Here is a 115,343-nt window from a genome sequence, read left to right as displayed (position 1 = left end):
ATGTGTTTCAAGCTCATCGACATCATCGAGGCGTATTCGGTTTTTTAGCCATTGATGCTGACTAAATGGCACGCCATCTAAAATAGCAACAACTGGCTCGCCAGCAACAGGGCTATCAGGAGCTGCTTCAATAGGTTGCGACTCACTCGGTGATGAAACAGCTGTTTGACCTGTAGGGCGAAAAAACATAATGCTCGGCAGCTTTAGTAGAACAATATCCAATTCTTGCTTATGGATTTTTTCAACTATCAGTTGGATGCTTTTTTTCGGCAAATTGGCTTTGACCGCATGGAAGCCAATACTGGGATAATCTAAAAATGGGCTGATGATTTGCCCTGATAACTGGGTAAGCAATTGTTTGATGACAGCTTCATTTTGTTTTCTAAGAGCAGTGTCTTTTCTATAGAAAAATTCAATCTGAAAGTTAACTGCTTCTTCAGCACTGTAATCATAAAGTAGGTCTTCTTGCCAAATTTCGAGCATTTTAGTGTCAATAAACTGCTCTTGCAGTCCCCAGCGACGAATTACTTTAATTTGAGAAAACACATCTTTCCATTTACCTTTTCCAAAAGGCAATTCTTGGTTATGTTTCCATCGCTTCCAAAGATTTAACAGTTCATTTAAACCTCTTTGGTTAGCCATAGAAAGGAATACTCGTCCTTCAACGTATTTTTCTGTCTTCTCTTTCTTGCTATTGGTGGTATAGAAATCATCATCGGGCTCAAATTCATCATCCCATTCTGCCAACCATTCCAAACCGGGCGTATTGGCAATGGCACGTTGAAAATCTTCGATATGTCCAACCGTTTCTATAACCAACACCATTTCTGGCTCCATACCAGCAATAGTGTCAACCAATACGGCTTTATCGGCTAAAAACAGTCTTTCTAGTTCGTTAAATTGTGTTGTTAGGCGCGAAACCTGCCGATTTTTGCTTGGCATGTGCGGTTTTGATATTCCGAATCTTGCTATAGGCGGCGGCACTACTTTAGCTTGGGGAAAAATCAATAAAGGTAATTCAGCCATTACTTATCCACTCCTATGGTTGGATTAAATCGTTTTTGCCATTGGCCTAACATTTCTGCGGTAATTGTTTTGGCATTCTCCGTTTGTCGAGTCAGTACGGCGCGACGCACAACACTTAAACAAAACTCTTCAATCTCGGCAAAATTAGTGCCTAGCAGTTTTTTAGCTATGGTTTCAGGTGCATACCCAAGATTTATCTTTGATTTATTTGTCATTAATGTGACAAATTGGCTGATTTGTTCGCGTGTTGGTAATGGCAATTCAATACGTACCTGAAATCGTCGCCATACCGCTTTATCCAGTAGTTCGGGGTGGTTGCTGGCGGCAATAACGACCACATAATCTGGCAAATCATCCAATTGCAGCAATAAAGAACTAACTACCCGTTTTATCTCACCTGTTTCGTGAGTATCACCACGTTCTTTGCCGATGGTGTCAAATTCATCCAAAAATAAAACACAACGCTGAGTTTTAGCATAATCAATGACTTGCTTTAATCGAGCGGCGGTCTCTCCTAAATAGCTGCCAATTAAGGTTTCATAACGAATAACGAGGAGAGGCACCATCAATTCAGTAGCAATTGCTTCTGCCAAGCTGGTTTTGCCATTGCCTGGCGAACCGACTAGAAGAATTCTGTTGCGAGCACAAAGATTATGCGCGTGCAACAAATCTGCTCGGTGCTGTTCTTCAATTAACTCTGTGACTTGACTGTATACCACTTGAGGAATGAGCAAGGTTTCCAGCCTACGCTGAGGAATCCGTTCATAAAACAAATCGCTTTTCGATTTGTTAGCAATAATTATTGCCTGCGGTTGATTGTCAGTTATTGAGTTGAGAAGCCGATCTGCCAAAATGCCATGCCCTTTTTCCCTTTCTTCAGAAATTAAAGCTTCCGCAGTTTTGCGAAAGGCAGCTTGATCGCCTCGACTACCAGAACGGATTAAACTGACCAATAAGTCTGCCCTAGCCATGTTTATGATTACCTATTTTTACAGCCTTCATTTTTCGATGGTTAAAGTGAAGGTTTTTTGTTATTTGAAATATGTTTTACTGCTTAAGGTTCTAGGTTTCAATGATACACGAACCTCGTTACCCAAAAGCATAAACGTTAAGTCTCTTAGCAGATATTTTAACCTATATTTATGATTTAAAAAGAAAATATAAAGAAAATCTGTCTTTAATAAAAAAGCCAACACCATATTCCACTTCAAAAAAACCATCTATCACCCAATCGACATTGTGAACGCGCCACCGACAAAAAACAGCTCTTAACCAGAAAATGGACAAAACCAGAATATCGAAAAAACCTATTAAACAAATAGTTTTATCCGATTTTACTATTTTTAAGGATGGCTTTATTTTATTAGCTGAATTTAAAGGCAAAACATCAAACCGCTATGGCCTTATAGTAGAAACATCAAAAAAATGTTTTTGACTCCGCCAAAGCGCTCTTACACTAAGCTTATCGGCCTATTTCTTGCTTAATTCTTCAGTTGAAACGCCTTTTGCCACCGTTTATTTTTTCCAAGAACCCTAAAACCTGTACAGAGAGACCTTATGACCACCGATTCTGCTTTTGATGACAAAGCCCTGCAAGCCAGCATCAAGTCGCTTAAGACGATGCTGACGCAGGTGCTGAAAAGCCAAGCTAACCCAAAAATTATGGCAACGGTTGAGCAGTTGCAAAAACAATTTTCCGCTTTGCAGCGCGACGATACGCCTGCCAAGCGCAAGCAGTTGATGGATACGCTCAAAGGCTTGCCAGCCGATACGCTGACCGAAGTGATCCGCGCGTTTAGCTTATATTTCAGCTTGTTAAATATTGCCGAAGAGGCGACTAACTTACGCAACCGCCGTAAGGACATCGAAAACAACAAGCATTTCTGGCCCGGTTCTTTCCACGACACGCTACAGCAGTTCCAGCAACAAGGCGTGACGGTTGATGATTTACAAACGCTGCTCAACGAACTGCATTACCTACCCGTGATGACCGCGCATCCTACCGAAGCCAAACGCCGCACGGTGCGTAGCGCGTTACGGAAGATTTTCGTCAGTTACGAACAGCTCGACGACCAACGCTTAAAAGGCTATTACCGCGAACAAGCCTTAGAAAGTCTGCACAGCCAAATCCAATTGCTGTGGAAAACCGACGAAGTCCGCACCCGCAGCATGAACGTGGTGGATGAGATTGAAGCGGGCTTGTTTTATTTCCCGCTGTCACTGTTTGAAGCCACCGCGCGGGTGTACCGCAATTTCTTCCGCGCCGTGGGGGATGTTTATGGTGCAGAGGCGGCACAACAACTGAACATTCCTTACTTTTTAAATTACGGTTCATGGATTGGCGGCGACCGCGACGGCAACCCAAACGTCAAGCCAGAAACCACCGCCCACGCTTTGCGTCTGCAAGCCCGCACCATCGTGCAGGAATATTTGCGCCGTATCGACTTGGTGCGTGAGCAACTGGCGTTTTCTTATGGCTTGTGCGAACCCAGCGCCGAATTTTTTGCCAGCTTGGAAAAAGACCGCGCTTTCATTGGCGATCTCGCCCCCGTTTTGGAACGTAGCTATTTGCAAGAACCGTATCGGCAAAAACTGTCGCTGATGCGTTACCGTTTAGAGCAACGCTTACAGCAAATCGAACAACGCATCCAAGACGGCTTCAGTGGGCAGTTGGTCAATTACGGCTACGGCAGTGCCGGTGAGTTTTATGCCGATTTGGAAATCATCCGCCAATCTTTGCTCAGCCACGGCGACAACGCCGTAGTCGGCTTAGAGCTGCAAGACTTATTGCGCTTGGTCGGCACCTTTGGCTTCCATTTGATGCAAATGGACGTGCGTCAAGAATCCACCCGCCACAGCGAAGCGGTTGCGGAAATCTTCACCAACGCCTTGGGCTTGGATTATCTGGCGATGGACGAAGAAGCGCGCCTGAAAATCTTAGGCGAAGCCATCGCCACGCCGGGCGGCTTGGTGTACGACGCCACCAAATTGTCCGAAGCCACTGTTGAAACCTTAGATTTGTTCCGCATCATGGCGCAAATGCGCCGCGAAATCGGCGGCGATTGTTTCAGCAAATACGTCATCTCTATGACCCACGCCGCCAGCCACATCATGGAAGTGTTGCTGCTTGCCGCCCAACATGGCTTGTCGGGACGTATCGGCGGGCAATGGTTCTGCCACATTGGTGTCAGCCCCTTGTTTGAAACTATCAACGACTTAAACCACATCGACATCGTCTTGCGGACGCTATTCGCGCAACCCGCTTACCGCGAATTGCTGCAAGCCTCCGGTCAGCGCCAAGAAATCATGCTCGGCTATTCCGACTCTTGCAAAGACGGCGGCATCTTGGCTTCAGCTTGGGGCTTGTATCGGGCGCAACAACAAGTCATGGCGATTGCCGACGAACTCAGCATTCCGTATCGCTTATTCCACGGACGCGGCGGTACAGTCGGACGTGGCGGCGGCCCAACTCACCAAGCCATTTTGGCGCAACCCCCTGCGACGGTGCGCGGACAAATCAAATTCACCGAGCAAGGCGAAACCTTGTTTTACCGCTACAACAACATGGAAACAGCCATGTACGAGCTGACCATGGGCATCACTGGCCTGATGAAAGCCAGCTTGAGCTTGGTGCGCCCGGTTGAAGAAGACCGCCCGGAAAACCTCGCCATCATGAGCGAATTGGCGCAAATCGGCGAACGCGGCTTCCGCCAACTCACCGAACACACACCCGGCTTTTTGGATTATTTCTACGAAGCCACGCCGTTATCGGAAATTGGCGGCCTGAATATCGGCTCGCGCCCGTCGCACCGCAAAAAACAAGACCGCTCGAAAAACTCCGTGCGGGCGATTGCTTGGGTGTTCTCTTGGGCGCAATCGCGGCAGACCTTTCCTGCCTGGTACGGCATCGGCGCGAGTTTGGAAACCTGGTGTGCAGGCAAACCAGATCGCCTAGCGGCCTTGCGTGAGATGTACAAAACCTGGCCGTTCTTCCGCAATTTGCTCAGCAACGCGCAAATGGCCTTGAGCAAATCCGACATGAACATCGCCCGCGAATACGCCACCTTGTGTGTGGACGAACAAGTCGGCAAAGGCATCCACAGCATGATCGCCGCCGAACATCATCGCAGCGTGGAATGGGTGTTGGAAGTCGCCGAAGCCGAACGTTTGCTGGCAGAAAACCCAGACTTGGCAGTGTCATTGCACCACCGCAACAATTATCTGGGGCCGCTGAATTACATTCAGGCCAATTTGATTAAGCTGGTGCGTGAGCAGTCCGACGATAGCGGCGACAATCCGTGGCGCAAACCGTTATTGCGGACGATTAACGCCATTGCGGCGGGGATGCGTAATACCGGTTAATGCCCAAAAACGGAGGCTGCATAAACGCATGCAGACCTCCTGATCTCCGAAATGTAGCTAATGTCCGCAAACATTAGCTACAACGCCCAATTCCCCCACAATTTCTATCCTTTAGCTTTGCGATTGCCGCGAAAGCCTGTATATAATCCATAGACCCTCATTACTAAAAATAACAACAAGGGGATTGGTTTATGAAGGATTCAAACATTTTCGTTTTACGTTTTTTACGCTTGTCAGGCCAGTTTTGGTGTGAAGAAGTGTCGGGTGCTAAAGCTAAGGCGGTGGTGCTGATACTGTTAACGGTGGCGCAAATTGCCATTGCCGTTATCATCACCGAATGGAGCGCAGATTTGTTCAACGCATTGGATCAGCGTTCAATGAGTGGCTTTTTTCGGCAGCTGGGCTTGATTGTGCTGATATTTATGGCGAATATCGCGGTCAGTACCAACCATCTGAGAATCAAACGCAGCTTGCAAATCGGTTGGCGAACTTGGCTGACCGAACGGCTGATTAGCCAATGGATGGTCGAAGGCCGCCATTATCTGGTCACCCACATCAGCGGTGAACACAACAACCCCGATAGCCGTATTGCCGAAGACATCCGCATTGCCACCGAATCGGCGATAGATTTATGCCATTCGCTCATATACAGCGTGTTGCTGCTGGTCAGTTTTACCGAAATCCTCTGGTCGCTTTCGGGTGTGGTGATGCTGGATTTGGGCTTGTTTACTTTACCTATCCACGGACATCTGGTCTGGCTGGCGTTTATTTATGCCGGTGCAGCGTCGGTGTTGGGATGGTGGATAGGCAAGCCACTCACGGTGGCAACCAACGCCAAACAAACCGCCGAAGCCAATTTCCGTTTTGATCTGATTTCTGCCAGCGAGCATTCGCAATCGATTGCCCTCATCCATGGCGAAGCCAACGAACAGCAACGTTTGCGCGGCTCTTTTGCCGGAATTGCCGACGTTTGGCAACGGCAAAGCCATGCTTGGCTGCAAATTATGATGTTCACTTCCGGCTATTCGGTGCTGTCGATGGCGTTTCCGGTGCTGGTGGCTGCGCCGCGTTATATTTTGGGCAGCATTTCCTTGGGCGCGCTGATGCAATCGGTGCAATCTTTCCAGCAAACGGTCGCCGCCTTGTCTTGGCCCGTTGATAACATGGCGAAAATGGCGGAATGGCGTGCGTCTGTCGAGCGCATTTTAGGTTTGACGCAAGCCTTAGAGGATTTGGAAACGGAAATCGCCCGGCCTGATCCAGATCGCATTGTCTTGGAAAAAGCCGAATTGCCGATCCTGACATTTGAAAAGCTGTGCATCCGTAAATTTAACGGCGAAGATTTGATTGCCTGCATCGACACCCAAGTCCGTTTGGGTGAACGGGTGCTTATCATCGGTGATGCCACCATCAGCGCCAAATTGTTCAAAGCAATTGCCGGACTTTGGCCTTGGGGGCATGGACGCATTATTTTGCCGGATGATGACCCGATGTTTTTCATGCCGCCGCGCCCGTATTTGCCCACCGGCAGTTTGCGCGCCGCCATTTGTTATCCGCTTGCCAGCACCGCTTTTGCTGATGAAGATTTACAGCAAATACTAAGGTTGGTCGGTTTGAATGATTTCATCAGCCAACTGGACAATAGCGACGTTTGGGATAAATGCTTGGCGCGCAGCGACCAGCAGCGCTTGGGGCTGGTACGTCTGTTACTGTGCCGTCCCAAATGGGTTTTGCTGCAAGAAGCCTTCGATTCGCTCGACCCAGAGAGCGAAGCGCAAATGTTCCGGTTGATCTGCACCCAATTGCCTGATGCCACCTTGCTGACCATCAGCAACCAGCCATCGGCAGAAGCTTTCCACCAACGGCGCATATTGATGTAAGGAGCGATTATGAAACCCAAAAAAATTCGTGGCGTTAACTTAGGCGGCTGGCTGGTGTTGGAAAAATGGATCACGCCCAGCCTATTTGACGGCTTGGCGGCGCAAGATGAAACTTCTTTTTGCGTCGAATTGGGCGAGCAGGCCGAAGCCCGTTTAAAAAACCATTGGAACTGTTTTATTACCCGCGATGATTTTGCCTGGCTAGCCCATGTTGGTATCAATGCCGTGCGCATTCCGGTTGGGCATTGGCTGTTTGGTGACGGCTACCCCTACCACCGCAGCTATGGCGACCAGCTTTTCCCGTTTGTGACCGGCGGCATCGACATCGTCGATCAGGCTTTTGATTGGGCGGAAGCTTTCGGCTTGTTGATTGTTTTGGATTTGCACGCCGCGCCGGGCTGTCAAAACGGCTTCGATAACGGCGGCATTAAAGATGTGTGCGAATGGCACACCCATGAAGCGTATATCGAACATTCGCTTACCGTTTTGGAGCGCTTGGCGGCGCGTTACGCAGGGCGGCCCGCTTTGCACGGCATCGAAGTCTTAAATGAACCGCGTTGGGATATTCCTACCGATTTGCTGAAACGCTACACCACCGATGCTTATCGGCGCATCCGGCAGCATTGTCCGGCGGAGCAAGTCGCGGTGGTGTTTCACGATGGCTTTCGTCCTTACCAAGAATACCTTGGTTTTTTAAGCGCACCAGAATACCAGAACGTGGTGCTGGATATTCATCGCTACCAGTGTTTCGTTCAAGAAGATGTCGATTTGGATATTTTTGGTCATGTGCAAAAAACGCTTGCCGATTGGAAAAACGAAGCCGAGGACATCATCCGCGAGCTGGCGCTACCGGTGTATTGCGGCGAATGGAGTTTGGGGCTGGATTTAAAAATGCTTAAACGCTGGGCTGAGCAAGCAACGCAACATGGGCAAACGGAAATGGACGATTTTCAGCTAGCCTTAGCTTATCGCGCCTATGCCGCCAGCGAATTGCTGACCTTTGAAAAATACTTGGGCTGGTTTTTCTGGACGTACAAAACCGAAACCACACCGGCGTGGTGTTACCGCGATGCTGTTCAACGTGGCTGGATTCCCGATTTGGGCAGCCCGCAGCAATTTGCCGGTTTGCGTGGGGAAATCTTGCTTGGCAACCAACACTAACGGAACGGCATGAACGCCCAAAAACGTCTGGAAATCTTCAATCGCTTGGCGGTAGCCATCCCCGAGCCGACCACCGAATTGAACTACAGCAACCACTTCGAACTGTTGGTGGCTGTAGTGTTGTCGGCACAAGCGACCGATAAGGGCGTCAATAAAGCCACGGCCTTGTTGTTTCCGGTGGCGAATTCGCCTGAAGCCATCCTTGCTTTGGGCTTGGATGGCCTAAAGGAGTACATCAAAACTATCGGCCTGTTCAACAGCAAAGCCGCCAATATCATCACTCTGTGCCAGCAACTGTTGGACAAGCATGGCGGACAAGTGCCGCAAACCCGCGTTGAGCTGGAAGCTTTGGCGGGCGTCGGCAGAAAAACCGCCAATGTCATCCTTAACACCGCCTTCGGACAGCCGACCATTGCTGTCGATACCCATATCTTCAGGGTTGCCAACCGCACTGGCATTGCGCCTGGCAAAAACGTGTTGGAAGTGGAAAAAAAACTGGACAAACACGTCCCTAAGCAACATAAAAAAGATGCCCATCATTTACTTATCTTGCATGGGCGTTACACTTGCCTCGCCAGAAAGCCGCGCTGTTTTCATTGTTTGTTGAAAGATTTGTGCGAATATCCCGACCAAACAAAAGACAGCTAACGCCAACTGAGTACTCAGTCATTCTTGATAGGTAGGGTAAATAATTTGAGCCATGTAGCCTTTCTCCGTTCGTCCTGAGCCTGTCGAAGGATGAACGGAGAAAGGCTACACACTCCCAACGTAAATGAAATTGACTGGGTAATAGTAGGAACCTGCCAGCGCGCTGGCAATCTGAACACATGCCGGCAAACTTGCCGGAGGGTGCAAGGATAAAATCTAATCACCCACCATTATTACGTTTATAATCGCATTCCGATACCACGGTGTCGCATTTCATTTCACTTTTTTGAGGTCATTATGAAAACAACTAACAAATCTCCATTAGCCGCTGCAATGGGCATCGCCTTCATCTCTTCTGTTTCTGCCACAGCTGTTTACGCAGAAGCCAACCCATTCGGCATGACTGAATTGTCTTCAGGCTACATGCAAGTGGCAGAAGCCAGCAAAGCTGCTGAAATGGCTTGCGGCGCGTCCATGAACATGGCAACACCCAAAGGTGCAGAAGGCGCTTGCGCTGCCAAAAAAACCGATGCTAAAGCCACAGAAGGCAAATGCGGCGAAGGCAAATGCGGCGGTATGATGGACGGCGACAAAATGAAAAAAGGCATGGAGTCTTCTTGCGGCGCCATGATGAAAGGCAAAGAAGGCGCTTGTGGTACCACTGGCAAAATGGCGGAAGGCAAATGCGGTAGCGCTTGTGGCGAACACATGAAAAGCTGCCCAGATGCCAAAACTAAAGAAGGCGCTTGTGGCGCAGCCATGAAAGGTTGTGGCGAAGGCATGCAAGGCTGCACCGAAATGATGAAAAGCAAAGAAGGCGGTTGTGCGGCTAACGTCACACCAGCCCATCCTGCTACTCCAGCTGTTCCTGCTAAAAAATAATCCCTGACGTTTGACGTTGCGGTAGATGAGGGCGGTAGCCCTCATCGTTACGGATGCCGTTAAGCTAAGCTGTTCAGGTTCGCGAAGTTGACCACGGATGGCTTAGCTTAACGGCATTTCATTGTTGCCCCTTCCTTTTTATCAATAGGTGTTCATATGGACACAACCCAAAACTTAATACATGGCGCGGGTTTAGGCTTACGCCGCTCGTTTTTGACGGAAGTGGTCGAACAACCGTTGGATGTCGGCTTTTACGAAGTCGCCCCCGAAAACTGGATTACCCTCGGCGGCAGGCTGGGCAAGCAATTCCGCGCCCTCACCGAACGCCACGATTTTATCTGCCACGGCTTGTCCTTATCGCTAGGCAGTACCGATGCGCTCGACGAACAATTGGTGTTGTCGGTCAAACAGTTTATGCGCGAGCATCAAATCAAACTGTACAGCGAACATCTGAGCTATTGCAGCAAAGAAGGCCATTTGTACGATCTGCTGCCCATTCCGTTCACGTCTGAAGCCGTTACCCATGTTGCCGCCCGCATCCGACGCGTACAAGAGCTGTTAGGCCAGCGCATCGCCGTCGAAAATGCCTCTTACTACGCGGCGATGGGTCAGGAAATGAGCGAAATCGACTTTTTTAACGCCGTGGTTGCCGAAGCCGATTGTGACATTTTGCTCGACATCAACAATATTTACGTCAACAGCGTCAACCACGGTTACGATGCCGAAGCCTTTTTGCGGGCAATACCGGCGCAGCGCGTCAGCTATGCGCATGTGGCTGGGCATTATGTGCAAGCCGATGATTTTCTGGTGGACACCCACGGTGCAGAAATTATTGATCCCGTCTGGAAGCTATTGGGCAAAGCTTATGAACTGTTCGGCGTTTTCCCCACCTTGCTGGAGCGCGACTTCAATATTCCGCCCATGTCCGAATTGATGCGCGAAGTGGGCATCATCAAAACCATGCAAAACGCTTGGAGCAAGCAACATGCACAGCAGTCTGCCTAATCCTGAGCGGGTCGATTTTGCTGCCAAACAGCGCGAATTTACCGACTACATCCGCGATCCGGACAACAACCCGCCGCCAACCGATGCGCCGCTGGAGCGTGTGGCGGTGTACCGCGAATTGCTGTTCAACAACATCAACGGCTTTTTAAGCAGCAATTTTCCGGTGTTGTTTTCATTGTTGGAAGCGGAACAATGGAACGCGCTGGCACAAGATTTTTTTGTCAAACACCGCTGCGAGTCGCCGTATTTTTCCGAAATTCCTGAAGAATTTATTGCCTACCTGCAAAACGAACGCAACCAAGAAGGCGATTTTCCGTTTTTAGTGGAATTGGCGCATTACGAATGGGTGGAAATGGCTTTAGCAATCAGCAAAGACACGCTGGCGATCAATGCCGACTACGCCAACTTGGCGGCACGCACGGTGGCCTTATCGCCCTTGGCTTGGCCTTTGGCCTATCAGTATCCAGTCCATAAAATCGCCCCAGAATTTATCCCCGACAGCGCACCGGACCAGCCGACGTTTTTGGTCGTCCACCGCAATGCCGCCGATGATGTGGTGTTTATCGAAGTTACACCCATGACTTACCAGCTGCTGGCGATGATCCAAGCGCAAGAGCAGGTTGTTGCCGGTGATTGTTTACAGCAAATGGCGCAAGCATCAGGCCATCCGAACCCGGAGCTGATTGTGGCTGGTGGCTTGCAAATTCTTGACGAGATGGTGGCGAAAAATATTATTGCTGTGGTGGCTTAGGGTTTAGCTATTCCGCCATTCCGACAATACTGCGGTAATGGCGGATTAAAACGGATTATTGCTGATGGACAAAGCCGTGGTCTTTGGGTGGGGTTTTTTCTTGCAGGCAATGGTAGGCTGCGCTATCGAATTTAATTTGTAACGAACGCGGGTTTTCGTGTTCGTTCAGGTATTTTTCGGCTTCTTGGTTGGTCAGGTCCTTCATCATGTATGTGGCAATGCACATGCAAGGTTTGGTGAAGCGTTCTTTATCAATATCAGGATTGATGGAGTTTTTGGTTTCGCGCTGTACGCATTGGTCGGCAAAGGCGTGTTCAAACTTGTGTTTTTGCACATCGGTGACCGGTACGTCGTGGCTGTGGTCGAACGGGTTGTGCGCTTCTTCAATTTTGGCGGGCTGGGCTTTGGCGGCTTTTTCTTCGTTATTGTCCGAGCAGGCGTTCAGTGTTAACGCCAGCGCAATGCCCGTGAAGAGGGTGATAACGGATTTTGGGGTTGCTTGTTTTTTCATAGGGCTGATTCTAGTGGGTTAGGGCAAGGTTCAAAGCTTGCAACATTGCGCCTTAGAACCAGTAACTGCCGAAATAGCTTTAAAACTTTAGCATTTTATACGCTTGATTAAAACTCATTCAACGAGATAAGCGGCTGTTTACTTGCCGCCGACCTGTTGTTAACGCAAACGCCGAATAGCTAAAAGCGACAAGCCCAACACTAACAAGCTGGGCAACGCAGCGGTCATGATGGGGTTAAATTCTTTAATCAGGCCCAAATGGGCAAAGCTCATGTCCAGCACGTTAAAGCTCATGCCGATGACCACGCCGATCAAAATCCTTGCGCCAGAACTGATGCCGCGTTTGACGCCAATCACAAATGGCGTGGACACCATTAGCATCACGAAAATCACCAGCGGGTTGACAACGCGCCCCCAGAAGGCCAGTTCGTATTTTTGCGATTTTTGGTGGTTGGTTTTTAAAAAAGAAATGTAGGTGGCCAAATCGTAGAGCGATAAGTTGTTGGCGTTGACGACTACAATTTTTAGCAAATCGGGGGCGATGGACGATTGCCACAGCTGTTGCGCTTGGCTTTGGGCTTGGATTTGCGAGGTAGAAATCGTCGAGCTGTTGATGTTTTGCAGTTGCCAGTCATTTTTGCCCAAGTAAATGGCTTGTTCGGCATGGGTGGAGCGGGCCAGCTGTTGTTGGTCGTCCAATTCGTAAATGCTGATGTCGGACAGTTCGCCATTGTCTTCAATGCTTCTGACATTGATAAATTGCTTGCCTTCGCGCAACCACAGGCCATTTTTGCTGCTGACGGTCAGCTGCTTGTTGTTCGCCGTCATCCTTACGGTTTGTGCGCGTGCGTCGGCATCGGGGGCGACAAACTCGCCCACGCCAATGGCAACAGCCGCCATCACTACGCCCGCCAGTAAAGTGGCGCGGATAATGCCAAATATTGACAAACCTGCTGCCCGCAGGGCAATCAGCTCGTTATGGTTAGCCATGTTGCCCAGCGCAAACAAGCTGCCTAACAAGGCTGAGGCTGGCATTAGTTCGTAAAAAACAGTCGGCGAGGTGAGCAAGACAAAATAAAAAGCTTCAGTCAGGCCATAGTTTGCTTTGCCGATGTCGTCAAGTTCGTCGCTAAAGGTAAACAAGTCGAACAGCGTCAGTAGCAATAGCATGGCGACTGCTGAGCTTTTTAGCACTTCGAAGACAATGTAACGTGTGGATGTTTTCATGCCGACACCTTGCCCAATGCCCTAAGCCATAACCAACGCCAGCCGTAAAACCGCCCAAGCAAGGCTGCTGCGATAAGCACTAAGAAGGCGTTGACCGCAAAGCCGCCCAGCCATACCGCCATTGAGCCGTTGGCAACCCACAATTGGCTAAGCCGGACAAAGTTGCCGTAGCTGAAATAAATTAAAAAACCAATCAAGATGTTGCCGTAAGTGCCGCCACGCGGGGCGACTTGGGCTAGCGGCACTCCAACAAATGACAGCAGGAACAGGCTCATCGGGATGGATAATCGGCGTTGCAATTCTGCGGTGTTGTTAATGTTGCGGCTATTCCATAAGGCATCAACCGCCATGCCGGCAAGCCTGCTTGAATCCAAATTGGCTTCTTGGCCTGCTATGCGCACGGCGTACTCCCTAAATTCTTCGATGGTGTAATTGAGTTGTCCGGGCAGACCTTGCACGCGCTGCCCGTCGGTAAAAACAATGTAGCGGCCTTCGGGCAAGTCCTGCAGGGTTGCCGAACGTGCGCTGATGACCGCTTGCTTGCCGGTTTCGCGCTGCTGCACAAACACTTGGTGCATGGTTTTGTCTTTGCTGATGCTTTCCACGTAAAAAATCAGCTCGCCTTGGCTGTAATCGCTAAACTTGCCGGCAGCGATACCGCGCAAATCGGCACTTTGTTTGCCTTGTTGGTAGATTTTTTCCATTTGTGTTTCCGCCCAAGGTGCTGCGTAGAACGAGCACCAGCCGGTAAACAGCGTGAGCGGAAAAATCACTAAAAATACGGCGCGGTAGATGACGCTGGCACCGCCGCCGGCGGCAAAAATGGCGGACATTTCTTGGTCGCGGTACATTCTGCCCAAGACCATCAGCACCGCCATAAACACGGCGGGCGGTAACAGGGTGACGCCGATAGCCACTGTTTTTAAGCCCAGCATGGTCAACAGGACATCGTTAGGCACTTGGCCTTGCACGGCTTTGTCTAAAACCCTGACAAATTCGCGGCTGACGATAATGACGACAATCACCGTCCAAACCGAGAGCAAGGTCGTCAACAAATCTTGGGCAATCATTTTGTCCAAGACGCTCAGCAGTGGCTTTGATCGGCGTCCCTTGGCTTTGGGGGGCTTTGTTGACAAGCTTAACTCCTCGATGATAATCATTACTGATGTATAATTTTAACAACAAGCACAGGCGGCAACGGCTAACAGCCCTTTAAATCAAGCTGCATTTCCCACTTAACCCCAACCACACGAAATTGATATGGACTATTCTATAGAAACCGCGCCCTTAGAAAAACTGCAATCTGACTGCATCATTGTCGGTGTTTATCAGGACAAGCACCTCAGCCCTGCCGCCGACGCCATCAACACCAGTACCCAAGGCATGGTCAGCCAGCTTTTGGAGCGTGGCGATTTAAGCGGCAAAAATGGCGAAACTGTCCTTATTAATGTGGCACCTGGCAGCCACGCCCGCATTTTAGTCGTTGGCCTTGGCGAACATAAACCGCTCAGCACCAAAAACTTCTGCAAAGCATTGGCAGCCGCGGCGCTTAGTTTAAGGAAAACACCCGTGAAACATGCCGTTTCGACGCTTGCTGAATGCGCGGTTACTGATGCCGATTGGAACTGGAAAAGCCGTCAAACAGTGCAAGCTTTTGCCGACAGCGTCTACCAATACACGCACACCAAATCGGATAAAGCCACTGAAAGCAAGTTGGAAAAACTCAGCATCACTGCACCAGAAGCGCAGCTGGCTTTCGCACAAACCGGAATGGCGCAAGGCGTTGCCATTGCAGAAGGTATCAGCCTGACCAAATTCTTGTCCGACTTGCCCGGCAATATCTGCACACCTAGCTTTTTAGCCGAACAGGCCAGCCAAGTTGCCAGCCAATCGGCACAGATGACCGTCACCATTCTTGAAGAAGCCGATATGGAAGAATTGGGCATGGGGTCATTCCTATCGGTTACTCGCGGCAGCCGTGAACCCGCTAAGCTGATCTGTCTGCACTACCAAGGCGCTGCCAGCAGCGAAAAACCGATTGTCTTGGTGGGCAAAGGCTTAACGTTTGATGCAGGCGGCATCTCGCTAAAACCCGGCCCTGGCATGGATGAGATGAAGTATGACATGTGCGGCGGCGCGGCGGTGATCGGCACATTAAAAGCCGCTGCACAAATGCAATTGCCGTTAAATGTCATTGGCTTAGTGCCTTCTTCTGAAAACCTGCCTGATGGCAACGCCAACAAACCGGGCGATATTTGGACCAGCATGGCGGGCAAAACCATCGAAATCCTCAACACCGATGCCGAAGGCCGTCTGATTTTGTGCGATACGCTCACCTATGCCGAACGCTTCAACCCCGATGTGGTCATCGACTTGGCAACCTTAACCGGCGCGTGTTTGGTCGCCTTAGGCCGCATCCCCAGCGGCTTGTTGGGCAACGATGACGACCTGTGCCAAGACTTGCAAACCGCCAGCGAAACCGCCAACGACAGCATCTGGCGATTGCCGTTATGGGAAGAATATCAGGAATTGTTGCAGTCCAATTTTGCCGACATGGCGAACATTGGCGGCAAAGATGCCGGTACGATTACCGCCGCCTGCTTCTTGTCGCGTTTCGCCGAAAACTTCCGTTGGGCGCATTTGGACATCGCCGGAACCGCTTGGCGCAGTGGTCAGAACAAGGGCGCAACAGGCCGTCCGGTACCCTTGTTATGCCAATACTTGTTAGATCGGGCCGTCAAACTCGATGCCTGACATTAGCTTTTATGTGCTGCCGAGCGCCGAACAAGCGCAGCGGCACTTGTTTGCTTGCAAGCTGCTCGAAAAAGCCTACCGTTCCGGACATTTTTGTTATGTGCTGACCGATACGCCCGAGCAAAGCCAAGCCTTGGATGACTTGCTTTGGACGTTTCGGTCGGGTAGTTTTATTCCCCATCAAGTGTTTGCTGGGGAATTGCCCCGTTTGCAGCAATGCATACTGATTGGTCAGCAACAGCCGCCGGATGCTTGGCTGCACACCGTGTTGAACCTGTCCTCGCAATGCCCCGATGATTATCAGCGCATCGGGCGCATCTTAGAAATCCTTGATGATGGCGAAACCACCAAAGTGGCAGGGCGGCAGCGTTATCGCCATTATCAGCAAGCGGGTTTTGAACCTACAGTCCATAAGCTTTAAGCATGGGCTTTATGTCGTTGATTAAAGCCGTGGTAAGATGTCCGGCTTCGTTTTTGTGAAAGGCTTATGACCAATACCGAAAATCCAACGCAATTGATCGACCGCTTCGGCAGGGTTGTTGATTATTTGCGGATTTCCATTACCGACCGTTGTGATTTCCGTTGCGTGTATTGCATGGCGGAAGACATGACCTTCCTGCCGCGCGCGCAAATTTTATCGCTGGAAGAAATTTATACGCTGGCAAAAGCTTTTGCCGAACTGGGAGTAAAAAAAATCCGCATCACCGGCGGCGAACCTTTGGTCAGAAAAGGCGCATTGGAATTGCTGCATAACATCGGCAGCATAGAAAGCTTAAAAGAGCTGGTTATTACCACCAACGGCTCGCAGCTGGAAACCATGGCGTCGTCTTTAAAAGCGGCGGGTGTTAAGCGCATTAACATTAGTGTCGATACTTTAGATGCCGACAAATTTAAAGCCATCACCCGTACGGGTGATTTGCACCAAGTGATCCGCGGCATTCAAGCGGCCAAAGCGGTGGGGTTCGAGCGCATCAAGATCAACGCCGTGATCCTAAAAGGCCGTAACCATACTGAAGTCTGCGATTTGGTGCAGTTTGCCGTTGATAACGGCATCGACATCAGCTTTATCGAAGAAATGCCGTTGGGCGTGGTCAGCCAGCATGACCGTTCTGGGGCTTATTATTCCAGCGATCTGATTAGAAAAGACTTGGCCTCACAATTTAACTTGCTGTCCAGCACCGAAAAAACCGGCGGTCCGTCCAACTACTTTGTGGTGGCGGGAACGGCAACGCGGGTGGGTTTCATTTCCCCGCACAGCGAAAATTTTTGCAGCACCTGCAACCGCGTTCGCTTGACGGTTGAAGGCCGCTTGTTGCTCTGTTTGGGCAATGAGCATTCCGTTGATCTAAAAGCCGTGCTGCGTGAGCATCCTGGCGATGGTGCGGTTTTAAAACAAGCCATTATTGATGCCATGCACATCAAGCCCGAAAAGCACGAATTTAATATCCACGAACAGCCGGTCATTTTGCGGTATATGAACATGACCGGCGGCTAAAAGCCGTTTTTGTTTCTTTTTAGGGATGGCATCTTTGCTCAGGTTGCCTGACCACATCACCCCATTATCTAGGTTGTCCGCAACAGACGGACAACCTGTTATTTTCCAGAGGATTCCCATGTCATTTGCACAACTCGGTTTGTCCGACGCACTGCTCCAAGCTGTTGCCGAACAAGGCTACACCGACCCAACGCCCGTTCAAAGCCGCACGATTCCGTTGATTCTTGACGGTAAAGACGTGTTGGCAGGCGCGCAAACCGGTACAGGCAAAACCGCCAGCTTTACTTTGCCGCTGTTACAACGGCTTGCCGAAAATCACGACATTAAGCAAAAGCCACGCAAGCTGCGCGCGCTGATTTTGGTGCCGACCCGCGAATTGGCGGCACAGGTGTTTGAAAGCGTGAAAACTTACGGCATGTATCTGCCATTCCGCACCGAAGTGGTGGTCGGCGGTGCCAGCATCAATATGCAAACCCGCAATTTGCGCCACGGTTGCGATATTGTCGTCGCTACGCCGGGTCGGTTGATCGACCATATCAACCAGCGCAACGTGAATTTGTCGAACATTGAAATGTTGGTGCTGGATGAGTCCGACCGCATGCTTGACATGGGCTTTTTGCCGGACATCCGTAAAATTATGGCGTTGATCCCCAAGCAACGGCAAAGTTTGTTGTTCTCGGCAACCGTTTCTTCGGCAATTAAATCGTTGGCGGCACAATTGCTGAACAATCCGGTTGAAGTGGAGGTTGCTAAGCCTAATGCCACAGCCAGCAACATCACCGAACGCGTCTACGGCATTCCCCGCGAATACAAGCGCGAGTTGCTGTCTTATTTGATTGGCAGCAACAATTGGAAGCAGGTGCTGATCTTCGTCCGCACCCGTCACGGCGCCGATCGTTTGGAGCAACAATTGATTTCAGACGGCATTCGCACCACTGCGTTGCATGGCGACAAAACCCAAGGCGCGCGCAACAAGGCTTTAGAGCAGTTTAAAAACGGCAAAGTCACCGCCTTGGTGGCTACCGATGTTGCCGCCCGTGGTTTGGATATTGACGACTTGCCGCATGTGGTCAATTTTGATTTGCCACAAGTGCCGGAAGATTACGTCCATCGCATAGGCCGCACCGGACGAGCAGGCGCCAGCGGCGAAGCGATTTCGCTGGTTTGCCCTGAGGAGGCTTATATGCTGGTCGAAATTGAAAAGTTATTGAAGCGCGAGTTGCCGCGTGTTGCTGACACGGGTTACGAGCCGGTATCGTTAAAAGTGTTTGATGCACCTAAAAAGCGCGCACCTAATCCGAGTACCGGTAAAAAAGATTATCGCCACAGCAAAAAACCTGCGCCAAGGCGCGGTGGAGCCAAACCGGAAACGGGTGGCGGCAGACGGGGAAGAGGTCGATAGTGATATTTGATGGGCAAGACCTTTCTGTAAACAACCGAAAGGTCTGCTTATCTCTGGCAAGAAGGCGCGTTATTTTTTCTCGGCAACTTTAACCAGCCAGCCATCTTCGCTATGGCAGCCCAAGATGGCTTTGGCGGAAACATTAATCCTAACGAATTGACCATTGAGTTCGGCGGGGAGTTTGGCTTTAATTTTATGGAAGCTGCTGTTGCTTTCAACGGTATAGGGCAGCGGTTTGCCTTTGGCGATCATTTTGAGGGTGCTGGGGTCTGTCCAAACCGATACTTTAAAAAATAGTTCAGATTCTGGCTCAATTTCCACCAATGCCGGTTTTTCATATTCGGTCAGGTTAAAGTCGGTGAATTTTGGTTTTTTGCAGATTTTTTCTTGTTCTTCAGGTGTGTAGGCAAAAGCCGAAGTTGTCAGTGCCAGTAGCGTGCAGGTCAGTAGCAGTTTTGTTATTTTCATTGTTATCTCCTCTATAAATGGCTAGGTATTATTTTTATATCACCCAACGATATACCTGTTTTTTTGTTATACCCAAGCCACTTTAATTTTTTTTGCCTTGAAATACAACTGATTCGTATTTGGCAACGACTAAGCTAACCGGCGGCTCGGACAAAAGGATGCAGGTCTTGTACAATAAGCGCATTTTTAGATTGATTAAGAGAGCCCCACCTTGAACGCATCCCAACCTGAAAGTCTCAACTACAAAAGTGCAGGCGTTGATATTGCCGCCGGCAATGCTTTGGTCGAACGTATTAAGCCCATTGCGGCCCGTACCCGTACTGCGGGTGTCATGGCGGGTTTGGGCGGGTTCGGTTCATTGTTTGAACTGCCTTTAGACCGCTACCAACAACCGGTGCTGGTGTCCGGTACGGACGGCGTGGGTACAAAATTAAAGCTTGCGATAGATATGGGCGTGCACCACACAGTGGGTATCGACCTTGTTGCCATGTGCGTCAACGATATTATTGTGCAAGGTGCAGAGCCTTTGTTTTTCTTGGATTATTTCGCAACCGGCAAGCTGGATGTCGATACCGCCGCCGCTGTCATTGAAGGCATCGGCAAAGGTTGCGAGCTGTCGGGTGCGGCGCTGGTGGGTGGCGAAACTGCCGAAATGCCGGGCATGTATGCCGATGGCGAGTACGATTTGGCGGGCTTTTGTGTCGGCATTGTCGAAAAAGCCAAAGCCCTGGACGGCAGCCAAGTTCAGGTCGGTGACAAACTGATCGCAATGGCTTCTTCCGGGCCGCATTCCAATGGTTACTCGTTGATCCGCAAAATTATCGCCCACAGCGGCGCCAACTTAAGCGATCCGTTTGACGGCAAAACCTTGGGCGAAGCCTTGTTGGAACCTACCCGCATTTATGTCAAAAATCTGTTGGCCTTGTTGGAAAAAGTGCCGGTACACGCTTTGGCGCATATCACCGGTGGCGGTTTGACCGAAAACTTGCCGCGTGTTTTGCCGGAAGGCACAAATGCCCGCATTGATTTGGCAAGCTGGCAATTTCCGCCGATTTTTCAATGGCTGCAACAGCAAGGCAATGTTTCATTGGACGATATGCTGGTCACATTTAACTGTGGCGTAGGCATGATCGTTTGCGTTGCCCAGCAAGATGAGCAAGCCGCTTTGGCGGTTTTGGCGTCATTAGGCGAAAATGTGTTCAGTATCGGCGAAATTGTCGCCGCCGAAGGCAAGCCAGAAGTTCGTTACAACGTTTAATTCCCCAAAAAATCCCGAAACAGGCCACATGCTTGTTTCGGGCTTGCCAATCCCGCACCGCAAAGGGATTCTGCCGCTCCTCCCCGTCGTGTGTCCTCCAAAAGCCAGCCAATGGCATCCTTCGCGGACTTTTTCCGTTTTAGCCTGTGATTTTTGTCAACTAAAAGGCAAACCGCCGCAGTCTATGGCATAATGGGCGGATTTTTAAATCACTATAATAAAAATGAGGACAATCATGAGTTTATTTATCTCTGACGCGGTTGCCGCAGCGGCACCGGCAGCGCAGCAACCTGGTATTGAAGGCATGCTGTTTCCGCTGGCTATCTTAGTGTTTTTCTATGTGCTGTTTATCCGCCCACAAGCCAAGCGCACCAAAGAGAAAAAACAGATGGTTGCCGCCCTCAACAAAGGGGTTGAAGTGGTCACTTCAGGTGGTATTTTGGGCAAAATTGCCGATTTGGATGATAACTTCGTCAAAATTGAAATTGCTGACAACACTTTTATTTACGTGCAACGGCACAACATTGAAACCATGATGCCTAAAGGCACTTTCAAAGCCGTTACCAAAAAAGTGACTTTAGACAAATAATTGGGCAGCTGCCAGCCGCGCAAAAACAGCTTTATATTGTTGGAATAAGCAAATGCAAAACCATTTCCCTCTTTGGAAAAATCTCCTCATCCTGAGTGTTTTTATCATCTCGCTGATTTACTCGTTGCCCAGCTTGTATGGCGAAGACCCATCGGTACAAATTTCTTCCGTCAACAGCCAAAAGTTAGGCCAAGACAAGGTCGCCGAAGTGGAGGCCGCCATCAAAGCGGCCGGTGTCACCGCCAAAGCCTTTGAATTTAAAGACGACCGAATTCTGGTGCGCATGAACAACACCGACGACCAATTAAAAATCGCCGATTTGTTGCGTGACCAATTGGGCAAATCCATGACCGTCGCCTTAAATTTGGCGCCCACTACGCCCGCTTGGTTGCGGGCGATTGGCGCGCAATCGATGTATTTGGGTTTGGACTTGCGCGGCGGGGTGCATTTTCTGCTGGAAGTGGATATGGATGCGGCGGTTAAACAAGCCGAAGAGCGTTATGTTGATGATGTGCGTTTGGCGCTACGCAACGAAAAAATCCGTTACTTGGGTGTCGTTAAGGATAGCGGCTATATCAAAGTCACTTTGAAAGGCCCGGAAGATAAAGCGGGTTTGCTGTCGTTGCTGGATAAAGACTTTCACTTGACGTTAGACGTTAAAGAACCAGAAGAGCAAGACCAAGTCTGGCTAAAAATCTCCGAATTACAGGAAAAAGAAATACGCAAACTGGCAGTCAGCCAAAACATGACCGCCTTGCGTAACCGTGTTAACGAGCTGGGTGTCGCTGAGCCGGTGATCCAACAACAAGGCGAAAGCCGCATTGTGGTGCAGTTGCCAGGCGTTCAGGACACCACCCGTGCCAAAGAAATTTTGGGTACGACCGCCACCTTGGAATACCGCTTGGTTGACGTTGAACACGATGTGATGAAAGCCGTAGAAGGTCATCCGCCTGTCGGCAGCCGTTTGTATTACGATAAAAATGGCGGCCCCATTTTGTTGGACAAACGCATTATTGTCACCGGCGACCAAATTGTCGATGCCTCTTCCGGTATGGACGAAGACGGTCGTGCGGCGGTGTTTATCTCGCTCGATGGCGCAGGCGCGGCAAAAATGGGCAAGCTTACCCAAGCCAATGTCGGCAAGCCGATGGCGGTGGTTTTTATTGAGTACAAAGTGGAAACCAAAACGGTCAACGGCGAAAAAGTCCGCCACAAAGAAAAAGTCGAAAAAGTCATCAGCGTTGCCACTATTCAAGGCGTGTTCAGCAAACGCTTCCAAACCACCGGTTTGGATAGCCCGCAAGAAGCACGCAACCTGTCTTTGTTGTTAAGGGCGGGCGCGTTGGCAGCTCCGGTGGATATTGTTGAAGAGCGCACCGTTGGCCCAAGCTTGGGTCAAGACAATATCAACAAAGGCTTCCAATCGTTTATCGTGGGCTTTGCGCTGGTTGTGCTGTTCATGGCGGTTTACTACAAATTGTTCGGCATGATCGCCAACATGGCCTTGGCCTTTAACGTGGTGATTGTGGTGTCGATTTTGTCGATGCTGCAGGCCACGCTGACCTTGCCGGGTATTGCCGGTATTATCCTTACTGTGGGTATGTCGGTGGATGCTAACGTTTTGATTTTTGAGCGCATTAAAGAAGAAATTCGGGCCGGCAACGCGCCCCAGACCGCCATTTTTATCGGTTACGAAAAAGCTTTCGCCACTATTATCGACTCGCATGTCACCAACTTGGTGGTGGCGATTGTGCTGTTCGCCTTTGGTACGGGTTCGGTTAAAGGTTTTGCGGTCACGCTGATTATCGGGATTTTGTCGTCGATGTTTACCGCTGTTACCGGTACCCGAATGGTGATTAACTGGATTTACGGCAGCCGTCGGGTTGAGAAATTGTCGATATAGTTTGGCCTTTACCAAACTTTGGGCTTCATGCATTTAGATAAAGATCAAAATATGAAAACAACCAATATAAATTTTATAGGCAACCGCAACATCGCCATGGCCTTTTCGGGGCTGTTGATGGTGATTGCCATCGTGTCCTTTTTCACTAAAGGCTTATTGATGGGCATCGACTTCACGGGCGGCACTTTGATTGAAGTCGGCTACTCGCAACCTGCCGATTTGACAGTGCTGCGTAACACCTTGGACGAAGGCGGTTTTAACGATGCCACCGTACAGAACTTTGGCACCTCAAAAGACGTGCTGATCCGTCTGAAATTGCAAGAAGGTGTCAGCAGCGCCGACTTGAGCGCGAAAGTGTTGGATGCCATCAACAAAAACACAGCCGAACCCGCCAAATTGCGCCGCGTTGAATTTGTCGGCCCGCAAGTGGGTGATGACTTGGCCCAAGACGGTTTTTTGGCTTTGCTGTATTCGTCCATCGGTATCTTGGTTTACGTGGCTTGGCGCTTTGAATGGAAATTCTCCACCGGCTCCATTATTGCGACCCTTCACGATGTGGTTGTTACCTTGGGCGTGTTCTCGGTGTTCCAGTTGGAATTCGACCTGACCGTATTGGCGGCAATCTTGGCCTTGATCGGTTACTCGCTCAACGACACCATCGTTGTCTATGACCGTATCCGTGAAAACTTCCGCTTGCTGAGAAAAACCAGCACCGAAGACATCATGAACATTTCCATCAACGAAACGCTAAGCCGTACCATCATGACTTCATTAACGGTCATCTTGGTGCTGGTATCGTTGTTTTTCTTAGGCGGAGAAGTTATCCATAACTTCTCGTTGGCCTTGTTGTTTGGCGTATTCTTTGGTACGTATTCATCAATCTTCATTGCCAGCCCGATGGCGTTGATTTTGGGCATTAGCCCTGAAGATTTGCTGATTCCTGTCAAAGAAGGCGCGGACATTGACAATACACCCTAAGCCAGTGGCAGCGGGTTTCTAAATCAGCCCGCGCATCGGCTATAATGCAGACTTCCTTAACCTTAACAAAACCGGAGACAAACCCTCATGGCAATCGAACGTACTTTTTCCATCATCAAGCCTGACGCCGTTGCAAAAAATGTGATCGGCGAAATCTACAGCCGTTTCGAAAAAAATGGTCTGCAAGTTGTGGCAGCAAAAATGTTGCACATGACCCAAGCCCAAGCAGAAGGCTTCTACGCTGAACACAGCGAACGCGGTTTCTTCAAAGATTTGGTTGCGTTCATGATCTCAGGCCCTGTGATGATGCAAGTATTGGAAGGCGAAAACGCCGTGTTGAAACACCGCGAAATCATGGGTGCCACTAACCCAAAAGAAGCGGCTCCAGGTACTATCCGCGCCGATTTTGCGGTTAGCATCGACGAAAACGCCGTTCACGGCTCTGATGCCTTAGCCACTGCTGAACGCGAAATTGCTTACTTTTTCTCAGCTGAAGAACTTTGTGCTAGAACCCGCTAAAACCAAAGCGATCAACTTGCTGGATTTCGACAGAAAAGGCCTGATGGCTTTTTTTGTCGGGATGGGCGAAAAGCCGTTCCGCGCCACGCAATTGTTGAAATGGATTTATCATGAAGGGGTTGAAGACTTCGATCAGATGTCTAACCTCAGCAAGCCTTTGCGCGCCTATTTGCAGGCAAACTGCATCATTGCTACACCGGAAATCGTTGTTGAGCAAATCGCCAGTGACGGTACCCGTAAGTGGGTGCTGCAAACCGACTGCGGCAATCGGGTGGAAACCGTCTTTATTCCCGAAGAAAGCCGTGGCACCTTATGCGTGTCTTCGCAAATTGGCTGCGCCTTGGCCTGCACCTTTTGTTCCACCGCCCAACAAGGCTTTAACCGTAATCTCAGCACCTCTGAAATTATCGGTCAGGTCTATGCCGCGCAAAAACGCTTGGGCAGTGCTGGAAAAATCACCAATGTGGTGATGATGGGCATGGGCGAGCCTTTGCTGAACTTTGATAACGTGGTGGCCGCCATGAATCTGATGATGGATGATTTCGGCTTTGGTCTGTCCAAGCGCCGCGTCACGATCAGCACTTCGGGCGTTGTTCCCGCCATGTACCGATTGACCGAAGTTTGCGATGTCAGCCTTGCGGTATCCTTACATGCTGTCAGGGATGAATTGCGTGATGAGCTGGTACCCATCAATAAAAAATACCCGTTAAGTGAGCTGATGGAAGCTTGCCGCGAAAATGCCAAACTCGCACCGCGCCGTACGGTCACCTTTGAATATGTCATGCTCGATGGCATTAATGATTCGATGGCGGACGCCGAGGGATTGGTCAAATTGCTCGAAACCGTCCCATCAAAAATCAATCTGATACCTTTTAACCCGTTCCCGAATTCACCTTACCGTTGTTCCAGCAACAACCGTATCAACCATTTCAAAAACTATTTGAATGAGGCAGGGATTGTCACCACCGTACGCAAAACCCGGGGTGATGACATTGATGCCGCTTGCGGGCAATTGGTCGGACAAGTGCAAGATAAAAGCCGTCGGCATCTTAAACTGAAATTAGCGGAGTCTGAACGTGCAAATACCATTGACCAAACGGTTTAAGCTTAAACATTTGTTCTTGGCAGGGGTTATCGCCTCTTTATTGGCCTGTACGACCACTACCGAGAAGAAGGAATCTTCCGACGTCTATATGCAGCTGGGCGTACGTTACCTGAATATGAATAAGCTGGAGCTTGCCAAAGAAAACTTGGAAAAAGCCGTGGCGGCAGATTCCGGTAATCTTCAAGCCCATAATGCCTTGGCATTTTTGTACGAAAAAATTGAAAAATACCCGCTAGCCCAAGAACATTACCAAAAAGCCCTATCCATCAACCCCGATGATTTGGGCATACAAAACAATTACGGGCGCTTTTTGTGCGAACGTGGTGAAATGGAAAAAGGGTTGGCTTTATTAAACAAAGCTTTAGGTAATTTATTAAACGATCGCGCGTGGCTGGCGCTGACCAATGCCGGCATTTGCCAAATACGTATGGGCAACCGTTCGGCGGCGAAAACCTATTTCAAGCAAGCTTTGTTGCTTAATGACGCCTACGCACCGGCGTTATTGGAAATGTTAAAGATCAGCTACCTCAATAAGGCATATTGGCCTGCCAAAGGCTTCTTGCAACGATACGTGCAGGTCGCTAACCATAATGCCGAATCATTATGGTATGCCATGCAAACCGAGGTTGCTATCGGCAATCCGGGTCAAGCGCGGGTGTATCAGAACCTGTTATTGGAAAAGTTTCCGTTTTCCAAAGAAGCCAAGCAATTTGGTGCGGTAAAGAATTAATATCACAAGATTTTATGGCAAATAACATTCAAGCAATCCGCGGCATGCACGACGTGCTGCCCGAGCAAACTCCCCTTTGGCAATACGCCGAACAAGTCATCCGCGAGGTTTTGGGCGCGTATGGCTACAGTGAAATCCGCCTGCCGATTGTCGAAAAAACTGAGCTGTTCAAGCGTTCCATCGGCGAAGTCACCGACATTGTTGAAAAGGAAATGTACACCTTTGAAGACCGTAATGGCGATTCCTTAACCTTGCGCCCCGAAGGTACGGCAGGGTGCCTGAGGGCTTGCCTTGAACATGGCTTATTGAACGGTCAAGTGCATCGTTTGTGGTATTACGGTCCGATGTACCGCCACGAACGCCCACAAAAAGGCCGTTATCGTCAGTTTATCCAATTGGGTGTCGAAACTTACGGCATGGCGGGCCCTGATATTGATGCCGAGCTGATTGTGCTGATGGATCGTTTATGGAAGCGTTTGGCAATCCGCGACAAAGTCAAATTGCAACTCAACTCGCTAGGTACGGTCGCCGAGCGGCAAGTGTACCGCGAACGCTTGGTGGCGTATTTCCAAGACCACGCCGCGCAGCTTGATGAAGACAGCCAACGTCGCCTATTGACCAATCCTTTACGCATCTTGGATACCAAAAATCCGGCAATGGCTGAGTTGGTGGCGAATGCCCCTGCACTCATGGATTACTTAGGCGCAGATAGCTTGCAACATTTCCAAAGCATTACGGCTTTGCTTGATGATTTGGGAATTGGCTACGAAATTAACCAACGCTTGGTGCGTGGTTTGGATTACTACGGCAAAACGGTATTCGAATGGGTCACTGATGAACTGGGTTCGCAAGGCACGGTCTGTGCTGGCGGGCGTTACGACGGCCTGATTGAACAATTGGGCGGCAAAGCCAACCATGCGGTCGGATTTGCCATGGGTATCGAGCGGTTATTGGCCTTAATGGAAACGGTTGGTGATTATCCACTGGCAAAACCGGTGGACGTGTTCATGATCCGAGTCGGCGAAACGGCTGAAAAAGTGGGTCTGCGTTTTGCCGAACAACTGCGCGATGCGTTGCCTGCCTTAAAGTTACAAGTCAATTGTGGCGGTGGCAGTTTTAAAAGCCAATTTAAAAAAGCCGACAAAAGCCATGCCGATTTTGCCCTGATTTTAGGCGACGATGAAGCGGCGCAAGGCGTCATTGGTTGCAAATCTTTACGCATCGAGGCACCACAACAAACCTTAAGTCTGGAACAAGCCATTGCCTTTTTAGGCGAACATTTTCAAAACCGTGCTGTTTAAGCCGGTATCAATCAGCAAAGCAAAAGAGACATACCGTGGAAATTTACGAAACTGAAGAAGAACAACTTGAAGCCCTAAAACGCTGGTGGAAAGCCAATAGCGCCACAACCATTGTCGGCGTGGTCATGGGCGTTGCCATCATTTTGGGCTGGAACTACTGGCAAAGCTACCAACAAGAACGTCTGCAACAAGCTTCCAATGCTTTTGTCGAGCTGAACCGCGCCGTCGCCGCCAACAAAAAAGACAGTGTTGAAAAACTGGCGGAGCAATTGCAGACCGAATACGGTTCAACCCATTACGCCGCTTATGGTCAATTGTTACAAGCCAAATTTAAGGCTGAACAAGGCGATTTGCCCGGCGCACGAAAAATTTTGGAGACGGTTTCCGCATCCTCTGATAAGGAAATCAGCAATATCGCCAAAATTCGCTTGGTGCGTCTGATGATGGCCAACAAAGAATTCGAACAAGGCTTAAAGCTGGTCAATGAGATCGATCCTGCCAGCTCCGTCCATTTTGCCAACCAATACGATGAATTGGTCGGTGATTTGTATGTGGCGCTAAACCGCCCGGAACAAGCGCGGACTTCGTATCTGAAAGCGCAAGAAAATGGTCACCAATCGCCTTTGCTGCAAGCCAAAATTGACGACCTTACCCCGCCTGAAAAATTAGCTGCGAAAAAATAATGCGCTTTCTTATTTGTTTATTGTTGTCTTTAAGTTTGGTGGGTTGTGCCGCCATGGATACGGTCGGCGAATCGTTTTCCGGCATTTCCGATTATTTTAGTGGCGGTGCAGATAACGCCGAGCCGCCCAGCCCCTTGGTTGAATACACACCGGAACTAAAGCTTGAGGAAATATGGCAAGCCAGCGTCGGTGTTGGCAGTGATGAACAAACTTTAAAGCTGATCCCAGCGGTTGCCAATGGCAAAATTGTTGCCGCCGACCGTGAAGGTCTGGTGCAAGCCCGCGACACCACCACCGGTAAATTATTATGGGAAGTGGAAACGGAAGCCAATTTTTCGGGTGGCCCAGGTATAGGCAACAGCACCGTTATTTTAGGCAGCAGTAATGCCGAAGTGTTTGCCTTAAGTCTTGAGAATGGCACGCAGCTTTGGAAAGCCGCCGTCACCAGCGAAGTCTTGTCGATACCCGTCATCGGGCACGGCGTGGTGGTGGTTCGGACGACAGATGGCTCGATTACGGCGCTGAACGAAAAAACCGGCGCAAAATTATGGAGCTATGAAGTCGCTGTTCCGGCTTTAAGTATTCGCGGTACCGGTGCACCGGTTATCGTCGATGACAATCTGATCGGCGGCAATGATAACGGCAAGCTGATTGCCTTGCGTTTGGCGGACGGCAAATTTGTTTGGGAAGCCAGTGTTGCCATTCCTCAGGGCCGTTCCGAAGTTGAACGTTTGGTCGATTTGGATGTTGATTTAATCGAATCAGCAGGCGTCATTTACGTCAGCAGTTTCCACGGTGGCGCGAGTGCCGCATCCGTTTTGGATGGCGAAGTCTTATGGCGCAACGACACCATCAACTCCTATACAGGTCTGACCTCCGACTGGCGTTACCTCTATGTGTCGGATTCACAAGGCTATGTTTACCAGCTTGATAAACGCAGCGGTTCATCGTTGTGGAAGCAAAGCGAATTGCATAACCGCCGCGTGACGGCTCCTGCTGTTTACGAAAACTACGTTGTCGTTGCTGACTTGGAAGGCTATGTCCACTGGCTGGGCAATAGCGATGGACGCCAAATGGCGCGCATCCAAGCGGCGGATGCCCCTATTGACGCCAAACCACTGGTTGTTGGCGACACTGTTTTTATTTATGCCAATGATGGCACCCTCACTGCTTTAAAAGCACGCTTACCTTAAGAGCCTATGTTACCCGTAATTGCCCTGGTCGGGCGCCCGAATGTTGGCAAATCCACCTTATTTAACTTTCTGACCCGCAGCCGTGAAGCCTTGGTTGCTGACTTGCCGGGCTTGACCCGCGACCGCCAATACGGTCGCGTCAAGATCGGCAAAATCCCTTACATTCTGGTTGATACCGGCGGTATTGCTGACGATGCCGAAGGCATTGAAGGCATGTCCAGAAAACAAGTGGAAATTGCTTTGGCTGAGGCTGACGTGGTGTGCTTTTTGGTGGATGCCCGTGAAGGTTTGAGCGCTTCTGATAAGGCCATTGCCGAAAGTTTGCGGAAATTGGCTAAACCCATCATTTTGGTCACCAATAAAGTCGATGGCATTGATGCCAATATTGCAACCAACGACTTCTATTCCTTAGCGTTGGGCAATCCGTTGCCAGTTGCCGCTTCCCACGGGCGCGGTGTGCCTGAATTGCTCGAGCGCGTTGCAGAACTGCTGCCGCCTGTTAAAGTACCGGAAGAAGACAAGAGCAAAGGCATTGCCATAGCGGTTGTCGGTCGCCCCAATGTCGGCAAATCCACGTTGGTCAACCGCCTGTTGGGAGAAGAGCGGGTGATTGTGTTTGACGCACCGGGTACCACGCGCGACAGCATTTACATTCCTTTCGAGCGCAACGGCAAACAATTTACGCTGATTGATACGGCGGGCATGCGTCGGCGGTCAAAAATCTCCGAAACCATCGAAAAGTTCAGCGTCATCAAATCCATGCAGGCAATTGATAAAGCCCAAGTGGTCATTTACTTGGTGGATGCCAGCGAAGGTGTGACCGACCAAGACGCGCATTTGCTGGGCGAGGTGCTGGAAGCGGGTCGGGCCTTGATTATCGGCCTGAACAAATGGGATGGCTTAAGCACCGAACAGCGCGAGCTGGTCAAACGGCAACTGGAAGTCAAACTCTCGTTTTTGGAGTTTGCCGAAAAACACCCCATTTCTGCTTTGCATGGTAGCGGCGTGGGTAAATTGTTCGATGTTGTGCATAAGCTTTATGCGTCGGCGATGATTAACATGTCTACGCCAGAGCTGACCCGCATCTTAAAAGAAGCCACCGAAGCGCATCAGCCGCCGCTGGTCAACAACCGCCGCATTAAACTCAAATACGCCCACCAAGGTGGACGCAACCCGCCGGTGGTGGTTATCCACGGCGTACAAACCGATGCGTTGCCGATTTCCTACAAGCGTTACCTGATGAACTACTTCCGCGAAAAGCTTAAGTTGTCCGGCACGCCCATCCGCTTGGAATTTAAATCGCCGGTCAATCCGTTCAAAGGCCAGAAAAACAAGCTGACCGATTGGCAAGTGAAAAAACGCGAACGTTTGATGAAGCGTATTAAAGACAAAAAATAACCGACAAGCCGTGCGGGCAACAGACCTGCACGGAGCTTCAAACAAGCTTGCCTAGCGCTCCCCAAAACCCCGCCGCACAGCTACCCCGCAGGACAAAACATGGCAACCCTCAGTTTCCAAGGCCAACCCGTATACACCAATGGCGATTTGCCTGCCGTAGGCAGCCAAGCCCCCGATTTTTGTTTGGTCAACAGCCAATTGGCGGACATCAGCCTTGCCGCTTATGCGGGCAAAAGAAAAATCCTGCACATCGTCCCCAGCTTAGATACCCCCACGTGCGCCGCCTCTACGTTACGCTTTAACGAAAAGGCCGCGCATCTGCCCAATACCGTGGTGCTGGTTATTTCGGCAGACTTGCCCTTTGCGCAATGCCGTTTTTGCACCCACGAAGGACTGAAGCACGTCATCCCTTTGTCAACATTCCGCTCCCGTTTTGCCGAAGACTACGGCATAAAAATCCAAAATGGCTTGTTGGCAGGATTAACCGCAAGAGCCATCGTCATTCTCGATGAAAACGACCAAGTGCTTTATAACGAATTGCTCAACGAATTGGCACATGAACCCAATTATGAAGAGGCTTTGGCGGTTTGCCGGAATAGGTAGCCGCATAAGGTAAATCTTTTCAACTCTCATAAATCACTAAACTCATCAAAAACCGGCATTTCAAAATATTCTGCTTGGCTAAATAGCCAGGCTTGCAAATGCCGCAAGGTTGTTTCCCGCTGTTTTTTCTTGAGGCCACATTCCCAGACAATTGCTGTCCGCCAGCCCAGCATTTTTAGTTGGTACAGCACTTGTTGGTCGCGCGCCCGATTGCGGGCAAATTTTTTCTCCCAAAATACGGTGCGGGTTTTCGGCAGATGCGAGCTTTTGCAGCCTTCGTGTTGATGCCAAAAACATCCGTTGATAAATATAACCGCATGGTATTTTTTTAGTACCAAATCAGGCGATCCGGGCAGTTTTTTATTGTGCAGCCGAAAGCGGAAACCTTGGCGGTGCAAGGCAGAACGCACCCATTTTTCCGGCTGGGTGTTTTTGCTGCGAATGGCCGCCATTGTTCGCGAGCGTGCGGCAGGATCGATACGGTCAGTCATAGGGTGATAGCCAAAACGTGTTGACTTATTTATAATAATAACCTTGTATAAGGTTGATAAAGGTTAACTATGTATTCTGTCGCCCAAGTTGCTGACATGCTAGGGGTTTCTAAGGAAACTTTACGTCGCTGGGATAACAGCGGCAAGCTGCCGTCGTTGCGTAATCCTATGAACAATTACCGGTTTTACAATAAGGAGCAGTTACGTCAGTTTGAAGAACTGCATTTTATTTTTGACGACAGCGGACGGCTTGATATTACCCCTCACCATCACTATAAAACCATCGAGCTGTTTGCCGGTGGCGGTGGCTTGGCAATCGGCTTGGAGCGGGCAGGGCTGGATACAGTCTTGCTGAGCGAACTCGACAAAAGCGCTTGCGAAACCCTCAAAGCCAACCGACCGCACTGGAATGTTCAGGCCGGTGATATTGCCCAGCTTGATTTTACCCCGTATCACGGTCAGGTCGATGTGGTGACGGGCGGTTTTCCTTGCCAAGCGTTTAGTTATGCAGGCAAAAAAATGGGCTTTGAAGATGCGCGCGGCACCTTGTTTTATGAGTTTGCCCGTGCCGTCAAAGAAACCCAGCCGACATTGTTCATGGCGGAAAATGTACGTGGCTTATTGAACCACGACGACGGCAAAACCTTGGCAAATATCCGTTCGGTGCTTGAAGAACTGGGTTATAGCCTGTTGGAACCGCATATTATGAAAGCGATTTTTTACCGCGTGCCGCAAAAACGTGAACGGCTATTGCTGGTTGGGATACGTAACGATTGCGTCGGCGGAGTTGATTTCCACTGGCCCCGGCCTTACCAAAAAGTCTACACGCTGAAAGATGCACTCAAGGCGGGTGATTTGTTTCCCAGCGATGTCCCGCAATCCGCCGGACAAAGCTACCCTGCCAAAAAAGCCGCCATTATGGATCATGTACCGCCCGGCGGTTATTGGCGCGATTTGCCCGACGCCTTGCAAAAAGACTATATGATGAAAAGTTATTATTTAAGCGGCGGCAAAACCGGCATGGCGCGGCGTATGCATTGGGATGAGCCGTGTTTGACGTTAACCTGTGCGCCTGCACAGAAACAGACCGAACGTTGCCATCCTGACGATACACGCCCGTTTACTGTCCGCGAGTACGCGCGTATCCAAACTTTTCCTGATGACTGGCAATTTAAAGGCGCATTAAGTTCGCAATACAAACAAATCGGCAATGCCGTACCGGTCAACATGGCTTATGAATTGGGCTTGTCGGTGGTGGATTTCCTCAACCGGTTGTGCGCGACCGGCAAGGCCAAGCCAGCGGGTGAACCCGAACAGCAGGCATTGCCATTTGGTTAAACTCTATTTTCCCTACAAGATCGGCGATCTTATGACTTGCGCGGCGGTTATTTGGATTGGCTGCTGGTCAGATTTAGGGCGAGGGATTATGATGTGAAAACCGATTAAACCCCATGAGATTTCAACATGACAGCGCCTATTGATCCAGTAAAAATGACCCCGATAAATTCAAAATTTTGGCTTTTATTGGCGATAGCTTCGCTGTTGAGCGCCTGTGGCGGTAACGAGCAGGTCGTCAAGCCTGATAATAATGCTGGCTACCCAACCCAGCCACAAACTCCGCCACAAAATTTTTATAGGCCGCCTGTCTCGACTTATTCCGGTGAATTTTTAAAACCTGGCGAGCTTGAACCCGCAGTGGGTTTTTGGCGCAAAACCTATGTGCAATGGCGACGGTCGGAAGTGGCTATTCATGATGACCGCTATCTGGATGTTGTCTATGAAGTCATGGTGATACCGGGTTATGTTGCGGAAAGCCTGACTAGCGAACAGAAAGATAGGGTCAAACAACGGCGTGAGTTCTGGAAAGTGCAATTGGCGGCTTTAGAAAGCAAATTGCGCTATAACGCGCCACTGAGCGGCAGTGATAGGGAAATCATTACCAAACTGCAGAATAACGGCAGGCAACTGAACAGCGTTTTGTACGGCGCTTCGCAACGCGTGCGTTCACAACGCGGAACCCGTGAACGCTTCATGAAAGGGCTGGAAATCAGCCGCCGTTACGAGCGTCAATTTAGACAAATTTTCCGCGAGAAAGGCTTGCCCGAAGATTTGGCCTTGCTGCCGCATGTAGAGTCTTCGTTCCAACCCTCGGCGCGCTCTTCGGCAGGCGCAATTGGCATGTGGCAATTCACCAAAGGCGCGGCGAAAACCTTCATGCCAGGTGGTAGGGTGGATTTATGTCTCGACCCCGTTGCCTCGACCAAAGGTGCCGCCAATTATTTAAGCCACGCCTACCGAAAACTTGGGGATTGGCCGACGGCGATCACTTCTTACAATCACGGGATCGGCGGGATGAGAAAAGCACAAAACACAGTCGGTCGTGATTTTGTCCGCATTGTTAATGCTTATAATGGCCCCGCCTTTGGTTTTGCCTCGCGCAATTATTACGCACAATTTTTGGCGGCAAGGGAAATTGCCAGCAATCCTATGGCTTATTCGCTTAACGGGCAGGAATAAAAATAAAATGATGCCGTTCGTGGCGGGTTTGTCGAACCGCAAACACCCTTCGACAAGCTCAGGGCGAACGGGGCATCATTTTATGCTGGATTGGCTATAAAGCGGGGGAAGGCTGTCGTTGACTGGATGCGCCAAATCGGGTTGGCGCATCGGACAAAAGCTTAAGCCAATGAAAATTCGGCGGGGTTGACGCCCAATTCAGCGGCAATATGCATTGCCACGCGTTTTTCTGAGCTGTCAAAATTGCCGTCTGATGAGGCAATGGCAATAATCATGCGCATCAACAAACGCGCGGCATCGGTGTTGGATTTCATTTTGCCTAAGGCTTGGTAGGCTTTGGCTTCGCCGATGTCGGTGTCAAATTCCAGCTGGCTGACATAGTCTTGGAAAGCTTTGATGACATCACTGGTGGTAAAGACTGATAAGGCCTCATTGCTTTCAATAAAGCGGATCATTTTTTGCTTTTCTTCCGCGCTGATGCTGCCATCCGCCATGGCAATCAACGCCGAACCCGCCATAGCGGCATTTAAGAAATCTTTGTTTTTAAACTTTAAAGCTTCGGTTTTCAGTTCGTTGGCTTTCGATTTTAATTGGCTTAAAAAATTGTCAAAACTCATTGTGTTCTCCTGTGGTTATCGGGGTGTTATTTTTAGCAAAGCGGTCTTCATGCAAATAAAAAGGTGATGGCTGTGCAGGGTAAAAATCATGCTTTTTTCCATAAACGCGGATCCCATCGGTTGGGCTATTTGCTGCCCTCCCTATAACTTAGCCCCCAGCCATAGGCAATATCCATCTGCTGGTGTCCGGCAAAATAATCGACCAATTTGGTGATCCGCAATTGGTTGTCAATATTCTCCAACATAGCTATCGCACACATGTACTGGTCGTTGCGGTGGCTGTCCAGACGCACTTCAATATCAGGCTGGTTTTTGCCTTTAATGGTAATGACCGCATCGACATGCGACCAGTTCGGCACGCCTTCGTAAATAAACGCAAACACCAGCACGCGGTGGAATTCCTGCCAATAATTGCCATTGATGCGTAAGGTTTCGCCGCCGACCGATTGCCCGCTGCGGTCGTCCTGATCCAATTCGATAAACGGAAATTGCCGCAAATTGCCGAAATGTCCGCCCAAGGCTTGTATGGCGCCTTTCATGCCGTCTTTAAATTCCCACATGCAGGCCAGGTCCAAATCAATGCCCTGGGTGCTGGGTTTATAAAAACCGGTGGATTTGACCGGTGTGGCGTTCCAGTTCAGGTTGACGATAATTTCACCCAAGCCGCCTTGGTTTTTTTCCAGCGAGATGGATTGCCCGCGTTTTTCCAGTGTGACTTTGCTCAGGTTAACCTTTCCGGCAGGAGCAGGCGCTGCTTGTGATGGCGGGGCGGCTGATTCGCCTTCGCTGACATCGACACCATAAAATTCCGCCAAGGGTTGCAGGCCGCCGACAAAACCTTGACCGATGGCGCGGAATTTCCACTGGCCTTGATGGCGGTATACTTCGGCGGCAATCAATGCGGTTTCTTGGTTGGCGGCTGTATTGAGGTTAAAGCAAGCCAATTCCAAACCAGTCAAAAAATCCTTTACCAACACGGTGACATTGTTTAACGAAGCGACATTTTGTCTTTTGTTCAGGCCATCGCTAATGGTTAAGGTAAAGGCGATTTTTTGGATGTCGGGCGAGGTGCGCGATAGGCGCAAGGTAAATTTGTTTTGTTGCGTATCCAGTTCCACGCCTTGATCGTGGCGGACGGGCTGGTTAAAAAACACAAAATCGTCATCGGCAGTCACTTTGCCTTGGGCATTCAGCAAAAAAGCACTGACATCGACACTTAAATCGTGCGGTTTAGAGCCGTAGCTTAGGCTAATGTGCAGGTCAGTGCTTGGCAGTGGGCAGTTTTGCCCGGCAACCAGATCTATTCTATTCATTGGTTCCCCCGTGTCGTGTTGTTGAAAGTGTGTTTTAAAAAGGTTGTTCTAAACCGATAAACCCCTATAGCCATCCTGCAATTCCGGCATCTTGACACCGTAGCAGCGTTGCCGGTTTAGTATGTCGGTTGCCCAGCGTTGATGTGTGGCGACTTCGCACATGGCTTCATGCATTTTGAACACGGCAGGTGCGTCTTCGGCGCAGAGGCTTTGCGCCATTTGGTAATCGTCGTTATCGACCGCGTAGGCGGCTTCAATAAACTGGATTTGCGCGGGGTGGATGGCTGTTTTGCCAATCAGGCCATAAGCCAAATCTTGTTGGATTTCCCGATGTAAGGTCGTGGTGTCGTTAAGGTATTCAAACACCGGTGCGGCTAAAGCAAAACCATACGGCCTAAAAACGGTGAGCAATTGCGAAATGACGGGCCCTAGCGGTGTTTCGTACAACGTCATCCCGCGTGGCCTGCGGATGCCTAACAAATTCATCAAATCGTTGCCGCCAATACGCAGCAGGGTGATTTTAGGGAAAATGTCGGTTTGTAAAAACGCTGCCCGCAGTTCGCATAAGGCTTTGTAATCGAAAACATCTTGGGTTTCCAAGGTGGGCATCACTTTAAAATCGGTGCCGCGCAGCTGTTCGAAGTAGCGGCTAAAATTGTTGATGGTGAGCTTGGGTAAAACAAAACCGTCAATTTTGCCAATATCGGGCAAAGCCAACAGGCGTGCCAATACTTCCGGATTGCGGGCGCGGATAAAACGGTATTTGCCGCTCACAGGCCGGAAACCTTGCAAGCATAAGCCCAGATGGCGCAGGCTGCCATCGACATCGCCCGTGGCGACGGCATCTTCGGTGCAGAAAATCATGGAACGCAAAAAGGGCAGTTTTTCGCCATTGGCGCAGGCCATTAAATCAGGGCGGTGGGCGGGCATGTACAGCGGAGCGCCGAGTTGCCAAGGCGAAAACCAGTTAGGATGGGTAAGGTTTAATGTCATAAAGCGATCTCTTTAATTAGGGCCACGGCGCGGTACGGTAAATGGGTGACAATTTCAACCGGTACGGCGCGCGATTCTGCCAACCAACGCAAATGCTGCGTCGCTTCGGCGCTGCCATCTTGCAGCAGCAACAGGCGGGCTTCGCGGCGCAAAAACACACGGGTCGCTTCGCCAATCCCCGGTTTAATGTAATTGGCTAAGCTGACATTATAGCGGGTTGCCAAATCGGCAAGCAGTTTCTCTGCAATTGCCGCTTGCCCTGCTTGAAAGCGGGCGGGAGGAATCGGCTTGCCCCATTGCTGTTTGACGCTGGCAAGCATTTCATCAACAAAAAAACGTGATAAATCGTGTTCGGCAAAGTGCTGATAATACACGCAACCGTGGAAATCATTGGCAGCGGCGGTGAGCGGATCATACACCGACCGGCTGACCAAGCCGGATACGGTGGCGTTTAAAATGCACGAGGGGATCAAGTAATCTTCCGCCGATGCGGCAATCGCTGCCGTGCCGGATAAATCTGCCAACACATAAAGGCCGGCAGGAATAACAATGCCATCGCTTTCGGCAAAGGCTTGCAGGCTAGCCGCCAACTGCTTACCAATCACGCCTTTACCGGTCCAGCCATCGACAAACACCAGTGTTTCCGGTGCATGATTTTGCAAAATATGGCGTAAGGCATGGGTGTCGATGCCGATGTCACGAATGATGGAAATAGAATAATGTGCGGCGTTGATCTGGTGATAATCTTGCAATACCCGCTTAAGCAACACGCCAACTGGCGTTCCCGCCCGCGCCAACGACACCAAAGTAATTCCCTGTGGTCGGGTGGCAATAATTCCTGCCGCCAAGCTGATAATATCTGCCGCCAAGCGCTGTTTGTTGGTAGTCATCGCTTGCCGGAACAAATCCAAGTACGCCGCTGAAGGTAAAGATTCATGGCTGAGCATTTGTGAATAATGCTTTTGCCCAGACTGGATCAATGCTTCTTTGATGGCTATGGGGGTATTTTCGATGCTAATGGGTTTAAGCAGGAATTCAACGTCATTGGACGGATAACTGCCTGAGAAAGGGGATTGGGTCATGGAAATAAGGGTTGGTGTCGGGTGGTTGGGAAATGAACGCCCAATGCGTGATGGTTTTTGAATGATTGAAGTTTGTTTCGCCTCAGTTTCCGTATCGGTGCATAAACCAGTATCTGCATAATAGCCTATTAAGTTTAGCTGCGTTTATTTCGGTTTGTGAAGCATTGCAGTGGCTATTAAGCCCTTCTAATACAATGCGTTAATAAAGGATGATTGGCATCGCCTAAATTAGGCCAACCTTGATGAATGATGGGGATAGGGCGGAGAAACAGGGCGTGGCCTGGAGAGGGCAAATCTTAGTTTTTGGGGTGAAGATTGGGTTTATGGCGTCAAAAAGTGTTTTGACGCCCAGTATTATTTGACCAAACTTAATAAAACCCCAGCCGCTACTGCCGAGCCAATAACGCCCGCCACATTCGGGCCCATTGCGTGCATCAGCAAGAAGTTGTGCGGATTGCTTTCCAAGCCGAGTTTATTGGCGACACGGGCTGCCATAGGAACGGCAGATACGCCAGCTGCGCCGATTAACGGGTTAATCAGCGTGCTGCTAAACCGGTTCATGATTTTAGCCATGATGACACCGGCGGCGGTGCCGATGGCGAAGGCAACGGCACCTAGGGCCAAAATGCCCAGGGTTTTCAATTGCAAGAAGTCATGGGCATTCAGTTTTGAACCGACCGATAAGCCTAAGAAAATGGTGACGATGTTAATCAGTTCATTTTGTGCGGTTTGGCTTAAACGCTCAACCACGCCGGAAGCATTCATGAGATTGCCCAAAGCGAACATGCCGATTAACGGTGTGGCTGATGGCAACAGCAAAATCGACAACACCAACAACATTATCGGGAAAACGACTTTTTCGGCTTTGCTGACCACGCGCATTTGTTGCATTTCAATTTTGCGCTCGGCTTCGGTGGTCAGTGCGCGCATGATCGGCGGTTGGATCAGCGGCACCAGCGCCATGTACGAATACGCGGCAACGGCAATCGCACCGAGCAAATCGGGCGCAAGTTTGGAGGCCACATAGATAGCTGTTGGGCCGTCGGCACCGCCGATAATGCCGATGGCGGCGGCATCTTGTAAAGTGAATTGCAGACCAGGCACGACGTTAAGCGCCAATGCGCCCAGCAACGAGGCAAAAATACCAAACTGCGCGGCGGCTCCCAGCAGCAAGGTTTTTGGGTTGGCGAGCATGGGGCCAAAGTCGGTCATCGCGCCCACACCCATGAAGATCAATAATGGGAAAATACCGGCTTTAATGCCGAAATACAGGTAGTACAGCAGCCCGCCCTCTTCGGAAATGCCTGCGACAGGAATATTGCTAAGCACCGCGCCAAAGCCGATGGGTAAGAGCAGCAGCGGTTCAAAGCCTTTTTTAATCGCCAGAAACAGTAGCAGGAAACCTACTAGAATCATAAAGGCTTGACCGGAGGTAAAATTATAAATGCCGGTGCTGTGCCAGAGTGAAGTCAGATTTTCCATAAAATGTCTCTTGATGTGTCCGTGGTTATAAGGTTATCAAGGCGTTGCCACCAGCAACTGCGCCGCCTTCTTTAACGTGTACGGCGCTGACAATGCCCGTGTATTTTGAGCGTACTTCGGTTTCCATTTTCATCGCTTCCATGATGACCACAATATCACCTTCGGCGACCACACTGCCTACGCTGACCAAAATTTTCAGGATGTTACCTGCCATCGGTGCGTTAACGGTCGAGCCGCTGCTGGCGGTTGGGATAATTTTGACGGTATCGGGTGTGGCGGGTTGGATGTGCAATTCTGCACCGGCAGGGCCGACGGCAACATTAAAGATTTTGCCGTCGACGTTGACGGAATAGTTTTCAACGGCTTCGTCTTTTTTCGGTGCGTTGGCGGCAGCAAAGGCTTCAGGATCGGGTGCGGCTTCGAAGGCGGCAGGATTGCCCCTATTTGCCAAAAACTTCCAGCCGACTTGGGCAAACATGCCGTTAATTAAAGCATCTTCTTCCAAAATACCGGTTAGCTTCACGCCTTCGGTTTTGGCTTTTTCTTGCACCTCGGCAATCAACTTGTCCATTTCCGCCGCCAACAAATCGGCTGGGCGGCAAGTAATGGGCTGACCACCCGCTAATGCGCGTTCTTGCAAAGCAGCATTGACCGGTGCGGGTGTTGCGCCGTATTCGCCTTTTAAGACGCCGGCGGTTTCTTTGGTGATGGTTTTGTAACGCTCGCCGCTCATTACATTGATGACCGCTTGCGTGCCGACAATTTGCGAAGTGGGCGTGACCAGTGGGATAAAGCCCAAATCTTCGCGGACGCGCGGAATCTCTTGCATGACTTCGTCAAACTTGTCAGACGCGCCTTGCTCTTTCAGTTGGCTTTCCATGTTGGTCAACATGCCGCCCGGCACTTGGGCGATTAGGATGCGGCTGTCGACACCTTTTAAGCTGCCTTCAAATTGCGCGTATTTTTTGCGGATGTCGCGGAAATAAGCGGCAATTTCTTCTAGCTTGACCAAATCCAAGCCCGTTGCACGCGGCAAGCCTTCCAAGCAGGCGACGATGGTTTCAGTCGCGGTATGCCCATAGGTCATGCTCATTGAAGAAATGGCGGTATCGACGTTGTCAACGCCCGCTTCGGCGGCTTTTATCAGTGTCGGTACGCTGAGGCCTGTGGTTGCATGGCAATGCAGGTGGATGGGGATTTTTGTGCTTTTCTTCAAACGGCTGACCAGTTCGAACGCTTCGTAAGGTTTCAGCAAGCCCGCCATGTCTTTAATACAAATGGAATGCGCGCCCATATCTTCAATTTGTTTGCCCAGATTCACCCACATATCAATGGTATGCACGGGGCTGGTGGTATAAGAAATGGTGCCTTGGGCGTGGGCATCGGTCGCCAATACGGCTTTGACGGCGCGTTCGATATTACGCATATCGTTCATGGCATCAAAAATACGGAATACGTCGATACCGTTAACGGCGCAGCGTTCGATAAATTTGTCGACGACATCGTCGGCATAATGGCGGTAGCCTAAAATATTTTGCCCGCGCAACAGCATTTGTTGCTTGGTTTTCGGCATGGCGGCTTTCAACAAGCGTAAGCGTTCCCAAGGGTCTTCGCCCAAATAGCGGATACAGGCATCAAAGGTGGCCCCTCCCCAAGACTCTAAAGACCAGTAGCCGATTTGGTCGAGCTTCTCGCAAATGGGCAACATGTCTTCAATGCGTAAGCGCGTGGCTAAAATGGATTGGTGCGCGTCACGCAATACGACTTCGGTAATTGCTAAAGGCGGATGTTTATCTTTGGCCATGCTTTGTATTTCTCCTGGAAGACCTTGTCTACAATCGGCTGGGTGTGATTGCTTGGAAATGGGGGTTAAGGCTTATGTTTGCTGCGGTATTGATGGACGGCGGCGGCAATGGCGGCAATCGTCGTTTTATCGGGCGTGTTGCCTGACAAGGTAGGGATACTTAAGGTGGGTTCGGAAGCTTCAGGAAAATAACGTTGCACTAACCCAGACATGACATTAATCGTCCACACCAACATCAGCAAAAACAAAAACACAATGCCCATGCCGACAAACATTAATTCAACGCCGCTACTTATCAATTCTGCCATACCGTGCAACCTTCTACTGAAAAGTCTTGAAACTATTGGAAATCTTAAAAACCTGCACACATTATGCATAAAACCCAAGTTGTTCACAAACTTAAAGTCGCCAAAGGGCTTGGATTGCTTTTACAAATAATAACTTATTGGTTTGTAGGCAAACCGCGCCAAGCCTTGCCACATAATTTCAATACTGAATAACGCTAGCCGTTTAGCCCAAGCCAACAAGGTTAAAGTGGGGTGGTTGCTTAACGGCTAAGCGCCAATGTCCCGCCAACCAGCCATAATAAAGTGCAAAAGTTTTTCTTAAGCAGCAATTACCAGTAAACTTAACGGACTTTTTATTTCGCCAATCCACCGCTTTTGCGGAAACGTCCAACACCATCATGAGCAACCCCAAACCTATCGGCCCCATCATGCTTGATGTGGCGGGCTTAAGCCTAACCGACCACGAAAAAGCGGTCATCAATCACCCCAGCACCGGCGCGGTCATTTTATTTGCCCGCAATTATCAAGACCCAGAGCAAGTCAGCGCCTTGATTGCCGACATTCGTGCAGCCCGTGATGGCGATATTTTGATTGCGGTCGATCAGGAAGGCGGTCGCGTGCAGCGCTTCCAAAACGGTTTTACCCGCCTGCCACCTGCTGCCGCTTATGCCGATGCGCCGGAATGGGCAGAACCGGCGGGCTGGCTGATGGCGGCGGAATTGCTGGCTGTTGGTGTCGATTTCAGCTTTGCGCCGGTATTGGATATTGATTGTGGTGTCAGCGAAATTATCGGCAACCGTTCGTTTGCGACTGATGCGCAATTGGCAACGCAATTATCCAGTGCCTTCCGCAACGGCATGAAAAAAGCGGGCATGGCGGCGACTGGCAAGCATTTTCCAGGACACGGCGCAGTCGCTTTGGATTCGCATCTGACGCTGCCGGTCGATGAGCGTGATCTGGACAGCATCCGCGCCAAAGATTTGCTGCCTTTCCGGCAGCTTATCAGCGAAGGCTTGGAAGGCATTATGCCCGCCCATGTTTTGTATCCGGCAATTGATGCGCACCCCGCCGGCTTTTCATCGTTCTGGATACAGCAAATTTTACGGCAGGAACTGTGCTTTAACGGCGTAGTGTTCAGTGACGACTTAAGCATGGAAGGCGCGGCATCGGTCGGTGACTTCCCTGCACGCGCACGGCTTGCCCAACAAGCAGGCTGCGATATGATCTTGGTGTGCAACAACCCTGCCGCCGCCGAACAGGTGTTGGATGCTTTGCCCGTCATCGACGACCCGATCCGCGAACAGCGCCTGCAAAGCATGATAGGCCATGCCCAAGCCAACCGCGCTGAACTGATGGCGAGCGGGCAATGGCAGCAGGTTTCCCAACAAATCCAACAATGGGTTGCCCGCTATGCTTGAGGAAGTCAAACGTATTCAAGCCCATGCTGACTTGCTCTACAGCGAACAGCAATTGGAAGCCGCTTTGGACAACATGGCGGTTGCCATCAATCGACAACTGGCGGACAGCAACCCGCTGGTGTTGTGTGTCATTAACGGCGGTATTGTCACCGCCGGCAAATTGCTGCCCCGTCTGACCATGCCGCTGACTGTCGATGCCATCAACGCCAGCCGCTACCAAAACCAAACGTCTGGCGGCGACATTGCTTGGTTGCTGAAACCGCAAACGCCGTTGGCAGGCCGCACCGTGTTGCTGGTTGATGATATTCTCGATGCTGGCATCACGTTGGTTGCCATCCGGCAATATTGTCTTGAGCAAGGCGCAGCTGCGGTTTACAGCGCGGTGCTGTTGGACAAAAATCTCAACCAAAGCAAACCCATCGCCGCCGATTTTGTCGGCCTTGAGGTAGAAAACCGCTACCTGTTCGGCTACGGCATGGATTACAAAGGTTATTTACGCAATGCAGCAGGCATTTTCGCTTGCCAAGAAGAGGACTTAAAACAATGACGAATTTGGCAATCATCGGCGGTACGGGCTTAACCCAACTGGGGGGCTTAAAAATCAGCAAGCGCGACAATTTGGTAACGCCTTACGGAACGCCATCTGCTGAATTCATCACGGGCGAACTGTACGGAAAAGAAGTGGTGTTTTTGGCGCGGCACGGTAACCCGCATCGGATTGCGCCGCATAAAATCAATTACTGCGCCAATATTTGGGGTTTGAAGCAGCTGGGCATCGAAAGCATTATTGCTGTCGCAGCGGTGGGTGGCATCACCAATGCGATGGCACCGGCGCACATCGCCATTCCCGATCAGGTCATTGATTACACTTACGGGCGCAAACAGACTTTTTTTGAGGACGATGATTTTCCAGTCACCCATATCGACTTCACTTTTCCATATCACCCCAAGCTAAGGGCAGCCCTGATTGCCGCTGCCGGGCGGGCGGGTGTTTCCATCAGCAATACTGCCACTTACGGTTGCACCCAAGGGCCGCGATTGGAAAGCATCGCCGAGATTAATCGTATGGAACAGGACGGTTGCGACTTGGTTGGCATGACCGGCATGCCCGAAGCCGCTTTAGCTAAGGAGTTGGGCATCGACTACGCGGCGATTTCCGTGGTTGCCAATTGGGCGGCGGGTAAAAGCGAAGGTGAAATTACCATGGCGGAAATTGAACACAACTTGCATTTGGGAATGGCGAAAGCCGGAAACCTTTTGCAAAGCTTTATGGCTTTGGATTAATCATTTTTAGCTAATCCCATCAAACCGCCTTATCGTCCATGCTGCGATAAGGCGTAAAAACTTCAAACTCACGGACGCAAGTCCGTTCAGCAACCTAGGGTTCTACCTGCGTACCCCTACCCAAAAAATACCGCCCGTACCAAAGCAAGCAATACGCGCCAAAGCCGATGCCTAAGCCATTGATGCTTGAGGTGATGATGTTAAATAGCAGCCATTCGTAGCTGTAAGGTTTCGCTGCTAAGCCGCTTGGAATGGCGGCGATCAAGCCTGTTAGGCACAATCCCAAAATAATGCCATATCGCAGCCGTCTACCCAATTGCTGCGGATGTTGGCTGGGTATTGGCGTTATCAGCAGCCATTGTCTGATCCACCGGGCGATCACCAGCAAACCGAAAATTGAACTCAGGTATTGCAGCAGTTTGTACATCAGCAGCGGGTGGCCTGCCACCGTGAAGACGGGCTGTTGGAAAAACGCGAAGCGTAACGTCACCGGTGTGTCGTAATGGGTGAAAGCATCCCAGCCGATATGGGTTAATGCACCTAAAACAATTGAAAACACCACTGTGATGAATGAAGTTTTAGGCCAGAGTGGCGCGTCAAAAACCTGAGGCGCAAGCCTTGCCGAGAGGAAGTCGGGCAATAGTGCTGTTGCCGGACGTTTGCAAATACCGTGGAAAAGCAGATAGCAAGCCAAACCCAGTGGCAGGCAAAGCAAAATAATGCCGGGTAAGGTATGCGAGAAAGCGCCCGTGAACAGGTGCAGGAAGTAAGGCAAGTCAGGCGATAGGCTGCCGATGATTAATGCCGATAAGGAAACATGCTTGCCCAGAAGATTGGGGATGGGCAAGACGGCGGCGGCATGGGAGACGGTAAATGGCATGGGCGCTCCTAAAGTGGGTTAAAACGGGCGGATTGGGGATTGATGGCCTTTGCTGTTTGGGGCGCAAAAATAGGCTGTCATGCCAACAGACAACAGTTACGGCGATTTTAACAAGCCTAAGGTTTTTGCCGGCAGGTTATCGGTCGCGTCGCCTTGCAATTGCAGGCGGGCATCGTCATGCACGGCGGTCATAAAGGTGATGAGCTGCATTTCCAACTGCATTTTTTCAGCAAAATCTTGGGTTTCCCACATGCGGTTTAGCAGTTGCTTGGCGTGATGATGGATGGTGAACGCCACCGCTTCCGGCAAATGCGTGTAACTGGTTTGGATGGAGCGCTTTAGCTGGTCCAGCGCGTTCAGGTAGTGCTGGTAATCTTGAATGTCTTGCTGGCATTTGGTTTTGAACATCGCCAGCTCGGCGGCGTTTTGGGTTTTCAGCAAATCAATTTCGTGTTCCAGTTGTACGGTTTTCTTTTGCAGATCTGCAGACAAGGCTTGTTCAGCCAAAATTTGCGCGTGTTTTAAGGCGGCAATTTGGTCTTGGTTTTGGCTTTGCCACTGCAAATTTTCATCTTTGACGGTATGGAACAGTTTGACTGCCGCCAATAGCCACGTTTTTAAGAGCGTCATGGTTGATCCAAAGCCTCAATGTGTTGCTGCAAACGGAGCAACGCGTCGGCATCTTGTTGGTGTTGGTAATGGCGGAGTTGCTGCTGCCATTGCCGATAAGTGGGGCGTGCTAGATGTTTCCTTGCCATCCGCAATTGCTTGCCGATGGCTTTCGCCAAGGCCTTGATGTGCTTGCGGTTATTGGCATCCAGTAGGCGTTTGCGGCGTTGTTCGTGAACATAGGCCAGATAGTCGGTTTTAAAATGCAGTAACCGTTTTAAACGTTGCTGGCGGGCGGCGATAAACAAGGCTTTTCGCTGCAAACGTTGTGGGCGCGAGCAATAGTCGGCGACTGCCGCCACGCTTTGTTTCCCCAGTACGGCAAGCCCATAAGCCAGCAATAATGCGAAGCCGATCAATAATAAGGCCAAGCCCGCGTCGGTGGTCAGCTCCGGCAGCATGGGCATGGACAGTTCCAGCATAATATCCGCCGACACCAGCACAACAACAGCAATAGCCAGCAAATAGAGGGCAATTCGGATAATCAAGGGGGCAGGGGCGCTTTGGCGGTTATAGGTTTCTGAGTATAACAATACCGTCGGGTTTCGTGTAGCCAAGTTGCCCGAAAATAGCGGCCTGTGACGAATTTATTGCCAAAACAAAAGCCCCCAACCGCTATAATAAAGGCTTTGTTGTTATGTGAATTTTGTGGCGATTTAAAAATGGAAAATTTTATCCCCGGCCAACGCTGGATTAGCAATACCGAATCAGAACTGGGTTTAGGCTTAATCCTAGACGCCAGCTTTAACCGCATCACCGTGCTGTATTTGGCCAGTGATGAACGCCGTATTTATGCCCGCGATAATGCGCCGTTGACGCGCGTGGTTTTTTCGGTGGGCGATACCGTGGAATCGGTTGATGAAGAAAAAATCACCGTCACTGAAGTGCTGGAAAACAAAGGCTTGTTGACTTATGTCGGTATTGATGCCGACGGCGAAACCGTACGCTTGGAAGAGGTGGAGCTTAACCACCACATCCAATTCAACAAACCGCAAGACCGTTTGTTTTTAGGCCAGGTCGACCCCGCCGCGTGGTTTATGTTGCGTTACCAAACGTGGTTGAACCGGCAGCAACACCAGCAATCGCCGGTCAAAGGTTTGCTGGGCGGACGCACCTCGCTCATTCCGCATCAATTGTTCATCGCCCACGAAGCCGCCAGCCGCCTCGCGCCGAGGATTATGCTGGCGGACGAAGTGGGTTTGGGCAAAACCATCGAAGCGGGTTTGATTTTACACCACCGTCTGATTAACGGCCTGACCAAACGCGTCTTGGTCATTGTGCCGGAAAGCTTACTGCACCAATGGTTGGTGGAAATGCTCCGGCGCTTCAACCTGCGCTTTAGCGTCTTTGATGAAGCGCGCTGCTTAAGCGAATTGGGCGATGACGGCTTTGAAGAAGACTTGCCCGATTTGCCTGCTGCCGAAAAAGCCAACAAAGCCGACAATCCGTTTTTAGCCGAACAGCTGGTTCTTTGCAGCCAGCAATTTTTTGCCGCCTACCCGCAGCGGCAAAAGCAAGCGTTGCAAGCCGGTTGGGATATGGTGATTGTTGACGAAGCCCACCATTTGGCGTGGAGCGAACAAGCCGTCAGCCCTGAATACCGTTTTGTCGAAAATTTGGCCCTGCAGACCTCCAGCCTGATTTTATTGACCGCTACGCCGGAACAATTGGGTAAAGAAAGCCATTTCGCGCGTTTGCGTTTGTTGGATCCGGATCGTTTCTACAGCTTTGCCGCATTCCTGCAAGAAGAACAGCAGTTTGAACCGGTTGCCAATGCCGCCAAACTGTTGTTGGCGGACGAGCCGCTTAACGATGCCGATAAAGATTTGCTGAAGCAATTGCTTAAAGATGACAATGTCAGCGGCCTTATCAACCAGTTGGACGATGCCGATAAGGCTGGCGATGCCCGCGAGCGGCTCATTGGCATTTTGCTTGACCATCATGGCACAGGGCGGATTTTGTTTAGGAATTCGCGGCAAACGGTGCAAGGTTTCCCTGAGCGCGAACGTTTTGGTTATGCCTTGTCCGCTGTTGAAGTCGATGGTCAACAGGGTTTGCTGAAAGACCCGCGCTATTTGTGGTTGGTTGAAAAGGTCAAGGAATGGGCAGGAAATAAAGCCTTGCTGATCTGTAAAGAAGCCCATACCGCCATCGAACTGGAGCAAACCTTAAAAAACCGCGCCGGTATAGCCTCGGCAGTTTTCCATGAAGGCATGACCATTATCGAACGCGACCGCGCCGCCGCTTATTTTGCCGACCAGGAAAGTTCGGCGCGATTATTGATCTGTTCGGAAATCGGCAGCGAAGGCCGCAACTTCCAATTCGTCAACCAATTGGTGCTATGGGATTTGCCCAGTAACCCCGATTTGCTGCAACAACGCATTGGGCGTTTGGATCGGATAGGCCAAAAGCACATTATCCAAATCCACATCCCTTATTGGCAAAACTCGCCGCAAGCGGTGCTGTACCGCTGGTATGACGAAGGTATGGATGCTTTCCGGCACAATTGTTCGGCGGCGCAACACGTGGCAGACCGTTTAAAGGACGAATTGGCGGCGTTGTTGGTCAAGCCCGAAGCGGATGCAGTGGATGCCTTTGTCGCGCAAACCCAAAGCTTGGTCGCTAGCATCGAGCAGGATTTGCATAACGGTCGCGACCAATTGTTGGAGCTTAATTCTTGCCGCAAAGAGTTGGCAGACGACTTTATCCGGCAAATCAATGCTTATGAAAACGCCGCCACCTTGTGGCCTTACATGGAAGATTTGTTCGAATGCTATGGCGTGGAAACCGAATTCCATTCGCTGGATTGCTACATCATCCGTCCGGGCGACCACATGCGCGTGGCTAATTTCCCTGAACTGCCGGAAGATGGCGTGACGGTTACGGTCAGCCGCAACAACGCCTTGGCACGTGAAGAGCTGAAGTTTTTAACGTGGGAACACCCCATGGTCAATGCGGCGATGGATTTGGTGCTGACCAGTGAAACTGGCAATGCCGTTATCAGCGTTATCAAGCATCCTCCTGCCATGAAAGCCGGACAATTCCTGATGGAATGCCTGTTTGTCGCCGAATGCAGCGCACCGGCAGAACTGCAAATAGGCCGCTTCCTGCCGCCTACGCCCATTCGCGTGTTGATTGACCAAAACAATAAGGATGTCACGGCAGCAATTCCCCATCGTGATTTGCTGGAAACCGGCGTAAACTTTGATAAACAAAAGATTATTGCTTTCCTCAACAAAATGCGCGCCCATCTTGCCAAATTGTTGGACACCGCAGAAAACAAGGCCAAAGAAGACATGCAAATGTTGGTCGATGACGCCACCCAAGCGATGCTGGCCTCGTTAAGTGCGGAAATCAAACGCTTGGTCCGCTTGCAAAAAGTCAACCCGACGATTCGCGAAGAAGAAATTGAACAGCTCAAAGACATGACCTTATTAGCGCATGAAAATATCCAAGCGGCGCAATTGCGTTTGGATGCCGTGCGTTTTGTGATTACCAGTTAGTCTGATGGATAACGCCGCGCTGGACATCATCTTCAGCGCGGCGTTGCCCTTATGCAGCGCTTCCAACCCCACTACCACTTACGTTCCTTCGTCCTACTATGATAAGCATCGGCAAAACCAACACCCTCAACGTCGTTAAAATACAAGGTGCGGATATTTATCTGGACGACGGCACCTCCGGCAAAGTCTTGCTGGTCGATAAACGCCCACCCGCTTGCGAGGTGGGTGATACCTTGGAGGTTTTTGTGTTTGTTGACGGGGAAGGCCATCTGGCAGCCACCACGCAGAAACCGAAGGCTGAAGTGGATGAAGTCGCTTGGCTGAAAGTGGTGTCGCTCAATTACTATGGCGCGTTTTTGGATTGGGGTTTGCCCAAAGATTTGTTGGTGCCGTTTAGCGAGCAGCATCATGAAATGGAAGTTGGCAGGTTTTATCTGGTGAAAATCTTCATGGATGAAAAAGGCCGCATCGCCGCCACCACCAAAATCGACAAGCACTTGCTGGATGAGTCGGTGTACTTTAAGGAAGGACAAAAAGTCACCTTGGTGATTGCCGATAAAACCGATTTGGGTGTGAAGGCTATTGTCAACCACAGCCATTGGGGCATGCTTTATCAAAACGAATTGTTCCAGCCGGTTAAAAAAGGCCAGAAATTCGAAGGCTATATCAAGCAGATCCGTGATGACCTTAAAATCGACGTCAGCCTGTACGAATCCGGTTACGGCAAAGTGGAATCCTTAACCGATACCATTTTGGCGCGCCTAAAAGCCAAAGGCGGCTCGATGCGCTTAAGCGACAAAAGCCCACCAGAGGCGATTTATGCCGAATTTGGTGTCAGTAAAAAAGTCTTTAAGCAAGCGATTGGTGCGCTGTACAAACAGCAGTTGATTAGTTTGGATAAGTTTGACGGCATTAAGCTGGTCGATTGACCCGCCAATTGAGGAAGGGGTTATAAGAAAGCGGCAGGGACATCGGATGTCCCTGCCGCTTTTTTTGTTGCTGCCGTTAACGTAATGCTTAGAAATTAAACAGGGTCGTCAAATCGCCGATTGCCGGTTTGTTGGCAGGGCGGTAAGGCGTGCTGCCGGCAATTGGGTTGGGTAGGTTGTCGCGGCTGCGTGCTGACAATGGGTTCAAGCCCCAGTTGTATTCTATAAATTTCAAGATGGACGCATGGTCATGATAGGTATGGTCAACATGGCCTTTTTTGGCATATGGCGAGACAAGCAACATGGGAATACGTGGGCCATCGCCAAAGAAATCTATGTTTTGGATATAGCCGCTGTCAAAATAACCGCCGCCTTCATCCGTGGTGATGATGATGGCGGTGTTTGCCCACAAGTTGGGTTTGGCTTGTACGGATGCCACCAGGTCGTTGATGAACAGTTCGTAAAGTGCGGGGGCAGAATAGCCTGGGTGACCGCTCGAAAGGTTTTTAGGCACGACGAAAGAAACCGCTGGCAAAGTTTCGGTCGCGATGGCGTTGTTGAACGAATCCAAGCCTTTCAGGTGGCTACGCAAAGCGGGCGTGTTGACAACCGTTGAAGAAGCGTTGTGCGGGTCGCCAATGGCGTTGTAAACCGCCGATTGGGTCAGCGTATAGGTTTGTGCATTGATGATGCCGGTACGGGTCGGTTCAGGAATGTAAGTTGGTACTTGGGCAGTGACAAGACTGTGGATGTAGGCATACAGCGGGTCATTCAAGACATCATTGGTATCCCGACCGGCGGTATACCAGCCCCAGCTGACACCTTTGTTTGACAAGGCTTCGCCAATGGTAGGAACGCTTTGTGGCGGATAGACAAATTTGTCTGCACCCAAGGCTTTGGCTGTGCCGTCAATGTTGTAAGGGGTGTCGTAGTTGTTGACCAGATAGTAAGCGTCTTTGGCACAGTTACTGTTACTTTTTAAAAAATTCAGTCTGCTCAGGACGGCTTTGACACCAGGCTGGCTGCTGTCAGAACAGTTCACATAAGAACCGCCTTGGTAGCCGTCTTGGGTGTAGAAGTTTTCGGTACCCGCCACAGGGTCTGGATTTTCAATTTGGTTGGCAGGTGGGGTCGCCAAGACGCCGCCATTGTTGTAAACCGCCACATCGCCCGTGGCAATCGCGAAGAAGTTGGCTCCCGTGCCGCCCATAATGGACTGATGGTAGTTGTCGCTTAACGCGTAGTTGTCTGCCAATTGTTTAAAGACGGGCGCATCACCTTGTGACATGTTAAAGAAGCCCATCAGTTCGCCGCCTTGTTGGGAATCGCCAGGGGACGGGCCATCGACACCGTTATCACCACCAGTACCTGTGTTTGTCGCAACCCATGTGTAGCGGCTTAGGTTAAAGTTGTTGCCGCCTGTTTGTTGCCACATTTGGAAAAAACGGTGTACCGGATCGCCAGTAGCCGAATTGGCAGAACCATAAGGTACATATTGGCTGATTTGGAATGGGCCGCTAGGCAAATTGCTAGGGAAGCGCGGGTCAGGAATGCCGCCTATAAAAGATAAGGTGGCAGGATCAAGAATGCCGGTCTGTAAAGGTTGTGGCAAAGCCGCATAAGGTGCGCCAACGATAGGTGTGACTGTGTAACGGCTGGTCGGGTTGCTGGCTTGGACTTGTTGCGCTTTTGTGTAGGCGGTGCCTGGTGTACCGTCTGCGTTAATAATTTTTTGCGACAGCAAGTTTTTTACAGTTTGGCCTTTGGGGGCTTTATAGGCACCAAACAGCGTGTCAAAGGAGACGTTTTCGCCAATGACAACAATCACATGTTCGATAGGGGTCGCTGGTGCAGCAGCCAGCGTATTGCTGGCGGCGATACCCAGCGCTAGCGCTGAGTATAAAAGTGGATGATTGCCTTTCATTGCGGTTTGCTCTTTTTAGGTTAATAAAATAGTGGCGTATTGATGATGAAAGATTTTTCAAAATCCCACAAAGAATGCCTGTATTTTATTAATATCTAATGACACGGTTATCTTAACGGCTGAAGCCGCAGCATCTTTCCCATGTCTGAGCGATTGGCAACAAGCTGTCCGTTAAGACAGCCTTTCACTTATGATTTGCGGATCCGCAACCGTTTCGGTTCGATTTGGCTAGCCATTAAGCCAAATGCCTGTTTTTTGTCCAGCTCGGCAAACTCAAACAACGTATCCAATTCTTTTTGGTTGAGTTCGTAAATGCCACCCGTGCGCAGGCGGTCCGGCAACACCACTGGCCCGTAGCGTACCCGCATCAGGCGGCTGACCACCACCTGTTGCGATTCCCAGAGCCGCCGTACCAAACGGTTGCGGCCTTCGCTGACAATCACGTTGTACCATTTGTTGGCACCTTCGCCGCCAGTGTAGAAAATGTGGTCAAACTGGGCTTTGCCGTCTTCCAGTTCCACGCCTTGTTTTAAGGTTTCCAGCATGGCTTCAGGCACTTCACCCAAAATCCGAACGGCGTATTCGCGTTCCATTTGCGTAGACGGGTGCATCAAACGGTTGGCGAGTTCGCCGTTGTTGGTGATAAGCAGCAATCCCGATGTGTTAATGTCCAAACGTCCGACGGCAATCCAACGTGCTGTCGCCAGTTCAGGTAGTTTTGAGAAAATCACCGGACGCCCTTGTGGATCGCGGCGTGTGACCACTTCGCCCACCGGTTTGTGGTAGAGCAAGACACGGGTGGGTTGTTCGGCGTATTTTTCCCAGTCGATACGGCGGTCGTTCAACTGCAAAAAATCGCCGGGTTTTAGGCGGTCGCCGAGCTTGACGGTGTTGCCGTTCAGTTTCAGCTTGCCTTCTTCTATCCAGCGTTCGATCTCGCGACGCGAACCCACGCCGCCACGTGCCAAGACTTTTTGGATGCGCTCGCTGGCGTCACCATCAGCTAAAGGTTTCTGTTTGGGAGCGGGCGCTGGTTTAGGTTGGCTGCTAGTGGGTTTGCCGGCATGGCGTTGCGGTTTTTTCGCAGCAATTTGCTCATTCAGATTTTTCGGCGAATAGCGGTTGTTGGGCTTCTTGTTGTTGTTCACGGTTTACCTTGGTTAATGTGTGCGTGCTGGCTGACGACGGATCAAGTTCTTGAATTTCTTGCAAGGTCGGCAGTTCATTTAATGCGCTTAGATTGAAATAGTCCAGAAATTGTTTTGTGGTCCCGTATAAAGCCGGTCGGCCTGGCACTTCCTTGTGGGCGATGATTTTGACCCATTCACGCTCCAACAAGGTCTGGATAATGCTGGAGCTGACGCTAACGCCTCGGATGTCTTCAATATCGCCGCGCGTGACTGGTTGGCGGTAAGCGATGATGGCGAGCGTTTCCAATAAGGCGCGGGAATAGCGGGGTGGTTTTTCTTCAAACAGGCGCATCACCCACTGTGAAAGCTCTTGGCGTACTTGAAAACGGTAGCCGCTGGCGACCAGTTTAAGCTCTATCGGGCGTTGCCGGTAATCTTCGCAAATGCTGGCGATGGCGGCGTGGATGTCGGTCAGGTCGGGTTGTTCCAATTCGGGGAACGCCTGTTGCACCTGTTTGGCGGTCATCGGTTGTTTGGCGGCGAATAAAAGGGCTTCAACGATACGTTTGGTGTCCATGTTGACGTCGACCTCGGCAAGGGCGGAAACAGCGATGACGGGTGCGACAAGAACCGGTGTGCTGGCTTGTCGGCGTTGCCGTACCCGTAGTTTAGCGTAAAGATGCGGTTTAAGGGTCTGGCTGCGCGGCACTGCATCGGCTGCAAGGCTGATGTTGTCAACAGGCTGGGCTTTTGCAGATGCGGCAATACTGGCTGGCTGGCGTTTTCGCAGCTTAAGGTACAAATGCGGCTTAAGCGGTTGGCTGCGCCGGTAAGGTTCGGCAGCTACCGGTGCTGAGGCGCGCGAAGGCTTGCGGTTGCGTAGCTTGGCGTACAGGTGTGGCTTAAGTGGTTGCTGGCGTTGGTAAGTTTCGACAGCAATCGCTTCAAGTGCAGGCTTCGGCGTGGCTCTGGGTTTGGCCTTCGGCTTAGATGAGGGCTTCGCTGCTGCTGGCGCGGGCGGTTCGGACTCGGATTTCGGCAAAGGGTTCGGGCTGGATGATTTCGATGAGCCGCTCTTTGCTGAGTTCGAGGATGGCCAAAAACGAGACGACGACGCCTCCCCGTCCTTCTTTTCGGATAAAACATTGCGAGAAAAGGAGGCTATCTTCTCCTTTAAGGTTTGCCAAAATGGCTGCCATTCGTTCACGGACTGATAAGGGTTCTTTAGTTATATGGTGGTGGCTGAGTTGTTCAACGCGTTTGAGGACATCCTTAAACGCCAATAACAGTTCTTTAAGATCAAGGTCGGGGTGTTGACGGGCGATTTTTAAATCGGGCGGCTCGGCCTCGGCGCTAAAAATGTCGCGTTCAAGACGCGGTAATTGGTCAATTTCTTCGGCGGCGTTTTTGATGAGTTCGTATTCTTGCAGCCGCCTGATTAAGGTCGCCCTTGGGTCTTCTTCCTCTTCTTCAGCTTCGCTTTGCCTTGGCAGCAGCATGCGTGATTTGATTTCCGCCAACAAGGCCGCCATCACCAAATATTCTGCCGCCAGTTCGATGTTCAGGTTGCCCATCAGCTGGATGTAGTCAATATATTGGCGGGTAATCTCGGCAATGGGAATGTTGACAATATCCAGATTCTGCCTTTTTATCAAATACAACAGCAAATCCAGCGGCCCTTCGAACAATTCCAAAAACACTTCCAGCGCATCGGGCGGGATGTACAGATCTTCGGGCAGTTGGTTTAACGGCGAGCCGTTGACAATGGCGAGGGTTAAGGACGTTGCGGCTTCGGTGGTTGTTTCCATTGGCGGTGGCAATGTGGCTTAAAGGCCTGCAATCGACATGAACAGGTTTTGTGCCACATACATTGGATAAGCGAGTACAACACTCAGGACGTTGAAATACAGCAAGGCCAATAAAATGTAGAAGCCATAAGGCTCAAGTTTGGCAAATTGCCAAGCCATCCGTGACGGCAATAAACCAGTCAGCACGCGGCTGCCGTCCAAAGGCGGGATGGGCAGCAGGTTAATCAAGAACAGCACCAAATTGATGGAAATGCCAGCAACACCTGAATAAATCAGTGGTAAGGAGATGGCCTCTACGCCGATGATAACGCCTAGGCGGGCAATCAATGCCCAAGTCAAAGCCATCATCAAATTCGACAAGGGGCCGGCTAATGCTACAAGTGCCATATCTTGCAAAGGTTTTTTGAAGTTTCTGGCATCAATCGGCACGGGTTTGGCCCAACCAAAAATAAAGCCGGTGCCGGTGACCAACAATAGACAAGGCAGTATCACCGTGCCTAGCCAGTCGATGTGTTTGATTGGGTTAAGGGTGACGCGGCCTAAAACATAAGCGGTGTTGTCGCCGCGTTTTTTGGCGATCCACGCATGGGCGGCTTCGTGTACGGTAATGGCAAATACGACTGGCAAAATCCAGACCACAATGCGTTGTATGACTGTCAGTTCGTCCATCATAAGGTTTTTCTCATCATTTTTGCAGCATAGTGGCGATGCCTTTGCCTTGGCGGATAATTTCGGTGCCGCTGTTGGTGATAGCGATCATGGTGGTGGGTTCGAACTCAATAATACCGGCATCAATCACTAAGTCCAATTCATGTTCCAGTTTTTCACGGATGTCGTAAGGGTCGCTCATCGGGTCGGTTTCGCCCGGCAATATTAACGTGCTGCTAAACATGGCTTCGCCCAGCTCTTGTACCAGCAATTGCGCGATGGGATGGTCTGGGATGCGGATGCCGATGGTTTTTTTCTTCGGGTGTTGCAAGCGTTTGGGGACTTCGCGGGTGGCGTCCAAAATAAAGGTGAACGGGCCGGGTGTCAGGTGTTTAATCAGTCGAAAGGCATCATTGCCAATTTTGGTGAAATTGGATACTTGCGTCAGGTCTTTGCAGATTAGCGTGAAATCGTGCTTGTCATCGAGCTGGCGGATGCGGCGGATTTTGTCCATGGCCTGTTTGTCGCCAATATGGCAAGCCAGCGCATAAGAGGAATCGGTCGGGTAGGCGATCACGCCGCCTTTGTGGAGAATTTCCACGGCCTGATGGATTAGGCGTAACTGCGGGTTTTCCGGATGGATTGCAAAAAACTGGGCCATGGCGTGTCTATACGGTAGAAAAGCCGTGAATTATAACGTATATCCGTGTGCTTAGGTGCGGCTGTTGGCGTTAATCCGCTTGCGCTGCAATAACTGGAAAATATCTGCTTCAATCGAACCAAACGCAACAATCCATAAGCTGGCATCATAAACATCCAGCCAAGCCGATTGCATGGCCCATGCCACCACCATGGCTATCAGGCCAATAAACACCAGCACCGTGGCAAGCCAGTAGCTATGCCGAAATTGCAGGACTTTGTCGGGCCAGCGCACTTCCATTTCCAACAAGGCAATTAACGCAAACCACAGTAAGTCATTGCAGACGTTAAGCCATTCGCTTTCCTGCAAATAGCGGAAAAATACCAAGACAATCAGGATAATCAAGGCATTGCGCACGGGGCGCAATTGGTTTTCCGATAACGGGGCGACACCATTGGTTTCCAATTCGTAAAGTACCAATAACAGCACCCAAACCAAAGCATCGACGGCATTGGTCAGGGATTCGAGCCAAGCGAATATGACAACGTTAAGGGCTAATAAGGTGACGATTGCAAGCTTGTAGAAAGGATAGTTTGGTAAAGTAAAAAATCGCGGCATAAAGCGTCCAAGGTCTGATGGCGGGTATGTTCCTAATTCAACAGGTCAATATTATCACTTCTGCTAAGCTTGCCTGGGTAGTGATAGGCTAATGGCAAAAGTGGTAATTTTTAACAGTTGGCGCGTATATTGCTGAGCGCGAGGAGATGTACCAAAGGTTTCTGGACGGCTTTTCGGGGTATGACTGACCTAAAAGCACTCGCCCGTCGGTCAATACCAATATTGGTTGAATTAAACCAAAGGTAACGGTTCCAAATTGTTTGTTCAAAAGTAAAATCTTGAGTTTGAAAGCTTTCTTAGGCAATAAGCACCAGCTGTCAGTGTGCTTTTGCACCGGTTTAATACATGTTGGTGGTTTTTTTGCACCAAAATAATAATTGTTATGCGCGATCCATTGGGAGATGACTACGCTATGAGATTGATGGGTTTATGGATTCTTCTCATTTTTTCCGCAACGGCAGCGTTTGCCGAAGCCCCGCTTTCAGTAAAGGCCACGCCTTTGCTATTGCAACAAATTAAGGTGATCGCCATTGGCGAGGGCGAGGTGCAAGATTCCTTGCGTTTGCCAGCCCGTGTCGAACTCGACCAGCAGCGGGTAGCGCGGATTGGCGCAACCGTTACCGGACGGATTACCGAAACCCAAGCGGTGTTAGGCCAAGATGTCCGAAAAGGCGAACGCTTGGCGATGCTGAACAGCACCGAGCTAGGGGTGGCGCAATCGGCGTATTTGAAAACCACTTCGCAAGTCAATTTGCACCGCATGGCGGCCAGCCGTGCCAAACGTCTGTTTGCTAGCGACGTGATCCCTGCCGCCGAAATGCAGGAGCGCGAAAGCGTATTGACCGAATCCGAGGTCGATTTACGCACCGCCACCGACCAATTGCGGGTATTGGGTATGGGTGATGCTGATTTGGCGCGTTTGTCGAAAGAAAAGACCATCCACTCCATGTTGCCAATTACCGCAACGATTGCCGGTACGATTGTTGAACGCACTGTCACTGTCGGGCAAGTTGTGCAGCCTGCCGATGCCTTGTTTACCGTTGCCGATTTGTCGCACGTTTGGGTGGTTGCAGAGTTGCCCGAACAACAAGCACATTGGGTGCATAAAGGTGATGAGGCTTCGGTGACGATTCCGTCCTTGCCCGATCAGGAGCAGAACGGGCGTTTGGTTTATGTGGCGGATATGGTTGATCCTAGCACCCGTACCGTCACCGTCCACATGGATATTCCCAATCCTAAACGTATTTTCAAGCCGCAAATGTTGGCAACCTTGGTGATCCGCAAACAAAGCGCGCAAGAGTTGGTGTTGCCGGAGTCGGCGGTGATCCGCGTTGACGACCGCGATCATGTCTTTGTGCAAACCAGTGCGGACGAATTTACCTTAAGGCCCGTCAAGCTGGGCATCCGCGATGGCGAAATACGCCGCGTGTTGGGTGGTTTGCAGCAGGGTGAAAAAGTGGTGGTGGAAGGCAGTTTCCATCTGAACAACGAACGTCAACGCAAAGAGCTGGGGTAAGCCAATGGTTGAAGGTTTAATCAATGGCGGGCTTAACAACCGTGTGCTGATTTTGGTGTTGGCAATCGGCTTGGCGTTGTTTGGGGGTAAAGCCTTGCAAACCTTGTCGGTCGATGCTTTTCCGGATGTCACTAACGTGCAGGTGCAAGTGGCTACCGAAGCGACCGGACGCTCACCGGAAGAGGTCGAACGCTTCATCACCGTGCCGCTGGAAATCGCTATGACTGGCCTGCCTGGCTTAACGGAAATGCGTTCCTTAAACAAAAATAGCTTGTCGCTGATTACCTTGGTGTTCACCGACGACACCGATGTTTACTTTGCCAGACAGTTGGTGATGGAACGCTTGATGGAAGTCAGCCACAACATGCCCGAAGGCGTGACGCCGATTTTAGGGCCGGTTTCAACGGGCTTAGGCGAAGTCTATCAATACACCTTGGATAAAGTGGACGACGGCAACCAGGAATTGAGCCAAGCCGAACTCATGCGGCGGCGGGAAGTGCAGGATTGGGTGGTGCGGCCTTTGTTGCGCGGCATCCAAGGCGTGGCGGAAATCAACTCGCAGGGTGGTTATGTTAAGCAATACCAAGTGCTGGTGCATCCTGACCGTTTGCATCACTACAATATTTCACTGAACGAAGTTTTTAACGCATTGGCAAGCAATAACGCCAACAGCGGTGGCGGCATCTTGCCGCATTATGCCGAGCAGTATCTGATCCGTGGCGTGGGCTTGATCCGCGATGTGGCGGATATTGGCAATATTGTTTTAAAAGAACAGAACAGCGTGCCTATCCATATCCATGATGTTGCGGAAGTGAAAATTGGCTATGAAGTGCGCGTTGGCGTGGTGATTAAAAACGGCTATACCGAATCGGTCGGCGGCGTGGTTATGATGCTACGCGGCGGCAATGCCAAAGAGGTAGTCAGCCGCATCAAGGAACGTGTGCAAGAGATCAACGACAAAAACATGCTGCCTGACGGCTTAAAAATTGTGCCGTATTATGACCGCAGTGAATTGGTCGATGCCGCCTTGCATACCGTGACCAAAGTGCTGATGGAAGGCATTGCCTTAGTGGTGGTCATCTTAATGCTGTTTCTGGGTGACGTGCGCTCAAGTGTTATCGTCGTGTGTACCTTGGTGGTGACACCGCTGGCGACTTTTATCGTCATGAACCAACTGGGCATTTCCGCCAATTTGATGTCGCTGGGCGGTCTGGCGATTGCCATTGGCCTGATTGTTGATGGCTCGGTGGTGGTCGTCGAAAATGCCTTTACTTTGTTGGCTGTCCGCAAAGGCCGCGCCACCAGCCGCCTGAAAGTGGTGATGGCGGCAGCAAAAGAAGTCGCCACGCCAGTGTTGTTTGGTGTCGGCATTATTATCGTGGTGTTTTTGCCGTTGATGACCTTACAAGGCATGGAAGGCAAAATGTTTTCACCATTGGCGTTTACCATCGCTATTGCGTTATTGATTTCGCTGATTTTGTCGCTGACCTTAACACCGGTGCTGTGTTCGTTTTTGCTGCAAGGCCATGATAATCACGACCACGATACCGCGATCATTGCCTTTATGAAAAAGCCGTACCTGAAATTGCTGGATATCGCTTTGCAGCGCGGCAAGCTGGTGGTGTTGGTGGCGGTCGGCTTATTTGCCGGTACACTGGCGATATTGCCATTTTTGGGCAGCTCCTTCATACCGGAAATGAAAGAAGGTTCGATTGTGCCTGGCATCAACCGCACGCCAAATATCTCCCTCGATGAGTCGATCAAAATGGAAAAAGCAGCCATGAAAATGATCATGGAAATTCCCGGCGTGTTATCGGCAGTGTCCGGTTTAGGACGCGGTGAAAGCCCTGCCGATGCGCAAGCGCAAAATGAATCCACGCCCATCATCAGCCTAAAGCCACGCGACCAATGGCCTAAGGGCTGGAATCAGGACGATATTGCCGATGCCATGCGCGAAAAACTCAGCAGCAGTTTGCCGGGCATTCAAGTGGTAATGGCACAACCCATTTCAGACCGCGTCGATGAGATGCTCACTGGTGTGCGCTCAGATTTGGCAGTAAAAGTCTTTGGTGATGACTTGGAAAAGCTTAAAGCGACTGCAAACGCAATCGCCAAAGTGGCTGGGAGTGTAAAAGGCTCGCAAGACATCCGCGTTGAACGCTTGACCGGACAGCAATATCTCTCCATCACCGTTGACCGCGAAGCGATTGCCCGCCACGGCATTAATGCCTCCGCCATCCACGACGTTATCGAGACGGCGATAGGCGGAAAAACGGCCACCGAAATCTACGAAGGCGAGCGGCGTTTTTCCGCAGCGGTGCGATTACCGGAAGGTTTTCGTGACAGTATTGAAGCGATTGACGCCATTTTGCTGACCTCCACCAATGGCGCACGCGTACCTTTGGGCGATTTGGCGGAGATCCGCTTAAGTGACGGGCCGTCGCAAATCAGCCGTGAAATGGGCAAACGCCGCATTGTCATTGGCGTTAACGTGCGCGACCGCGATTTGGGTGGCTTTGTCGCAGAGTTGCAACAAGCCGTCGCCAGCCAAGTGAAGTTGCCGGAAAGTTATTACTTGGAATGGGGCGGGCAATTCCAAAATATGGAACGCGCGTTGGGGCATTTAAAAATCATCATCCCTATCACCATCGGCGCGATTTTCTTTTTGCTGTTCATGCTTTTCAACTCGTTACGGTTCGCCGCGCTGATTATTTTGGTGTTGCCGTTTGCGTCCATTGGCGGCGTGGTGGCTTTGTTTATCACCGGCGAATATTTGTCCGTTCCGGCTTCCGTCGGTTTTATCGCCTTGTGGGGGATTGCTGTGTTGAACGGCGTGGTGTTGGTGTCGTATATCCGCAATTTGCGTGATGGCGGCTTAAGCCAAATTGATGCGATCCGCCAAGGCTGTGCGCAACGTTTCCGACCGGTGATGATGACGGCAACTATTGCCTTGCTGGGTTTGGTGCCGTTTTTGTTTGCTACAGGGCCGGGTTCGGAAGTGCAGCGGCCTTTGGCGATTGTGGTCATCGGTGGCTTGATTACCTCCACGTTGCTGACCTTGGTGATGTTGCCGACTTTGTACCGTTGGTTTGAAGAAAAACGCGGCGTAGCCAATTGATGTGAAAATGATGCCTTTTATTGGGCAGACGGGCGTTTTATGATTTTTGTTTTGGTACACGGTATCAATGATACATCCGCTAAGTTCAAAAGCTTGTGCTTGGCTTTGGAACAACAAGGCCACCGCTGCATTGCACCTTCGTTAACGCCCAATAACGAAGGTGCCGGTTTGGAGGTGCTGGCTGGAAAATTACAGGCATTTATCCATGCCGAACTGGATAACGGCGACACTCCGTTTGTTTTGGTGGGTTTTAGTATGGGCGGTTTAATTGCCCGCTATTACTTACAGGTTTTGGGCGGCTACCGGCGGGTCAGCCATTTTTTCAGTATTGCTGCGCCGCATCGGGGTACGGTGATGGCGTATCTGTCTGCACGTGCGGGTGCGGTGCAAATGCGTCCTAACAGTGTTTTTTTGCAAAATCTTCAGCAACATGACGCGTGTTTGCAAGCCTTACCCTGTTATTCGTATTGGACGCCTTTCGATTTGATGATATTGCCCGCCAGCAGCTCGGTTTGGCAGCTGGCGGAAAATATCAAAATCAATAGTTTATGCCATCCTTTGCTCGTCAGAAACCGGCAGTTGGCTGGGGACATGCTGGCAAAGGTGGTATAAGTGCTTATTGCGGCTCGCCGTTTGCGTCAATCTTGCAGGGTTCGCCGTAACCTTCGGGTGTTTCAATAAGGGTCGCCAGCAGTTTGCGGAAACGGCTGACAGGCCGGTCGGCGGCAATCAAAATATCGTGCTTTGCAAATAGGCTGTTGGCAGGGGTTTGCGTCATCGCTACGCGTTTGTCTTCGCCAAAAATATAGCGGTTGCTAAAGCCCATGAGACATTCAAACAGTCTTGCCAAGACGGGATGCTGTTTTTGGTGGTAACACCGGATGTAATAGCGGGTTTTCTGTTCGTTGATCGGCACAAAAGCGATAAAGTTTTTCAGGCGCGGCCCCAAGGTCAGCAACCAAATGCCTGGGAACAGCAATCTAAGACCAGCTTCTGTTCCGGCAGCGGCTTCTGCCAGCTCCGCCATTTTACGGGGTGCTTGGCCTTCATCGACAGCGGTGGTCATCCAGACTTTAATGCCGGTTTTGTCAGCTTCCACATACGGGCCTTCGACAAGGCTTTCATTGTCCGTGCCAATGGTTGCGCGATGTACATAGGGCAGGTGGGCAACATCCAACTGGCTTTCAATGGCGCGTGTGTAGTGTACAGGCCAGTCCATGGTTTTGGTGCCGTAGCGCCAAGCGGGTTCGTTTTCCGGCAATAAGTCGGCAAAGAAAGGCGGCTGCGGATAATCTTCCTGATCTTCCCCCCACCACAGCCAAATAAACCCGTGTTGCTCACAGACTTTAAAGCTGTTGACGGACATTTTTTTGGGTATCTTGCCATTTCTTCCTAGAGCCGGAATGTATTTGCATTGTCCGGAACGGTCGAATTCATAGCCATGATAAGGACAGACCAAATGGTCGTCACTGATTTTGCCCAGACTTAAGGCCGCGCCCAAATGCGGGCAACGGTCAAGCTGTGCATGTACTTCACCATCCGTGGTACGCCAAAATACAAAATTCTTCCCTAGCCGCTCAACGCCAAGAGGTTTGGTTTTGACTTCATGGCTTTCGAGCAGCGGATACCAGTAATTAAATGGAATTTTCATGATCGCTACCCATGTTGAGAATAATGGAAAAATTTAATTGATAAGTTGTTTATTAAGTTGTTTGTTAAGTTTAACCTTAAAGCCAGTCATTCAGGTTATAGATAAAAGGGAGAGGATATTAATGCAACAGTTAGACAGCATTGTTGAGTTTACACTTTTTTACGATGGACAGTGTCCTATTTGCCGCAAAGAAGTGGCTTTTTTATCCCGTTGCAACAAGCACGGGCGCTTGGTGCTTCAAGATATTCATTCGGCAGGTTTTAATGCCGAAGATTACGGCAAAAAAACGGCGGAATTGATGGCGGAAATACACGGGTTATTGCCCGATGGGCGAATAATTAAGGGTATGCCGGTTTTTCGTGCCGCCTACCGTGCGGTAGGTTTGGGTTGGTTAATGGCACCGACCGGATGGCCTGTCATCAACCTGATATTTGATGGCCTTTATGTGTTGTTTGCCAAATACCGGTTAAGTTTGGGGGTATTGTTTGGAAGAACAAATTGCCCTGACGGCGTTTGTTCATCAAACAAAATTAAATGACCCAAAAATGGGCATTGCTTAAATCCGGTCGCGTCGCCAATAAGGCTATTTGTATGGAACCGCCGTCGCCGTTGCCGTCCGCATCGTAAAATAATGCCCCCAATTGCCTATCGTAAAATAAATAATCGTTGCCATCTTTAGCGGAGGAACCGATGGTAAAAAAATGCTGATCCAGTATGCCGATGCCGGTAATCTGGCTGAAGACACTTTGGTGGATTCTAATGGTGTCATCGGTGACGGAAAAGTCAGTGATGGTTTGCATTGCGCTCCCCAATGCGCTATCAAAGATAAAGGCGTCTTTGCCTGCCCCGCCAGTTAAAGTGTTCAGGCCGGCGTTTCCATTCAGGCGGTCATCGCCTAGGCCACCCAATAAGACATCATTGCCATTTTCACCGTGCAGGTTGTCATCACCTTGACCGCCTAGCAAGTAATCATTACCTTGGCCGCCGCGCAATTGGTCATTGCCTTTCAGGCCTGATAGGTTGTCGTCACCCCTGAGGCTTCGCATGACATCATCCCGGTCACTGCCGGTAAGCGTGTCGTTGCCGTTCGATTCGGTTATGCCGCTTTGGTTGATGTTGATGATCAGAGTCTGCGTAGCCATCAAGCTGCCATCAGAAACATTAAGATCAAAGCTTAAGCTTTTATTCGAGGTTAATTGTTCCAGCTGGGTGTCAATGGGGGCGAAGCTATATTCGCCTGTCGATGTGTTAAGGGTCAGCGTGCCGTCGGTGGTGGTTTGGGTCATTAAGCCGCCCGCTTCGTTTTTGCCTCCTAAGACAGCGTAAGTGAGCGTATCGCCGTCGGCATCTGTGGTATTTAAAAAACCGGAGACGATGCCAAAACTGTCATCGAATGCGGTGTCCAAATAGTTGATGCTGGCGGGTGCAGGCAATGTAGGTGCTTGGTTGACATTGGTAATGCTGACGGTGGTTGTGCCGATGGCGGATAAGTCACCTCCGCTTCCTTGGGCGCCGGTATTGCCGTCATTAAAAATCCAGTTGATTTTAATGCTTTCGAGTAGATTGGACGCGCTGCTGGCATAAGCCAATGATGAGAGCAATTGATTGATTTTGGCTTGGGTTGCATTGGCGTTAAAGGTGATTTTTAGCATGCCGTTGCTGTTGCTGACCGAGCCTAGCGATACGCCATCCAACAGCGCTTTGTTGTCAACAAAGCTGAGCTTGCCGGTTGCCGAAAATAAGTCGTCGGCATTGGCGCCGCCTTCCCGCGATAAAGTCAACGATGCGCCTTTGTAGTTGCCTTGCGCGGCCAGTTCGGCATCGATAATTTGTACAGCATCGCTCAATACCACGGCTTCACCGCCTTCGTAATAGCGGGCGGTGCTGTTAAGGTTGTTGACGGCAGTGCCGAAGCTATTATCCAAGCTGCCATCGGTGTTGTAGCGGATAACGGCGAAATCGGTATCGTCGCTATTAAGATTGCTTACGGTTGTTCCGGCAAGGATGATTTTGCCGTCGGCTTGTACGGCAAGCGAATAGCCGTAATCAAAATCCAAAGAAATGGAAGTGGTTATTTTGCCGTCACCACCAAAACTGGTGTCCAAGCTGCCGTCGCTGTTGTAGCGGGCTAGGGCGAAGTCGGCATATTCGGTGAAGCCGAAATTGCTGTTGGCGCGGTAAATGAATCCGCCCACCAGGATTTTGCCATCGGCTTGGATAGCTATTGAATTGCCAATGCTATTCAGTGCCGCGCCAAAAGCCGTGGTGACCATACCGTCATCCGAAAAACTGGTGTCCAATGTGCCGTTTGGGTTATAGCGGACTATGCCAAAGCGGCTGTTTCCTGTGACTTCGTCGGTGGTTGACCCTGCCATTAGAATTTTGCCGTCTGCCTGTAAGGCGACCGAATTGCCAGAGCTGTAAGAATTGCTTAAGCGGGTGGTGACGATGCCGTCTTCGGAGAAGCTGGTGTCTAAAGTGCCGTCGGCATTGTAGCGGATCAATGAAAAGTACCAGACGCTGCTGCTGCCAGCCACTAATATTTTGCCGTCATTTTGTACGGTAACGCTGGCTGCGTTGTCGCTAAAAAAAATGTCGGTGGTTGTTTTGCCGTCGCCTGAAAAACGGGTGTCTAAAGAACCGTCGCTGTTGTAGCGCAACAAGGCGAAATCATTGGCTGAATCTTGCCCTGCCACGAGAATTTTGCCGTCGGTTTGCAAATGTATGGCGCCGCCGTAATCAAATACGCTGCCCAAATCCGTAGTGACTTTGCCATCGCCCGAAAAGCTAGTATCCAGGGAGCCATTACTGTTGTAACGGACCAAGAAAATGTCCTTGCTATAGCTGGCGCTAGGATTGCCGGTACCCACCACTAAAATTTTGCCGTCACTTTGTATGACGACTTCGGTGGCGCTGTCATCCCCTAAAAAACCTGAGTCGGTCGTAACTTTCCCGTCGCCTGAAAAACTACTGTCCAAGCTGCCGTTGGCGTTATAGCGCACCACGGCAAAATCATATTGTGTGCTAAAGAAATCTGCTTGGTTGCTATAGCCTGCCACCACAATTTTTCCATCGGTTTGCAGGGCGACCGCAGCGCCATGATCTTCTGTTTTCCCGATGGCTGTCGTGACTTTTTGCGTGCTGATAAAGCGTGGCGCTGAGTTGCTTGCCAAAAGAGCGGCAGTTGTTGGCGGCTGGGAATTGTTGCTCATGGCAATGCCTCAAAAAATGGGTGTCCGCTGATTGTATGGCTTTGTCTGTGTGTATTCAAGCTATTGTTTTTTTTAATACAAATTAAGGTTTTTTGGTTTTCTTTTTTCCTATTATAGACATGTAGGATCAGAAAAATAACCCAAATTGATGTGAAATAACTAACAGACAGCACCAAAAAACTAGGTTAATGTGCGGACTTTATTGGGCATCTTGGGGGCGATCATGCAAAGTGTGTCGGGTATTTTAGATGTGGCTATCGGCTTGGTTTTTATTTATCTCTTGCTAAGCCTGGTTTGTTCGGCAATGACGGAAGCAGTGGAAAACAGCTTCAACCACTTGCGTGGCAAAAAGCTGTGCGAAGGCTTATATGAATTGTTTGGCGGTAACGCCAATCAAGACCAAGCCTTGGAAATGGTGAAAGACTTTTACAACAATCCTTTGGTTTACGGGCTGTACAAAGGCGATATTCAACTGCAAACAGCGGCAGGCAAACAAAAACTACGGCTGCCCCAAAACTTGCCTTCGTACATTTCTCCCAGAACCTTTGCTTTGGCTTTTACCAGCCAATTAATGGCGGGCAATGCGTTGGATACGGCGGCTTTGGCAGAGCAAATAAAAGCTTCGCCCATTTTGCCAGAACCGTTAAAGCATTCACTCTTGATAATGGTGTCAAGCGCAGGCAATGACATCCATCAAGCTTTGGGCAATATCGAGCATTGGTATTCGGCGATGGGCGAGCGAGTCAGCGGTTGGTATAAGCAACACGCCCAACGGGTTGCTTTTGTTGTGGCGTTGGCGATTGCCGTAGCGGGGAATGTGGACTCCATCATGATTGCCAAAAGCCTGATGATGAGCAGCGAGTTGCGTTCGCAAATGGTTGTCGCTGCAGGGCAATACGCGCAAATTGACCCTACAGCTCCAGGCCGCGCAGCAGCTCTGTGCCAATCGGCAAACAGCTCACTTGAACAATGTTACCAATTGCAAATGCGGCAATTGACTGAGTTGAGCCGTATGGGTTTGCCGATTGGCTGGCAAAATCAGGATGACCCTAGGCTTTGGCCTAAAGATGGATGGGCATGGCTTGAAAAGGGACTGGGCATTCTGATGACCGTTATCGCCGTCTCCCTAGGCGCGCCATTTTGGTTTGACGTGTTGAACAAGTTCATGAATTTCCGTTCTTCTCTCAAACCCAAAGCAGAGCTGGATGTGGCTGCCCAAGGCAGCCAAGATTTGGCAAAACAACCGCATCAGCAAAATGCCGGTGTCGGTTAATTTTTACTTTCTTGAAATTATTAGTTGAGAGGAGTTTTGTATGTCCAGAGCCATCAATGAAGAAGGTTTGAAGTTGGTTAAGCATTTCGAAGGTTTATATTTGGATGCCTACCGTTGTCCTGCGGGTGTTTGGACAATTGGTTACGGGCATACCAAAGGTGTCAGGGCAGGGGCAAAAATTACCGAGCCGGAAGCTGATGCCCTGTTGGCGGCAGATTTGGCGGAAGCGGGTGCGCAGGTTATGCAACAAGTTAAGGTGAAATTAAACGACAACCAATTTGCCGTGTTAGCCAGTTTTGTCTTTAACGCCGGTATCGGTAGCTTGTTGGCGAGTACCTTATTAAAACGCCTAAATATTGGTGAATATCAATGTGTGCCTACCGAGCTGGCAAAATGGGTAAAGGCGACCAACCCAAAAACAGGGGCAAAGGTGGCTTTGCCAGGCTTGGTGCTAAGGCGGGCGGCAGAAGGTGCTTTATGGCTAAAAACCGAAACGGATGATCCATTTTTAACCAGCAAGGATATGCCGCAAGCGATCCATGCCGATGAACCCCGTGCGGTTTATCTGGTTGCTGCCCGCGAAGGGCTGAGGATGCGATCAGGAGCGGGTACGCAGTTTGATGTGATACGCGTGTTGGCAAAAGATACCCATGTCTTTGTCATCAAAGAAAAAAGCGGTTGGGTGGCGGTTGATTTGCAAGGTGACAATGCCATTGACGGCTGGGTTTCCATGGATTTTTTGAAGCCCATGTAAATTCGGCTTTGCCTTTCAGGCTGTCAAAACCTGAAAGGCTGCAGGGATGCATTGTCGGTTGAGGCTTAATGTTGGTGTCCGCCCATCAATTTTTCAATACGTTGCACCATCGGGTCCGATTCCATATCGCCGATGTCGGTGAATTCAATATGGCGGAAATTGTTCAGTTCGGCTTGGCTGATGGGTTTGGCGGCAAGACTGGCTGCGCTGCCACAATTCGTTAAGTTCAGCCGTGTCAAGCCTTCGGGAAAGTGCTTGTCAATCCGCGCCGCCAATTGTAAGTGCGGCAGCCAATCCACTTCCGTTTGTACGCCATTGAGTTTACCGGCGTAATGTTCAACCACGGTGCCGTTCAGATTTTCTTGGTTGACGGGCAGCAATTCCCTGCCTAGGTTTTTGGCGTCAATAATGGATGACAATTGTTGCCACGACACCTCTGATCCCAGTGCGGCGAGGTCGCCTGATACAAATTCCAGCGCCAGTTTTTCTGGGTAGAACAGCCGGGTATGGAACAATTTTCCGGCTTGGTCACGCTCCCAAACTTCACCTTGGTGAGTGAGTTCATCGAAGGTTTCCGTTCGTGAAGCGGTCCGCCAAAAATACCAATGGCTGGTTTGTTGGTTTTTTCCGTCATCTAACGTTTTTTGGTATTGGCAAGCCAATGGGGTGTTGGGGGCGAAAGCAGCCAGGTTTTCCGGCAAGCTGAGCTTTTTTTCTGCTGTGCCAGCACAGGCTGTCAATAAGCTGATAAGGGCGGCGGTTATTAAGATTTTCATTAACACGGTTCCAATAGTTGAATAATAGCCATTTGCCAGAAAAAACGGGGGTGCTTGTTAGCACCCCCGTTGTGGCATCCAGCCTAGTTATTCCATTTTTAAAGCGGAATGTCCAAATGCATAAAGCCTTGTGGCCTTATTTTTTGGTCATTTTTCTGTTCATTACATGGAAAATCACGTTTTGTTCCAACGTGCCTTTGAACAATCTTGAGCCAGGGCCGGTGGCATAGATGGCAACGTCTTCACCCGCGTGGGTTTCACCACTAGCCAAAGGTACCATGGCTTCTTGATGGAAATCCGCATCGGTGGTGTCAACAGCGCTCATATTGGCGAAACGGCCAATTTGCACGGCGGTGCTGTAAACGTCATCGCCTTTCACGCCAGTGTGGTAGCCCAAGCCGTTGGCATAAGACAACGTGGTGTATGGGTTGTTGTCAGACGCTTTTGCATAAGTGCCTACACCGGGTTCGATCACTTTGCCCAAGATATTGTTACCGCGTTGTGGATAACCGGCAATGGTGAAGACATGGCTATGGTCAGCAGAGACAATAATCAGTGTTTCATCCAGTTTGCCTGCAGCAGCCAAGGTATCAACCGCTTTTTTGACGGCATCAGACAAGGCAATGGCATCTGTCAGGGCGCGGTAAGCGTTACCGGCATGGTGTCCGTGGTCAATACGTCCGGCTTCTACTTGCAAGTAAAAACCTTTTGAATTGTTTTTCAGGATGTTGATGGATTTTTCTGTCATTTCAGCCAAGCTAGGCTCGCCTGCCGTATCGGTTAAGCGATCTGCTTCGTATTCCATGTGCGAACGTTCAAACAATCCCAGCAAATGCGTGCTTGTGTTGGGGTCGATGGCGTCAAAATCCGCTTTGTTCCAAATGAAATGGCTGCCTGCGCCGTATTTTGTTGTCCATTCAGCCGTCAAATCGCGACCGTCTTTACGTCTACCTAATTTGGTGGTGTCTTCAGGGTCAAGCAAGGTGTTGGGTCTGAAATATTCACGACCGCCACCTAAAGCCACTTCAATGCCGTCGCCAACATTGAATTCGATCAATTGGCGGGCGATGTCAGGTGTGGCGCAACCGGTGGGTTGGTTGGAATCTGCTTCCCAGTTACGCTCAGGTGTGTGGGCATAGTTGGCGGCAGGTGTGGCGTGGGTGATACGCGCGGTTGACACGATACCGGTTGATTTGCCTGCTTGTTCGGCAATTTCCAAAATGGTGGTCAATTTGTGGTTGGCGATGTCTTGGTTGCAGCTGGCGAAATCGGTGCTGCCCGTTGGGCGGACCAAGTTTTGGTCAACAGATAAGAAGCCGTCGTTGGATTTAACGCCAGTGACCATTGCAGTCATCGTAGGGGCTGAGTCAGATGTTTGTTGGTTGACGCTGTAAGTTTTTGACAAAGCCAAGTTGGGGAACAGCTCAAAGCTCAAAGAGTTTTCTTCGCCGCTGCTAGGTGTTGTACTGCTGTTGCTGCCGATGATGTTCGGTTGTTGGCCTGCCAAGATACGGGCAGCCGTTACCGTAGAAACACCCATGCCGTCACCGATGAATAATATGACGTTTTTGGCTTGCGCGATATTGTCTTTTCTTGCGGCAATAGCAGTGACTGTGTTGTTGCCGTTTGTATACCAAGTGTTACGGTCAGATGCTGGGGCTGAAAATGAATCAGGGCTTGCCGCTTGTGCGACCAAGGTTGTGCCGGCTGACAAAGCCGCAGCAACCGCCATCGCAGTTAAATTTAGTTTCATTAAGTCTCTCCGGTTTAATAATAGTTTTTCATTGCTAAGCAACTTTTGCCAAACAAGGCCAATGGACACGCAGGCATCCAGCCGACAATAGTGGCTTTTATAAAAGTCATTAGAATGAAGGCTGTGTTAATTTTTTGTTAATGTCGGTACTTGATCCATCAGCCCATGAGGGGTGTTTCTTGTTGTTGTGTTGTTAGCCTGAGCTTTCAGTTGGCGGTGGTTTTAAGGTCTGGTGCTACAATTCGGGGCTTAATCCATTTCCTGTCAATTAGCGCTGTGCACCCTGAGCAATCCTTCCCATTTTATAGTTGGAAAACCCTTAAAAAACTTGCCTTTAAGCATAAAAAACGGCTGGTCTACTCGCATGTCATCGCCATTTTGGCGACGCTTGCCAGCGTACCCGTGCCGTTATTGATGCCATTGTTGGTCGATGAGGTGCTGCTTAACCAGCCGGGCCGGGTGATTGCCGCCATCAATACTGCAACGCCAAGCGATTGGCATGTGCCGATCACTTACATTGCTGCCGTTTTGCTGGCGAGTTTGTTGCTGCGGATTGTCGCCATTATCTTCAACACCATCCAGTCGCGGCATTTTTGTGCCATTTCTAAAGACGTCATTTTCAATCTCCGCAAAGATTTGATTGGGCATTTACAGACCATTTCCATGTCCGAATACGAAAGCTTGGGTACCGGCACGGTTGTCACGCACTTGGTGACGGATTTGGATACGCTGGACAATTTTATTGGCAACACCATCAGCAAATTACTGGTGGCGGTGCTGACCATCATTGGTACAGCGGTGATCTTGCTGTGGATGCACTGGCAGTTGGGCTTGTTTATTTTGTTGCTTAATCCGCTGGTGATTTACTTTACCCGCGTGGTCGGCGGACGTGTGAAGGATTTAAAAGCCAAGGAAAACACAGCTTACGAAGTGTTCCAGCAAGCGTTAACGGAAACCTTGGAAGCGATCCATCAAATCCGTGCCAGCAACCGCGAGCGTTACTATTGCCGGCAGCTGGTCGATTCTGCCGAAGCGGTTAAAGATTCTGCCGTGGCTTTTGCCTGGCAAAGCGACGCTGCCAGCCGCTTAAGCTTTCTGGTTTTTTTGTTCGGTTTTGACGTGTTCCGTGCTTGTGCCATGCTGATGGTGTTCTATTCCGATTTGAGCATTGGGCAAATGTTGGCGGTGTTTGGTTACCTGTGGTTTATGATGGCACCCGTACAAGAGATTTTGAATATCCAATACGCCTATTATTCTGCCAAAGCGGCGTTGACACGCATCAACCAACTGAAAGCCCTCAAACAAGAACCGCATTTCCCGCATTTGCAAAACCCGTTTACCGACAAAAAAACCGTCGCCGTGCGGGTGGAAAATCTGCACTTTAGTTATAGCGAAGAAAAAATCCTCAATGGCATTCACCTGCACATTCGCGCAGGTGAAAAAGTGGCGTTGGTAGGGGCCAGCGGTGGCGGCAAATCAACTTTGGTGCAAATATTGATTGGCTTGTACCCGATTAGCCAAGGACGCATTTATTTTGATAATGCGCCCATCGAAGAAATTGGCCTGGATATTGTTAGGGAAAACGTCGTCACGGTATTGCAACATCCCGTCTTGTTTAACGACACCTTGCGCGCCAACCTGACCTTGGGCAAACCTGCCAGCGAACAAAAAATGTGGCAGGCGTTGGCGATTGCGCAATTGGACGATGTGGTCAAAGACTTGCCGACTGGCTTGGACACCGTCGTCGGGCGGCATGGCATGCGGCTTTCTGGAGGCCAGCGCCAACGTTTGGCGATTGCCCGTATGATTGTTGCCGATCCGAAAGTGGTTATCTTGGACGAAGCCACCTCGGCGCTTGATAGCGAAACCGAATACAAACTGCATGCGGCTTTGGCTGAGTTTTTAAAAGGCCGCACGACGATTATCATTGCCCATCGCCTGAGCGCGGTGCGCCAAGCCGACCATGTTTATGTGTTTGAAGAAGGCCAAATTTGCGAACAAGGCCCGCACGAAACACTGATAAACCAAAACGGCCTGTATGCCAAACTTTATGGAGAATATCAATAATGAATACCGAGGTTTACGATCTCCATTGCCATTCCACGGCATCGGATGGTGCATTATCACCCACCGAATTGGTGCAGCGGGCGCAAAGCCGGGGCGTAACGGCTTTGGCGTTGACCGACCACGACACCACCCAAGGCTTGGCAGAAGCGCAGCAAACGGCGCAAACCTTAGGTATGCGTTTTATTCATGGCATTGAATTGTCTACCAATTGGCAAAACAAATGCTTGCACATCGTGGGTTTGGGGATTGACCCCACTTATCCGCCTCTGGCTGAAGCCACTCAAAACCTACAAAATATCCGCCTGTTGCGGGCGGAAAAAATGGCGGAAAAGCTCGCCAAGAAAGGCATTGACGGCGCACTGGAAGCCGTCAAAAAAGCAGCGGGCGAAGGCATGATTACCCGCACCCATTTTGCCGATTTTTTGGTCTCGCAATTTCACGTCGATAGCCAGCAAGATGCCTTTGACCGTTATTTGGCAAAAGGCAAACTGGCTTATGTCGCCACGCCTTGGGCGGAGCTGGAACAAGCGGTCGGTTGGATCACCCAATCGGGCGGTATTGCTGTGCTGGCACACCCGTTACGGTATGGGCTGACCGCCAGTTGGATGCGCCGTTTGCTGGAAGCTTTCAAACTCATGGGCGGGCAGGCGATTGAAGTCGTCACAGGGCGGCACAACCCCGATGAAATCAACCAGCTCGCCAATTACGCCAAGCGTTTCGATATGGCGGGTTCAGTCGGTTCAGATTTCCATAGCCCCGAAAACCAATGGGTGGAGTTGGGTCGGCTTGCCGCACTGCCAAGTGATGTCAGGCCTGTCTGGCAATTATTGGAAAAATCTGGTGGATAATGCCGCACGGTCTTGAGGACTAATTGCGGTCAAATTCGTAATTCAATTTAATGCGTTGCGATGTGCCGGTTTGGGTTTCCACGTTTAAGGACCGACCCAGATTGTGTTTTAACACCAATACCGCCTGTTTGTTAAACAAGCCCACTTTAGCGCCGACATAAAAGTCCGGCGTCAAATATTGCCCCACCGCCAGTAACGAATCTTGAAGCGTTTGGCCTTCCTCGACGGCAAATTCATCGACTCCCAATTTCGTGGTCAACCACGCCATTTGGCCTGCGCCATAAGAAAGCGCTGCACCGGCAAGCGCATTGCTGTTGGATTGGCTGACTTGCCCTAATGGCCCACCGGTGACGAGATACGCCAGCGCGTCGGTTTCCGGCAAAGCGGGTTCGGAATAGACTTTGGTTTTTGGGTGTTGCAAAGGTCCGGACAAGGCCAATACCGCAGTTACGGTTTTGCTTTTCGATAAGCGGATCGCTTCAACATCAACCCACGGGTTATCAACCGGGCCATTAAACAAAAACTGGCCTTTGCGCACGGTCAGGCTTTGACCAAACCGTTTGTAAGCGGCTTTTTTCAAGTCGATATTACCGTTCATAGCCAGTTTGCCGGTTTTATTGGTTACTGCTAAGCGACCTTGCAACTGCGTGGTAAAGCCTTGGCCTGAAAAACGGACATCATTTCCAAGTTCGACCACAATATCCGCATCAACACTGGATGGTGTTGCCACACTTTCAGGTTTGGGCTGCGCACCTAAAATGACTTCGTCGGCACTGACTTTTACCGCATTTTCGGGGATTTCCTGCAGGGTCAGCAGCGCTTTAGGCACCTGCAGCGTACCTTTTATGGACGTTTGTTTGCCGATGGCTTTGATCGTCAGGGCGGGCGATACGGCAATTTGTGCTTCCGGTATTTTGGCGATTTCAAAGTTTTCGCCCGTCAGCAGCAAATCGACCAAGCCTTCGGGTTGGGTTAGAAAGTCGGCGAAACCTTCTAGCTTGAGTTTGCCTGCACCGGATTGGGCGCTGCCTTGGATTTGCAAATGTTGGGGTTGGTCGATGGCGTTATAGCCGCTGAGACGGATGTCATGAACCGACAAACCCGCCGAATTGACGGTAAACGCGCCATTTTTTAGGTTAAACGCCCCTTTTATTTGAGGTGTTTGGCGATTGCCTTCGATGCCGATGTCCGCTGTCAACAAACCTTTGACATCACTTATCTGTGGGGCAAAAAACTCGATGATTTGGAATTGGCTCAGCGAAGCCGATAATTGTCCGCTGAGTGGGGCGTTTTCGCTTAAGTCCGCTTGCAGGTTGCCACGACAAAAATCTTGGCCTTGCAGGGCGACATCCCATTGCGTGGCTAAGGTTTGCCCGCTGATGTCGCCGGATGCGGTTAATGCACCTAAGGTAACGCTTTTACCTTCGGTTTCCAATGTTGTCTGGCCTGGGTTGGACAATTGGTAGCTGCCCTGCAAACGGCCTGATTTTTGTTGTTGCAACTGGATGTTGAGGTTGATGAGGCTGTTGATCTGTATAGGCTCGGCGGCTTCGGGCCGGAAACGCGTGGGTGAGGCCGAACCTTGCAGGTGCAGCTGATCGCCTTGTCCTTCTGCCCGCAGATTGATCTGCCCGACGCTGACTTGGGGGGTGGCGAAACGGGCGTTGGCGATGTCGATATGCCCATTCACCAGCGGTTTTTTGAGGTTGCCGTTAATTGAAAGCTGCGTTTGGACGCCACCTTTCAGTTCTGTGAGCGTTGGGATTAAGGCTTGGTAAAGACTCAGATCACTCATGCTGGCGAACAGGGTTCCTGAGATGGCTTGCGATGGCAGGGCCATTTTTAAATCCGCTTGCAAACTGTCTTTATCAACCAGCGCAAAGTTGAGTACGGCGGCGAGCTTATCGCCATTCAAACTGCCTTCTAGTGAGGATGCGCCTAAGGGCAGGTCTTTTTTGCCAATTGTCAGCGTTGACGGTGTTGTGGCAAAACGGTAATGGCCTGCCATTTTGCCTTTTTGCTGTTGTAAAGTGGCTTCGCCATTGAGCGTGGCGTTGCTGTGCAGATCGGCGGGCAAGCGGTTGTCCAATAAGCTGAGCGGTAATTCGGTACTGGTCAAGGCCAGTTTAAAATCTTGGTTTGACCAGTAGTCGCCCGCCATACACACGGCGGCGGCTTGTTGCACCAGGCAGCTTTTGCCAACACTCACGTCGAAGCTTTGATCTTTTACGCTGGCCTTCAATAGCCAAGGATTGCCAAGTCGCCATTGACCGGCTTGTTGGCTCTCCAAATCGAGTTGCGACAAACGGCCTTGCCAGATGTTGTTGCTGAATGCGCCGGATAATTCGGCGTTTAAGGTGCCGAGGTTGGAAAGCAGCTGCGCGTCAAGTTGGTGTTGGTTGACCGAGCCCTGGGCGTTCAGCGACAGTTTTTCTATTTGCAGCGTGCCGCTTTGGGCGTGGCGGGCTTGTAGTTTTAGCTGTGAGCTTTTCTGAGGATCGGCTTGGATATTCATCGTCAAATCCAGCTGTTCCAAACGGTGTTGGGCAAATGCCAAGGCTTTGCCTTGCGCGGAAAAGCTGAGCTGGGGCTGCGACCGGCTGCCTTGTAAATGTCCTCCGCCCAATAGGCTGCCTTTTAAACCGGGCCAGACGCCGGCTAGGTTTGGGCATTGCATATCGACGACTAAATCGGTTTGGGTTGGATTGATATGCCCGTCCACGGCAAGCTGGTTGACGCCCGAATGGATGCGTAGCGCATCAACTTGCCATTGTTCGCCTTGTACGGACAGCTTGCCGCTGGCTTTGACGGGATAGCCGCGCAGTTGCCCGCTAAAGTGTTTGATTTCCGCCACGCCTTCTGTGCTGGCGCCTAGTTTGCCTTGCAGATGGGTGTTGAAGGTTAAATTGCCGTTCAGTTCCGGATTGACAATGGCGGGATTAAAATTTTGCCCGTCGGTGCTTAAGTCGAAAGCCAATTGCGGCTGCCAAGCCACCTTGCCCGCTACTTGGAACGCGCCCGTTGTTGAAGTCAGCGCTAATTGTTTTAGCGTAAAGCCTTCAAGATTGCCATTGCCCGTCAATTGCAAACGCGCTTCCGGCAGATATTGCTGGATTAATCGGCTGTTGACGGTGATCTGGTAATCGCTCAGCAAGCCGTTAAATTCAAAAGAACCTTGCTGGCTTTGCACCTGCGCTTGTCCGCCAACAAAAGGCCACGCTAGGTTTTGCCAATGGCCTGTGGCGATAATGCGGGGTGCGCTGATGGCATCGCTTACCTCGGCTTCCATATCAAAAGTAAACGGTGTGTTCAGCAAGCTTTTCAGCTTCAGCTTGCGCAAATCGCCGGTTACTTCCAGTCGGCCTTGCCAATGGCTGTCTTGGCTTAAGTTAACTTGCCAGTCAGTGTGCAGCTGTAAGGGATAGCCGTTGCCCAAGCCGAGTTGCCCTTGCAAAGTTGCGCTGGCTTGCGGCGATTGCACGCTGAATGTGTTTATTTTCAAAACGCCATTGGCAGTGGTTGCCGATATTTCCAGCTTATCAACAAGCAAGCTTTGTGGTGTCTGGGTGATGTTGAGCCGCCGCACGGCAAGATGGTCCAGCGATACATCCAGCGGCAAATAAACCGTTTTGGAAATATCAAACGGAGATTTTGGTGTGCTGTCTTCACTGGCGTTAAGGCTCAAGCTCAGGTCGTCGAGCGTGACATCGGTGATATGCAAATGCCCGAAAAGCAAATCTTGGGCTTGCCAAGCCAGCGTAAAAGTGCCGACAGAAACACGCTCTGTTGCGCTTTGGTAGGTCAGCCCCGTGACTTGGAAGCGTTCAAGCAAACGCCCTTCGAAGCCTGTCATCGAAACCGGGATGGGCAATACCGACAACGCCGAGCGCACCAGCCAGCGGCTGCCATTTTCGCTGGCGCATAACACCAAGAATACGACGGTGAGCAACAGCAATACAGGCAAAGCCCAGAGTCCGCGTCGCCATTTCATAATCGTGTACCGGCAGCAAAATGGATTTGGAAAGAGGAGTCGGACTCGTTCAGCGGCAAGGCAAAGTCAATCCGCACCGGGCCAATCGGCGAATACCAGCGTACGCCCAAGCCAGTTCCTGATTTAAAGCGAATATCATCCAGATTGTAGGCGTTGCCGGTGTCGATAAACGCGGCAATGCCCCAGTTATCGTAAACGGCTTGTTCATATTCGGCACTGAGGACGCTTAAAAATTGCCCGCCGATGACCGCCCCCGACGCATCTTTAGGTCCCAATTCTTTGTAGGTATAGCCACGTACACTGGTGATGCCGCCGGCATAAAAACGGTAGCTGGTCGGTAATTGATCGAACTGGTCGGTGAGGGTGGCGGCTTGTTCGAGGCGACCGATAAATTTGCCGCGATAAGGCAGTTTTCGGATCAACACGCCAGACGCGTGGCCTTGCAGGAAGCTGACATCGGAAATGGGATTTTCGTAACTGCCTTTAATTTCCAATTCCAGACGGTGGCCTTTGTTGGGTCGCAAAGGGTTGTTGCTGACTGATTGCAGCCAGTTGCTGCCCGGCACAAGCAAAAATACGCCGCCAGATTCGTTGCCGGTGTCGTAGTTTTCATAGCTGTAATCCAAAAACAATGTCCGCTTCCAACCACTGGCAAAAGCGCGTTTTAGCCGTGCTGATAACGTGGCGGTCAAGGATTGGTAAGTTTGCGTGTCTTCGCGCTTCAAGCCGCTGCCAAAGCTAAAAAAATCGTTGACGGGATCGGCTAACGGTATGGTGTATTCGCTATCGGCGGTTGATAGGACTGGCGACAAGTCGAGGTTGGCGGTAAAAAAATGCCCGTATCGGTTAATGCGCCGGTTGAGGTAGGTGGCGTTGATGAGCGGGCCAATGTCGGTGTCATAACCGACACCAAAGCCGTAATGATGGCGTTTTTTTTCTGATAAGCTCAGTTTTACCGGCACGCTGTCGTGGTCGATGTGGTCGAGGTCGGGGCGAATGTCAATAATGTCGAAATAACCGGCTTTTGAAAGCGCATTGTGGGTATCGGCAAGTGCCTCGCTGGAGTAAAAATCGCCGGGTTTGATGGCGAGGTAGCGGCTGGCAAACTCGGGGTCGAGGATGTGCTGCTCAATGCTGATTTCACCAAAGGTGAAGCGGTTGCCGCTGTCAAAAACCAACTGGATGTCTGCGCTATTGGCTTGGGTGTCGATAATTAGCTGGTGTTCGGTGAAGCTTGCGTGTAAATAGCCAAGCCCCTGCGCTAAGGACTCCATTTTGCCTTTCATGTTTTCGTATTCGCCGTGGTTGACGGGGCGGCCTTTTTTTAGCGCCAGTTTTTTCAGCTGCCGGATAAATTGTTTGTCGTTTTTTGCTGTGCCGTTAATGGTAATGTTGACGTTTTTTAACAAGGCGCGCGCGCCCTGGTTGATAACAAAATCCGCCTGCCAGCACTTTTTGCCAAAGCTTAGTTGCTTGTTGGTCAATTCTGCTTGGTAAAAACCCACGGCGTGCAGGGCTTGCGCCATTTCTGCTTCGGCTTGGTCAAATTGGCGTTGGATTTTCCATTGTGGCGCGTCGCAGCTTTCTTTTGCTAAAGCCAAACTCTGCAACACGTTTTCTTTTGCAGTATCGTTGAAGCCACGAAGATTAACATCGGCAAATACGGCAATAGTATTGAACGGCAATACCACAACAAGCAATCTTAACGATGATCGAATAAGCCTTATCATAAGTATCCGTTGGGTCAGGCAAGATATTAATCTGCGAACCGGCGGGTGCTTCCCTTATCGAGGAAAACGGCGATGGTCAGTCCTAAGCCGGATAGGGCAACGGACAGATTACGATCAAGCCAATGCAAGGGAAGAAACATTGCCGTTGGCTGGTGTATGAAATGTTTTGTGAAGCTTGGCAATGGTGCTTAACACGAAATGCCCCGCACCAGCTTTAGCAAGTTTTTGCTTTATAAGGTGTGTTTATGCTGCAAGCCGCTTCTGCCAACATTCTCGTCATGAAAGTGCTGGCAGAAGCCTCCTGCTTCCGGTGTTTGGCGGTGCGGCGATACTGGGTTTTATCGCTGAATACCTGCGCTTTGTTAAATTGGTGGGCAAACTTCGCAACCGGATTTTGCAATGCAATCTCGGTGGCTTGGCGTTGATTTTTACGTTTTTTCATGGATTACCTCTTATAATATAAACCATTATTGGTTAGTGCCGTTTGGCACAACACACAGAGTAAAGTATTCACCATGAAATTCAAAAAAGATTTTGACGTTATCGTCGTTGGCGGCGGCCATGCTGGCACAGAAGCGGCGTTGGCTGCTGCACGTGCCGGTGCAAAAACGCTATTGCTTACGCAAAATATCGACACTTTAGGGCAAATGAGCTGCAATCCTGCTATCGGTGGCATCGGCAAAGGCCATTTGGTGAAAGAAATAGACGCACTCGGCGGCATCATGGCAAAAGCCATCGATTTGGGCGGTATCCAATTCCGCACCCTCAACGCCAGCAAAGGCCCCGCTGTCCGCGCCACCCGCGCGCAAGCAGACCGTCAGCTGTACAAAAAAGCGGTCAGATACGCCTTGGAAAACCAACCTAACTTGGCGTTGTTCCAACAAACCGTTGCCGATTTGATAGTCGAAAACAACCGCGTTGCTGGTGTAAAAACGCAAATGGGCTTGGATTTTAAAGCCCGCGCCGTGGTGTTGACGACCGGCACTTTTTTGGCGGGCAAAATCCACATCGGTTTGGAAAACTACAGTGGTGGACGTGCGGGCGATTCCGCATCGGTGGCCTTGGCGGAACGTCTGCGCGAAATGCCTTTCCGTATCGACCGCTTAAAAACCGGCACACCGCCGCGTATCGACGGACGCACCATTGATTTCAGCCAGTTGGAAGAACAGCACGGCGACACGCCGGTACCGGTGTTTTCCTTTATGGGCAAAGCGGAACAGCACCCACGCCAAATCCCTTGCCACATTACCCGCACCACCCAACAAACCCACGACATTATCCGCGCTGGCTTAGATCGTTCGCCTTTGTATTCCGGTGTCATCGAGGGCATAGGGCCGCGTTATTGCCCGTCGATTGAAGATAAAATCGTCCGTTTCGCCGAGCGTGATTCGCACCAAATTTTTATCGAACCCGAAGGTTTGGACACCCACGAAATTTACCCGAACGGCATTTCCACTAGCTTGCCGTTTGATGTGCAATACGAATTTGTCCGTTCCATGCCAGGTTTTGAAAATGCTGAAATCATCCGCCCCGGCTATGCGATTGAATACGATTTCTTCGATCCGCGTGATTTAAAAATGTCGCTGGAAACCAAACACCTAGACGGCTTGTTCTTTGCCGGACAAGTCAATGGCACGACAGGATACGAAGAAGCGGCGGCGCAAGGCTTGATTGCCGGTATGAATGCGGCGCGGCAAGTGATGGAATTGGAATCTTGGTGTCCAGCGCGCGATCAAGCTTATATGGGCGTGATGATTGACGATTTGATTACCCGTGGTACACAAGAGCCGTACCGCATGTTCACCAGCCGTGCTGAATACCGCTTGTTGCTGCGCGAAGACAATGCCGATTTGCGCTTGACTGAAAAAGGCCGCGAGTTGGGGCTGGTTGATGACGGACGCTGGCAAGCTTTTGAAGCCAAACGCGAAGCCATCGCCAGTTTGCAGGAAAGCTTGAAAAAACAATGGGTCCGCGCCGGTACGGAAGCCGCGCAAAGCGTCGAGGAAAATTGGGGCAAGCCGTTGCTGAAAGAAGCCAGTTTAATGGAATTGCTGCGTCGCCCCGAAGTGGACATTGACCGTTTGCTGGCGTTTTTGCCGTCCACTGAAGAAGCTACCGACATTGACGCGCAAGTCGCCGAACAAGTGGAAATCCAAGCCAAGTACGCCGGTTACATCGTCCGCCAGCAAAGCGAGATCGACAAAGCTTTGCGCTACGACCACCTGCGTTTGCCGGAAAACTTCGACTATAAAAACGTTTCCGGTTTGTCCAACGAAGTCAGCCAAAAGCTGGCGGCGCAACGTCCTGAAACCTTGGGGCAAGCCTCACGCATTCCCGGCATGACCCCGGCAGCGGTGTCGTTGTTATTAGTTCACCTGAAAAAGAAAAGCGCCTGATGAATAATGCCCGTGCTATGCTGGCGGATGGCTTGGCAGCGTTAAATTTGCCTGCCACCGATGTCCAGATTGACCAATTGCTGGCGTTTATCGCTTTGATTGAAAAGTGGAATAAAGCCTATAACCTGACGGCGATCCGTAACCGCGAGGAAATGGTGCGCCTGCACCTGCTCGATAGCCTTGCGATTGTGCCTTTTATTGAAGGCCAACGGGTGATTGACATCGGCACCGGCGCAGGTTTGCCCGGCATCCCTTTGGCGATTTTTTTGCCCGATACGCAATTTACTTTGCTGGATTCCAATGCCAAAAAAACCCGCTTTGTGCAACAAGTGATTTTGGAACTTAAGCTGGGCAATGTCAGCGTACAACACCAGCGGGTTGAAGCCTTCCAACCGGCGCAAGGATTTGATAGGGTACTGACCCGCGCGTTTGCCAGCTTGGCAGACATCATTAAGCTGACCCGCCATTTGCTGGCGCAAGATGGCGCGTTATTGGCGATGAAAAGCCAACAGCTGGAAACAGAATTGGCTGAGTTGGGCGCGCTTGCCACAACAGCCGAGATCATACCGATTACACTGCCGGACACCGATGTGCAACGGTGTCTGGTGAAAATACAATTACCAACAGAGGAGCGGTTGTGGGAAAAATAATTGCCATCACCAATCAAAAGGGTGGCGTAGGGAAAACGACGACCAGCGTTAATTTGGCAGCATCTTTGGCGGCGGCTAAGCGGCGCGTGTTATTGCTTGACCTCGACCCGCAAGGCAATGCCGCCATGGGCTGTGGCGTTGATAAGGAATCCGTCGACTATTCCAGCTACGATTTGCTGATGGCGAAAGTGCCTGCCATCCAAACGGTGATTAACCTGCCCGAATTTGGCTTTTCTGTCATCCCAGGCAATGCCGATTTGACCGCCGCCGAAGTCGAGCTGATGCATGCCGAGCGCAAAGAGCAGCGCTTAGCGGATGCTTTGCTGACGATAAAGGCCGATTACGATTACATTCTGATCGATTGCCCGCCTTCGTTGAACATGTTGACCTTAAACGCGATGGTGGCTGCCAACAGCCTGCTGATCCCCATGCAGTGCGAATATTACGCGTTGGAAGGCATTTCGGCCTTGATGAACACGCTGCGCAATATCCAAGAAACGGTTAATCCTGACTTGCATTTGGAAGGCATTCTCCGCACCATGTTTGATGACCGTAACCGCCTGACCAAAGACGTTTCCGAGCAGCTGATCCGTTATTTTGGCGACCAAGTGTTCAGGACTTGCGTGCCGCGCAACATCCGCCTTGCGGAAGCGCCCAGTCACGGCTTGCCGATTATCAATTACGACAAATCATCACGTGGGGCAGTGGCTTACATTACCTTAGCTGGCGAAATGATTAGAAAAGAAAAAACAAAAGCATGACGTTCAAAAAAAGAGGATTGGGCCGCGGGCTGGAAGCTTTGTTGGCGGAAGTGCCGGTTAAAGACGATAGCCGGATAATCGAAGGGCAAAGCGAGGCCAGCCAATTGCCGGCAGTGGTTGGCGTGGTGGAGCCGATAACTCCCGCGCCCAACATAACCGACTTGCCCGCGCTGAACCAACAGGCCGAACTGACTTTTGCCTTGATGAAAAATATCCACCGCGAAAGGTTGGATGTATTGGTTGAAGCCGAAGCTTTGTTGGCATTAATCGACGAGTTTGAACAGCTTGTCCAGAACGACATCTTCAAATCCTAAGGCAATGCCGGAGCTTGGCTTTGTCCAAGGAGCCGGTAAGTTCTCCTTATGCAGAATGACGCGTTGCCGAAGGACTGTCTGCAACACCCTAACAATCGCCGGATTTAAGCGGATCAATTCGGTTGCGTGGCTCACTTTATAGATAAATTAAAGGCAATGGTTGTACAAAAACGAGGTTTAGGTCGGGGGCTGGACGCGCTATTGGGCGATGCGGGCCAGCGCGACGACAAACAACAGGCACACAGCTTGCCCATCGAATATCTGCAGCGCGGCAAATACCAGCCGCGCCGCGATATGGATCCTGAAAAGTTGCAGGAACTGGCGGATTCCATTAAAGCGCAAGGCATTATCCAGCCGATTGTGGTGCGCAAAATCGGTCAGGACAAATACGAAATCATTGCTGGCGAACGCCGCTGGCGCGCCGCGCAGCTGGCGGCTTTGCAGCAAGTGCCGGTGGTCATTAAAGAAATTGACGACCGTGCCGCCATGGCGATTGCGTTAATTGAAAACATCCAGCGCGAAGACTTGAACCCGCTGGAAGAAGCCGAAGCCTTAAAACGCTTGCTGGCAGAATTTGCCATGACCCATCAGCAAATTGCCGAAGCGGTGGGCAAATCGCGCACCACCGTCACCAACCTGCTGCGCCTGATGGATTTGCATCCTGATGTAAAAAAATTGTTGGCAAGCAAGCAATTGGACATGGGTCACGCCAAAGTGCTGTTGGCTTTGGAAGGCGACAAGCAAGTATTCGCGGCTAATAAAATCGTCAAAGAAGGCTTGAATGTCAGAATGGCGGAACGCTTGGTGAAAGAGCTGCAAGAAGACAGCAAACCTGCCAAAACCGTCAGCGTCGATAACGACACGTTACGCCTGCAACAAAGCCTAAGCGCCAAATTGGGTGCCAAAGTCGTTATCGTCCACAAAGAAAACGGCAGCGGCAAATTGGTCATCAATTACACTGGCTTGGAAGAGCTGGATGGTATCATCGAAAAGCTGGGCTGATTTGGCTTCGCAGCGTTCCTTACGCTTTCATTCTGAACGAAAAACATGGGCTTCTCGAAGCATAGTCTTCAACTGTGCCGACAAGCCTGCGTCCTCCCCACCGGTAATCAACACCAAACGCCCACGTCCGTCATCGCTAGCTTTAGGCGATAGCCGCACCACTCGCCCAGCCAACGCTCGCGCAACAAAATATCCACCACTAGCTCAGTATTTGCCACACCGCTGGTTTTGATAAAAAGGCGGTCAAAGGGTGTATCGGCATTAGTTTCCCAACCCATCCGCCGATTCTTCAACAACGGCGTTAACGAGCTTTTCACCTGACAACACAAGCAACCGCCAGACAAAGTGCTGATAGCAATGTTGTGTTCTCTAAGGAAGTGCTGAACTAATTGATTCCGATCATGCTTCGACAGGCTCAGCGCGAACGGAATCAATTAGTTACCGTTCGGCCTGAGCTTGTCGAAGGCTTTGTTCAGCGATTCCCTAAGCAATTGAGGGTCGATAGGCGTAGCGCCGAATTCGTTGATGATAACGACAGAATGCGGGTAATGGCTGAGCAAGCGGTTAAGCAAGGTGGTTTTGCCACTGCCTAGGAAGCCGCTTAGGAGGGTTACGGGGATGGGGTGGAGGATTTTAGATTTTGGGTTCAATTGGGCTTAGCATCGCTTGAAAATTGATTCCTAAAGAACAGCGTTGTTTTGAGACTCGTCAATCAAATTAATGGGCTTAATTAACAACAACACCTCATGCAACTGGTCTTTGGCGATGGCGCGATCATAGTCATCTTGCAAGCCCGTCCAAAAGCTTTCGGATACACCAAAATACCGCGATAGCCGCAATCCTGTATCTGCCGTTATGCCGCGCTTGCCGGCAATAATTTCACCAATTCGGCGTTGCGGCACACCAATATCTTTTGCCAAGCGGTATTGGGTAATCGCCATCGGCTTTAAAAACTCTTCCAATAAAATTTCCCCTGGTGTTGGGTAAGGTATTGTTCTCATGGGTTTTTCCTTAGTGGTAGTCGACAATTTCAACATCAAAGGCATCGCCTTGTTCAAATCGGAAACAAAGACGAAATTGGTCATTTATACGGATGCTATAACTCTCCGCGCGATCACCTTTAAGCCGCTCCAAACGATTGGCGGGCGGCACACGCAAATCATTCAAACAGACGGCGCGGTTAAGCATTGCCAGCTTTCGCAAGGCGACGGTTTCTATATTCACAAACCGCTGTACTCGTTCGCCTTCGAACAACGCTTGGGTGTTAAGGTCTTTAAAAGTCTTAATCATTTTTATGCTGTCATTTTTCGTTAGTATTGTATAGCGTTATTAGTTTAGTTAAAAAAGTTGTGGCTGTAAAAATCAACTTGATGCCATTTTTTCAAAGTTGGAGTTAACAAACGAAAATAATTTTTCGCAAATAGCGAATTTAATTTGCAAATAAACGTGTTCATGGCATACTGGACACCGTAGTTGAAAAGGTCGCCCTATAGCTTTGGGGTTCTCGTGAATACCTGATTTTTTTTGGGTATTGAAGTGGGTAGAAATACCTGTGAGCTGAATTTGGCTCAAAATTTAGAACGGGTATGCCCCGCTCTGTGATGATTCTCGAATATCGTCGTACGAATATGTTGCTTGACTAGGCGACGAGACGAGGTCGTCGTTTGAATGGTTGATGGACAACTAAGTAGTCTAACCTTGATTTGTCTTGTGACGAGATTCAAGAGCACTTGATAACTTGCATTCTGCAAAACAAGTTGCAATTGGATAAGGCAAATTAAATGAAAAATGGAACTTCAATTTTAAAACTACTAAAAGCTACTTATGCCGAAAAGAATAGGCCAAGAAGAATCACTTACTTTCTGAAGTTTCTTTGGGATCACAGAAGAATGCTTATTAAAGCTGCATTTTGGTTTGCATGGATAATAAAGAAAATATTTTCTTGGTTTGAAGACCAATAGGCTTACATCAATTTATTTATAATCAAAGAATAATGACCATGATTGGAAAAGCCCTGCGATTGCTACGCGTATATCATGATTTGAAACTAGGTGAGCTAGCTAAAATGCTTGATATTTCAATAAGCTATTTATCTGAAATAGAAAACGGCAAGAAAAGGCCATCGTTAGACATTATTGAAAAATACGCTCAAATTTTTAACACAAAACCATCTGCTATTTTATTTTTTTCTGAAAATGTTGATGACGATTCAACCACTGGAAAGATTAAGGAAAAAGTTCGTGGCAACATCTTGGCATTCCTTGAGGCGATAGAAGATGCGGGAACGAAACAAATATCCCCTTAATAAAAGTCCATTATTTGGATTAACAAGTAAAGCTAAGTTGTATAAGTTGCTTGTAACCGATAATAGGCTTTTACATATCCCGAAAAATGATAAGAAGCTTGGAGCTATTCTATTAGAAGTAAATAACGCAAATAAACTTGAAGCTTTGCTTCAACAATCTAATTATCGGATTTTTGAAGAAAAACAATCTGGTCGTGTAATTCAGGATCCGAAACCTTTCTTAAAATTGGTGCATAAAAAATTAGCCAATCTACTTTCTAGAATTTATACGCCGGATTATCTTCATTCGGGCGTTAAAGGTAAAAGCTACGTTTCAAATGCAGAGCACCATCTAAAAACACCTTCATTTCTTTTAAAATTAGATTTGCGAAAGTTTTATCAAAACTGCTCCAAGGAGTTTGTTTTTAAAGCCTTTAAATACACTTTCGATATGCCAGATGACGTGGCTTGGCTTGTTGCAAATCTCGTCACCTACAAAGATTTTTTGCCAACAGGAAGCCCTGTTAGTCAACTGATTGCTTTTTTCGCTTACCAAAAAACATTCGATAAAATTGATGCTTTATCAAAAAGCCGAAATATAACCTTTAGTCTTTATGTTGACGATATGTGTTTTTCATCAAGCACTCCAATTGCAAATAACATGGAGGCTTTAATTAAAAAAGAGTTTGAAAAAGTTAAATTGCCTATTCATGCTAAGAAAACAATATATTACAAAAGCCATAAACAGCATAAGAATGTAACTGGCTGTATTATCTCACCAGATAAAAAGTTAAAAGTCCCTAATAAAAGGCGACTGGAAATCATTAACGAATTTAAAAAACTCGATGACGGAATTTCTCGCTTAGAAATTCGTTTGTTAGGGAAGATACAAGCCGCAAGGCAAATTGAACCTAACATATTCCAAGACGAATATTTTCATTTGAGAAGCGTTGTAAGCTTAGAACAGCATGGTTATAAATATCCATATATCCTGACTAGGTCAATACCATGATCAACATATCAAACCTACATCTACAATACATTACCAACCAACAAGGCGAACAAACTGCCGTTGTGTTACCCGTAAACGAATTCCTTGAGTTAATGGAAGACATGGAAGATTTGATTGCTGTGGCTTCGCGTAAGAACGAAGCCACAACTTCGCATGAAGATTTTTTAATCGAATTGGCGAATGATGGGCTTGTATAAACTGCGCTGGAAGGATTCGGCGAAAAAGGAACTGAAAAGTCTTGATAAAAAAACTATCCAACGCTTGCTGGAAGCCATTGAGCTGTTAGCTAAAAATCCACGCCCTGTTGCCTGCAAAAAGCTGCAAGGAACTGATGACCTTTATCGCATCAGAGTTTCAAATTATCGTGTGGTCTATTCCATAGAAGATGCTGTTTTGGTTATTGAAATTATCCGAATCGGACATCGGCGTGATGTCTATCAAAAAAAGTTTGGCTAAATATCAAACTTTCACAATTCTTAATAATTCACCCTAGCCCAAATCTCCACCACGCCCCCCAGGTTCCAGCGCAAAACGCCAGAAGCATAGCGTCGGGTTGCTTGATAAAAAACTACCACATTAAAATCAACTCAATTGCGATACAGTTGTGCTGAACGCAGGCTCTCCATCAGTGCCGTTGAAAGTCCGGCATCCTTGCCATTGGTGATTAGCACCAAACATCCTCGTGCATTTTCAATGGTTTTAGGCATTAAGCGGACGGGGGGAAACAACACGCAGTCCGCTGCTTGCACCAGCAGTGGGAGGTTATCATCAGCCGTGTACACCAGCCCTTTTAGGCGGATTAAATGTCCGGCATAGTGTTGTAGTATGTCTTCCAAAACGGGCTGTAAACGTTCCCAAACGATAGGCTGTTCAAGTTGCAGGCTGATGCTGTAGAACGGATGCTCAGGAATCGATAGTTCTGGTTTCAGGCGATAACGCACGGGTTTGACTGCGGCGAATACGGCTTGCGGATCAATTTCACCTTGTATTGCTTGCAAACGCGGCGTTGCGGGTGCGAATTTCTGCAAATACGCCAGTAACGCTTCGGTTTGCTCGGTGGTCGCCAAATCCGTTTGCGTAACAACCAGCGTATCCGCCCAAGCCACTTGCGCCTGCGCTTCGGGGAAACGGCTCAACGTCTCCGCGCCATTGACTGCAGATACCGTAGCAATCATCCCTTCCAAACGGTAACGCGCCGCTAGCCAACGCTCGCGCAACAAGGTGTCCAGCACTGGCTCAGGATTCGCCACGCCGCTGGTTTCGATAAAAATGCGGTCAAACGGCTTATCCGGTTTGGCCTCCCACGCCATCCTTAAATTTTTCAACAACGGCGATAACGAACCTATCACCTGACAGCACAAACACCCGCCCGCCAAGGTGCTGATGGGCATGTTATGCTCGCGTAGCAATTGCTGGTCGATAGGCGTGGTGCCAAATTCGTTGATGATGATGGCGGAGCGCGGGTAGTGGCTGAGCAAGCGGTTTAGCAATGTGGTTTTGCCACTGCCTAGAAAGCCGCTTAAGACAATGACGGGGATGCGTGGGTCGGGTTGTGTGGCTGTTGTCATAGTGACTGATTACCTTAAGGAATCGCTGAATAAAGCCTTCGACAGGCTCTCGGCAACTGCTCCATGCGTTGCTCTACCTCCTGCATCCATGCAGTCCAGGCCGAACGGTAACTAATTGATTCCGTTCGTAGTGAGCTTGTCGAAGCCTGTCATTAGCTTGACGAATGGCATGATCGGAATCAATTAGTTCAGCGATTCCCTAACTGACAAGACAGGAATTTAACGCTTCTTTAATTTCCGTCTCCGGCAAATTGCGGCCAATGAACACTAATACCGATTGCCGAGGTTGGTTAGCAGGCCAAGGAATACCAATATGGTCGGCAAGCAGCATGTGGACACCTTGGTAAATGATTTTCCGGTCGGTGCCGGCGATATTGATAATGCCTTTATAACGCAACAAATCCACGCCATATTCGCGCACCATCACATCCATAAAGGCAATAATCCGCGCCGCATCAAAGGCTTTTTCAGTACGGAACACAAACGAGCGGATGTCGTCATCATGTTCATGGCTGACATCTTGCAAAAATTCCGGTTCGATTTCCAAAATAGCGTTCAGGCTAAAGCCGTGGATGTCCAAAATCTCGCTGATGTCGGCCTCGCCAAAATGCGCGGCGGCGATAGGCGCGCGAGCATTGATGGCACGCAATCGTGCTTCCAATTGCTGGCGTTCGGCATCGCTGACCAAATCGGTTTTTGATAGCAGCAATCGGTCGGCGAAACCGACTTGTTCTTGGGCTTCGTGATGTTCGTCCAATTGCTGCGGGGCATGTTTGGCGTCAACCACGGTAATGATGGCATCTAAGCGATAGTATTCGCCAATGTCCGGCTCGACAAAAAAAGTCTGCGCGACGGGGGCGGGGTCGGCAAGCCCCGTGGTTTCGATGACCACACGGTCAAAATGGATGTGCCCGTCTTCGCGCTGGACAGACAGATTACCTAAAATCCGCACTAAATCGCCGCGTACTGTGCAGCAAATGCAGCCGTTGTTCATTTCGACGATTTGCTCGCGCTCATTAAATAGCAAGTCGTTGTCGATACCCGCTTCGCCGAATTCGTTTTCAATCACAGCGATACGCAAGCCGTGGTTTTCAGACAAGATGCGATTCAGCAAGGTGGTTTTTCCTGCGCCTAAAAATCCGGTCAAAATAGTGACGGGTACAGGAATGGCGCGGCTAAGATCGGTCATAGGGTTCTCCAAAAAATTAAGCAAAATCCAGCGTCAACAACAAGCGACGCGGCGCTTCGGGTGAAAGTTGCGGCGAGCGGTGCACTAAGCCGTGTTGTTCGTTGCCTTCCCAGCCGCTGCCTTTGAGCAAGGCCAAGGCATCTGTTGGCACGGTTTGGATTGCCGCATGGGCTTTCAATAAACCGGATGCCGAATCTGCCATACCGTTTGCGCCCGACCCCAATTTGCTGCGGTCAATATCGCCATCGCGCAGCCATTCCGTGCCTGTGCCGCCGTAAGTAGTAGTCAAGCGGCAGGGCACTTTATCGACATGAAATTTTGGACACATGGCTTTGTCCAGCGTATGCAGGCGCAAGCCCACTTGCGGCAAATCGAATAAATCGCTGAACAGGCTGCTGATGTCAGCCAGGTCTTGGCAAAACTCACGATACCCGGCCCAGTGTGTGAATTGCGGGAGCAGTTCTTGAAAATCAAACGAAGCGATGGAAACGAATTGCAATACGTTGATGTTGTGCGGCTGCTGTAACAATTGCCGGACAAACTGTCGGATTGGTGCTGATACGTGCCTTTGTACAATGCACATATGCGTGTCGTATTCATAAATGCTGCTTAAATCTGCCAAATCGTTGCTAATGACGGCTTTGGCGGTAAATGTTGGACTTTGTTGTGATTGCAAAACGGCGGACATAGCATTCCTCAGGCCAATAAAAAGTGTTCAAAAATGACGATAAGCTGCATAAAGCCCACACCTGCGGCAAAAATCAGGGTTTGCCCGACTAAATGGCTGAGCGAGGAATGTTCATGCAGTACCGGAATAAAATCAGTGGCGGCAATGTAAATAAAGCCGCCTGCCGCAATGGGCAGTAAAAACACCAGCGACGCTTCGGCGATACTGCCCAACAACAGGGTAAACAAGGCTCCCATGATGACGGTCAACGAACAGTAAAAGTTATAGCGCAAGGCTTGCTTGGGCGAATAGCCACCGTAAACCAAGGCTCCGACATCGCCGATTTCTTGGGGGATTTCATGGACAACAATCGCCAAGGTGGTGGTATAGCCCAGTACAGGATCAACCAAAAAACTGCCTCCGATTAATATGCCATCGACAAAGTTATGGATGGCATCGCCCAGCAAATTCATTTTGGCTAAGGGGCGGATGCCCTTGGCTTCGGGTGATTGTTCAAGGCTGGGGACGGTATGGTCATGCCGCCAGCGGACGAATTTTTCCAAGACAAAAAAACTAAAAATCCCTGCCAACGTCAGTAAGCTTACACTTGACACAGAGCCTTGGCGATTGACCGCATCGGGGATTAAATGGATGAAAGCATCACCGAGCAAAACACCAACCGCCAACGCCACCAAATAGGGGATAACCCGTTGCAAAGTTTCCACTTTCAGCCATAAAGCGAACACGCCGCTCAACGATACCGCACTGACAAGCAGGCTGGCGGCTAAGGTTTCGCCGAGAATGCTAAGAGCGGGCGTAGTCATGACGGGTGAGGGCTAAGGTTTTTTCTGTTGCAGTGGGCAGGTGCGAGCGATAAATGAAGCCAGCAATACTGTGGGGAAGCCAATACAAACAAACATTCGTCATGATGGCTGCTGCCATGAGCAGCATTAGACGGGAGAGCATTTTTTTAAGGTTTGGCGTGTACATCATTATTCTCCTCAAAACGTGATGGAACGGGTAACAAACCCAATGCCGTTAAGTTAATGATTTTTCCGTTCGTCCTGAGCCTGTCGAAGGATGAATGGAAAAATCCATCCGCCGCAACGTAAGCCGTTAACAGCAACGCTTACTTAATCATCAAGCCGCATCTTCCAGCAACCAGGCCGGAAAATCATCTTGATAGGTTTCCCATTGGCTAAAACCAGCTGAAAATTCCGCATCCGTCAGCAAACAGGCATCCAACTCCTGACACGCCTTATCGACATTGATGTTTTGCCCGATGAACACCAATTCCTGACGGCAGTCACCGTAAGGGCTTTGCCAACTTGCCATAATGTCATCGACCATTTCCGCAGGCCATTCGCTTTTGGGAACGGATGCCCACCAGCGTCCGGCGCAACCGTGCTGCATCATGCCGCCGGCTTGTGACCATTGCCCGACCCAATCAGGTCGCGATGCCAACCAGAAAAAACCTTTTGAACGCAATAAGGTGCCGTTATTCCAATCGCCAAAATGCAGGTAATCGTAAAAGCGTTGTGGATGGAAAGGGCGGCGGGCGCGGTAGACAAAACTGGCAATGCCGTATTCTTCCGTTTCGGCTTGGTGTTCGCCGCGCAATTCCTGCAACCAACCTGGGGCTTGGGCGGCTTGGTCAAAATCAAAACGTCCGGTATTGAGCAGTTTTGCCAGTGGCGCATTTCCCATCACCATCGGGATGATTTCCGCATTACGGTTTAGGCTGGCCAATAAGGCTTGTAATTCCGCCAAATCAGCGCTGCTGACCAAGTCGGCTTTGGAAATGAGGATCACGTTGCTGAATTCGATTTGGTCAACTAGCAGATCGGCAATATTGCGCTGGTCATCTTCCCCGGCAACTTCACCGATTTCCGCTAGAAACGGCGCTTCCAAATACTGGTTCATGAAATTTAATGCATCAACAACCGTGACCATCGTATCGAGCTTGGCAATGTCGGATAAACTCACGCCATTGTCATCGCGGAAAGTGAAAGTTTCGGCAATCGGTAAGGGTTCGGCGATGCCAGTAGATTCAATCAAAAGATAATCAAAGCGCCCTGATTTCGCCAGTTCAGTGACTTCCAGCAACAAATCTTCACGCAAAGTGCAGCAAATGCAACCGTTGCTCATTTCCACCAATTTTTCTTCGGTGCGGTTCAGTGCCATTTCGTTTTTGACTAAGGCGGCATCAATATTGATTTCGCTCATGTCGTTGACGATGACGGCGACTTTTAACCCTTCGCGGTTGGCAAGGATTTGGTTTAATAAGGTAGTTTTGCCTGCGCCTAAAAAGCCGGACAAGACGGTGACGGGTAAGTGGTTTGTGGTCATATCGTATAAATCGGGTGTGTTTGCCCCGCTATTGGCTGTAGCGAAACAAGTGAAAAATCTTCATGCGGCGGCAACTTCTTCCTGTGCTTGCCGAAACCAACGCACTATATTCTGCCAATACTGATCGCCGTATAAGCGGCGAAAACGTGCAGTTTCTTCGCTTTCGATATTGGTCAACACGGCAATGCGGGTATTGATATACGCCGCTTCCAAAGCGATACCGCAATCCACGGTAATGCAATGCTGCCATTCGGCATAATTCTGAGGTATGAGAGAATGCGTGTCTGCCACAGTTAGGCCTTTTCAAAAGAAGTTGCCGCAAAAATGATTTTTTGAATGAAGCATTTGGCGGTAAGAGGCGCGTCCCACGTTAATTTTTTATGGGCAGGTATCGGTACAATTCGGGTGATTTTTAATTGGTTCATGATAATGTGTGATAGGAATCATATTCGCGCTGCTTTTATGGCACGGAAAGTTTTTCAAGTTGCCAAATTATGGGTTTTAAGCATAAGTCTGTGTTGATGGATCTTGAACTGGACATAAGGGGATTGCCGTTACTGGTACTGATAAAGGAATGAAACCGGAGAGAAACCCCCTTTATCCACAAATTACGGCAATCCGCTTAGGCCCAGAGCCATTCCTTGCTTTTTCAATAGGATGGCTATCAGAAATTTGAATCAATACCGTTAAACTTTATGGGTCAATAAGTCACCCTAAGCCCAATCTCCGCGCCTCTGCCAAGTTCCGGCGCAAAATTGCGTAAGTATGAAGTCGAGTTGCGGATATTTTCATCCAGCAAGTTATTGCCTTTTGCGAACACCATCACGTCTACGTCTTTGATTTGTTTGATGAGATATTGGGTGCTGAGGTTTAGCTGCACATAGCCCGCGGTGGCGGTGTCGAATGCACCGGGGTGGTCTTGGGCTTCGCCACGGGTTAGGCGTAGGTTGCTGTTCCAGTTGCCTTTGTTGTGGTCGAGTTGGAAGCCGAAGCGTAGCGGCGGCATTCTTGGCACGTCGCCGCCGTTCACGAATTGCCCACGGGTGTAGTCGCTAAACAAGGTTAAATCGACGAGACCGTAGTGGTTTTCCATGAGCGGGAAAATCAATTTGCTTTCGTAGCCCATGAAAGTGGCGTCGGCTTGGCGGGTTTCGACTACGGGCGAGCAAGGTGTATGCGCGGGGCAAACATCGCCGTCTTCGGTGACGAATACGCCGCTGCGTTGTTGGTAGATGTAATCGTTAGCCCAGTTGTGGAACAGGTCGAGTTCGGCGCGAAAGCCGTTGGCGTTGAATTTGTAGCCTAGGTCGAGGTTGTACGAGGTTTCTTCGTGCAGATTGATGTTGCCGACTTCAAAGCTGCGGGTGGCATCGTGGTAGCCATTGGCGAGCAGTTCCTGCACTTGCGGGGCGCGTTGCGAGCGGGTCATGGCGAGGTTGACGCTGTTCTGGTCGTTGATTTTCCACAGGCTGGATGCGGACGCACTGACGGGCAGGTAATTCAGGCTGTTGATGCCATCAGAGGCGATGGTGGTGTCTTCAACGCGCCAGCCGAGTTGGTTGTTGAATGCGCCTAAGTTGAAGGATTCGACTTGAAATACGCCGTAGCTGTTGGTTAAGGATTGCGGCACGATGTGGTCGCCAGTTTCTTTATCAATGGCGGCAAAGTCGCTGGCAATGGCTTGGAAACCTAATGCGCCGTGCAAGCCAGCAATGGGTTTGTGAGTGAGTTCCAAGCGGCTTTCGTAGGTTTTATTGGTGAAAAACGCCGCTGCCACGCCGTTCGGTACTTCGGTGTGTTGGTAGTCGGTGTAGCCTAATTTCATGCGTAGGGATTCGGCAAACGCGAACGGATTTTTCAGCTCACTTTTAAAATCGTATTTGCTTTGTTTCATGTCGATGCGGGTGATTTCGCCGCCTGTGCCGTCAGGGGCGATGCCGTAGTTGTTTTCTAAGCGGTTGATGGAAATGCCCGCAAAGCCAGGATCGCCAATTAACGACAAGCCCGCCGAGCCGCTGATGGCATCGCTGCTGCTGTTATTGATGAAGCCTTTGCTGTTTTGCAAAACATCGGGCAAGGTCGGGTCAACTTGCCGTGCAGCGTTAACGTCGATAGCGTTGCCGCCAATATCAACGTTGCCACGGTCGCGGAAAAAGCCGTCGATATGGTAGGCAATATTGCCTTTGCCGCCTTCGGCTTTCATGGTGGTGGCGGTTTCGTTGGAGACCGAATCGAAGCGTTGTTCTAATGCGCCGCCAAGTAGTTTTTCTGGCAGTTTTTCGGCAATGCGGTTGTCGATGACGTTGACTACGCCGCCGATTGCACCGCTGCCATATAACAACGTTGCAGGGCCGCGCAGGACTTCAATGCGCTCTGCAAGTAAGGGTTCGACACTGGTGGCGTGGTCGGGGCTAAGCGCGGAAGCGTCATTGGCGCCAATGCCGTTATTCAGCACCCGCACCCGTGGTCCGCTTTGCCCGCGTATCACGGGCGTGCCGACACCTGGGCCGAACGATTGGCTGGTGATGCCGAGTTCGTTTTTTAGGGTTTCGCCAATGCTGTGACCCACTTTTAGGCGGAGTTCGTCTTCGCTTAATACCGTAACAGGGGTAGTGGTGTCGTCGAGTTTCTTTTCCAGCGGCGCGGACACAATGATCTCATCAAGTTCTTGCGGTTTGTCGAGAGCGTTTGCTGCGTTCATGCATAAACTTTGAACGATAATTAGGTAAGTGATTTTGGGCTTCATAAGGGGTGGCAAGTAGGTATGAAAGAAATGTTATAACATTACATTTATATGACAAAGGTTGGTTGTGATTTTGTCGTTTAATGTTCGTCGGTTTGGATAGGTTCGTTGGATTGTGCGCAGTTGCCACAAATGCCTTGTATTTCAATAGCTTTGCTGTGGGCTGTAAAGTGTGCAGAGATGAGTTCCGCAGATAATGCCTGCAGCATGATTTCTGGTGTCCGCTCTTCAACTTGGTGGCATTGTTTGCAAATAAGCAGTAGCTGTTCGTGGCTTTGCCCTGAGCAGCGGCAGCCAATGAAGGCGTTCAGGCTTTCGACGCGGTGAATCAGGCCTTGGGCAATCAGAAAATCTAAAGCACGGTAGATGGTGGCAGGCTTTGCGGCGGTGTTTAAGGGTTTAATCCGGTCAAGCAAGTCATAGGCCTTGACTGCTTTGTGGTTTTCCCAAATAAGGGCAAGCACTTGTTGCCGGATGGGTGTTAATTGCACGCCTCTTTTTGTACAAAGGTGTGAGGCGGTAATCAAAGCATGATCTATGCAGTGCTGGTGGTCGTGTGTTTGGGGGTGCATCGCTAATTGTATAGGAAAGCTGATTTGGATGTAATGTTATATTATCACAATTAAATGTCAATGCAGGGTTGTGTGTTTTTTTCAGGGCTTGTTGTGAGATTGTTGTTGGTGCAGGTTTATGCTGTGTCTTGTTGGGGCAAAACAATCTGCCATTGATTTAATCATGGTCGCTAGCTATAATCCTCTAGCTTTTGCATTTGGAGTAATACATGGCAGATAGGTTTTTTGCTACTGTCAGTAAAGTTCTGGTTGCTCAATTTATGGTCATTGTCTGGGTTGCTGGTGTGTTTATGTTGGTATACGGCGGGCAACAGGCTAAGGCGGCTGCAGTAGGTGGAATGGCAGCGCTAGTACCTAATATATATTTCGCATGGCGGATAAGTCGGTCTGCTGGGCTTGAGGCTAGAAAGGTCGTCAGGTCTTTTTATACGGGCGAATCTGGCAAGTTGCTGATGACTGCGGCAATTTTTGCCATTATCTTCCAAGTGCCTAATTTAGATATTTTGCCGCTACTGGTCGGATATGTGGCAGTATTATCAGTTTTCTGGTTTGCGCTATTAATGCGTTAACATAATTTAATTTGCAAAGAGAGGAACGATGGCTACCGAAGCTCATGCCGCCGAAGGTGCAACTGGTTATATTATTCATCACTTAACTCCGCTTCACGTGGGTGAGGGTTTTTGGACGCTGAATCTTGATACTCTGTTTTTTTCGGCATTTTTAGGTGGTTTGTTTGTTTGGTTTTTTAAAAACGCTGCCGAAAAAGCCACAGCGGGTGTGCCAAGCCTGACACAGGCTTTTGCTGAAATGTTGATAGACTTTGTCGATACACAAGTTAAAGATAGTTTTCATGGGCATAGCAAGCTGATCGCGCCTTTGGCGTTGACTATTTTTTGCTGGGTTTTTCTCTGGAACTTCATGGACTTGTTCCCAGTAGATATTCTGCCGCTGATTGGGTCGTTAATGGGTGTCGAATATTTGCGGGTTGTTCCAAGTACTGATTTGAACGCCACTTTTGCCATGTCAATATCGGTGTTCTTCCTGATTATTTTTTACAGCATCAAAATCAAAGGTCCATGGGGCTTTGCAAAAGAGTTGATGTTCCAGCCTTTTGGCCCATGGTTGTTGCCTTTTAATTTGTTGTTGAAGCTGGTTGAAGAATTTGCTAAGCCGATCTCATTGGCGCTGCGGTTGTTCGGTAACCTATATGCAGGGGAGTTAATTTTTATCCTTATCGCATTGTTACCTTGGATGATTCAGCCCATCTTAAGTTTTCCTTGGGCGATCTTTCATATCCTGATTATCACCTTGCAAGCGTTCATATTTATGGTGTTGACAATTGTCTACCTAAGTATGGCGCACGAAGACCACTAGTTTTTTAACTGCTATTTATAATTAACGATACGTTTGGAGGTATCATGGAAATTGCATCATTGATTGCTGATGTACAAGGTATGACTGCTATTGCGGTGGGTCTGGTTTTAGGTATGGGTGCGTTGGGAACAGCGATAGGCTTCGGTCTGTTGGGTGGTAAGTTCCTGGAAGGTGCGGCTCGTCAACCTGAAATGGTACCTATGCTGCAAGTAAAAATGTTCGTTGTTGCAGGTCTTTTGGACGCGGTAACAATGATCGGTGTTGGTTTGGCTCTGTTCTTCACATTTGCTAACCCATTCCTGTCTGCTGTGACAGCGGCTGCTGCTGGTTAATCGCCACGCATTCTAACTATTAAGAAAAGAGGAACGCATCGTGAGTATCAATGCTACTCTGATTGGGCAAATGATTACCTTTGCACTTCTGGTATGGTTTACCATGAAGTACATCTGGCCTCCTTTATTTGACTCTTTGGAAGAACGCAGAAAGAAGATTGCTGAAGGTTTGGCTCAAGCCGAAAAAGGCCAAGAAGAGATGCGTTTGGCTGAACAAAAAGCCAAAAGTGTTTTGAAAGAAGCCAAAGAACAATCCTCAGAAATCGTCAATCTGGCGCAAAAAAGAGCCAATGAGCTTGTAGAGGAATCGAAAGAGCTGGCTAAGAAAGAAGGTGAGCGCATGATTTTTGCCGCTCAAGCGCAAATTGAACAAGAAATGCAACAAGCTAAAGAAAATTTACGTCAAGAAGTTGCGTCATTGGCATTAAGTGCCGCTGAGCAAATTTTAGGTGCGGAAATTGACTCTGGCAAACACCAAGACATCATCAATAAAGTTTCTAACCAGCTATAGGAATCTCCCATCATGAGCGAATTGGCAACAATGGCAAGGCCTTACGCTGCTGCGGTGTTTAAGCGGGCAAAAGAAACAGGTTCTGCAGAACAATGGTCTGAAACTTTGGCGTTTATGTCCTCTGTGTTGGGAAGCGAAGAAATCTCTACAGTTATCGACAACCCTAAGATAAGTAAGAAAAGCCTGCTTCAGCTGATGCAGGATATTTGCCAAAGCTATGCTGAAGGTGAAGCCGGTAATTTTTTGAAGTTGCTGGTTGCCAATGGTCGGTTGAATTTATTGCCATCAATTACTGAGCTTTTTGAAGCCTTCAAGGCAGATGAAGAAGGTTATGTCGATGTTGAAGTTTGTACCGCTTATGAGCTTTCAGAAGAAGCAAAACAAGCTTTTTCAGAAAAGCTCGAAATAACGTTAAGTAAAAAAATCCATATGAATGTTACGCTGGACCCATCATTAATAGGTGGTGTTCTGGTGCGGGCAGGCGACCGAGTGATTGATGGCTCGATTAGGGGCCAGCTACAACACATGCAAAAGTCTCTACAATGAGAGTGAGAAAAAGCACATGCAATTAAACCCATCTGAAATTAGTGATCTGATAAAAAAGAAGATCGAAAACTTCGACATGAGTGCCGAAGCGCATACTGAAGGTACAGTTGTCAGTGTAACTGACGGTATTGTCAGGATTTATGGTCTTTCGGAAGCCATGCAAGGCGAGATGCTTGAATTCCCTGGCAATACTTTCGGGATGGCACTTAACCTTGAAAGGGATTCAGTGGGTGCCGTAGTGTTAGGTTCATACCAGCACATTTCCGAAGGCGACACTGTAAAATGTACCGGAAAGATTTTGGAAGTACCTGTTGGTGAAGCTTTGCTAGGACGCGTTGTGGACGCACTTGGTAATCCAATCGACGGTAAAGGCGCAGTAGAAACTACTCAAACGTCTCCTGTCGAAAAGATTGCACCAGGCGTAATTGCCCGTCAATCGGTAGACCAGCCTGTGCAAACGGGTTTAAAGTCAATTGACGCAATGATTCCAATCGGTCGCGGTCAACGTGAGTTGATTATTGGTGACCGTCAAACAGGAAAAACAGCGATTGCAATTGACGCTATCATCAACCAAAAAGGCACAGGTATTAAATGTATCTATGTGGCTATTGGTCAAAAACGTTCGTCAATTGCTAACGTTGTTCGCAAGTTGGAAGAACACGATGCTTTGGCTCACACCATCATTGTTGTAGCTTCTGCATCTGAATCAGCTGCATTGCAATTTATCGCTCCGTATACAGGCTGTGCCATGGGCGAATACTTCCGCGATCAAGGCGAAGATGCATTGATTATTTATGACGATTTGACCAAGCAAGCTTGGGCGTACCGTCAAGTTTCATTGTTGCTGCGCCGTCCGCCAGGTCGTGAAGCGTACCCTGGTGACGTATTCTACTTGCATTCTCGTTTATTGGAACGCGCTGCGCGTATCAATGCCGAAGAAGTAGAAAGGTTGACAGAGGGTCGGGTTAAAGGCAAAACAGGATCTTTAACTGCTCTGCCAATTATCGAAACACAAGGTGGTGACGTATCGGCTTTCGTACCAACTAACGTAATTTCGATTACTGACGGTCAGATTTTCTTGGAAAGTAATCTTTTCAACTCCGGTATCCGTCCCGCTGTTAATGCTGGTTTGTCCGTTTCGCGAGTTGGTGGTGCTGCACAGACTAAAATTATCAAAAAGTTAGGTGGTGGTACTCGTCTTGATTTGGCTCAATATCGCGAGTTGGCTGCATTTGCCCAGTTTGCATCTGATTTGGATGAAAGCACTCGTAAGCAAATCGAGCGGGGTCAACGTGTTACCGAGTTGATGAAGCAAAACCAATATTCACCGATGTCAGTTGCACAAATGGCGGTTTCATTATTTGCAGCCAACGAAGGTTTCTTGGATAGCGTAGAAGTTAGCAAGGTGTTGGATTTTGAAGCAGCGCTGCAATCCTATATGAAGTCTGAACATGCTGAATTGATGGCAACCATCAATGCAACAGGTGATTTTAGTAGTGACATTAGCACTGGCATCAGAACTGCGATTGAAACTTTCGTTAAAACTCATAGTTGGTAGAAGGGTCTTCAAATGGCTGTTGGTAAAGAAATACGCACCAAGATTGGGAGTATAAAAAATACTCAAAAGATCACTCGCGCAATGGAGATGGTTGCTGCGAGTAAAATGCGTAAAACAAAAGACAGAATGCAGGCAACACGCCCTTACTCAAAAAAAATTGCTCAGATAATCAAACATTTGTCGCATGCCAATCCTGAGTATAAACATCCATTTTTAACTCAGCGCGAAGTAAAGCGTGTTGGGTTGATTGTGATTAGCTCTGATCGCGGTCTTTGTGGTGGCTTAAACTCGAATTTGTTCAGAAAAACCTTGATGCATCTGCAGCAATGGGAAAAAGACAATATTGAGGTTGATGTTTGTGCAATTGGATCTAAGGCTTCGAGCTTTTTCGGAGGTCTTAAGGTTAGTTTTGTGGGACAAGTAAGCAAATTGGGTGACACTCCTCACCTAAACGACATTGTTGGTGTTATCAAGATTATGTTGGATGCTTATGAGGAAGGCAAAATTGACGAGCTGCATGTGGTTAGCAATGAGTTTGTTAATACCATGACTCAACGGCCATCAGTAGAAAAACTGTTGCCAGTTAGTGCGGCTGAGTTGGATGGCAATTTGAGCGGGCATTGGGATTATATTTATGAACCTGATGCAAAAGAGGTTCTGGATCATTTGTTAAGCCGCTATGTCGAATCTATTGTTTATCAAGGATTGGTCGAGAATAATGCTTGTGAACAAGCAGCCAGAATGGTGGCAATGAAAAGTGCTTCAGATAACGCCGGAAACCTTATTAAAGAATTGCAACTGGTTTATAACAAAGCCAGGCAAGCGGCAATTACCCAAGAAATTTCAGAAATTGTCGCTGGTGCCGCAGCCGTTTAAGCCCTATTAACAAGCCCAAGTAAAACGAATTATATTTTAAGAGGACAACTCAATGAGTTCGGGTAAAATCGTTCAGATTATTGGCGCAGTCGTTGACGTGGAATTTCCACGCGAAGGCTTGCCAAAAGTATATGATGCCTTAGTCGTAGAAGGTAAAGATTTGGTGCTGGAAGTTCAGCAACAATTAGGTGATGGCGTTGTTAGGACAATCGCCATGGGTAGCACCGATGGTTTAAGCAGAGGCCTTGCTGCTGCCAATACCAGCGCGCCTATTTCGGTACCGGTTGGTCAAGAAACACTGGGCCGTATTATGAACGTATTAGGCCAGCCTATTGATGAAAAAGGCCCAATTGGCGAAAAAGTCAAATGGGGCATCCATCGTGAAGCACCAAGCTACGCAGAGCAAGCTGCTGCTAACGAATTATTGGAAACAGGCATTAAAGTTATCGACTTGGTTTGCCCGTTCTCCAAAGGTGGTAAAGTTGGTCTGTTCGGTGGTGCGGGTGTAGGCAAGACCGTTAACATGATGGAATTGATCCGTAACATCGCGATTGAACACAGCGGTTATTCGGTATTCGCTGGTGTAGGTGAGCGTACTCGTGAGGGTAACGACTTCTATCACGAAATGACAGATTCAAACGTTATCGACAAAGTATCGTTGGTATACGGTCAAATGAACGAGCCTCCAGGAAACAGATTACGTGTGGCGTTGACAGGTTTGACCATGGCGGAATATTTCCGTGATGAAGGTCGTGACGTATTGTTCTTCGTTGATAACATTTATCGCTATACCTTGGCGGGTACTGAAGTATCAGCGTTGTTAGGCCGTATGCCTTCAGCGGTAGGTTACCAGCCAACTTTAGCGGAAGAAATGGGTGTTCTACAAGAACGTATTACTTCAACTAAAACCGGTTCTATTACCTCTATCCAAGCAGTTTATGTACCAGCTGACGACTTAACAGACCCGTCACCAGCTACGACTTTCGCGCATTTGGATGCTACCGTGGTATTGTCTCGTCAAATTGCCGAATTAGGTATTTACCCTGCGATTGATCCATTAGATTCAACTAGCCGTCAATTAGATCCGCTGGTTATTGGTCAAGAACATTATGATGTTGCCCGTAAAGTGCAAAAAACTTTACAGAGATATAAAGAGTTGCGCGATATTATCGCCATCTTAGGTATGGATGAGTTGTCAGAAGACGATAAATTGATCGTAGCAAGAGCGCGTAAAATTCAACGCTTCTTATCTCAACCATTCTTCGTTGCAGAGGTTTTCACGGGTTCTCCTGGTAAATACGTCTCATTGAAAGATACCATTTCTGGTTTTAAAGGCATTATTGAGGGTGAATACGATGCAATCCCTGAGCAAGCCTTTTACATGGTAGGCACGATTGATGAGGCTTTGGAAAAAGCCAAAACTTTGAAAGGTTAGTAGACGTTTAGGTAAACACCATGACCATGACCGTACATGTAGACATCGTTAGCGCAGAAAAGGAAATTTTTTCCGGATTGGCGGAAATGGTATTTGCTCCTGCTGAGCTTGGCGAAGTCGGTATTTCGCCACGCCACGCGCCGTTTATCACCCGTTTAAACCCAGGTGAAGTACGGGTTAAAGTGAGCGAAAAAGAAAGCTATCCCTTCTTTATTTCCGGTGGTTTGTTGGAGGTTCAGCCCCATTTGGTGACAGTTCTGGCGGATACAGCCATCAGAGCTAAAGATATAGATGAAGCAGCAGCCATTGAAGCTAAAACGAGAGCAGAAGAAGCTTTAGCGGATAAAACCGGTCAAGTCGATTATGAAAGTGCTAAGCTCCAGTTGACACAAGCAATTATGCAACTGAGAACTTTAGACCGATTAAGACGGCGCGGCGAATAGTCGGGCGTAAAGCCCCTACCCTAAAAGCCCGATAACGTGCAAACGCTATCGGGCTTTTTTGTTTGACGGAAACAAATACCATTATGCAAATCAACACTATTATTTTAGCTGCCGGAAAAGGGACGCGGATGCGTTCAGACCTCCCTAAAGTGATGCACAAAATTGCTGGTAAGCCATTGCTGCAACACGCTTATGACATGGTTAAACAATTGCCTAATAACCGTATCAGCATAGTCGTTGGACACGGTGCGGAACTTGTAAAACGTGATTTGCATTTTTTTGATGCCATTTGGGTTGAGCAATTGCAGCAACTTGGCACAGGCCATGCCGTACAACAAGCGGCGGGTCAAATTGGCGACGATGATACGGTGCTGATTTTATACGGCGATGTGCCATTGTTAAAATTGGCAACCGTACAACAATTGGTTGCTGATGCCAGTCAGCAGTCGCTCGCTTTACTTACGGTTAACTTGGATGACCCAAGCGGATACGGCAGAATAGTTCGTGATGCCAACGGACTGGTCAGAAAAATAGTCGAACAAAAAGATGCGACTGCAGCTGAAAAAGAGATTGCAGAAGTCAATACTGGTATCTTGGCAGTGTATGGTGCCCAATTAAAACAATGGCTGATGCAATTGGGTAACAACAACGCCCAAGGCGAATATTACCTGACTGATATTATTGAAATGGCGGTAGCTGATGGCGTAGCCATTAAAACTAGCCAACCTGCCACAAGCAGCGAAGTGCTGGGTGTGAATAACAGAATCCAATTGAGCCAATTGGAGCGTGTTTATCAGCAAGAACAAGCGCAATTGTTAATGGAACAAGGTGTAAGTTTGGCTGATCCGAACCGTTTCGATTTGCGGGGTACCATCAGTCAACTAGGACAAGATATTGAAATTGACATCAACGTCATTTTGGAAGGCCAAATCAGCATCGGTAACAATGTCAAAATTGGCGCAAACAGCCAGATAAAAAATTCAGTGATTGGCGATCATGTTGAAATATTAGCCAATTGCGTGATCGAAGATGCGGTTGTCGGACAAGGCTCCCGAATCGGTCCCTTTGCTAGGTTAAGGCCAGAGACGGTATTAGGACATCACGTCCATATCGGCAATTTTGTTGAAATCAAAAAAGCCTCAGTTGCAGAAAACAGTAAAATCAATCACTTAAGTTATGTGGGTGATGCCACAATCGGCAGCAACGTCAATATTGGCGCGGGTACGATCACTTGCAATTACGATGGCGTAAACAAGTTTAGGACGGTGATTGAAGACGGTGCTTTTATTGGTTCGGATACACAATTGGTTGCTCCGGTTACGGTCGGCAAAAATGCGACGATTGGCGCCGGGTCAACGATCACTAAAGATACGCCTGCGGATCAATTAACCTTAAGCCGCGTCAAACAGCTTTCTATTGCCGGCTGGCAGCGTCCTGTCAAAAAGGAAAAATAATATGTGTGGAATTGTTGGCGGTGTCGCCCAACGCAACGTCGTACCCATTCTGCTTGAAGGTTTGCGTCGCTTAGAATATCGCGGTTATGACTCCGCAGGACTGGCGGTAATTAACCAACAACAAATCTTCCGTAAACGTGAAGTGGGTAAAGTGAAAGGCTTGGAAGCTTTGCTAAAAGCCGAGCCGGTCGGCGGGCAAATTGGTATTGCCCACACGCGCTGGGCTACCCACGGCAAGCCTTCCACCGCCAACGCCCATCCGCATGTTAGCCGCGACAATGTCGCTATTGTCCACAATGGCATTATCGAAAACCATGAACAACTGCGAGCAAAACAGATTCAGCAAGGCTTTGAGTTTACTTCTGAAACCGACACCGAAGTGGTGGTGCATGAGATTTGCCAAGCCTTAGAAACCAGCGGTGACTTGCTTGCCGCCGTCAAAGCGTCTGTAAAAAACCTGCACGGGGCTTACGCTCTCGGCATTATGAGCATTACCGATCCCAACACCTTGGTGGCCTGCCGTAAAGGGAGTCCCTTAGTAATTGGCATTGGTATCGGCGAATATTTCATTGCTTCCGATGTTGCCGCGCTTTTGCCCGTCACCCAGCGGTTTATTTTTTTGGAAGATGGTGATATTGCGGCATTAACCATTGATGGCTACCAGATCTACAATGAGCATGACCAACTGGTCGAGCGCCCCATTAAAGAAAGCCAGCTTAAGTCCGATTCCGTCGATAAGGGCCATTATCGCCACTATATGCTCAAAGAAATTTACGAGCAGCCGTTTGCCATTTCGCAAACTTTGGAAGGTCGCTTCGTTAATAGCCACCTGCAAGAAAATACCTTTGGGCATAATGCTGCTGAAATTTTTGATAACGTCAAATCAGTGCAGATTCTTGCTTGCGGTACCAGTTACCACGCCGGATTGGTCGCGCGTTATTGGTTTGAAGAATTGACAGGCATGCCATGCCAAATAGAAGTGGCGAGTGAATTCCGCTATCGCCATCCTGTTATTGCTGACAACACATTAGTGGTGACCATTTCGCAATCCGGCGAAACTGCCGACACGCTTGCTGCCCTTCAGGAAGCAAAAAAACGCGGTGCAAAATACTCATTGGCAATTTGTAACGTACCGGAAAGTTCTTTGGTAAGAGAGTCTGATTTGGTGATGATGACCCGCGCAGGCCCGGAAATCGGCGTGGCTTCAACCAAGGCGTTCACTACGCAATTGGTTACGCTCATGTTGTTGGTGATAGCCATCGGCAGACGCTTTCAGTTGACCGCCATCATGGAGCAAAAAATTACCCGTGAATTGTTCAGCTTGCCTGGAAAAATCGAGCAAGTGTTGAAGCTGAATGAGGAAATCGAAACGTTAGCCGAACAATTTGCCGAAAAACATCACGCCTTATTTTTAGGACGCGGCACACATTATCCGATTGCCATGGAAGGGGCGTTAAAACTAAAGGAAATTTCTTACATCCATGCCGAAGCTTATCCGGCAGGCGAATTAAAACACGGTCCGTTGGCTTTGATTGATGCCGATATGCCGGTGATTACCGTCGCGCCCAACAACAGCTTGTTGGAAAAACTCAAGTCGAATATGCAAGAAGTCAGCGCGCGCGGCGGACAGCTGATTGTGTTTATGGATGAAACCTTAGTGACGTCTAAAGATGCTGACGTGCAAATTGTCAAAGTACCGCCTGTCGGAAACGAAATCTCGCCCATCATCTATACCATTCCGCTGCAATTGCTGGCCTATCATGTGGCCGTATTGAAAGGTACCGATGTTGACCAACCCAGAAACTTAGCCAAGTCAGTAACGGTTGAGTAACCCGCTTTACACCCTTTGCCCTGCATTCCGGTAGTTTTTACCGGAATCGCCTTCTTCCGGATTATTCCTGATTATCCCAATAGTGCTTTTGTTCCAATAGATTGGGCAGTGACTCTAAAAAGGCCTCTACCAAACGTGGCTCAAAATGGATGCCAGCGCTTTCTTTAAAAAAAGCGACGATCTTTTCGATGGACCAAACTTCTTTATAGCTGCGTTTTGCCGACAAGGCATCAAAGACATCGGCAATGGCGGTTATGCGTGCCGCTTCCGGAATATCGGTTCCAGACAAGCCTTGGGGATAGCCTGAACCGTCCCAATGTTCGTGGTGGTGTAGGGCAATTTCAGCCGCCAGTACAAATACAGGCGCATGACTGCACCTTAATATTTCATAACCAATTTGGGCGTGGGCTTTCATGGCTTCGTATTCTTCAGGGCTGTATTTTCCGGTTTTTTTTAAGATAGTATCGGCGATACCTATTTTGCCTATGTCATGCATGGGGGCTGCCAGCTCAAGCAACTCACATTGTTCTTTGGGCCAACCAATGGTTTCTGCCAATAGTCGGCAATAGGCAGCGGTACGCCAGATGTGTGCGCCCGTGTCGGCGTCTTTAAAGCGGCTGGCTTCGCTCAGGATGTGGATGGCGTCAAGATAGCTGGTTTCCAGTTTTTCCGTGCTGACCAACGATAAGTGGGTGCGTACCCTTGCTTGGACGATAGCAGGTGAGATAGGTTTGGTAATGTAATCGACGCAACCGACAGAAAAACCAACTTCTTCGTTAGCTTTTTCGTGCAGCGCCGTCACAAAGATTACAGGCGTGTCTTTAGTCAGCGGATTGGCTTTGATTTGTTGGCAAACTTGATAGCCGTCCATATGGGGCATATGAATGTCCAATAAGATGAGAATCGGTTGGTGTTTATTGATAGCTTGAAGTGCTTCCTCGCCATTGCGGGCATAGACCAAGGAGTAGTCCGTCTTTAAAACTTCGTGCAACAATGCCAAATTGGTGGATTCATCATCCACACATAAGATGGGGCCTTTTCGCTTTGCCATCGCTATTTGGAAAGCATTGGGTTTGGTAAATAAGTTTGCTTTGACCATGGCTTATCCTTGTTCTGTTATGTGCATTGGCAAATTGCCTAGTTCGGATGACTTATATTTTTCTAACTGATCGGCTAGCAAGCGGGTTTGTTGTTCGGCGTCACGAAAATCGAAGTTGTTAATGGCGAAGCGAATTTCGGTTAGCCAAGACTCCGCTAAATATTTTGAAAGCTCTTCCAGTAGTTCTAGGGCTTGGTCAGGAGTGTCTCGGTCTAGGGCGGCAAGTAATTGTGGCAATAAGTTGCTTACTTCGGTTGGGTCAAAATTAGCCGCTAATGACTTCCCGTTGTTTGTACCGATTTGTTGGATAGCTGTCAGGGTGGCGCCCAATATGCTTTCAAAGAGCGGGATGTCGGTTTCCAGTGACTGCTTATCATGTAGTTTTTGCGTAAGTTGCCCCGCCAAGTGGGCGATTTGCAATAACGCCAAATTGCTGGCAGCACCTTTTAATTTATGCAGTAGCAGGCTTACCGCTGCAGTGTCGTTTTGCTGGATGAGTCGACTGATATGTTGTGGAGTGTCGGCGTAGTCGCTGATAAATCGGTACAGGTAATTTTGGTAGGTGTCGGCGTTGTGCCATCGACTTAAACCTAGTGCCATGTCAAGCACGGGAAGCGCTGTTGTGGCGACTGTTGGTGCCTGTTTTGGCTTGACTGCTGCGTGCTGCAGTACGCTGATAAGTTCTTCCACATTAAAAGGTTTTGCTATGAATCCATTCATGCCGGCAGCCAATGCCAAATCTTCCTGCTCTTTAAAGACGCCGGCGGTTAGGGCGATAACCGGTAATGCCTGTAGTTGGCTATGGGCGCGGATTTGCCGGGTGGCTTCGTAACCATCCATGATGGGCATCTGCACATCCATCAGCACTACGTCGATGGCGTCAACCTGTTGCGTTAACCAAATTAATGCTTGCTCACCGTTATGCGCTAAAAAGACTTCCCCCCCTTCTTCTTTAAGATTGAGCGAGGCGACTTCGCAATTGATTTCACTGTCGTCCACCACCAAAATGCGCAACCCGGCAAGACGGTTGCCTTGCTGCGTGATCGGTTGAATTTCCTTAGGGACAAATACGTGGGTCGGTACAGAAAATGGCATGCTGAACCAAAATTCGCTGCCCTTGCCAAGCTCGCTGGAGACGCCCATTTGCCCGCCCATGCGCTTGACCAAATGCAGGCTAATGCTAAGCCCTAAACCTGTGCCGCCAAATTGGCGGGTAATCGAGTTGTCGGCTTGAGAGAATGCTTGGAAGATGTGTTGCAGTTTGTCTTCGCTAATGCCAATACCGCTATCCAATACACTAAAACGCAGTTCGGTGACGGACGCTTTTTTTCTGATAATGTCGATGCCGAGAATAATATTGCCGTGCGCAGTGAACTTGACGGCATTGCTGATAAGGTTAACCAGCACTTGTTCTAGGCGCAAAGCATCGCCTAATAAATAATCGATGCCGCTGGCTTTGTTGCGGATCAGCAATTGCAAATGCTTTTTATGGATGGCAGGCGACATCAGGGTGTTAACTTTACCCAATAGATGGCTGAGCCGGAAGGGTTCGTTAACAATTTCCATTGCCCCCGCTTCAATTTTGGAAAAGTCGAGAATGTCGTTGATGATGGCGAGCAGCGTATCACCTGCCGTATGGATTTTATTGACCAAATCGCGGGTACTGGCGCTCAGTTCGTGTTTTTCTATAATGTGGGTCAAGCCGATAATCGCATTCATGGGCGTGCGGATTTCGTGGCTCATTTTGGCTAAGAAATCGCTTTTGGCTTGGTTGGCGGCTTCGGCAGCTTGCTTGGCGGACAGCAATTCTTGTTCGGTTTGTTTGCGTGAGCTGATGTCGGTTAAAAAGGCCACAAAGCGTGCGGGTTCATCCGCCGTGGCGTCCAAGTAATAGGTGGTGACTTCCACGGCAATAAGCCTGCCATCTTTATGCCGGTTTAGCGTTTCGAAGCGGGCATTGCGGTTTTCCCGCAAGTTTAAGGTTTTAAGGGCAAAATCATGGCTGGGGAAATTGGGGTCGAAATCCGAAACCCTTAATGCCTGCATTTCTTCAAGGCTGTAACCCAGCATTTCACAAGCTTTTTCGTTAGCTTTGAACAATTTGCCAGTCTCTGCATCGACCCAATGGATACCAAAACCGGCTTTGCCCAATGCGTGGAAGGTTTCTTGCAACAGTTGATGGGCGTGTTCCAAGGCGGCGGTCCGAAGTTTTACCAAGTCTTCTAGCTGGCTTCGGTATTGCATTAACTCCCTGTCCATACGTTTTTGGTTGCTGACATCCGTTTGGACGCTGACGTAATGGGTAATGGAGCCATCTTCTTGGCGCAACGGCACAATCAACGCCCATTCGGTATATTCTTCGCCATTTTTGCGCCGGTTATAGAATTCCCCTTGCCAATGCTTGCCTTGGGTCAGGTTTGACCACATGCTGACAAACGTTTTACTTGCCGTTTTTCCCGACGCTAACAAGCGCGGATTTTTGCCCATCACGTCTTCTTTTGAGTAGCCGGTAATACGGCTGAACGAGGCGTTAACGTATTCAATATGGGCTTCGAAGTCTGTAATCAGGATGCTTTCCGGGCTTTGCTCGACGGCTTGCGCCAATTGCCGGATGCGTTGCTGGGCAAGTGCTTGTTTGGTGACATCTTGCAGGGTTCCTAGAGAGCCTAAGGTATTGCCTTGGGCATCGTAATAGCTAAGGCCTTGTTGGCGGACATATTTAATTTGCCCGCTTGGACAGACGAGCTTATGGGTAATGTCATAAGGGGTACGGTTGTTCACCGATGCCTGATAGCTTGCTTTGACGCGTTCAATATCGTCAGGGTGTACGATGTCCAGAAAGGTTTTATAAGAAGGTTGGTCGCGTTTGGGGTCAAGTTCGCAGATGCGGTAAATTTCTTCCGACCAATGCAGTTTTTGACGGACAACATCCATTTCCCAATCGCCAATGTTGGCAATATGTTGGGCGTTTTTTAGCCGTTGTTCGCTGGCTGCCAAGTTGTTTTCAATGACTTTCCGCTCGATGGCAATGCTGGCGAGATGGCTGGCACTGGTCAGCAAGCTGAGCTGTTCTTGGTTGGGTGTTTGCGGATGCGGCCAGTAAATGGCGAACGCACCTAATATATTATCTTTGCGGCCTTTTATGGGTTCTGACCAACAAGCCGCCAGACCCGCTTGGGCGGCAAAGCCTTTGTATTTTTCCCAATAGGGGTGGGCTTGGATGTCATCAACTACCACGCGCTTGCCGGTGATGACGGCAGTGCCGCAAGAGCCTTCACCGATACCGGCAATCATGCCATTAACCGCTTGGGTATAGCTTTGTGGCAGATGCGGTGCGGCTAAGCAGAAAAGCTTGCGGGTTTCGGGTTCGAACAGCATTACCGAGCAAAAGGTTCCCGGTATTTGCGTTTCCAGAGAAGTTGCCAATTGGTTTAGCAGTTCTGGCAATGGTAAGCCGTTAGCTAAGGATTCCAGTAATTCTAAACGGCTGTGCTCTTGCCGTTCAGCTTGTTTGCGCTGGCTGACATCGATACAGATGCCGATAATGGCGGGTTTATTATTAAAATCAAAGCCTCGGCTACTGTTTTCCAGGTCGATGGCTTTGCCGTCTTGCCGCCTGCCAGTAAAGTCAAAACGGGTTTCCGCCACTTGCTTGCTCAGTTTCAAGTCCATTTGCGTGGCGACGGCAGCGTAGTCTGCGGGGTCAATTAAACTTTTTACAGCCACTTTGTTGATAATGTCTTCAGCAGAGCGATAGCCAAAAATATTGGCAAAGCCGGTGTTGACGTATTGTAATTGCCCGTCTTGGATAATATAAACGCCCAACATGGATTGTTCGGTTAAACCGGCAAATTGCGTTTGTAGGCTTTGCAGTTGTTGTTGCAGTTGCCCGTAGTTTGGCTGGGCTGGCGGATTGGCGCGGTCTGCGGGGGTTAGATAGGGCAAGATGTCTTGCAGGCAGGTGTCGGGTGTATAGCCTTGGGCGTAAAGGTGGACAAGGTCTTGCCCGTTAAGCAGCCCCAGCACTTGTTGGTTGCCATCATTAACTTCCACATAACTGTTAGGATGCTGGGACAGAAACAGGGCGGCCCGTTGTATGCTTGATTCTTGTGTTAGTTTTATGGCGGGATGCCGGAAACTGTTATCCAGCAAATCTGAAGGCACATTAAAAGGCTGCGTATCCGTCATGCTATCTTCCTGTACTGCGGTTTGCCGAGTCACTTTGCTTATCCTACCTAACCCACAACAGGATAAGCATCCGATTGTCTTTACCGGTGGGTTTTGGACTGTATCCATATTTCAAAGTCTAGCGGGATTAGCTGGTTTTACAATCCGATAGCACGATTATAGAGAATAATTAATTTACTAAAAGCAACCTTTATGGATTGTTGTTTGGCACGCTTTTAATTGCGCAGCTTTAACGACATAATTTGTCGATTTATCCGTTCATTCGTTATGAGTTGCATATTTATGAGCCACTATTTAAACAACAAAAGCTTTATCACCAATGCCGTTTCGGTACTGGTTGTGCTGTTGGGCTACGTTAGCCCTATCCAACCGGAACTTATCAAATCCATCGGCTACTTTGCCTTGTCGGGTGCCATCACCAACTGGCTGGCCATTTACATGCTGTTCGAAAAAGTACCGTTCTTATACGGTTCCGGGGTGATACCCAACCGATTCCAAGAGTTTAAGGCCTCCATTAAACATCTGATGATGGACCAGTTTTTTACCGCCCAACAAATCGAACAATTTATTGAAACCGAAGAACAGCAAGGCGGCAACAGGCTTAATTTGGAGCCGCTGCTCAACGCCGTCAATTACGACAAAATCTATGAAGGCTTGGTCTCATCCATCATGGCCTCATCGTTTGGCGGCATGTTGATGATGATGGGCGGCGAAGAAGCCTTGTTGCCCTTAAAAGAACCCTTTACCGAAAAAATGCGTGTTACTTTGGCGGACATTGCCGATTCCGAAGGCTTTAAGTCCGCACTTAAACAAGGCTTGGATGCCCATAAAATCAGCTTTGATCTGGTGGACAAAATTGAAGCTGTGATTGACAGGCGGCTTGCCGAACTGACCCCGCAAATGGTCAAAGAAATGGTCGAACTGATAATTCAAGAACACCTGGGCTGGTTGGTGGTTTGGGGTGGTATCTTTGGTGGCCTGATGGGCGCATTGTTCGTCTTCGCCTGATGACAAATTTAGCATTAGCCTTTGAAGAGCTGGGCAACCCCAGTCAACCGCCATTGCTGATCGTACATGGTTTTTTTGCCTCTTCACGCAATTGGCGGCTGATGGCAGAAAAACTGGCGGCGCATTTCCATGTTTACGTCTTGGACATGCGCAACCACGGCGCATCGCCCCAACATCCGCAAATGGATTACCCCGTTATGACCGCCGACGTGCTGGCTTTTCTTGACCGCCACGGCTTGGATTGCGTCAGCCTGATAGGCCACAGCATGGGCGGCAAAATTGCCATGTGGTTTGCCCTGCATTACCCGCATCGCATCGACCGCCTTGTGGTCGCCGACATCGCCCCCGTCAGCTACCAACACAGTTTCGACAACACTATCAACGCCTTAGCCAGCCTGCCGCTGGCGGACATCAGCAACCGCAAACAAGCGGAAATCTGGCTGGCAGAAGGCATCCCGGACCTAAGCTACCGGCAATTCCTGTTGCAAAACCTGGTGTTGCAAGAAGGCAGTTACCGCTGGCGTGTCAACCTGGATATTTTCCAACAAACCGCAGCCAACATCGTCGCCTTCCCCGACACCTATGGCCTACTGCCCTTTTATGGACACGCCTTATTTATCGCC

General features: G+C 49.5%; 105 protein-coding genes and 1 pseudogene (2 of these 106 cut by a window edge). 61 read left to right on the top strand and 45 right to left on the bottom strand.

Annotation, left to right across the window (positions count from 1 at the left end; translation table 11 throughout):
* Together ACYQ1O_RS01985 and ACYQ1O_RS01980 are read right to left on the bottom strand one after the other, a co-directional pair.
* Positions 1-1,026, bottom strand: partial view of a S8 family peptidase gene (locus ACYQ1O_RS01985; protein WP_459989917.1) — the beginning only. The gene continues 1,554 nt to the left of window position 1, outside the view; the window shows 1,026 of its 2,580 coding nt (coding positions 1-1,026); the start codon lies at positions 1,024-1,026; the stop codon falls past the left edge of the window.
* Positions 1,026-1,997, bottom strand: coding sequence for an AAA family ATPase (locus tag ACYQ1O_RS01980; RefSeq protein ID WP_459989915.1), 972 nt, complete (start codon positions 1,995-1,997; stop codon positions 1,026-1,028). Before ACYQ1O_RS01980 ends, ACYQ1O_RS01985 begins: the two co-directional genes overlap by 1 nt.
* Positions 1,998-2,583: 586 nt before the next feature.
* Here ACYQ1O_RS01980 and ppc point away from each other — a divergent pair.
* The 7 genes from ppc (at position 2,584) to ACYQ1O_RS01945 (ending at position 11,715) form a co-directional block, all read left to right on the top strand.
* Entirely contained in the window at positions 2,584-5,388 is a 2,805-nt protein-coding gene (gene ppc / locus ACYQ1O_RS01975) for a phosphoenolpyruvate carboxylase (protein ID WP_459989914.1), read from the top strand.
* Positions 5,389-5,579: 191 nt separating this feature from the next.
* Positions 5,580-7,268 carry an ABC transporter ATP-binding protein/permease gene (locus ACYQ1O_RS01970; RefSeq protein WP_459989913.1) on the top strand — a complete coding sequence of 563 codons (1,689 nt, stop codon included), beginning with the start codon at positions 5,580-5,582 and terminating at the stop codon, positions 7,266-7,268.
* A 9-nt stretch (positions 7,269-7,277) separates the two neighbouring features.
* Positions 7,278-8,429 carry a glycoside hydrolase family 5 protein gene (locus ACYQ1O_RS01965; protein ID WP_459989912.1) on the top strand — a complete coding sequence of 384 codons (1,152 nt, stop codon included), beginning with the start codon at positions 7,278-7,280 and terminating at the stop codon, positions 8,427-8,429.
* 9 nt (positions 8,430-8,438) lie between these two features.
* Positions 8,439-9,077 carry an endonuclease III gene (gene nth, locus ACYQ1O_RS01960; protein WP_459989911.1) on the top strand — a complete coding sequence of 213 codons (639 nt, stop codon included), beginning with the start codon at positions 8,439-8,441 and terminating at the stop codon, positions 9,075-9,077.
* A 297-nt stretch (positions 9,078-9,374) separates the two neighbouring features.
* Positions 9,375-9,959 (top strand): HvfA family oxazolone/thioamide-modified RiPP metallophore, encoded by a 585-nt coding sequence (locus tag ACYQ1O_RS01955; protein WP_459989910.1) that lies wholly within the window; start codon positions 9,375-9,377, stop codon positions 9,957-9,959.
* A 156-nt stretch (positions 9,960-10,115) separates the two neighbouring features.
* The gene (locus ACYQ1O_RS01950) at positions 10,116-10,964 is read left to right on the top strand and encodes an HvfB family MNIO-type RiPP peptide maturase (RefSeq protein WP_459989909.1); all 849 of its coding nucleotides are present in this window, start codon (positions 10,116-10,118) and stop codon (positions 10,962-10,964) included.
* Positions 10,945-11,715, top strand: coding sequence for an HvfC family RiPP maturation protein (locus ACYQ1O_RS01945; RefSeq protein WP_459989908.1), 771 nt, complete (start codon positions 10,945-10,947; stop codon positions 11,713-11,715). Before ACYQ1O_RS01950 ends, ACYQ1O_RS01945 begins: the two co-directional genes overlap by 20 nt.
* Before the next feature lie 55 nt (positions 11,716-11,770).
* Here ACYQ1O_RS01945 and ACYQ1O_RS01940 read toward each other — a convergent pair whose 3' ends face one another.
* The 3 genes from ACYQ1O_RS01940 to lptF all read right to left on the bottom strand — a co-directional run bounded on the left by ACYQ1O_RS01940 (position 11,771) and on the right by lptF (position 14,589).
* Positions 11,771-12,226, bottom strand: coding sequence for a hypothetical protein (locus ACYQ1O_RS01940; RefSeq protein WP_459989907.1), 456 nt, complete (start codon positions 12,224-12,226; stop codon positions 11,771-11,773).
* 159 nt (positions 12,227-12,385) lie between these two features.
* Complete coding sequence (gene lptG, locus ACYQ1O_RS01935; RefSeq protein WP_459989905.1) at positions 12,386-13,453, bottom strand: LPS export ABC transporter permease LptG; 1,068 nt, start codon at positions 13,451-13,453, stop codon at positions 12,386-12,388.
* Entirely contained in the window at positions 13,450-14,589 is a 1,140-nt protein-coding gene (gene lptF, locus ACYQ1O_RS01930) for an LPS export ABC transporter permease LptF (RefSeq protein WP_459989903.1), read from the bottom strand. The genes lptG and lptF overlap by 4 nt, the downstream gene beginning before the upstream one ends.
* Before the next feature lie 124 nt (positions 14,590-14,713).
* Between lptF and ACYQ1O_RS01925 the strand changes: the two genes are divergently transcribed.
* The 4 genes from ACYQ1O_RS01925 (at position 14,714) to ACYQ1O_RS01910 (ending at position 19,104) form a co-directional block, all read left to right on the top strand.
* A complete protein-coding gene (locus ACYQ1O_RS01925) occupies positions 14,714-16,207 on the top strand; it encodes a leucyl aminopeptidase (protein WP_459989901.1) in 1,494 nt (497 codons plus the stop codon).
* Positions 16,200-16,628 carry a DNA polymerase III subunit chi gene (locus tag ACYQ1O_RS01920; protein WP_459989899.1) on the top strand — a complete coding sequence of 143 codons (429 nt, stop codon included), beginning with the start codon at positions 16,200-16,202 and terminating at the stop codon, positions 16,626-16,628. The genes ACYQ1O_RS01925 and ACYQ1O_RS01920 overlap by 8 nt, the downstream gene beginning before the upstream one ends.
* 66 nt (positions 16,629-16,694) lie before the next feature.
* Complete coding sequence (gene moaA / locus ACYQ1O_RS01915) at positions 16,695-17,702, top strand: GTP 3',8-cyclase MoaA (protein ID WP_459989897.1); 1,008 nt, start codon at positions 16,695-16,697, stop codon at positions 17,700-17,702.
* 118 nt (positions 17,703-17,820) lie between these two features.
* Positions 17,821-19,104, top strand: a complete 1,284-nt coding sequence (locus tag ACYQ1O_RS01910; RefSeq protein WP_459989896.1) for a DEAD/DEAH box helicase — start codon at positions 17,821-17,823, stop codon at positions 19,102-19,104.
* 69 nt (positions 19,105-19,173) lie between these two features.
* On the opposite strand, the gene ACYQ1O_RS01905 is transcribed toward ACYQ1O_RS01910, so the two are convergent.
* Entirely contained in the window at positions 19,174-19,572 is a 399-nt protein-coding gene (locus tag ACYQ1O_RS01905) for a hypothetical protein (protein ID WP_459989894.1), read from the bottom strand.
* 211 nt (positions 19,573-19,783) lie between these two features.
* Between ACYQ1O_RS01905 and purM the strand changes: the two genes are divergently transcribed.
* The 12 genes from purM (at position 19,784) to tpx (ending at position 31,832) form a co-directional block, all read left to right on the top strand.
* On the top strand, positions 19,784-20,830 hold the full coding sequence (gene purM / locus ACYQ1O_RS01900) for a phosphoribosylformylglycinamidine cyclo-ligase (RefSeq protein WP_459989892.1): 1,047 nt from the start codon (positions 19,784-19,786) through the stop codon (positions 20,828-20,830).
* Positions 20,831-21,065: 235 nt separating this feature from the next.
* A complete protein-coding gene (yajC, locus tag ACYQ1O_RS01895; protein WP_459989890.1) occupies positions 21,066-21,419 on the top strand; it encodes a preprotein translocase subunit YajC in 354 nt (117 codons plus the stop codon).
* A 52-nt stretch (positions 21,420-21,471) separates the two neighbouring features.
* On the top strand, positions 21,472-23,322 hold the full coding sequence (gene secD / locus ACYQ1O_RS01890) for a protein translocase subunit SecD (protein WP_459989888.1): 1,851 nt from the start codon (positions 21,472-21,474) through the stop codon (positions 23,320-23,322).
* A gap of 51 nt (positions 23,323-23,373) precedes the next feature.
* Complete coding sequence (gene secF, locus ACYQ1O_RS01885) at positions 23,374-24,300, top strand: protein translocase subunit SecF (RefSeq protein ID WP_459989887.1); 927 nt, start codon at positions 23,374-23,376, stop codon at positions 24,298-24,300.
* A gap of 87 nt (positions 24,301-24,387) precedes the next feature.
* Positions 24,388-24,819, top strand: coding sequence for a nucleoside-diphosphate kinase (gene ndk, locus ACYQ1O_RS01880; RefSeq protein ID WP_459989885.1), 432 nt, complete (start codon positions 24,388-24,390; stop codon positions 24,817-24,819).
* On the top strand, positions 24,803-25,924 hold the full coding sequence (gene rlmN, locus ACYQ1O_RS01875; RefSeq protein WP_459989882.1) for a dual-specificity RNA methyltransferase RlmN: 1,122 nt from the start codon (positions 24,803-24,805) through the stop codon (positions 25,922-25,924). The genes ndk and rlmN overlap by 17 nt, the downstream gene beginning before the upstream one ends.
* Complete coding sequence (gene pilW, locus ACYQ1O_RS01870; RefSeq protein ID WP_459989881.1) at positions 25,896-26,654, top strand: type IV pilus biogenesis/stability protein PilW; 759 nt, start codon at positions 25,896-25,898, stop codon at positions 26,652-26,654. Before rlmN ends, pilW begins: the two co-directional genes overlap by 29 nt.
* Positions 26,655-26,668: 14 nt before the next feature.
* Entirely contained in the window at positions 26,669-27,955 is a 1,287-nt protein-coding gene (hisS, locus tag ACYQ1O_RS01865) for a histidine--tRNA ligase (RefSeq protein WP_459989879.1), read from the top strand.
* Positions 27,956-27,990: 35 nt separating this feature from the next.
* Positions 27,991-28,638 carry a YfgM family protein gene (locus ACYQ1O_RS01860; RefSeq protein WP_459989877.1) on the top strand — a complete coding sequence of 216 codons (648 nt, stop codon included), beginning with the start codon at positions 27,991-27,993 and terminating at the stop codon, positions 28,636-28,638.
* The gene (gene bamB, locus ACYQ1O_RS01855; RefSeq protein WP_459989876.1) at positions 28,638-29,831 is read left to right on the top strand and encodes an outer membrane protein assembly factor BamB; all 1,194 of its coding nucleotides are present in this window, start codon (positions 28,638-28,640) and stop codon (positions 29,829-29,831) included. The genes ACYQ1O_RS01860 and bamB overlap by 1 nt, the downstream gene beginning before the upstream one ends.
* 6 nt (positions 29,832-29,837) lie before the next feature.
* Complete coding sequence (gene der, locus ACYQ1O_RS01850) at positions 29,838-31,229, top strand: ribosome biogenesis GTPase Der (protein WP_459989875.1); 1,392 nt, start codon at positions 29,838-29,840, stop codon at positions 31,227-31,229.
* Positions 31,230-31,328: 99 nt separating this feature from the next.
* Positions 31,329-31,832, top strand: a complete 504-nt coding sequence (gene tpx / locus ACYQ1O_RS01845) for a thiol peroxidase (protein WP_459989874.1) — start codon at positions 31,329-31,331, stop codon at positions 31,830-31,832.
* A 26-nt stretch (positions 31,833-31,858) separates the two neighbouring features.
* Here the strand turns inward: tpx and ACYQ1O_RS01840 are convergent, their stop codons facing one another.
* The gene (locus ACYQ1O_RS01840) at positions 31,859-32,323 is read right to left on the bottom strand and encodes a very short patch repair endonuclease (protein WP_459989873.1); all 465 of its coding nucleotides are present in this window, start codon (positions 32,321-32,323) and stop codon (positions 31,859-31,861) included.
* A 69-nt stretch (positions 32,324-32,392) separates the two neighbouring features.
* On the opposite strand from ACYQ1O_RS01840, the gene dcm reads away from it, so the two are divergent.
* Both dcm and ACYQ1O_RS01830 read left to right on the top strand, forming a co-directional pair.
* Positions 32,393-33,661 carry a DNA (cytosine-5-)-methyltransferase gene (gene dcm, locus ACYQ1O_RS01835; RefSeq protein ID WP_459989872.1) on the top strand — a complete coding sequence of 423 codons (1,269 nt, stop codon included), beginning with the start codon at positions 32,393-32,395 and terminating at the stop codon, positions 33,659-33,661.
* 126 nt (positions 33,662-33,787) lie between these two features.
* Complete coding sequence (locus ACYQ1O_RS01830) at positions 33,788-34,840, top strand: lytic transglycosylase domain-containing protein (protein ID WP_459989871.1); 1,053 nt, start codon at positions 33,788-33,790, stop codon at positions 34,838-34,840.
* 161 nt (positions 34,841-35,001) lie between these two features.
* Here the strand turns inward: ACYQ1O_RS01830 and ACYQ1O_RS01825 are convergent, their stop codons facing one another.
* From ACYQ1O_RS01825 to ACYQ1O_RS01795, 7 genes are all read right to left on the bottom strand, one after another.
* Positions 35,002-35,457: a tellurite resistance TerB family protein gene (locus ACYQ1O_RS01825; RefSeq protein WP_459989870.1), complete on the bottom strand. Its 456-nt coding sequence runs from the start codon at positions 35,455-35,457 to the stop codon at positions 35,002-35,004.
* A 125-nt stretch (positions 35,458-35,582) separates the two neighbouring features.
* Entirely contained in the window at positions 35,583-36,770 is a 1,188-nt protein-coding gene (locus tag ACYQ1O_RS01820; RefSeq protein ID WP_459989869.1) for a TerD family protein, read from the bottom strand.
* Between the two features lie 48 nt (positions 36,771-36,818).
* On the bottom strand, positions 36,819-37,763 hold the full coding sequence (locus ACYQ1O_RS01815; RefSeq protein WP_459989868.1) for an HpcH/HpaI aldolase/citrate lyase family protein: 945 nt from the start codon (positions 37,761-37,763) through the stop codon (positions 36,819-36,821).
* Positions 37,760-38,845, bottom strand: coding sequence for a cysteine protease StiP domain-containing protein (locus ACYQ1O_RS01810; protein ID WP_459989866.1), 1,086 nt, complete (start codon positions 38,843-38,845; stop codon positions 37,760-37,762). The genes ACYQ1O_RS01815 and ACYQ1O_RS01810 overlap by 4 nt, the downstream gene beginning before the upstream one ends.
* Before the next feature lie 354 nt (positions 38,846-39,199).
* A complete protein-coding gene (locus ACYQ1O_RS01805; protein ID WP_459989865.1) occupies positions 39,200-40,327 on the bottom strand; it encodes a sodium ion-translocating decarboxylase subunit beta in 1,128 nt (375 codons plus the stop codon).
* A gap of 25 nt (positions 40,328-40,352) precedes the next feature.
* Positions 40,353-42,131 (bottom strand): sodium-extruding oxaloacetate decarboxylase subunit alpha, encoded by a 1,779-nt coding sequence (gene oadA / locus ACYQ1O_RS01800; protein WP_459989863.1) that lies wholly within the window; start codon positions 42,129-42,131, stop codon positions 40,353-40,355.
* Between the two features lie 65 nt (positions 42,132-42,196).
* Complete coding sequence (locus ACYQ1O_RS01795; RefSeq protein ID WP_459989862.1) at positions 42,197-42,439, bottom strand: OadG family protein; 243 nt, start codon at positions 42,437-42,439, stop codon at positions 42,197-42,199.
* Between the two features lie 377 nt (positions 42,440-42,816).
* Between ACYQ1O_RS01795 and nagZ the strand changes: the two genes are divergently transcribed.
* The 3 genes from nagZ to ACYQ1O_RS01780 are packed head-to-tail and all read left to right on the top strand — an operon-like array spanning position 42,817 to position 45,120.
* Positions 42,817-43,836: a beta-N-acetylhexosaminidase gene (gene nagZ / locus ACYQ1O_RS01790; protein ID WP_459989861.1), complete on the top strand. Its 1,020-nt coding sequence runs from the start codon at positions 42,817-42,819 to the stop codon at positions 43,834-43,836.
* Positions 43,829-44,383 carry a hypoxanthine-guanine phosphoribosyltransferase gene (locus ACYQ1O_RS01785; protein ID WP_459989860.1) on the top strand — a complete coding sequence of 185 codons (555 nt, stop codon included), beginning with the start codon at positions 43,829-43,831 and terminating at the stop codon, positions 44,381-44,383. The genes nagZ and ACYQ1O_RS01785 overlap by 8 nt, the downstream gene beginning before the upstream one ends.
* Entirely contained in the window at positions 44,380-45,120 is a 741-nt protein-coding gene (locus tag ACYQ1O_RS01780; protein WP_459989859.1) for an S-methyl-5'-thioinosine phosphorylase, read from the top strand. The genes ACYQ1O_RS01785 and ACYQ1O_RS01780 overlap by 4 nt, the downstream gene beginning before the upstream one ends.
* A gap of 94 nt (positions 45,121-45,214) precedes the next feature.
* Here ACYQ1O_RS01780 and ACYQ1O_RS01775 read toward each other — a convergent pair whose 3' ends face one another.
* The 3 genes from ACYQ1O_RS01775 to ACYQ1O_RS01765 all read right to left on the bottom strand — a co-directional run bounded on the left by ACYQ1O_RS01775 (position 45,215) and on the right by ACYQ1O_RS01765 (position 47,226).
* Positions 45,215-46,000, bottom strand: coding sequence for a DUF4184 family protein (locus ACYQ1O_RS01775; protein WP_459989858.1), 786 nt, complete (start codon positions 45,998-46,000; stop codon positions 45,215-45,217).
* 96 nt (positions 46,001-46,096) lie between these two features.
* Positions 46,097-46,630 carry a hypothetical protein gene (locus tag ACYQ1O_RS01770; RefSeq protein WP_459989857.1) on the bottom strand — a complete coding sequence of 178 codons (534 nt, stop codon included), beginning with the start codon at positions 46,628-46,630 and terminating at the stop codon, positions 46,097-46,099.
* Complete coding sequence (locus tag ACYQ1O_RS01765) at positions 46,627-47,226, bottom strand: hypothetical protein (protein WP_459989856.1); 600 nt, start codon at positions 47,224-47,226, stop codon at positions 46,627-46,629. Before ACYQ1O_RS01765 ends, ACYQ1O_RS01770 begins: the two co-directional genes overlap by 4 nt.
* 105 nt (positions 47,227-47,331) lie before the next feature.
* On the opposite strand from ACYQ1O_RS01765, the gene rapA reads away from it, so the two are divergent.
* Both rapA and ACYQ1O_RS01755 read left to right on the top strand, forming a co-directional pair.
* Positions 47,332-50,172 (top strand): RNA polymerase-associated protein RapA, encoded by a 2,841-nt coding sequence (gene rapA / locus ACYQ1O_RS01760; RefSeq protein ID WP_459989855.1) that lies wholly within the window; start codon positions 47,332-47,334, stop codon positions 50,170-50,172.
* A gap of 98 nt (positions 50,173-50,270) precedes the next feature.
* Positions 50,271-51,101 (top strand): CvfB family protein, encoded by an 831-nt coding sequence (locus ACYQ1O_RS01755; protein WP_459989854.1) that lies wholly within the window; start codon positions 50,271-50,273, stop codon positions 51,099-51,101.
* 88 nt (positions 51,102-51,189) lie between these two features.
* Here ACYQ1O_RS01755 and ACYQ1O_RS01750 read toward each other — a convergent pair whose 3' ends face one another.
* The 7 genes from ACYQ1O_RS01750 to ACYQ1O_RS01720 form a co-directional block, all read right to left on the bottom strand.
* A complete protein-coding gene (locus tag ACYQ1O_RS01750) occupies positions 51,190-53,025 on the bottom strand; it encodes an alkaline phosphatase family protein (RefSeq protein ID WP_459989853.1) in 1,836 nt (611 codons plus the stop codon).
* A 188-nt stretch (positions 53,026-53,213) separates the two neighbouring features.
* Positions 53,214-54,173, bottom strand: coding sequence for a 23S rRNA pseudouridine(2605) synthase RluB (gene rluB / locus ACYQ1O_RS01745; protein WP_459989852.1), 960 nt, complete (start codon positions 54,171-54,173; stop codon positions 53,214-53,216).
* Positions 54,121-55,197: an SMC-Scp complex subunit ScpB gene (gene scpB, locus ACYQ1O_RS01740; RefSeq protein WP_459989850.1), complete on the bottom strand. Its 1,077-nt coding sequence runs from the start codon at positions 55,195-55,197 to the stop codon at positions 54,121-54,123. The genes rluB and scpB overlap by 53 nt, the downstream gene beginning before the upstream one ends.
* Positions 55,142-55,963 carry a segregation and condensation protein A gene (locus tag ACYQ1O_RS01735; RefSeq protein WP_459989849.1) on the bottom strand — a complete coding sequence of 274 codons (822 nt, stop codon included), beginning with the start codon at positions 55,961-55,963 and terminating at the stop codon, positions 55,142-55,144. The genes scpB and ACYQ1O_RS01735 overlap by 56 nt, the downstream gene beginning before the upstream one ends.
* A gap of 18 nt (positions 55,964-55,981) precedes the next feature.
* Positions 55,982-56,635, bottom strand: a complete 654-nt coding sequence (locus tag ACYQ1O_RS01730) for a site-2 protease family protein (RefSeq protein ID WP_459989848.1) — start codon at positions 56,633-56,635, stop codon at positions 55,982-55,984.
* A 13-nt stretch (positions 56,636-56,648) separates the two neighbouring features.
* Positions 56,649-57,272: an L-threonylcarbamoyladenylate synthase gene (locus ACYQ1O_RS01725; RefSeq protein ID WP_459989846.1), complete on the bottom strand. Its 624-nt coding sequence runs from the start codon at positions 57,270-57,272 to the stop codon at positions 56,649-56,651.
* Between the two features lie 51 nt (positions 57,273-57,323).
* Positions 57,324-57,869 carry a hypothetical protein gene (locus tag ACYQ1O_RS01720; protein ID WP_459989844.1) on the bottom strand — a complete coding sequence of 182 codons (546 nt, stop codon included), beginning with the start codon at positions 57,867-57,869 and terminating at the stop codon, positions 57,324-57,326.
* Positions 57,870-58,251: 382 nt separating this feature from the next.
* Between ACYQ1O_RS01720 and ACYQ1O_RS01715 the strand changes: the two genes are divergently transcribed.
* From ACYQ1O_RS01715 to ACYQ1O_RS01705, 3 genes are read left to right on the top strand one after another with little or no spacing between them, the layout of a single operon-like run.
* Positions 58,252-59,385: an efflux RND transporter periplasmic adaptor subunit gene (locus tag ACYQ1O_RS01715; protein ID WP_459989842.1), complete on the top strand. Its 1,134-nt coding sequence runs from the start codon at positions 58,252-58,254 to the stop codon at positions 59,383-59,385.
* Between the two features lie 4 nt (positions 59,386-59,389).
* Positions 59,390-62,503, top strand: a complete 3,114-nt coding sequence (locus ACYQ1O_RS01710; RefSeq protein WP_459989841.1) for an efflux RND transporter permease subunit — start codon at positions 59,390-59,392, stop codon at positions 62,501-62,503.
* 39 nt (positions 62,504-62,542) lie between these two features.
* The gene (locus ACYQ1O_RS01705; RefSeq protein WP_459989839.1) at positions 62,543-63,115 is read left to right on the top strand and encodes an esterase/lipase family protein; all 573 of its coding nucleotides are present in this window, start codon (positions 62,543-62,545) and stop codon (positions 63,113-63,115) included.
* Positions 63,116-63,119: 4 nt separating this feature from the next.
* Here the strand turns inward: ACYQ1O_RS01705 and ACYQ1O_RS01700 are convergent, their stop codons facing one another.
* On the bottom strand, positions 63,120-64,154 hold the full coding sequence (locus tag ACYQ1O_RS01700) for a Rieske 2Fe-2S domain-containing protein (RefSeq protein WP_459989837.1): 1,035 nt from the start codon (positions 64,152-64,154) through the stop codon (positions 63,120-63,122).
* A gap of 121 nt (positions 64,155-64,275) precedes the next feature.
* Between ACYQ1O_RS01700 and ACYQ1O_RS01695 the strand changes: the two genes are divergently transcribed.
* Positions 64,276-64,692 carry a thiol-disulfide oxidoreductase DCC family protein gene (locus ACYQ1O_RS01695; RefSeq protein ID WP_459989834.1) on the top strand — a complete coding sequence of 139 codons (417 nt, stop codon included), beginning with the start codon at positions 64,276-64,278 and terminating at the stop codon, positions 64,690-64,692.
* On the opposite strand, the gene ACYQ1O_RS01690 is transcribed toward ACYQ1O_RS01695, so the two are convergent.
* The gene (locus ACYQ1O_RS01690) at positions 64,685-67,366 is read right to left on the bottom strand and encodes a hypothetical protein (protein ID WP_459989832.1); all 2,682 of its coding nucleotides are present in this window, start codon (positions 67,364-67,366) and stop codon (positions 64,685-64,687) included. The genes ACYQ1O_RS01695 and ACYQ1O_RS01690 overlap by 8 nt on opposite strands.
* Positions 67,367-67,556: 190 nt before the next feature.
* Here ACYQ1O_RS01690 and ACYQ1O_RS01685 point away from each other — a divergent pair, with 190 nt between their 5' ends.
* Together ACYQ1O_RS01685 and ACYQ1O_RS01680 are read left to right on the top strand one after the other, a co-directional pair.
* The gene (locus ACYQ1O_RS01685; RefSeq protein WP_459989831.1) at positions 67,557-68,639 is read left to right on the top strand and encodes a hypothetical protein; all 1,083 of its coding nucleotides are present in this window, start codon (positions 67,557-67,559) and stop codon (positions 68,637-68,639) included.
* Positions 68,640-68,679: 40 nt separating this feature from the next.
* On the top strand, positions 68,680-69,393 hold the full coding sequence (locus ACYQ1O_RS01680) for a glycoside hydrolase family protein (RefSeq protein WP_459989828.1): 714 nt from the start codon (positions 68,680-68,682) through the stop codon (positions 69,391-69,393).
* A gap of 65 nt (positions 69,394-69,458) precedes the next feature.
* Here ACYQ1O_RS01680 and ACYQ1O_RS01675 read toward each other — a convergent pair whose 3' ends face one another.
* Together ACYQ1O_RS01675 and ACYQ1O_RS01670 are read right to left on the bottom strand one after the other, a co-directional pair.
* Complete coding sequence (locus ACYQ1O_RS01675; RefSeq protein WP_459989826.1) at positions 69,459-70,169, bottom strand: hypothetical protein; 711 nt, start codon at positions 70,167-70,169, stop codon at positions 69,459-69,461.
* A gap of 136 nt (positions 70,170-70,305) precedes the next feature.
* Positions 70,306-71,922: an alkaline phosphatase gene (locus tag ACYQ1O_RS01670; RefSeq protein WP_459989824.1), complete on the bottom strand. Its 1,617-nt coding sequence runs from the start codon at positions 71,920-71,922 to the stop codon at positions 70,306-70,308.
* A 276-nt stretch (positions 71,923-72,198) separates the two neighbouring features.
* On the opposite strand from ACYQ1O_RS01670, the gene ACYQ1O_RS01665 reads away from it, so the two are divergent.
* Together ACYQ1O_RS01665 and ACYQ1O_RS01660 are read left to right on the top strand one after the other, a co-directional pair.
* A complete protein-coding gene (locus ACYQ1O_RS01665; RefSeq protein ID WP_459989821.1) occupies positions 72,199-73,989 on the top strand; it encodes an ABC transporter ATP-binding protein in 1,791 nt (596 codons plus the stop codon).
* Positions 73,989-74,837 (top strand): PHP domain-containing protein, encoded by an 849-nt coding sequence (locus ACYQ1O_RS01660; protein WP_459989819.1) that lies wholly within the window; start codon positions 73,989-73,991, stop codon positions 74,835-74,837. Before ACYQ1O_RS01665 ends, ACYQ1O_RS01660 begins: the two co-directional genes overlap by 1 nt.
* A 19-nt stretch (positions 74,838-74,856) precedes the next feature.
* Here the strand turns inward: ACYQ1O_RS01660 and ACYQ1O_RS01655 are convergent, their stop codons facing one another.
* The 3 genes from ACYQ1O_RS01655 to ACYQ1O_RS01645 all read right to left on the bottom strand — a co-directional run bounded on the left by ACYQ1O_RS01655 (position 74,857) and on the right by ACYQ1O_RS01645 (position 81,000).
* Positions 74,857-78,828 carry a translocation/assembly module TamB domain-containing protein gene (locus ACYQ1O_RS01655; protein ID WP_459989817.1) on the bottom strand — a complete coding sequence of 1,324 codons (3,972 nt, stop codon included), beginning with the start codon at positions 78,826-78,828 and terminating at the stop codon, positions 74,857-74,859.
* Positions 78,825-80,558: an autotransporter assembly complex protein TamA gene (locus ACYQ1O_RS01650; RefSeq protein ID WP_459989816.1), complete on the bottom strand. Its 1,734-nt coding sequence runs from the start codon at positions 80,556-80,558 to the stop codon at positions 78,825-78,827. The genes ACYQ1O_RS01655 and ACYQ1O_RS01650 overlap by 4 nt, the downstream gene beginning before the upstream one ends.
* Positions 80,559-80,772: 214 nt before the next feature.
* Positions 80,773-81,000: a DUF7230 family protein gene (locus tag ACYQ1O_RS01645; protein WP_459989814.1), complete on the bottom strand. Its 228-nt coding sequence runs from the start codon at positions 80,998-81,000 to the stop codon at positions 80,773-80,775.
* A gap of 73 nt (positions 81,001-81,073) precedes the next feature.
* Between ACYQ1O_RS01645 and mnmG the strand changes: the two genes are divergently transcribed.
* The 5 genes from mnmG to ACYQ1O_RS01620 all read left to right on the top strand — a co-directional run bounded on the left by mnmG (position 81,074) and on the right by ACYQ1O_RS01620 (position 85,681).
* Complete coding sequence (gene mnmG / locus ACYQ1O_RS01640) at positions 81,074-82,954, top strand: tRNA uridine-5-carboxymethylaminomethyl(34) synthesis enzyme MnmG (RefSeq protein WP_459989812.1); 1,881 nt, start codon at positions 81,074-81,076, stop codon at positions 82,952-82,954.
* Complete coding sequence (gene rsmG / locus ACYQ1O_RS01635; protein ID WP_459989810.1) at positions 82,954-83,604, top strand: 16S rRNA (guanine(527)-N(7))-methyltransferase RsmG; 651 nt, start codon at positions 82,954-82,956, stop codon at positions 83,602-83,604. The genes mnmG and rsmG overlap by 1 nt, the downstream gene beginning before the upstream one ends.
* Positions 83,592-84,365 carry a ParA family protein gene (locus tag ACYQ1O_RS01630; protein WP_459989808.1) on the top strand — a complete coding sequence of 258 codons (774 nt, stop codon included), beginning with the start codon at positions 83,592-83,594 and terminating at the stop codon, positions 84,363-84,365. The genes rsmG and ACYQ1O_RS01630 overlap by 13 nt, the downstream gene beginning before the upstream one ends.
* A complete protein-coding gene (locus tag ACYQ1O_RS01625; protein ID WP_459989806.1) occupies positions 84,362-84,679 on the top strand; it encodes a hypothetical protein in 318 nt (105 codons plus the stop codon). The genes ACYQ1O_RS01630 and ACYQ1O_RS01625 overlap by 4 nt, the downstream gene beginning before the upstream one ends.
* A 156-nt stretch (positions 84,680-84,835) precedes the next feature.
* Positions 84,836-85,681: a ParB/RepB/Spo0J family partition protein gene (locus ACYQ1O_RS01620; protein WP_459989803.1), complete on the top strand. Its 846-nt coding sequence runs from the start codon at positions 84,836-84,838 to the stop codon at positions 85,679-85,681.
* Between the two features lie 107 nt (positions 85,682-85,788).
* Here the strand turns inward: ACYQ1O_RS01620 and ACYQ1O_RS01615 are convergent.
* The 3 genes and pseudogenes from ACYQ1O_RS01615 to ACYQ1O_RS01605 all read right to left on the bottom strand — a co-directional run bounded on the left by ACYQ1O_RS01615 (position 85,789) and on the right by ACYQ1O_RS01605 (position 86,971).
* Positions 85,789-86,331 (bottom strand): annotated as a pseudogene (locus ACYQ1O_RS01615) (GTP-binding protein).
* A gap of 30 nt (positions 86,332-86,361) precedes the next feature.
* Complete coding sequence (locus ACYQ1O_RS01610) at positions 86,362-86,682, bottom strand: HigA family addiction module antitoxin (RefSeq protein WP_459989801.1); 321 nt, start codon at positions 86,680-86,682, stop codon at positions 86,362-86,364.
* Between the two features lie 10 nt (positions 86,683-86,692).
* The gene (locus ACYQ1O_RS01605; protein WP_459989800.1) at positions 86,693-86,971 is read right to left on the bottom strand and encodes a type II toxin-antitoxin system RelE/ParE family toxin; all 279 of its coding nucleotides are present in this window, start codon (positions 86,969-86,971) and stop codon (positions 86,693-86,695) included.
* A 491-nt stretch (positions 86,972-87,462) separates the two neighbouring features.
* On the opposite strand from ACYQ1O_RS01605, the gene ACYQ1O_RS01600 reads away from it, so the two are divergent.
* From ACYQ1O_RS01600 to ACYQ1O_RS01580, 5 genes are read left to right on the top strand one after another with little or no spacing between them, the layout of a single operon-like run.
* A complete protein-coding gene (locus tag ACYQ1O_RS01600) occupies positions 87,463-87,642 on the top strand; it encodes a hypothetical protein (protein ID WP_459989798.1) in 180 nt (59 codons plus the stop codon).
* A gap of 38 nt (positions 87,643-87,680) precedes the next feature.
* Entirely contained in the window at positions 87,681-87,986 is a 306-nt protein-coding gene (locus ACYQ1O_RS01595; protein ID WP_459989796.1) for a helix-turn-helix domain-containing protein, read from the top strand.
* Positions 87,958-88,977 carry a reverse transcriptase family protein gene (locus ACYQ1O_RS01590; RefSeq protein ID WP_459989795.1) on the top strand — a complete coding sequence of 340 codons (1,020 nt, stop codon included), beginning with the start codon at positions 87,958-87,960 and terminating at the stop codon, positions 88,975-88,977. The genes ACYQ1O_RS01595 and ACYQ1O_RS01590 overlap by 29 nt, the downstream gene beginning before the upstream one ends.
* On the top strand, positions 88,974-89,174 hold the full coding sequence (locus tag ACYQ1O_RS01585) for a hypothetical protein (RefSeq protein ID WP_459989794.1): 201 nt from the start codon (positions 88,974-88,976) through the stop codon (positions 89,172-89,174). Before ACYQ1O_RS01590 ends, ACYQ1O_RS01585 begins: the two co-directional genes overlap by 4 nt.
* On the top strand, positions 89,161-89,433 hold the full coding sequence (locus ACYQ1O_RS01580; protein ID WP_459990625.1) for a type II toxin-antitoxin system RelE family toxin: 273 nt from the start codon (positions 89,161-89,163) through the stop codon (positions 89,431-89,433). The genes ACYQ1O_RS01585 and ACYQ1O_RS01580 overlap by 14 nt, the downstream gene beginning before the upstream one ends.
* A 131-nt stretch (positions 89,434-89,564) precedes the next feature.
* Here the strand turns inward: ACYQ1O_RS01580 and ACYQ1O_RS01575 are convergent, their stop codons facing one another.
* From ACYQ1O_RS01575 to ACYQ1O_RS01535, 9 genes are all read right to left on the bottom strand, one after another.
* Positions 89,565-90,545, bottom strand: coding sequence for a CobW family GTP-binding protein (locus ACYQ1O_RS01575; RefSeq protein WP_459989792.1), 981 nt, complete (start codon positions 90,543-90,545; stop codon positions 89,565-89,567).
* A 199-nt stretch (positions 90,546-90,744) separates the two neighbouring features.
* Positions 90,745-91,734, bottom strand: a complete 990-nt coding sequence (locus tag ACYQ1O_RS01570) for a CobW family GTP-binding protein (protein WP_459989791.1) — start codon at positions 91,732-91,734, stop codon at positions 90,745-90,747.
* A gap of 16 nt (positions 91,735-91,750) precedes the next feature.
* Positions 91,751-92,422, bottom strand: a complete 672-nt coding sequence (locus tag ACYQ1O_RS01565) for a DUF1826 domain-containing protein (protein ID WP_459989790.1) — start codon at positions 92,420-92,422, stop codon at positions 91,751-91,753.
* A gap of 8 nt (positions 92,423-92,430) precedes the next feature.
* Positions 92,431-93,225 carry a ZIP family metal transporter gene (locus ACYQ1O_RS01560; protein ID WP_459989788.1) on the bottom strand — a complete coding sequence of 265 codons (795 nt, stop codon included), beginning with the start codon at positions 93,223-93,225 and terminating at the stop codon, positions 92,431-92,433.
* Entirely contained in the window at positions 93,206-93,394 is a 189-nt protein-coding gene (locus ACYQ1O_RS01555; RefSeq protein ID WP_459989786.1) for a hypothetical protein, read from the bottom strand. The genes ACYQ1O_RS01560 and ACYQ1O_RS01555 overlap by 20 nt, the downstream gene beginning before the upstream one ends.
* 147 nt (positions 93,395-93,541) lie before the next feature.
* On the bottom strand, positions 93,542-94,750 hold the full coding sequence (zigA, locus tag ACYQ1O_RS01550) for a zinc metallochaperone GTPase ZigA (RefSeq protein ID WP_459989785.1): 1,209 nt from the start codon (positions 94,748-94,750) through the stop codon (positions 93,542-93,544).
* A gap of 60 nt (positions 94,751-94,810) precedes the next feature.
* On the bottom strand, positions 94,811-95,041 hold the full coding sequence (locus ACYQ1O_RS01545; protein ID WP_459989784.1) for a hypothetical protein: 231 nt from the start codon (positions 95,039-95,041) through the stop codon (positions 94,811-94,813).
* A 409-nt stretch (positions 95,042-95,450) separates the two neighbouring features.
* Positions 95,451-97,451: a TonB-dependent receptor gene (locus ACYQ1O_RS01540; protein ID WP_459989783.1), complete on the bottom strand. Its 2,001-nt coding sequence runs from the start codon at positions 97,449-97,451 to the stop codon at positions 95,451-95,453.
* 122 nt (positions 97,452-97,573) lie between these two features.
* Positions 97,574-98,065: a transcriptional repressor gene (locus ACYQ1O_RS01535; RefSeq protein WP_459989781.1), complete on the bottom strand. Its 492-nt coding sequence runs from the start codon at positions 98,063-98,065 to the stop codon at positions 97,574-97,576.
* Between the two features lie 209 nt (positions 98,066-98,274).
* Here ACYQ1O_RS01535 and ACYQ1O_RS01530 point away from each other — a divergent pair, with 209 nt between their 5' ends.
* The 11 genes from ACYQ1O_RS01530 (at position 98,275) to glmS (ending at position 108,425) form a co-directional block, all read left to right on the top strand.
* Positions 98,275-98,634, top strand: a complete 360-nt coding sequence (locus ACYQ1O_RS01530) for an ATP synthase subunit I (RefSeq protein WP_459989780.1) — start codon at positions 98,275-98,277, stop codon at positions 98,632-98,634.
* Between the two features lie 28 nt (positions 98,635-98,662).
* Positions 98,663-99,439 (top strand): F0F1 ATP synthase subunit A, encoded by a 777-nt coding sequence (gene atpB, locus ACYQ1O_RS01525; RefSeq protein ID WP_459989779.1) that lies wholly within the window; start codon positions 98,663-98,665, stop codon positions 99,437-99,439.
* Positions 99,440-99,483: 44 nt separating this feature from the next.
* A complete protein-coding gene (atpE, locus tag ACYQ1O_RS01520) occupies positions 99,484-99,771 on the top strand; it encodes a F0F1 ATP synthase subunit C (RefSeq protein ID WP_459989778.1) in 288 nt (95 codons plus the stop codon).
* A 40-nt stretch (positions 99,772-99,811) separates the two neighbouring features.
* A complete protein-coding gene (locus tag ACYQ1O_RS01515) occupies positions 99,812-100,282 on the top strand; it encodes a F0F1 ATP synthase subunit B (protein WP_459989777.1) in 471 nt (156 codons plus the stop codon).
* A 12-nt stretch (positions 100,283-100,294) separates the two neighbouring features.
* Positions 100,295-100,828 (top strand): F0F1 ATP synthase subunit delta, encoded by a 534-nt coding sequence (locus tag ACYQ1O_RS01510; RefSeq protein WP_459989776.1) that lies wholly within the window; start codon positions 100,295-100,297, stop codon positions 100,826-100,828.
* Between the two features lie 16 nt (positions 100,829-100,844).
* Positions 100,845-102,386, top strand: coding sequence for a F0F1 ATP synthase subunit alpha (gene atpA, locus ACYQ1O_RS01505; protein ID WP_459989775.1), 1,542 nt, complete (start codon positions 100,845-100,847; stop codon positions 102,384-102,386).
* A 12-nt stretch (positions 102,387-102,398) separates the two neighbouring features.
* Positions 102,399-103,262, top strand: coding sequence for a F0F1 ATP synthase subunit gamma (gene atpG, locus ACYQ1O_RS01500; protein ID WP_459989774.1), 864 nt, complete (start codon positions 102,399-102,401; stop codon positions 103,260-103,262).
* A 52-nt stretch (positions 103,263-103,314) separates the two neighbouring features.
* The gene (atpD, locus tag ACYQ1O_RS01495; RefSeq protein ID WP_459989773.1) at positions 103,315-104,697 is read left to right on the top strand and encodes a F0F1 ATP synthase subunit beta; all 1,383 of its coding nucleotides are present in this window, start codon (positions 103,315-103,317) and stop codon (positions 104,695-104,697) included.
* 20 nt (positions 104,698-104,717) lie between these two features.
* Positions 104,718-105,140 (top strand): F0F1 ATP synthase subunit epsilon, encoded by a 423-nt coding sequence (locus ACYQ1O_RS01490; RefSeq protein WP_459989772.1) that lies wholly within the window; start codon positions 104,718-104,720, stop codon positions 105,138-105,140.
* An 83-nt stretch (positions 105,141-105,223) separates the two neighbouring features.
* Positions 105,224-106,594 (top strand): bifunctional UDP-N-acetylglucosamine diphosphorylase/glucosamine-1-phosphate N-acetyltransferase GlmU, encoded by a 1,371-nt coding sequence (glmU, locus tag ACYQ1O_RS01485; RefSeq protein ID WP_459989771.1) that lies wholly within the window; start codon positions 105,224-105,226, stop codon positions 106,592-106,594.
* A 1-nt stretch (position 106,595) separates the two neighbouring features.
* Positions 106,596-108,425: a glutamine--fructose-6-phosphate transaminase (isomerizing) gene (gene glmS / locus ACYQ1O_RS01480; RefSeq protein WP_459989770.1), complete on the top strand. Its 1,830-nt coding sequence runs from the start codon at positions 106,596-106,598 to the stop codon at positions 108,423-108,425.
* Between the two features lie 61 nt (positions 108,426-108,486).
* On the opposite strand, the gene ACYQ1O_RS01475 is transcribed toward glmS, so the two are convergent.
* Together ACYQ1O_RS01475 and ACYQ1O_RS01470 are read right to left on the bottom strand one after the other, a co-directional pair.
* A complete protein-coding gene (locus ACYQ1O_RS01475; protein WP_459989769.1) occupies positions 108,487-109,524 on the bottom strand; it encodes a response regulator in 1,038 nt (345 codons plus the stop codon).
* A gap of 3 nt (positions 109,525-109,527) precedes the next feature.
* Positions 109,528-113,712 (bottom strand): PAS domain S-box protein, encoded by a 4,185-nt coding sequence (locus ACYQ1O_RS01470; protein ID WP_459989767.1) that lies wholly within the window; start codon positions 113,710-113,712, stop codon positions 109,528-109,530.
* 282 nt (positions 113,713-113,994) lie between these two features.
* On the opposite strand from ACYQ1O_RS01470, the gene ACYQ1O_RS01465 reads away from it, so the two are divergent.
* Positions 113,995-114,720: a DUF445 domain-containing protein gene (locus ACYQ1O_RS01465; RefSeq protein ID WP_459989765.1), complete on the top strand. Its 726-nt coding sequence runs from the start codon at positions 113,995-113,997 to the stop codon at positions 114,718-114,720.
* Positions 114,720-115,343: the 5' portion of an alpha/beta fold hydrolase gene (locus tag ACYQ1O_RS01460; RefSeq protein ID WP_459989764.1), read on the top strand. Its footprint extends 150 nt past the window's final position; only the first 624 of its 774 coding nucleotides appear in the window; the start codon lies at positions 114,720-114,722; its stop codon lies off the right edge, out of view. The genes ACYQ1O_RS01465 and ACYQ1O_RS01460 overlap by 1 nt, the downstream gene beginning before the upstream one ends.

Source organism: Methylosoma difficile, assembly GCF_054657615.1.
Note: the sequence above shows the minus strand (reverse complement) of the source record. Positions and strands in the feature narration are given on the sequence as shown.

Bases quoted from the DNA above. Each gene is read 5' to 3' on its own strand.
- ACYQ1O_RS01980 (WP_459989915.1), bottom strand. From the start codon at position 1,997: ATGGCTAGGGCAGACTTATTGGTCAGTTTAATCCGTTCTGGTAGTCGA.
- ppc (WP_459989914.1), top strand. From the start codon at position 2,584: ATGACCACCGATTCTGCTTTTGATGACAAAGCCCTGCAAGCCAGCATC.
- ACYQ1O_RS01970 (WP_459989913.1), top strand. From the start codon at position 5,580: ATGAAGGATTCAAACATTTTCGTTTTACGTTTTTTACGCTTGTCAGGC.
- ACYQ1O_RS01965 (WP_459989912.1), top strand. From the start codon at position 7,278: ATGAAACCCAAAAAAATTCGTGGCGTTAACTTAGGCGGCTGGCTGGTG.
- nth (WP_459989911.1), top strand. From the start codon at position 8,439: ATGAACGCCCAAAAACGTCTGGAAATCTTCAATCGCTTGGCGGTAGCC.
- ACYQ1O_RS01955 (WP_459989910.1), top strand. From the start codon at position 9,375: ATGAAAACAACTAACAAATCTCCATTAGCCGCTGCAATGGGCATCGCC.
- ACYQ1O_RS01950 (WP_459989909.1), top strand. From the start codon at position 10,116: ATGGACACAACCCAAAACTTAATACATGGCGCGGGTTTAGGCTTACGC.
- ACYQ1O_RS01945 (WP_459989908.1), top strand. From the start codon at position 10,945: ATGCACAGCAGTCTGCCTAATCCTGAGCGGGTCGATTTTGCTGCCAAA.
- ACYQ1O_RS01940 (WP_459989907.1), bottom strand. From the start codon at position 12,226: ATGAAAAAACAAGCAACCCCAAAATCCGTTATCACCCTCTTCACGGGC.
- lptG (WP_459989905.1), bottom strand. From the start codon at position 13,453: ATGAAAACATCCACACGTTACATTGTCTTCGAAGTGCTAAAAAGCTCA.
- ACYQ1O_RS01925 (WP_459989901.1), top strand. From the start codon at position 14,714: ATGGACTATTCTATAGAAACCGCGCCCTTAGAAAAACTGCAATCTGAC.
- ACYQ1O_RS01920 (WP_459989899.1), top strand. From the start codon at position 16,200: ATGCCTGACATTAGCTTTTATGTGCTGCCGAGCGCCGAACAAGCGCAG.
- moaA (WP_459989897.1), top strand. From the start codon at position 16,695: ATGACCAATACCGAAAATCCAACGCAATTGATCGACCGCTTCGGCAGG.
- ACYQ1O_RS01910 (WP_459989896.1), top strand. From the start codon at position 17,821: ATGTCATTTGCACAACTCGGTTTGTCCGACGCACTGCTCCAAGCTGTT.
- ACYQ1O_RS01905 (WP_459989894.1), bottom strand. From the start codon at position 19,572: ATGAAAATAACAAAACTGCTACTGACCTGCACGCTACTGGCACTGACA.
- yajC (WP_459989890.1), top strand. From the start codon at position 21,066: ATGAGTTTATTTATCTCTGACGCGGTTGCCGCAGCGGCACCGGCAGCG.
- secD (WP_459989888.1), top strand. From the start codon at position 21,472: ATGCAAAACCATTTCCCTCTTTGGAAAAATCTCCTCATCCTGAGTGTT.
- secF (WP_459989887.1), top strand. From the start codon at position 23,374: ATGAAAACAACCAATATAAATTTTATAGGCAACCGCAACATCGCCATG.
- ndk (WP_459989885.1), top strand. From the start codon at position 24,388: ATGGCAATCGAACGTACTTTTTCCATCATCAAGCCTGACGCCGTTGCA.
- hisS (WP_459989879.1), top strand. From the start codon at position 26,669: ATGGCAAATAACATTCAAGCAATCCGCGGCATGCACGACGTGCTGCCC.
- bamB (WP_459989876.1), top strand. From the start codon at position 28,638: ATGCGCTTTCTTATTTGTTTATTGTTGTCTTTAAGTTTGGTGGGTTGT.
- der (WP_459989875.1), top strand. From the start codon at position 29,838: ATGTTACCCGTAATTGCCCTGGTCGGGCGCCCGAATGTTGGCAAATCC.
- tpx (WP_459989874.1), top strand. From the start codon at position 31,329: ATGGCAACCCTCAGTTTCCAAGGCCAACCCGTATACACCAATGGCGAT.
- ACYQ1O_RS01840 (WP_459989873.1), bottom strand. From the start codon at position 32,323: ATGACTGACCGTATCGATCCTGCCGCACGCTCGCGAACAATGGCGGCC.
- dcm (WP_459989872.1), top strand. From the start codon at position 32,393: ATGTATTCTGTCGCCCAAGTTGCTGACATGCTAGGGGTTTCTAAGGAA.
- ACYQ1O_RS01830 (WP_459989871.1), top strand. From the start codon at position 33,788: ATGACAGCGCCTATTGATCCAGTAAAAATGACCCCGATAAATTCAAAA.
- ACYQ1O_RS01825 (WP_459989870.1), bottom strand. From the start codon at position 35,457: ATGAGTTTTGACAATTTTTTAAGCCAATTAAAATCGAAAGCCAACGAA.
- ACYQ1O_RS01820 (WP_459989869.1), bottom strand. From the start codon at position 36,770: ATGAATAGAATAGATCTGGTTGCCGGGCAAAACTGCCCACTGCCAAGC.
- ACYQ1O_RS01815 (WP_459989868.1), bottom strand. From the start codon at position 37,763: ATGACATTAAACCTTACCCATCCTAACTGGTTTTCGCCTTGGCAACTC.
- ACYQ1O_RS01810 (WP_459989866.1), bottom strand. From the start codon at position 38,845: ATGACCCAATCCCCTTTCTCAGGCAGTTATCCGTCCAATGACGTTGAA.
- ACYQ1O_RS01805 (WP_459989865.1), bottom strand. From the start codon at position 40,327: ATGGAAAATCTGACTTCACTCTGGCACAGCACCGGCATTTATAATTTT.
- oadA (WP_459989863.1), bottom strand. From the start codon at position 42,131: ATGGCCAAAGATAAACATCCGCCTTTAGCAATTACCGAAGTCGTATTG.
- ACYQ1O_RS01795 (WP_459989862.1), bottom strand. From the start codon at position 42,439: ATGGCAGAATTGATAAGTAGCGGCGTTGAATTAATGTTTGTCGGCATG.
- nagZ (WP_459989861.1), top strand. From the start codon at position 42,817: ATGAGCAACCCCAAACCTATCGGCCCCATCATGCTTGATGTGGCGGGC.
- ACYQ1O_RS01785 (WP_459989860.1), top strand. From the start codon at position 43,829: ATGCTTGAGGAAGTCAAACGTATTCAAGCCCATGCTGACTTGCTCTAC.
- ACYQ1O_RS01780 (WP_459989859.1), top strand. From the start codon at position 44,380: ATGACGAATTTGGCAATCATCGGCGGTACGGGCTTAACCCAACTGGGG.
- ACYQ1O_RS01775 (WP_459989858.1), bottom strand. From the start codon at position 46,000: ATGCCATTTACCGTCTCCCATGCCGCCGCCGTCTTGCCCATCCCCAAT.
- ACYQ1O_RS01770 (WP_459989857.1), bottom strand. From the start codon at position 46,630: ATGACGCTCTTAAAAACGTGGCTATTGGCGGCAGTCAAACTGTTCCAT.
- rapA (WP_459989855.1), top strand. From the start codon at position 47,332: ATGGAAAATTTTATCCCCGGCCAACGCTGGATTAGCAATACCGAATCA.
- ACYQ1O_RS01755 (WP_459989854.1), top strand. From the start codon at position 50,271: ATGATAAGCATCGGCAAAACCAACACCCTCAACGTCGTTAAAATACAA.
- ACYQ1O_RS01750 (WP_459989853.1), bottom strand. From the start codon at position 53,025: ATGAAAGGCAATCATCCACTTTTATACTCAGCGCTAGCGCTGGGTATC.
- ACYQ1O_RS01735 (WP_459989849.1), bottom strand. From the start codon at position 55,963: ATGGAAACAACCACCGAAGCCGCAACGTCCTTAACCCTCGCCATTGTC.
- ACYQ1O_RS01730 (WP_459989848.1), bottom strand. From the start codon at position 56,635: ATGATGGACGAACTGACAGTCATACAACGCATTGTGGTCTGGATTTTG.
- ACYQ1O_RS01725 (WP_459989846.1), bottom strand. From the start codon at position 57,272: ATGGCCCAGTTTTTTGCAATCCATCCGGAAAACCCGCAGTTACGCCTA.
- ACYQ1O_RS01720 (WP_459989844.1), bottom strand. From the start codon at position 57,869: ATGCCGCGATTTTTTACTTTACCAAACTATCCTTTCTACAAGCTTGCA.
- ACYQ1O_RS01715 (WP_459989842.1), top strand. From the start codon at position 58,252: ATGCGCGATCCATTGGGAGATGACTACGCTATGAGATTGATGGGTTTA.
- ACYQ1O_RS01710 (WP_459989841.1), top strand. From the start codon at position 59,390: ATGGTTGAAGGTTTAATCAATGGCGGGCTTAACAACCGTGTGCTGATT.
- ACYQ1O_RS01705 (WP_459989839.1), top strand. From the start codon at position 62,543: ATGATTTTTGTTTTGGTACACGGTATCAATGATACATCCGCTAAGTTC.
- ACYQ1O_RS01700 (WP_459989837.1), bottom strand. From the start codon at position 64,154: ATGAAAATTCCATTTAATTACTGGTATCCGCTGCTCGAAAGCCATGAA.
- ACYQ1O_RS01695 (WP_459989834.1), top strand. From the start codon at position 64,276: ATGCAACAGTTAGACAGCATTGTTGAGTTTACACTTTTTTACGATGGA.
- ACYQ1O_RS01690 (WP_459989832.1), bottom strand. From the start codon at position 67,366: ATGAGCAACAATTCCCAGCCGCCAACAACTGCCGCTCTTTTGGCAAGC.
- ACYQ1O_RS01680 (WP_459989828.1), top strand. From the start codon at position 68,680: ATGTCCAGAGCCATCAATGAAGAAGGTTTGAAGTTGGTTAAGCATTTC.
- ACYQ1O_RS01675 (WP_459989826.1), bottom strand. From the start codon at position 70,169: ATGAAAATCTTAATAACCGCCGCCCTTATCAGCTTATTGACAGCCTGT.
- ACYQ1O_RS01670 (WP_459989824.1), bottom strand. From the start codon at position 71,922: ATGAAACTAAATTTAACTGCGATGGCGGTTGCTGCGGCTTTGTCAGCC.
- ACYQ1O_RS01660 (WP_459989819.1), top strand. From the start codon at position 73,989: ATGAATACCGAGGTTTACGATCTCCATTGCCATTCCACGGCATCGGAT.
- ACYQ1O_RS01655 (WP_459989817.1), bottom strand. From the start codon at position 78,828: ATGAAATGGCGACGCGGACTCTGGGCTTTGCCTGTATTGCTGTTGCTC.
- ACYQ1O_RS01650 (WP_459989816.1), bottom strand. From the start codon at position 80,558: ATGATAAGGCTTATTCGATCATCGTTAAGATTGCTTGTTGTGGTATTG.
- ACYQ1O_RS01645 (WP_459989814.1), bottom strand. From the start codon at position 81,000: ATGAAAAAACGTAAAAATCAACGCCAAGCCACCGAGATTGCATTGCAA.
- mnmG (WP_459989812.1), top strand. From the start codon at position 81,074: ATGAAATTCAAAAAAGATTTTGACGTTATCGTCGTTGGCGGCGGCCAT.
- rsmG (WP_459989810.1), top strand. From the start codon at position 82,954: ATGAATAATGCCCGTGCTATGCTGGCGGATGGCTTGGCAGCGTTAAAT.
- ACYQ1O_RS01625 (WP_459989806.1), top strand. From the start codon at position 84,362: ATGACGTTCAAAAAAAGAGGATTGGGCCGCGGGCTGGAAGCTTTGTTG.
- ACYQ1O_RS01620 (WP_459989803.1), top strand. From the start codon at position 84,836: ATGGTTGTACAAAAACGAGGTTTAGGTCGGGGGCTGGACGCGCTATTG.
- ACYQ1O_RS01610 (WP_459989801.1), bottom strand. From the start codon at position 86,682: ATGAGAACAATACCTTACCCAACACCAGGGGAAATTTTATTGGAAGAG.
- ACYQ1O_RS01605 (WP_459989800.1), bottom strand. From the start codon at position 86,971: ATGATTAAGACTTTTAAAGACCTTAACACCCAAGCGTTGTTCGAAGGC.
- ACYQ1O_RS01600 (WP_459989798.1), top strand. From the start codon at position 87,463: ATGAAAAATGGAACTTCAATTTTAAAACTACTAAAAGCTACTTATGCC.
- ACYQ1O_RS01595 (WP_459989796.1), top strand. From the start codon at position 87,681: ATGATTGGAAAAGCCCTGCGATTGCTACGCGTATATCATGATTTGAAA.
- ACYQ1O_RS01590 (WP_459989795.1), top strand. From the start codon at position 87,958: ATGCGGGAACGAAACAAATATCCCCTTAATAAAAGTCCATTATTTGGA.
- ACYQ1O_RS01585 (WP_459989794.1), top strand. From the start codon at position 88,974: ATGATCAACATATCAAACCTACATCTACAATACATTACCAACCAACAA.
- ACYQ1O_RS01580 (WP_459990625.1), top strand. From the start codon at position 89,161: ATGGGCTTGTATAAACTGCGCTGGAAGGATTCGGCGAAAAAGGAACTG.
- ACYQ1O_RS01575 (WP_459989792.1), bottom strand. From the start codon at position 90,545: ATGACAACAGCCACACAACCCGACCCACGCATCCCCGTCATTGTCTTA.
- ACYQ1O_RS01570 (WP_459989791.1), bottom strand. From the start codon at position 91,734: ATGACCGATCTTAGCCGCGCCATTCCTGTACCCGTCACTATTTTGACC.
- ACYQ1O_RS01565 (WP_459989790.1), bottom strand. From the start codon at position 92,422: ATGTCCGCCGTTTTGCAATCACAACAAAGTCCAACATTTACCGCCAAA.
- ACYQ1O_RS01560 (WP_459989788.1), bottom strand. From the start codon at position 93,225: ATGACTACGCCCGCTCTTAGCATTCTCGGCGAAACCTTAGCCGCCAGC.
- ACYQ1O_RS01555 (WP_459989786.1), bottom strand. From the start codon at position 93,394: ATGATGTACACGCCAAACCTTAAAAAAATGCTCTCCCGTCTAATGCTG.
- zigA (WP_459989785.1), bottom strand. From the start codon at position 94,750: ATGACCACAAACCACTTACCCGTCACCGTCTTGTCCGGCTTTTTAGGC.
- ACYQ1O_RS01540 (WP_459989783.1), bottom strand. From the start codon at position 97,451: ATGAACGCAGCAAACGCTCTCGACAAACCGCAAGAACTTGATGAGATC.
- ACYQ1O_RS01535 (WP_459989781.1), bottom strand. From the start codon at position 98,065: ATGCACCCCCAAACACACGACCACCAGCACTGCATAGATCATGCTTTG.
- ACYQ1O_RS01530 (WP_459989780.1), top strand. From the start codon at position 98,275: ATGGCAGATAGGTTTTTTGCTACTGTCAGTAAAGTTCTGGTTGCTCAA.
- atpB (WP_459989779.1), top strand. From the start codon at position 98,663: ATGGCTACCGAAGCTCATGCCGCCGAAGGTGCAACTGGTTATATTATT.
- atpE (WP_459989778.1), top strand. From the start codon at position 99,484: ATGGAAATTGCATCATTGATTGCTGATGTACAAGGTATGACTGCTATT.
- ACYQ1O_RS01510 (WP_459989776.1), top strand. From the start codon at position 100,295: ATGAGCGAATTGGCAACAATGGCAAGGCCTTACGCTGCTGCGGTGTTT.
- atpA (WP_459989775.1), top strand. From the start codon at position 100,845: ATGCAATTAAACCCATCTGAAATTAGTGATCTGATAAAAAAGAAGATC.
- atpG (WP_459989774.1), top strand. From the start codon at position 102,399: ATGGCTGTTGGTAAAGAAATACGCACCAAGATTGGGAGTATAAAAAAT.
- atpD (WP_459989773.1), top strand. From the start codon at position 103,315: ATGAGTTCGGGTAAAATCGTTCAGATTATTGGCGCAGTCGTTGACGTG.
- ACYQ1O_RS01490 (WP_459989772.1), top strand. From the start codon at position 104,718: ATGACCATGACCGTACATGTAGACATCGTTAGCGCAGAAAAGGAAATT.
- glmU (WP_459989771.1), top strand. From the start codon at position 105,224: ATGCAAATCAACACTATTATTTTAGCTGCCGGAAAAGGGACGCGGATG.
- glmS (WP_459989770.1), top strand. From the start codon at position 106,596: ATGTGTGGAATTGTTGGCGGTGTCGCCCAACGCAACGTCGTACCCATT.
- ACYQ1O_RS01475 (WP_459989769.1), bottom strand. From the start codon at position 109,524: ATGGTCAAAGCAAACTTATTTACCAAACCCAATGCTTTCCAAATAGCG.
- ACYQ1O_RS01470 (WP_459989767.1), bottom strand. From the start codon at position 113,712: ATGACGGATACGCAGCCTTTTAATGTGCCTTCAGATTTGCTGGATAAC.
- ACYQ1O_RS01465 (WP_459989765.1), top strand. From the start codon at position 113,995: ATGAGCCACTATTTAAACAACAAAAGCTTTATCACCAATGCCGTTTCG.